Source organism: Thermostichus vulcanus str. 'Rupite', assembly GCF_022848905.1.
Classification (GTDB): Bacteria; Cyanobacteriota; Cyanobacteriia; order Thermostichales; family Thermostichaceae; genus Thermostichus; species Thermostichus vulcanus_A.
Genome location: NZ_JAFIRA010000003.1, coordinates 1 through 115,343 on the forward strand (window position 1 = coordinate 1; position 115,343 = coordinate 115,343).

At 55.0% G+C, this 115,343-nt stretch carries 104 protein-coding genes and 2 pseudogenes (1 of these 106 running past the window's edge); 49 read left to right on the forward strand and 57 right to left on the reverse strand.

Going from position 1 to position 115,343, the window contains the following annotated elements; all coding sequences use genetic code 11:
- Positions 1-800 precede the first annotated feature (800 nt).
- Together JX360_RS02065 and JX360_RS02070 are read right to left on the reverse strand one after the other, a co-directional pair.
- Positions 801-971: a hypothetical protein gene (locus tag JX360_RS02065; RefSeq protein WP_244348827.1), complete on the reverse strand. Its 171-nt coding sequence runs from the start codon at positions 969-971 to the stop codon at positions 801-803.
- A gap of 201 nt (positions 972-1,172) precedes the next feature.
- Entirely contained in the window at positions 1,173-1,691 is a 519-nt protein-coding gene (locus tag JX360_RS02070; protein ID WP_244348828.1) for a hypothetical protein, read from the reverse strand.
- A gap of 1 nt (position 1,692) precedes the next feature.
- Between JX360_RS02070 and JX360_RS02075 the strand changes: the two genes are divergently transcribed.
- The gene (locus JX360_RS02075) at positions 1,693-2,073 is read left to right on the forward strand and encodes a hypothetical protein (RefSeq protein WP_244348829.1); all 381 of its coding nucleotides are present in this window, start codon (positions 1,693-1,695) and stop codon (positions 2,071-2,073) included.
- A 191-nt stretch (positions 2,074-2,264) separates the two neighbouring features.
- On the forward strand, positions 2,265-3,725 hold the full coding sequence (locus JX360_RS02080; RefSeq protein WP_244348830.1) for a hypothetical protein: 1,461 nt from the start codon (positions 2,265-2,267) through the stop codon (positions 3,723-3,725).
- Positions 3,726-3,798: 73 nt separating this feature from the next.
- On the opposite strand, the gene JX360_RS02085 is transcribed toward JX360_RS02080, so the two are convergent.
- Positions 3,799-5,361, reverse strand: coding sequence for a phytoene desaturase family protein (locus JX360_RS02085; protein WP_244348831.1), 1,563 nt, complete (start codon positions 5,359-5,361; stop codon positions 3,799-3,801).
- A 66-nt stretch (positions 5,362-5,427) separates the two neighbouring features.
- On the reverse strand, positions 5,428-5,946 hold the full coding sequence (locus tag JX360_RS02090) for a phycobilisome rod-core linker polypeptide (RefSeq protein WP_244348832.1): 519 nt from the start codon (positions 5,944-5,946) through the stop codon (positions 5,428-5,430).
- A gap of 437 nt (positions 5,947-6,383) precedes the next feature.
- Between JX360_RS02090 and JX360_RS02095 the strand changes: the two genes are divergently transcribed.
- From JX360_RS02095 to JX360_RS02120, 6 genes are all read left to right on the forward strand, one after another.
- The gene (locus JX360_RS02095) at positions 6,384-6,869 is read left to right on the forward strand and encodes a 2Fe-2S iron-sulfur cluster-binding protein (protein ID WP_244348833.1); all 486 of its coding nucleotides are present in this window, start codon (positions 6,384-6,386) and stop codon (positions 6,867-6,869) included.
- Positions 6,870-6,985: 116 nt separating this feature from the next.
- Complete coding sequence (locus tag JX360_RS02100) at positions 6,986-7,669, forward strand: V4R domain-containing protein (RefSeq protein WP_244348834.1); 684 nt, start codon at positions 6,986-6,988, stop codon at positions 7,667-7,669.
- A 46-nt stretch (positions 7,670-7,715) separates the two neighbouring features.
- A complete protein-coding gene (locus JX360_RS02105; RefSeq protein ID WP_244348835.1) occupies positions 7,716-7,997 on the forward strand; it encodes a hypothetical protein in 282 nt (93 codons plus the stop codon).
- A gap of 78 nt (positions 7,998-8,075) precedes the next feature.
- On the forward strand, positions 8,076-8,624 hold the full coding sequence (locus JX360_RS02110; protein ID WP_244348836.1) for a globin family protein: 549 nt from the start codon (positions 8,076-8,078) through the stop codon (positions 8,622-8,624).
- Positions 8,625-8,670: 46 nt separating this feature from the next.
- Positions 8,671-9,141, forward strand: a complete 471-nt coding sequence (locus tag JX360_RS02115) for a globin family protein (protein ID WP_244348837.1) — start codon at positions 8,671-8,673, stop codon at positions 9,139-9,141.
- An 84-nt stretch (positions 9,142-9,225) separates the two neighbouring features.
- On the forward strand, positions 9,226-9,927 hold the full coding sequence (locus tag JX360_RS02120; protein ID WP_244348838.1) for a V4R domain-containing protein: 702 nt from the start codon (positions 9,226-9,228) through the stop codon (positions 9,925-9,927).
- On the opposite strand, the gene JX360_RS02125 is transcribed toward JX360_RS02120, so the two are convergent.
- Positions 9,924-10,661 (reverse strand): hypothetical protein, encoded by a 738-nt coding sequence (locus JX360_RS02125; protein ID WP_244348839.1) that lies wholly within the window; start codon positions 10,659-10,661, stop codon positions 9,924-9,926. The genes JX360_RS02120 and JX360_RS02125 overlap by 4 nt on opposite strands.
- A 346-nt stretch (positions 10,662-11,007) precedes the next feature.
- Between JX360_RS02125 and JX360_RS02130 the strand changes: the two genes are divergently transcribed.
- From JX360_RS02130 to JX360_RS02145, 4 genes are all read left to right on the forward strand, one after another.
- Positions 11,008-12,264 (forward strand): HhoA/HhoB/HtrA family serine endopeptidase, encoded by a 1,257-nt coding sequence (locus tag JX360_RS02130; RefSeq protein ID WP_425244335.1) that lies wholly within the window; start codon positions 11,008-11,010, stop codon positions 12,262-12,264.
- A 193-nt stretch (positions 12,265-12,457) separates the two neighbouring features.
- A complete protein-coding gene (locus JX360_RS02135; protein WP_244348841.1) occupies positions 12,458-13,357 on the forward strand; it encodes a glycine betaine ABC transporter substrate-binding protein in 900 nt (299 codons plus the stop codon).
- 26 nt (positions 13,358-13,383) lie between these two features.
- A complete protein-coding gene (locus JX360_RS02140) occupies positions 13,384-14,373 on the forward strand; it encodes an ABC transporter ATP-binding protein (protein WP_244348842.1) in 990 nt (329 codons plus the stop codon).
- Complete coding sequence (locus JX360_RS02145) at positions 14,370-14,987, forward strand: ABC transporter permease (RefSeq protein WP_244348843.1); 618 nt, start codon at positions 14,370-14,372, stop codon at positions 14,985-14,987. Before JX360_RS02140 ends, JX360_RS02145 begins: the two co-directional genes overlap by 4 nt.
- A gap of 6 nt (positions 14,988-14,993) precedes the next feature.
- Here the strand turns inward: JX360_RS02145 and JX360_RS02150 are convergent, their stop codons facing one another.
- The 4 genes from JX360_RS02150 to JX360_RS02165 all read right to left on the reverse strand — a co-directional run bounded on the left by JX360_RS02150 (position 14,994) and on the right by JX360_RS02165 (position 17,144).
- Entirely contained in the window at positions 14,994-15,950 is a 957-nt protein-coding gene (locus JX360_RS02150) for an NAD(P)H-binding protein (protein ID WP_244348844.1), read from the reverse strand.
- Positions 15,951-16,109: 159 nt separating this feature from the next.
- Positions 16,110-16,400, reverse strand: a complete 291-nt coding sequence (locus tag JX360_RS02155) for a 4a-hydroxytetrahydrobiopterin dehydratase (protein ID WP_244348845.1) — start codon at positions 16,398-16,400, stop codon at positions 16,110-16,112.
- 68 nt (positions 16,401-16,468) lie between these two features.
- Entirely contained in the window at positions 16,469-16,978 is a 510-nt protein-coding gene (locus JX360_RS02160; protein ID WP_244348846.1) for a GNAT family N-acetyltransferase, read from the reverse strand.
- Positions 16,971-17,144 (reverse strand): hypothetical protein, encoded by a 174-nt coding sequence (locus JX360_RS02165; RefSeq protein WP_244348847.1) that lies wholly within the window; start codon positions 17,142-17,144, stop codon positions 16,971-16,973. The genes JX360_RS02160 and JX360_RS02165 overlap by 8 nt, the downstream gene beginning before the upstream one ends.
- Before the next feature lie 153 nt (positions 17,145-17,297).
- On the opposite strand from JX360_RS02165, the gene JX360_RS02170 reads away from it, so the two are divergent.
- From JX360_RS02170 to JX360_RS02195, 6 genes are all read left to right on the forward strand, one after another.
- Positions 17,298-18,554, forward strand: a complete 1,257-nt coding sequence (locus tag JX360_RS02170) for a pentapeptide repeat-containing protein (protein ID WP_244348848.1) — start codon at positions 17,298-17,300, stop codon at positions 18,552-18,554.
- A gap of 173 nt (positions 18,555-18,727) precedes the next feature.
- Positions 18,728-19,507: a cysteine hydrolase family protein gene (locus JX360_RS02175; RefSeq protein ID WP_244348849.1), complete on the forward strand. Its 780-nt coding sequence runs from the start codon at positions 18,728-18,730 to the stop codon at positions 19,505-19,507.
- 44 nt (positions 19,508-19,551) lie between these two features.
- Positions 19,552-20,028: a cupin domain-containing protein gene (locus tag JX360_RS02180; RefSeq protein WP_244348850.1), complete on the forward strand. Its 477-nt coding sequence runs from the start codon at positions 19,552-19,554 to the stop codon at positions 20,026-20,028.
- Between the two features lie 87 nt (positions 20,029-20,115).
- A complete protein-coding gene (locus JX360_RS02185; protein ID WP_244348851.1) occupies positions 20,116-21,765 on the forward strand; it encodes a CocE/NonD family hydrolase in 1,650 nt (549 codons plus the stop codon).
- Positions 21,766-21,847: 82 nt separating this feature from the next.
- Entirely contained in the window at positions 21,848-22,114 is a 267-nt protein-coding gene (locus JX360_RS02190) for a DUF6761 family protein (protein WP_244348853.1), read from the forward strand.
- Positions 22,115-22,293: 179 nt separating this feature from the next.
- A complete protein-coding gene (locus JX360_RS02195; protein ID WP_244348855.1) occupies positions 22,294-24,129 on the forward strand; it encodes a glycosyltransferase family 39 protein in 1,836 nt (611 codons plus the stop codon).
- Between the two features lie 35 nt (positions 24,130-24,164).
- On the opposite strand, the gene JX360_RS02200 is transcribed toward JX360_RS02195, so the two are convergent.
- The 3 genes from JX360_RS02200 to JX360_RS02210 all read right to left on the reverse strand — a co-directional run bounded on the left by JX360_RS02200 (position 24,165) and on the right by JX360_RS02210 (position 30,491).
- Entirely contained in the window at positions 24,165-25,727 is a 1,563-nt protein-coding gene (locus JX360_RS02200) for a B12-binding domain-containing radical SAM protein (RefSeq protein WP_244348863.1), read from the reverse strand.
- 186 nt (positions 25,728-25,913) lie between these two features.
- Positions 25,914-29,108, reverse strand: coding sequence for an efflux RND transporter permease subunit (locus JX360_RS02205; RefSeq protein WP_244348865.1), 3,195 nt, complete (start codon positions 29,106-29,108; stop codon positions 25,914-25,916).
- Between the two features lie 72 nt (positions 29,109-29,180).
- Positions 29,181-30,491, reverse strand: a complete 1,311-nt coding sequence (locus JX360_RS02210; RefSeq protein WP_244348868.1) for an efflux RND transporter periplasmic adaptor subunit — start codon at positions 30,489-30,491, stop codon at positions 29,181-29,183.
- A 357-nt stretch (positions 30,492-30,848) separates the two neighbouring features.
- Between JX360_RS02210 and JX360_RS02215 the strand changes: the two genes are divergently transcribed.
- From JX360_RS02215 to JX360_RS02225, 3 genes are all read left to right on the forward strand, one after another.
- Complete coding sequence (locus tag JX360_RS02215; RefSeq protein WP_244348870.1) at positions 30,849-31,625, forward strand: hypothetical protein; 777 nt, start codon at positions 30,849-30,851, stop codon at positions 31,623-31,625.
- A 249-nt stretch (positions 31,626-31,874) separates the two neighbouring features.
- Complete coding sequence (locus JX360_RS02220; RefSeq protein WP_244348872.1) at positions 31,875-32,531, forward strand: DUF2808 domain-containing protein; 657 nt, start codon at positions 31,875-31,877, stop codon at positions 32,529-32,531.
- A 51-nt stretch (positions 32,532-32,582) separates the two neighbouring features.
- Complete coding sequence (locus JX360_RS02225) at positions 32,583-33,410, forward strand: undecaprenyl-diphosphate phosphatase (protein WP_279611176.1); 828 nt, start codon at positions 32,583-32,585, stop codon at positions 33,408-33,410.
- Between the two features lie 10 nt (positions 33,411-33,420).
- Here JX360_RS02225 and JX360_RS02230 read toward each other — a convergent pair whose 3' ends face one another.
- The 11 genes and pseudogenes from JX360_RS02230 to JX360_RS02280 form a co-directional block, all read right to left on the reverse strand.
- A complete protein-coding gene (locus JX360_RS02230; RefSeq protein ID WP_244348876.1) occupies positions 33,421-34,032 on the reverse strand; it encodes a hypothetical protein in 612 nt (203 codons plus the stop codon).
- Positions 34,033-34,179: 147 nt separating this feature from the next.
- The gene (locus tag JX360_RS02235; protein ID WP_244348878.1) at positions 34,180-34,380 is read right to left on the reverse strand and encodes a hypothetical protein; all 201 of its coding nucleotides are present in this window, start codon (positions 34,378-34,380) and stop codon (positions 34,180-34,182) included.
- Positions 34,381-34,569: 189 nt separating this feature from the next.
- Positions 34,570-36,687 (reverse strand): glycogen debranching protein GlgX, encoded by a 2,118-nt coding sequence (gene glgX / locus JX360_RS02240; RefSeq protein ID WP_244348880.1) that lies wholly within the window; start codon positions 36,685-36,687, stop codon positions 34,570-34,572.
- Positions 36,688-36,841: 154 nt separating this feature from the next.
- Positions 36,842-38,251 carry a 1-acyl-sn-glycerol-3-phosphate acyltransferase gene (locus JX360_RS02245; protein ID WP_244348882.1) on the reverse strand — a complete coding sequence of 470 codons (1,410 nt, stop codon included), beginning with the start codon at positions 38,249-38,251 and terminating at the stop codon, positions 36,842-36,844.
- 134 nt (positions 38,252-38,385) lie between these two features.
- Positions 38,386-38,838, reverse strand: coding sequence for an AbrB family transcriptional regulator (locus tag JX360_RS02250; protein ID WP_244348893.1), 453 nt, complete (start codon positions 38,836-38,838; stop codon positions 38,386-38,388).
- A gap of 185 nt (positions 38,839-39,023) precedes the next feature.
- On the reverse strand, positions 39,024-40,139 hold the full coding sequence (locus tag JX360_RS02255; RefSeq protein ID WP_244348895.1) for an alkene reductase: 1,116 nt from the start codon (positions 40,137-40,139) through the stop codon (positions 39,024-39,026).
- Between the two features lie 113 nt (positions 40,140-40,252).
- A complete protein-coding gene (locus JX360_RS02260; RefSeq protein WP_244348897.1) occupies positions 40,253-43,021 on the reverse strand; it encodes a cation-translocating P-type ATPase in 2,769 nt (922 codons plus the stop codon).
- 237 nt (positions 43,022-43,258) lie between these two features.
- Positions 43,259-44,863, reverse strand: coding sequence for a serine/threonine-protein kinase (locus JX360_RS02265; RefSeq protein ID WP_244348899.1), 1,605 nt, complete (start codon positions 44,861-44,863; stop codon positions 43,259-43,261).
- Positions 44,864-44,903: 40 nt separating this feature from the next.
- Positions 44,904-45,824 (reverse strand): polyphosphate kinase 2, encoded by a 921-nt coding sequence (gene ppk2 / locus JX360_RS02270; protein WP_244348901.1) that lies wholly within the window; start codon positions 45,822-45,824, stop codon positions 44,904-44,906.
- A 451-nt stretch (positions 45,825-46,275) separates the two neighbouring features.
- Positions 46,276-46,983, reverse strand: a pseudogene (locus JX360_RS02275) (RNA-guided endonuclease InsQ/TnpB family protein); the annotation flags it as partial.
- Between the two features lie 130 nt (positions 46,984-47,113).
- Positions 47,114-48,331 (reverse strand): HhoA/HhoB/HtrA family serine endopeptidase, encoded by a 1,218-nt coding sequence (locus JX360_RS02280; RefSeq protein ID WP_244348905.1) that lies wholly within the window; start codon positions 48,329-48,331, stop codon positions 47,114-47,116.
- A 263-nt stretch (positions 48,332-48,594) separates the two neighbouring features.
- On the opposite strand from JX360_RS02280, the gene JX360_RS02285 reads away from it, so the two are divergent.
- The 3 genes from JX360_RS02285 (at position 48,595) to glgP (ending at position 53,120) form a co-directional block, all read left to right on the forward strand.
- Positions 48,595-49,044 carry a nucleoside deaminase gene (locus JX360_RS02285; RefSeq protein ID WP_244349021.1) on the forward strand — a complete coding sequence of 150 codons (450 nt, stop codon included), beginning with the start codon at positions 48,595-48,597 and terminating at the stop codon, positions 49,042-49,044.
- 223 nt (positions 49,045-49,267) lie between these two features.
- Positions 49,268-50,473, forward strand: a complete 1,206-nt coding sequence (locus JX360_RS02290; protein ID WP_244348907.1) for a SpoIID/LytB domain-containing protein — start codon at positions 49,268-49,270, stop codon at positions 50,471-50,473.
- Between the two features lie 445 nt (positions 50,474-50,918).
- Positions 50,919-53,120, forward strand: a complete 2,202-nt coding sequence (gene glgP, locus JX360_RS02295; protein ID WP_244348909.1) for an alpha-glucan family phosphorylase — start codon at positions 50,919-50,921, stop codon at positions 53,118-53,120.
- A gap of 274 nt (positions 53,121-53,394) precedes the next feature.
- Here the strand turns inward: glgP and JX360_RS02300 are convergent, their stop codons facing one another.
- A complete protein-coding gene (locus JX360_RS02300) occupies positions 53,395-53,853 on the reverse strand; it encodes a helix-turn-helix domain-containing protein (RefSeq protein ID WP_244348911.1) in 459 nt (152 codons plus the stop codon).
- A gap of 191 nt (positions 53,854-54,044) precedes the next feature.
- Entirely contained in the window at positions 54,045-56,825 is a 2,781-nt protein-coding gene (locus JX360_RS02305; protein ID WP_244348912.1) for a protein kinase domain-containing protein, read from the reverse strand.
- Between the two features lie 284 nt (positions 56,826-57,109).
- On the opposite strand from JX360_RS02305, the gene remA reads away from it, so the two are divergent.
- The 4 genes from remA to JX360_RS02325 all read left to right on the forward strand — a co-directional run bounded on the left by remA (position 57,110) and on the right by JX360_RS02325 (position 60,488).
- Positions 57,110-57,379 carry an extracellular matrix/biofilm regulator RemA gene (remA, locus tag JX360_RS02310; RefSeq protein WP_244348914.1) on the forward strand — a complete coding sequence of 90 codons (270 nt, stop codon included), beginning with the start codon at positions 57,110-57,112 and terminating at the stop codon, positions 57,377-57,379.
- Between the two features lie 69 nt (positions 57,380-57,448).
- Positions 57,449-59,434 carry a transglycosylase domain-containing protein gene (locus JX360_RS02315; protein ID WP_244348915.1) on the forward strand — a complete coding sequence of 662 codons (1,986 nt, stop codon included), beginning with the start codon at positions 57,449-57,451 and terminating at the stop codon, positions 59,432-59,434.
- The gene (locus JX360_RS02320) at positions 59,431-59,727 is read left to right on the forward strand and encodes a hypothetical protein (RefSeq protein WP_244348916.1); all 297 of its coding nucleotides are present in this window, start codon (positions 59,431-59,433) and stop codon (positions 59,725-59,727) included. The genes JX360_RS02315 and JX360_RS02320 overlap by 4 nt, the downstream gene beginning before the upstream one ends.
- A 161-nt stretch (positions 59,728-59,888) precedes the next feature.
- Positions 59,889-60,488 carry a superoxide dismutase gene (locus JX360_RS02325; RefSeq protein WP_244348918.1) on the forward strand — a complete coding sequence of 200 codons (600 nt, stop codon included), beginning with the start codon at positions 59,889-59,891 and terminating at the stop codon, positions 60,486-60,488.
- Between the two features lie 196 nt (positions 60,489-60,684).
- Here JX360_RS02325 and JX360_RS02330 read toward each other — a convergent pair whose 3' ends face one another.
- The gene (locus tag JX360_RS02330) at positions 60,685-62,352 is read right to left on the reverse strand and encodes a serine/threonine-protein kinase (RefSeq protein WP_244348920.1); all 1,668 of its coding nucleotides are present in this window, start codon (positions 62,350-62,352) and stop codon (positions 60,685-60,687) included.
- Between the two features lie 180 nt (positions 62,353-62,532).
- Here JX360_RS02330 and JX360_RS02335 point away from each other — a divergent pair, with 180 nt between their 5' ends.
- Both JX360_RS02335 and glyS read left to right on the forward strand, forming a co-directional pair.
- Complete coding sequence (locus JX360_RS02335; RefSeq protein WP_244348922.1) at positions 62,533-64,614, forward strand: cation:proton antiporter domain-containing protein; 2,082 nt, start codon at positions 62,533-62,535, stop codon at positions 64,612-64,614.
- A 124-nt stretch (positions 64,615-64,738) separates the two neighbouring features.
- Positions 64,739-66,925 (forward strand): glycine--tRNA ligase subunit beta, encoded by a 2,187-nt coding sequence (glyS, locus tag JX360_RS02340; RefSeq protein WP_279611178.1) that lies wholly within the window; start codon positions 64,739-64,741, stop codon positions 66,923-66,925.
- Here glyS and JX360_RS02345 read toward each other — a convergent pair.
- On the reverse strand, positions 66,909-67,832 hold the full coding sequence (locus JX360_RS02345; protein WP_244348924.1) for a fructosamine kinase family protein: 924 nt from the start codon (positions 67,830-67,832) through the stop codon (positions 66,909-66,911). The two genes, glyS and JX360_RS02345, sit on opposite strands and share 17 nt — an antisense overlap.
- A 53-nt stretch (positions 67,833-67,885) precedes the next feature.
- Positions 67,886-68,338 carry a hypothetical protein gene (locus JX360_RS02350; RefSeq protein ID WP_244348926.1) on the reverse strand — a complete coding sequence of 151 codons (453 nt, stop codon included), beginning with the start codon at positions 68,336-68,338 and terminating at the stop codon, positions 67,886-67,888.
- A gap of 180 nt (positions 68,339-68,518) precedes the next feature.
- On the opposite strand from JX360_RS02350, the gene gatA reads away from it, so the two are divergent.
- From gatA to JX360_RS02365, 3 genes are all read left to right on the forward strand, one after another.
- The gene (gene gatA, locus JX360_RS02355; RefSeq protein ID WP_244348928.1) at positions 68,519-70,045 is read left to right on the forward strand and encodes an Asp-tRNA(Asn)/Glu-tRNA(Gln) amidotransferase subunit GatA; all 1,527 of its coding nucleotides are present in this window, start codon (positions 68,519-68,521) and stop codon (positions 70,043-70,045) included.
- A 428-nt stretch (positions 70,046-70,473) separates the two neighbouring features.
- Positions 70,474-73,191, forward strand: coding sequence for a GAF domain-containing protein (locus tag JX360_RS02360; protein ID WP_244348929.1), 2,718 nt, complete (start codon positions 70,474-70,476; stop codon positions 73,189-73,191).
- A 139-nt stretch (positions 73,192-73,330) separates the two neighbouring features.
- Positions 73,331-73,861: an HNH endonuclease gene (locus JX360_RS02365; protein ID WP_244349023.1), complete on the forward strand. Its 531-nt coding sequence runs from the start codon at positions 73,331-73,333 to the stop codon at positions 73,859-73,861.
- Positions 73,862-73,871: 10 nt separating this feature from the next.
- Here JX360_RS02365 and JX360_RS02370 read toward each other — a convergent pair whose 3' ends face one another.
- On the reverse strand, positions 73,872-74,807 hold the full coding sequence (locus tag JX360_RS02370) for an alpha/beta fold hydrolase (RefSeq protein WP_244348931.1): 936 nt from the start codon (positions 74,805-74,807) through the stop codon (positions 73,872-73,874).
- Between the two features lie 110 nt (positions 74,808-74,917).
- On the opposite strand from JX360_RS02370, the gene ruvA reads away from it, so the two are divergent.
- Both ruvA and nadD read left to right on the forward strand, forming a co-directional pair.
- The gene (gene ruvA, locus JX360_RS02375) at positions 74,918-75,532 is read left to right on the forward strand and encodes a Holliday junction branch migration protein RuvA (RefSeq protein ID WP_244348933.1); all 615 of its coding nucleotides are present in this window, start codon (positions 74,918-74,920) and stop codon (positions 75,530-75,532) included.
- On the forward strand, positions 75,529-76,146 hold the full coding sequence (gene nadD, locus JX360_RS02380) for a nicotinate-nucleotide adenylyltransferase (protein ID WP_244348935.1): 618 nt from the start codon (positions 75,529-75,531) through the stop codon (positions 76,144-76,146). The genes ruvA and nadD overlap by 4 nt, the downstream gene beginning before the upstream one ends.
- Positions 76,147-76,208: 62 nt before the next feature.
- On the opposite strand, the gene psaC is transcribed toward nadD, so the two are convergent.
- The gene (gene psaC / locus JX360_RS02385; protein WP_244348937.1) at positions 76,209-76,457 is read right to left on the reverse strand and encodes a photosystem I iron-sulfur center protein PsaC; all 249 of its coding nucleotides are present in this window, start codon (positions 76,455-76,457) and stop codon (positions 76,209-76,211) included.
- Positions 76,458-76,692: 235 nt separating this feature from the next.
- Here psaC and JX360_RS02390 point away from each other — a divergent pair, with 235 nt between their 5' ends.
- On the forward strand, positions 76,693-77,088 hold the full coding sequence (locus tag JX360_RS02390) for a hypothetical protein (protein WP_244348939.1): 396 nt from the start codon (positions 76,693-76,695) through the stop codon (positions 77,086-77,088).
- Here the strand turns inward: JX360_RS02390 and JX360_RS02395 are convergent.
- From JX360_RS02395 to ccsB, 12 genes are all read right to left on the reverse strand, one after another.
- On the reverse strand, positions 77,085-77,480 hold the full coding sequence (locus JX360_RS02395) for a DUF3493 domain-containing protein (protein ID WP_244348941.1): 396 nt from the start codon (positions 77,478-77,480) through the stop codon (positions 77,085-77,087). The genes JX360_RS02390 and JX360_RS02395 overlap by 4 nt on opposite strands.
- A gap of 4 nt (positions 77,481-77,484) precedes the next feature.
- Positions 77,485-78,126, reverse strand: coding sequence for a beta-carboxysome protein CcmP (gene ccmP, locus JX360_RS02400; RefSeq protein WP_244348943.1), 642 nt, complete (start codon positions 78,124-78,126; stop codon positions 77,485-77,487).
- A 91-nt stretch (positions 78,127-78,217) separates the two neighbouring features.
- Complete coding sequence (locus tag JX360_RS02405; RefSeq protein ID WP_244348945.1) at positions 78,218-79,573, reverse strand: aldehyde dehydrogenase family protein; 1,356 nt, start codon at positions 79,571-79,573, stop codon at positions 78,218-78,220.
- Positions 79,574-79,692: 119 nt separating this feature from the next.
- Entirely contained in the window at positions 79,693-80,145 is a 453-nt protein-coding gene (locus JX360_RS02410; RefSeq protein WP_244348947.1) for a hypothetical protein, read from the reverse strand.
- A gap of 107 nt (positions 80,146-80,252) precedes the next feature.
- Positions 80,253-80,915, reverse strand: a complete 663-nt coding sequence (locus tag JX360_RS02415) for a Uma2 family endonuclease (protein WP_244348949.1) — start codon at positions 80,913-80,915, stop codon at positions 80,253-80,255.
- Positions 80,916-81,072: 157 nt separating this feature from the next.
- A complete protein-coding gene (gene hemE, locus JX360_RS02420) occupies positions 81,073-82,164 on the reverse strand; it encodes a uroporphyrinogen decarboxylase (RefSeq protein WP_244348951.1) in 1,092 nt (363 codons plus the stop codon).
- A gap of 249 nt (positions 82,165-82,413) precedes the next feature.
- A complete protein-coding gene (locus tag JX360_RS02425; RefSeq protein WP_425244339.1) occupies positions 82,414-82,677 on the reverse strand; it encodes a hypothetical protein in 264 nt (87 codons plus the stop codon).
- A gap of 93 nt (positions 82,678-82,770) precedes the next feature.
- Positions 82,771-83,034: a photosynthetic electron transport-dependent transcriptional regulator PedR gene (gene pedR / locus JX360_RS02430; RefSeq protein WP_244348955.1), complete on the reverse strand. Its 264-nt coding sequence runs from the start codon at positions 83,032-83,034 to the stop codon at positions 82,771-82,773.
- 143 nt (positions 83,035-83,177) lie between these two features.
- On the reverse strand, positions 83,178-84,437 hold the full coding sequence (locus tag JX360_RS02435; RefSeq protein ID WP_244349024.1) for a sensor histidine kinase: 1,260 nt from the start codon (positions 84,435-84,437) through the stop codon (positions 83,178-83,180).
- Positions 84,438-84,771: 334 nt separating this feature from the next.
- On the reverse strand, positions 84,772-86,505 hold the full coding sequence (tig, locus tag JX360_RS02440; RefSeq protein ID WP_244348957.1) for a trigger factor: 1,734 nt from the start codon (positions 86,503-86,505) through the stop codon (positions 84,772-84,774).
- A 111-nt stretch (positions 86,506-86,616) separates the two neighbouring features.
- The gene (locus JX360_RS02445; RefSeq protein ID WP_244348959.1) at positions 86,617-87,000 is read right to left on the reverse strand and encodes a LapA family protein; all 384 of its coding nucleotides are present in this window, start codon (positions 86,998-87,000) and stop codon (positions 86,617-86,619) included.
- Between the two features lie 97 nt (positions 87,001-87,097).
- Positions 87,098-88,126: a c-type cytochrome biogenesis protein CcsB gene (ccsB, locus tag JX360_RS02450; RefSeq protein WP_244349025.1), complete on the reverse strand. Its 1,029-nt coding sequence runs from the start codon at positions 88,124-88,126 to the stop codon at positions 87,098-87,100.
- A gap of 337 nt (positions 88,127-88,463) precedes the next feature.
- Here ccsB and JX360_RS02455 point away from each other — a divergent pair, with 337 nt between their 5' ends.
- From JX360_RS02455 to JX360_RS02465, 3 genes are all read left to right on the forward strand, one after another.
- Positions 88,464-89,786: a hypothetical protein gene (locus JX360_RS02455; protein ID WP_244348961.1), complete on the forward strand. Its 1,323-nt coding sequence runs from the start codon at positions 88,464-88,466 to the stop codon at positions 89,784-89,786.
- Positions 89,787-90,439: 653 nt separating this feature from the next.
- Positions 90,440-91,396, forward strand: coding sequence for a sigma-70 family RNA polymerase sigma factor (locus JX360_RS02460; protein ID WP_244348963.1), 957 nt, complete (start codon positions 90,440-90,442; stop codon positions 91,394-91,396).
- A 153-nt stretch (positions 91,397-91,549) separates the two neighbouring features.
- The gene (locus JX360_RS02465) at positions 91,550-92,581 is read left to right on the forward strand and encodes a DUF389 domain-containing protein (protein ID WP_244348965.1); all 1,032 of its coding nucleotides are present in this window, start codon (positions 91,550-91,552) and stop codon (positions 92,579-92,581) included.
- Here JX360_RS02465 and gcvT read toward each other — a convergent pair.
- A complete protein-coding gene (gcvT, locus tag JX360_RS02470; protein ID WP_244348967.1) occupies positions 92,578-93,699 on the reverse strand; it encodes a glycine cleavage system aminomethyltransferase GcvT in 1,122 nt (373 codons plus the stop codon). The two genes, JX360_RS02465 and gcvT, sit on opposite strands and share 4 nt — an antisense overlap.
- 67 nt (positions 93,700-93,766) lie before the next feature.
- On the opposite strand from gcvT, the gene gloA reads away from it, so the two are divergent.
- Positions 93,767-94,198: a lactoylglutathione lyase gene (gloA, locus tag JX360_RS02475; protein WP_244348969.1), complete on the forward strand. Its 432-nt coding sequence runs from the start codon at positions 93,767-93,769 to the stop codon at positions 94,196-94,198.
- A gap of 26 nt (positions 94,199-94,224) precedes the next feature.
- On the opposite strand, the gene JX360_RS02480 is transcribed toward gloA, so the two are convergent.
- On the reverse strand, positions 94,225-95,388 hold the full coding sequence (locus JX360_RS02480) for an energy transducer TonB (protein WP_244348971.1): 1,164 nt from the start codon (positions 95,386-95,388) through the stop codon (positions 94,225-94,227).
- 243 nt (positions 95,389-95,631) lie between these two features.
- Here JX360_RS02480 and JX360_RS02485 point away from each other — a divergent pair, with 243 nt between their 5' ends.
- Both JX360_RS02485 and JX360_RS02490 read left to right on the forward strand, forming a co-directional pair.
- Positions 95,632-96,066 carry a VOC family protein gene (locus JX360_RS02485; RefSeq protein ID WP_244348973.1) on the forward strand — a complete coding sequence of 145 codons (435 nt, stop codon included), beginning with the start codon at positions 95,632-95,634 and terminating at the stop codon, positions 96,064-96,066.
- Positions 96,067-96,069: 3 nt separating this feature from the next.
- Entirely contained in the window at positions 96,070-96,924 is an 855-nt protein-coding gene (locus JX360_RS02490; RefSeq protein ID WP_244348975.1) for a Tab2/Atab2 family RNA-binding protein, read from the forward strand.
- A 25-nt stretch (positions 96,925-96,949) separates the two neighbouring features.
- Here JX360_RS02490 and JX360_RS02495 read toward each other — a convergent pair whose 3' ends face one another.
- Positions 96,950-97,321 carry a DUF423 domain-containing protein gene (locus tag JX360_RS02495; RefSeq protein WP_244348977.1) on the reverse strand — a complete coding sequence of 124 codons (372 nt, stop codon included), beginning with the start codon at positions 97,319-97,321 and terminating at the stop codon, positions 96,950-96,952.
- Between the two features lie 173 nt (positions 97,322-97,494).
- Between JX360_RS02495 and JX360_RS02500 the strand changes: the two genes are divergently transcribed.
- Both JX360_RS02500 and JX360_RS02505 read left to right on the forward strand, forming a co-directional pair.
- Positions 97,495-98,253 carry a hypothetical protein gene (locus JX360_RS02500; RefSeq protein ID WP_244348980.1) on the forward strand — a complete coding sequence of 253 codons (759 nt, stop codon included), beginning with the start codon at positions 97,495-97,497 and terminating at the stop codon, positions 98,251-98,253.
- A gap of 223 nt (positions 98,254-98,476) precedes the next feature.
- On the forward strand, positions 98,477-99,418 hold the full coding sequence (locus JX360_RS02505) for a phosphoribulokinase (RefSeq protein ID WP_244348982.1): 942 nt from the start codon (positions 98,477-98,479) through the stop codon (positions 99,416-99,418).
- Positions 99,419-99,468: 50 nt separating this feature from the next.
- On the opposite strand, the gene dapB is transcribed toward JX360_RS02505, so the two are convergent.
- From dapB to JX360_RS02540, 7 genes are all read right to left on the reverse strand, one after another.
- Complete coding sequence (gene dapB / locus JX360_RS02510) at positions 99,469-100,320, reverse strand: 4-hydroxy-tetrahydrodipicolinate reductase (RefSeq protein ID WP_341830519.1); 852 nt, start codon at positions 100,318-100,320, stop codon at positions 99,469-99,471.
- Between the two features lie 84 nt (positions 100,321-100,404).
- Positions 100,405-100,722, reverse strand: coding sequence for a 30S ribosomal protein S10 (gene rpsJ / locus JX360_RS02515; RefSeq protein WP_244348984.1), 318 nt, complete (start codon positions 100,720-100,722; stop codon positions 100,405-100,407).
- Between the two features lie 105 nt (positions 100,723-100,827).
- A complete protein-coding gene (tuf, locus tag JX360_RS02520; protein ID WP_244348986.1) occupies positions 100,828-102,057 on the reverse strand; it encodes an elongation factor Tu in 1,230 nt (409 codons plus the stop codon).
- Positions 102,058-102,082: 25 nt separating this feature from the next.
- Complete coding sequence (fusA, locus tag JX360_RS02525) at positions 102,083-104,206, reverse strand: elongation factor G (protein WP_244348987.1); 2,124 nt, start codon at positions 104,204-104,206, stop codon at positions 102,083-102,085.
- A gap of 137 nt (positions 104,207-104,343) precedes the next feature.
- Positions 104,344-104,814, reverse strand: coding sequence for a 30S ribosomal protein S7 (gene rpsG / locus JX360_RS02530; RefSeq protein WP_244348988.1), 471 nt, complete (start codon positions 104,812-104,814; stop codon positions 104,344-104,346).
- Between the two features lie 48 nt (positions 104,815-104,862).
- Complete coding sequence (gene rpsL / locus JX360_RS02535) at positions 104,863-105,270, reverse strand: 30S ribosomal protein S12 (RefSeq protein ID WP_235278184.1); 408 nt, start codon at positions 105,268-105,270, stop codon at positions 104,863-104,865.
- 74 nt (positions 105,271-105,344) lie between these two features.
- A complete protein-coding gene (locus JX360_RS02540) occupies positions 105,345-105,653 on the reverse strand; it encodes a YkvA family protein (protein ID WP_244348990.1) in 309 nt (102 codons plus the stop codon).
- A 120-nt stretch (positions 105,654-105,773) separates the two neighbouring features.
- Here JX360_RS02540 and JX360_RS02545 point away from each other — a divergent pair, with 120 nt between their 5' ends.
- Positions 105,774-106,457, forward strand: a complete 684-nt coding sequence (locus tag JX360_RS02545; protein ID WP_244348991.1) for a ComF family protein — start codon at positions 105,774-105,776, stop codon at positions 106,455-106,457.
- On the opposite strand, the gene JX360_RS02550 is transcribed toward JX360_RS02545, so the two are convergent.
- The 3 genes from JX360_RS02550 to JX360_RS02560 all read right to left on the reverse strand — a co-directional run bounded on the left by JX360_RS02550 (position 106,435) and on the right by JX360_RS02560 (position 109,461).
- Positions 106,435-107,460, reverse strand: a complete 1,026-nt coding sequence (locus tag JX360_RS02550) for an HD-GYP domain-containing protein (protein ID WP_244348992.1) — start codon at positions 107,458-107,460, stop codon at positions 106,435-106,437. The two genes, JX360_RS02545 and JX360_RS02550, sit on opposite strands and share 23 nt — an antisense overlap.
- Before the next feature lie 207 nt (positions 107,461-107,667).
- Positions 107,668-108,606, reverse strand: coding sequence for a prohibitin family protein (locus JX360_RS02555; RefSeq protein ID WP_244348993.1), 939 nt, complete (start codon positions 108,604-108,606; stop codon positions 107,668-107,670).
- Positions 108,607-108,678: 72 nt separating this feature from the next.
- The gene (locus JX360_RS02560) at positions 108,679-109,461 is read right to left on the reverse strand and encodes a prohibitin family protein (protein WP_244348995.1); all 783 of its coding nucleotides are present in this window, start codon (positions 109,459-109,461) and stop codon (positions 108,679-108,681) included.
- A gap of 235 nt (positions 109,462-109,696) precedes the next feature.
- Here JX360_RS02560 and JX360_RS02565 point away from each other — a divergent pair, with 235 nt between their 5' ends.
- The 4 genes and pseudogenes from JX360_RS02565 (at position 109,697) to JX360_RS02580 (ending at position 113,884) form a co-directional block, all read left to right on the forward strand.
- Complete coding sequence (locus JX360_RS02565; protein WP_244348997.1) at positions 109,697-109,972, forward strand: hypothetical protein; 276 nt, start codon at positions 109,697-109,699, stop codon at positions 109,970-109,972.
- A gap of 51 nt (positions 109,973-110,023) precedes the next feature.
- On the forward strand, positions 110,024-110,833 hold the full coding sequence (locus JX360_RS02570; protein WP_244348999.1) for a 3'-5' exonuclease: 810 nt from the start codon (positions 110,024-110,026) through the stop codon (positions 110,831-110,833).
- A 572-nt stretch (positions 110,834-111,405) separates the two neighbouring features.
- Positions 111,406-112,500: pseudogene (locus JX360_RS02575) on the forward strand (2-isopropylmalate synthase); the annotation flags it as partial.
- An 88-nt stretch (positions 112,501-112,588) separates the two neighbouring features.
- Positions 112,589-113,884 carry a class I SAM-dependent methyltransferase gene (locus JX360_RS02580; RefSeq protein ID WP_244349003.1) on the forward strand — a complete coding sequence of 432 codons (1,296 nt, stop codon included), beginning with the start codon at positions 112,589-112,591 and terminating at the stop codon, positions 113,882-113,884.
- Between the two features lie 43 nt (positions 113,885-113,927).
- On the opposite strand, the gene JX360_RS02585 is transcribed toward JX360_RS02580, so the two are convergent.
- On the reverse strand, positions 113,928-115,073 hold the full coding sequence (locus JX360_RS02585) for an ABC transporter permease (protein WP_244349005.1): 1,146 nt from the start codon (positions 115,071-115,073) through the stop codon (positions 113,928-113,930).
- A gap of 82 nt (positions 115,074-115,155) precedes the next feature.
- Positions 115,156-115,343: the 3' portion of a hypothetical protein gene (locus tag JX360_RS02590; RefSeq protein ID WP_244349007.1), read on the reverse strand. 310 nt of this gene lie beyond the right edge of the window; 188 of the gene's 498 nt are visible here — the last part of the coding sequence; its start codon lies off the right edge, out of view; its stop codon occupies positions 115,156-115,158.

Sequence of the window (115,343 nt, forward strand, 5' to 3'; positions counted from 1 at the left end):
TAGAGCCAGAGACCAAGTTTTATGATCTGATCCCACGGCGCAGCGGCTGGGCGCGGTTGATCCCTGGGGGAGAGGCCCTGGCGCGTTTGCATTTTGATGTGGTGAGCTCCGGCCTACCCCTCTGGCTTTATACAGGCTTTTGAGGGGTGGTACTTGAATTATACAATCTCATCCATCTGGGGCAGAGGGTGAGCAAGAAATTGATCCAAGATGGCCACAGAAACCTTGCTGATGGCAGTTGAGTAATATTTTGTGGCAGCAAAACTGAACATTTGTTAAGAATCTACTCAAAGGCAAAAAGCTTAGGAAAATCGGTGATCCAGAATCAGCGATTTTTTGAGAGCTGAACTTGGAAATGAGTTTCTCTGCTTTTTATTGAACTAGAAATTAGGGCCTCCGATCCGTTATTTCAACGGTAACAGAAAAGACCTGAATGGCTCCAACCGAATCTTCGACACGAAACTGCACGTCAAAAATACCTGCAGTATCAAATTGGGCCTGAAAAAACACTTGGCCATTAATGACAGCAGCGTTTGCAGTACCAGGTACAGAACCCTGGAGAGGTTGAATTTGAAAGTCAACTAGGTAGTTGCAGTTAACCGTCCCATTACAAGGAGGGTTGGGTGCACCAAAAACTCCTGAAGCAGGAGGATCAAAAGGAACTCCTCCAGTAACATTTGCCAGGATTAGGTTAACTGAAGCAATTGGACTAGCAGTTGTAAGGGTACCAGAAATTGTTGAGCGATTTGGGAGGATAGTAACCCTTAAGTCTGGAGGAACTGGAGTTGGTGGGGGTGGAGCTACAGGAACTTCACCCGCGATTGGCGGGACTGCACCTGGAGTAGGTACTGAAGCGGTTGTAGGTGCAGAAACGGGGCGAGTAATGCCTGAAGGGGTAGGTTGACTAGAAGCAACCGGGCCTGACCCCACTCCGGTACTCCCGGTCGGAACAGTTGGGTTTTGCACACCAATTATTGGCCCCGGCAAAAAGCTCGTCACATTCTTATCCTTAGCCTGCTGACAACCAATGAGGGTCGAAGCCATCAGCACAAGCGAGGTTCCACCAATTGCCAGGACTTGAAACTTACTCATCACCACACCCTCTCACACTCTCTAAAGTTCTCAACTAAGCCTCAACTTCGCCCGTCAAACCATTGCTAGAATTGCATTTTCTACAAGTTCCCACAAGCAGGAACCTGGGATCCGCGAATCTCTGTTCGGCTTTCTTCTCCACTAAATATGGAATTATCAACTCGCAAAACCTGACCAAAGGTATCTCGGATAGTTAGAATAATAACTATGTCATCACCCGTCAATTCATCTTCAATGGTAACTTGCCCCTGGGCATCAAGCTTGCGAACACCGCGAATACGCTTGGATAAGATTCTGAGATCATTGAAGAATCGAGGATCGGTTGGGAAGGTGAAGCTAAAATTAAAGCCTCCAGCATCAGCGAAGGTATTGCCTCTACCAATCAGCAGATTCTTAAATTGTTCCAGTGCGGTTGGGAGAATGACATCCGTCACATCTGTACCACAAGTAATGTTCAAAACCTGTATATCAACGCTAGCAATGGTACCACGTACGATCAAATCAACTATATCGACCTTATAGGATAACGAAGCAAGTTCCTGGTTGGCATTGAACCCACTGTTCGGATTTGTCGGATCAAATTGAGGTTGATCCGGCAAGTTGGGCCGTACCGGCGGTGGCGTAATCGGGGCAAAGTCTGGCGCAGGACGTACTGTAGTTGGGTTATTGTTGGGGGCAAGCGTAGGGGCAACCGCCACAGGTGGAGGGGTGGCAGAGCTAGAACTCAGCAACGGGGGCACACCACTCGTCGTCTCGCTGCTACAACCCGCTGCTAGCGCGATCGAGGCACAGGTTGCCAAAAGAGAGAGGCCGCCACGGCAAAGGGCTGAGCCAGAAAGTCGTCTCATCGAGAAATTCTCCACTCACTCACACCAAAAAATTGCGGACAAAGTCCAGCAGGGATCCAACTCAACCACAAATTTGCAGGATGTGCCTGTATCCACGGGATCCCGTTTCAAAGGAGGGATCGCCTGCTGTTAGTTCTACTTCATCCTGGGGCATTGTCAACCCACTGGCTAAGCAAATCAAAGGAATTTTCTGGAAACGGCCCATCCCCTACATATGGGGTATTATTACTTCGAGCAGGGGTGGGCAGCTTACCCGTAGCGTTTGTGGTCGAGTGCCTGTTGTCTCCTTTCGTGCATAGATTATGGTGTGTGAGGAAGTGCCGTATGAACTTCAAATGTCGCTCATTGGCGGTTTTATGTGGAGTATTGCTGCTAGCCAGTTGCGGTGAAGTTGATGAGTCCCCAGCGTTACCTGGGCCTGTCCAGGTGGATCCCAGTGCGTTTGTCTCGGCCCAAGAATATCGGTTCACCCCAGGCTCGGTTTTGGAAACCACCAGCATGAGACTGGACTTTGTTAATCCAAGATTTGACCAGGGTATTGCTGTACGAAATACAGGCACTCAAGGGAGTGGAGAAGCCCGCTTAACCAACATTGAGGCTTCTATTCGGCCCATAGGCCAGACAGGCTCTACCATCAGCGACTCTGTTGATGGTAGTACACTTGCCATTGTTCTGCCTCCAACCTTACCACCTTTGGAAATTACTGCCTTTGCCCCTAATGATGCTCGTTTGGAGACGCAAGCCTTTGTAAATGGAATCAACCTGATTTCTAGTACGCCAGAAGATCAGCGAATCCGAGTCAATTCCAGCTTCCGTGGAGCATTGGTCAATCCAGATCTTGATGAGGATGTTCAAGTAAGAACCATTCTTACGCTACGGGTGAACCGGATCTTGGTGAATACCACTGGCACTCAGGTGGTGATTGAAGGGGATGCCTCTCTGCAAGCTCGCACAACCAATGTATTCAATACGGTAACGGGAGAAACGCTAGGAGATGATCCCCCAGACACTGCGATTGTAACGATGGGAGCTGGCTCTTTCTCTGCTAGCTTTGTGGTGCGGCAGCGGGGCATTGCTGGAGATGGTGGCGGTGAAGATGCACTGGCTTTGTTGGCCCGCCTCAACTTCCAGCCAAACCAAGCGGAGATTGTTTATCGGCCAACTCAAGTAGGTACCCAGTCAGTGCTTTTTGCGCCGGATCCGACTCGACCCAATATCCTGACCAATCAATTGGTGAGAATTCGGCGTTCTCTGAGCGGAAGAGTACAAGCTTCTTTTGACCCGGCTAACACCAGTACGGTGTTGAACTTCGTGCAAGTCAGTCCTCCCCCAGAACCTTTCCCAACCCCCATTCCCCAGCTACCCCCTCCCACCCGTCCGGGTGCTCCTACTGCCTTTGATTACTTTTTCTCGCTGCGTACTGAGCGTTCCACTGGCACATTACCTGGATCTCCTGTAGAGGGGGATAACCTTAGCCCTGTTATTCTTCAAGGCATCGTTCCCACTACAGGGGATTTCGTCTTCCGAAGCCTTGCTGGAGCGCAGTTGGCAGGACCATTCAACCGGCTTGATATTGGGGGTGGCACCCAAAGAGGGAACTTTAACCTTGTTTTCGACCAAACCACTTCTGCCGATCGCATTTCGGGTCAGTGGTTCCTGGAGCAGGAGTTCCCAACCGGCAACGTTGAAGCGGGTACAGCCGATGAACCGGGTACACCGGCTACTCAGCAAGGGGCCATTCTCATCATCCGTGGGTTCTTTAACGGGGTTCAGGTTAACCTTTAATGCCAGAAGCAAGTTAACTCCCAACCAGGGATCCCTTCCGGCTTGGTCATTGTGGCTGAGCCTTTTTTGTAGGTTACAGGTTCGGGAAGTCGCCGAGCACCACCTGGGCGCAATTATGGCCAGGGATCCCGGTGACACCCCCGCCGGGATGGGCCCCGGAGCCACAGAGATATAAACCGGCAATCGGGGAGCGGTAATCGGCAAAGCCGGAAATGGGCCGCAGGTTGTAGCTTTGATCCGGCGTGATTTCTCCGTGAAAAATGCTGCCCCCCATCAAGCCAAAGCGGGCTTCTAAATCCACGGGTGACAACATCTGCCGCGCAATGACGGCCTTTTTGATATTGGGGGCAAACTGGGCAATTTTATCGATCACCCGATCGGCAAATTCCTCCCGGAGGCCATCGTTCCAATCCCGCCCTTTCGGCTGGTAGGGCACAAACTGGCAAAAACAGGAGAGGATGTGCTTGCCCGGCGGAGCCATTGTTCGGTCGGTGGGGGACTGGCTGTAGATTTCAATAAAAGGATCCCGGGAAGGGATCCCGTACTTGTAGTCATCCCAGGCCCGCTCCAAATAAGCCACCGAAGGGGCAATATCCACCGTGGCCGAACTGACCACTTCCGGGGGGATCTCCGCCGGAGCTGCCGTGTAGCAGGGCAATTCCTCGAGGGCCAAGTTGAGCTTATAGACCGGCCCGCAGGTGCGGTAGTGCCGTTCTAGGTGAGTGCGAAACTCCGGCGGCAGGGATCCCGTGGGGCATAGTTTTAAGAACGTGATCTGCGGATGGGCATTAGAGAGGATAGCCCGCGCCCGCAGGGTCTCCCCGGTTTCCAGAATGACACCTGTGGCTTGGCCATTTTCCACCCAGATCTCGGCTACCGGAGCTGAGGTACGGATCTCCACCCCCAAATCGAGGGCGGCCTTGGCCATGGCCTGGGTGATCGCCCCCATTCCCCCACGTACATAGCCCCATACGCCACGGATCCCGATTGCCCGACCCACCGCATGAATCAGCCAGACATAAGGTGTACCCGGAGTCATCGGCCCGGCTGCCGTCCCGATCAGAGATTGGGGAGCCATCGCCGCCTTGACGTGCTCGGACTCAAAAAATTCATCCAGCAGATCGGTGGTGGAGAGGAGCATAATCCGCCGAAAATCATCTTCATATCCGGCTTGAGCAAAGCGATCCGCTAATTGCCCCAGCGATATCGGCGGCTGCATCAACGTGGGCTCAATCACCCCATTCACCCGATCCCAAAAATCCTCCCAGCGGTCGTAAGCCTCGGCATCCTTGGGAGAGAACTTAGCAATTTCCGCTTTGCTTTTGGCGCGGTTGTCGGCATAGAGGAAAAGGTGTTGCCCATCGGGGAAGGGCATAAAGTAGGAGGGTTGCTTGGCATAGACCTCAAAGCCGTAATCCGGCAGACGCAGATCGCGGATGATCTCCGGGCGCAGCAAGCTACAGGAGTAGGAAGCCACCGACACGCGAAACCCAGGGTGGATCTCTTCGGTGATGGCAGCACCGCCAACGGTGTGATAGCGCTCTAGCACCACGACTTTTTTCCCTGCTTTGGCCAGGTAGCAAGCACTCACCAACCCGTTGTGTCCACCCCCGATCACCACTGCGTCGTAGCTCATCTGTTGCCCTTCGGCCTTTCCCTGTTGGATCTCCACCTACGATACCGCTTTTCCCAGGGACATCTTCTACATCACCGCCAAACTTTGCAAAAGCGGCGATCCCTGCATCGCCAGTTGATGGCTGCGGTTCATGCGGTCTGTTAGTAGGTAAGCCACAGGAGGGTACCCCATGAGCCGTTGACGCGGGTGGGGCAGACGCTCATTGCCGAAATGGTGGTGATACTCCTCAGAATCCACAAAAGCATTAACCATCGCCTGGAAGCCCTGACGTACCAAAATGTCGTGGTAGGTGGCCACCTCAGCCTTATCTGCCGGCGCCCGCCCCAAAAAGTGCTTGAACCCCTGCTCCACACAACGCGTGTTACAACCCGCATTAAAAAAGAGCTGCTGATAGAGATGGGATCCCCCTACTTGTCGAACCAGACGCTTAATACCCACCCGACCCCGGAGAAAATCCTGCTCAATTTTTTCTAGCTCACCTACTTTTTCGTGCTGGTAGGGCTGGCGTTCCAAAATCTGCTGATAGGCAGCGCGCAAAAGATTCTGTAAGGCTTGAGGATCCCGATTTCGCTGACGCGACTCCATGATGGTTGCTCCTTAATAAACGAAACTGACCGGAAAGATTAAATTTGCGAAAAAGGCAAGAAGACCCATTCAAAGAAATGATGAAGCTGTCGTAGAGTTGGAATTAAGCTCATCCATCTCAAGGCAGAGGGAAGCAAAGGCTCTCATCCAGATTTATCTTGACAGCAGGATCAGCTGCTGGATTTTGCGATAAATATTTACGAAGAATACCCGATCTGAGCCTGTTTCCGTAATTCTACTTTCCAGAAAACTAAATCAATAAAAATTCCGTATTTACTCGTAGTTAAGGATTATTTCATCCCTATTCACAGAACCCCAGCCAAAATGCAGAATACAAAAGAGGGCTTCTCTTGATTCTCAACCAGCCCATTATTCCGGAGCATCCAGATCACATTCAGACCATTATTATGTGCTGAGCACGCCGATGGATCCCATTTATGGTTAAACAAATTCGACTGGAGCCTCTGTCCCGTATCTCCGAGGTAGATACCTATAGCAACTTGCTATCAGCTATTCTTTCGGAGGATTTGCACGTTTCGCGAGAATGTAATGGTCGCGGCATTTGTGCCACCTGCCACATCTATGTCAAAGAGGGTCTAGACAGTTTGACGCCAATGACCCCGCGCGAGTCGAAAACACTTGAAGTGATCACCAGCGCCAAAACCAATTCGCGTCTTGCCTGTCAAGCCAGAGTGATTTCTGATGGCGTGGTGGTGGAACTGCCGCCAGGGATGTACGTAAACTCCCTACAAGATGTGGAAGTTCTTATCGGCAGACGAGCAGAACAAGACTTGCTTCATCCCCGCACAGGGAAAGTTTTGGTCGAGCAAGGTAAAGTCATTACCCGTTCTACCGTAAAGCAACTGGAAAATGAAGATTTCCACCTAATTGGTAGCACCCTAGCACAAACTCGGGAAGTTTGAAGATAGACCTCTAGGAATCCCCAAAGCAAACTCTACTTTTCTTCTCGCAACTTGAGCATTCAGCGGCTACAGCTCTTGCATTGAATTGCTTGAATCTATTCCATCAGGAGAGACCGATGACCACCTCTACCTCTCGACCCGATCCCCGTCCCGCGGTCACAATGCCCACTGGTCGTGAAAAACATTCCCACTACAGTTACCGAGATTTCTTTCGATTTAATCGAGACCAAGGCACAATTATCGATTGGAATAACACTCAAAATCTCCTGCTTAGCGAAGACTTTATCGTTGGCCTGCAGACGGGCTTGGAACGGGAAGTGGGGGATGCCTCTGCCGCTGTTATGTACACCATTGGCATGGATTGGGGCACTCGGGATTCTGTGTATTTCTCCCAATGGTACGAACGGGAATATGGGATCGGGGTGAAGCAATCTAACCTACTCTTTCTGCTGGAAACCTGGTGGTGGCCCTTTACCGCCCAAGGTTGGGGTAAGTGGGAAGTGGAAACAGAATCCAAGCAAAAGGGATTTTTGTTTATCAACCTATTCGACTCGATGGTGGCCCGCACGCTTGGGGATGTGGGCAAACCTGTCTGCCATCTCTATGCCGGTTTGTTTGCTGGGTTCTTCACTGCCATGACCTCCAGAGAGCTAGGCTGCATCGAGATCCAGTGCTACGCCATGGGAGAAACCTACTGCAAATTCCTCCTGGGTGGGCAAGAGCGAATTGATGCTGCCAATTTCTGGATTGCGGAAGGAGCAAGCGCACGCGAGATCGAACATCGTTTGCACCAATTGTGAGTGTCTTGTGATCACTGTTTATCCCCAGCTCTTCAGAGATTTAGCCATGCTCACCCTACATCCTGGTCGAGATTTAACTCAGCCGCTATCGGCTTTTTTACAGGGGTTGAACTGGGACAACCGCCCCCTCACTCCTACCTTGCCCACAGAGGATCCCATCTCTGCCCCAGCTGGAATGCTGCCTCTCACCCAGTCAGTCGGACAATTTTTTGCTGCCTTTAACTGGTCAGGGATCCGACCGCGCCTACAGCCTGTGCCCGAATTGCCGGAGGAGGATCCCTTCACGCTTGATGATTTTGCGGCTTTGTTTGGTGGGGCTTTGCTCTAGCAAGTTGCCCTCAAGCCTCCTCCCCCTTTTGCTGACTTGAATGGCTCTCGATTCTAATGGCTTAAGGAACCCCTACCTATGCATGACATCTACTCTTGGCCCGAGCGCATTGCCGATCGAGAAGGGGATTACCTCCCTCCTGATGATCTGCAAAGCCTGATTCGCTACTCTCTCTCCTTTCCAGAACGATTGGATCTGTACCAAGTGTTTCAACAACAAGAACTCACTTGGATCCAAGAAGTCTTAAACCAGCAGGGATCCGTAGACACTGCCAACTTGTCTCCTGCCCAATGCCTCCTAGCCCGTCAATTGGCCCTGTGTTTGCGCTCCGTCGGGTTAAGCCTGCTCATGGGGGATCCCTTGCCGCTGCAGCAATGGATCTGTGGAGCAATGGAATACTATCTGGGCTTACCAGAGGCCCTTGACCAGCTCTGGCAGACTCTTCAGGGATCGCTGCCAACGGAGCAGCAGGATTTGGTTGCCCCTTACTGGCAAATGTTGCGGGCTGCCTGTCCTAGCCCAGCTCCCGAGGCAGAACCCAGCCCTACCCCATCCGTTGTCGCTGAAGTGGAACCACCCCACGCTTCTCCAGAACCGGCCCTCACTCTGATGGAAATGTTTGTCTAACTCAGTCTGTCTAACTCACACCAACTCAAATAAGGAGTGACAACCCATGAACTTGATGTTTGCGGATCTCCTTCAGAACGCGGAAGGCCGTTACCTGCACCCGAATGAACTCAAAAGTTTGCACGACTATGTGGAAGGGATCCCGAAACGAGTGCGCATCTACCAGGTCCTCCAGTCGAAAGAGAGTGAGCTGCTGGATCGGGTGATTGAGAAATTTCAGCCCATGCTACCCAACTTGACCCGTCGCCATGGGGTCTTGGCGTGGGAACGGTGTCGCCGCGATCTCAGTATGGTGTGGCGCTACTGCTGTATGGCCATGTTGCTCAACGACGAAGACTACCTGCGGGATAAGTTGCTCTACTGGCTAGAGACCATCCTCAAATCTTTCAAAATGCGCGACGAATGCAAACCGGCCTACAAACTGATGCTCGACTCCCTCCCCTATGTCTTCGGATCAGAAGAGAGCGAGATGATTCGCCCCTACCTGATTTTGGCCAAGACGATGCTGGTCAGTTAACCCCGGTCGGTTAACCGAGCCCCCAATCTTGCACAATCTGAAGTCCGCCTTACTCCCGTTACCCAACTGCCCGCGAGGAGAACCATGACCACCCTACAAGAGATTCTGCAGGAGCAAACCCTGCCTGGGCATTGCTTTAGCCCTGCTTACTACATTCGCCCCGATATTCATACCGGCATGTTGGAAAGCCGAGGTGGATACCGACTGGCCGCTTTCCCCATGCCCTTGCTAGAAGCTCTGTATTCGGGTTTGCGCTACGAAACCGGCCAAGCTGCCCGTGTCATCCTCTACAACTGCGGACGCGATTGGGGGGAAGAATTTTTTCGCCGCTTTGAAGATGAACTTTCCCGCTATCACAACCAACCCCTGCGGGAGCTGCCGATGGGGATCCTCCTCGATGCTCTCAGCGATTTATGGGCTACCCACGGCTGGGGCAGACTGACCCTGGATTTTTCTGCCGGGGATCAGGGCGTGGTGCAGGCTAGCGTGTGCAACTCTGGGTTTGCGCTGGCGGCCCGCAACAGCTTTGGCCCAGAGGAAGCCGACAAACCCCGCGAGCCTAGCTGTTATTTGGAGGCAGGGGTTCTGGCCAGCCTCTTCTCGTTGCTCTCGGGCCGTGAGCTGGTCTGTGTCCAAACCACCTGTGAATCCCTGGGGGCCAACCAAAACCGTTTCTTAATTGGCACCGCCCAACGTCTGCACAACTGTGAAGAATGGGTACGCAAAGGGATGTCCCATGATGAGATCTTGGATCGGCTCACCGCCACACCCGCGGGATCCCACTAAGGCAGGTAGGGCTGAAAATCTTGGGTAACGGTAAGGGTCAGATTGGCATTGGGGTTGACCACGGCAACCTCTGGAGCCGTCACATTACCAATCACGGCCCCCGCTGCTGCTCCCCCCAGCACCTTCTCTGTCGAGATCACCTGGTTGCCAAACAGACCGCCCAGGATCGCCCCTGCTGCCGCCCCGATTAGCGCATCTTGGACAATCGCCTCTCCGGAGGTATGGCGGGGATCCTTTTGTAAGGGAATCACCTGGCTTTGGGCGTAGAGGGGGTAAGACTGTCCGTTGATCAGCAGAGAACGGGAAACAAATTGGGTCCCTCCACTCACCGGCTGAAACTGCCCTTCTAGAGTAGCCCCCGCCGGAACGATCATATTTCCATAGACATCCCGCAAGGGGGTATCTAGGCTGAGGCTCACGGCACGAGTTTCCCCTGGGGCAATCAGCAGGGTTTCACCCGAGCGATGCACCGCTTGGATCAAATCTCCAGAACGCAACAGCAGAGCCGTTTGCAACTGAAACTGTTGGCTAGGCTGCAAAGGTTGCGGTTGGCCAAAACCACTGCCACTTTCGCTGGGTGTGAGGGGGCGCGGATTGACAGGGCGCCATCCCTCTCCTGCTGGGGGCGGCGGCAACGTCGAGTTGCTCATCTGGGCTAACACAGGCCCGGCCACTTGCAGCGAGAGCACTCCCCCCAGCAAAGAAGCCAAAATTTGACGAGTGGGTTTGGTCATGGTTTCACCCCCAAATCACACATCTAAGGTAGCCTCTAACAGACCGAAAACTGAAATCCAAACTGGGATCCCAAAAAGTCCCATAGCTCCATTCGACGAAATTCAGCTCTCTTATGTGGATCCCTTACCTTGATCAAACCCAAACCCTTGTGAGATGGGCTACATCGAGCGAGCATATTCTCCTGCTCTCTGGCTCAGATGGGGGTACGGAAAAGCGCCATCCCCATCCCCAACGGGATCCTTATTCCCCATGCTAGATTGAGCTTCAGATATTCAGATGACACCCGCTTCGAGCGGGGCAAAAGCTTTTTAGCAGTTCCAAACCCTTTCGTCCTTCTCGTGTGGTATGAAGCGCAGTAAGTTAACTTCCAGTTCATCGCCAAGCCAGCCCTCTCTGGGATCCCAGGCTCCTCTGCAAAGGGTTCAATCCTTTCTAAGTCGCCTTTTCGCCCCACTGACTTTGCGGCCCTTCCTCTCTCCGCTTCTACTCCTGGTGGTGGGGATGGTGCTCGGGGCCGGCTTGATGGGAGGCAAAGGGGTATCTGCTCAGACGACAGCGGTGCCGCAACTGAATATGAACTTCATCGCCGAAGTGGCGCAAAAGGTGGGGCCAGCGGTCGTCCGTATCGATTCGGAACGCACGGTGCCTACTCGGGGAGCTTTTCCGGAGGAGTTTTTCAGTGATCCCTTCTTCCGGGATTTCTTTGGCCAAAATATGCCTTCTATTCCCCGACAACGACGACAACAGGGAACTGGTTCTGGGTTTATTATCAGCACCGATGGTCAGATCATCACCAATGCCCATGTGGTGGATGGCTCCGACAAGGTAACGGTCACTTTGAAGGACACCCGCAGTTTTGATGGAGAAGTGCTCGGCTCCGATCCAGTCACCGATGTAGCCGTGGTGAAGATCAAGGCCGAAAACCTGCCGACGGTGCAGTTGGGCCGTTCCGAAACCCTAGAACCAGGGCAGTGGGCCATCGCCATTGGCAACCCCTTGGGCTTGGATAACACCGTCACTGCTGGCATTATCAGCGCTTTGGGACGTTCCAGTGGTGAAATTCGTGTGCCCGACAAACGAGTTTCCTTTATCCAAACCGACGCTGCCATCAACCCCGGTAACTCGGGGGGGCCATTGCTCAACGCTCAAGGGGAAGTGATTGGGGTCAATACCGCCATCATCCAGGGGGCGCAGGGCTTGGGCTTTGCCATTCCGATTGAAACCGCCCAACGGGTGGCTAACCAACTGATCACCCGCGGCAGGGTGGATCACCCCTATTTGGGCATCCGCATGGTGACCCTAACTCCAGAGTTGAAGGAACGCCTCAATCAGGATCCCAACAGCCGCATTTTCGTAACGGTGGATCAGGGGGTGCTGATTGGAGAAGTGGTGCAGGGATCCCCGGCTGAACGGTCAGGGTTGCGTTCTGGAGATGTCATCCTCTCGGTAAATGGCCGTACCGTCACCACTGCAGATCAGGTGCAACAGGAGGTGGAACGCACCGAAGTAGGCAGTACCCTGGAGCTGGAAATCGAGCGGGGTGGGCGCCGTCAACGCATTCGCGCTACGACAGGATCTTTCCCGGTAGCCAGTGAACAGTGAAGGGTGATGCTCCGATGCCTAGCAAACCTTCAGCAAGAGATCCCTACCCATTTTTGTAGTATCAGCCTGGGGATAATAATGGTTTAATGGTCGAAACTTCTTTGCGGACTGTACCCTAGTCCGTCTGTCTCAGGGCTGGAAACATTCTGGCTAAGCCTGTTGTCTCGAAACAGGGATCCCTTACACCCCGCTTATGCTGAAAACCACTCGTCGTCTTGTCCTGTTGGCCCTGTCTGGGTTGGCAGCCCTTACCCTTGCTCCTCAAGTCAGCCGTGCTGACACCATCACCGTTGGCTCCAAGGACTTTACCGAGCAATTCATTCTGGGGGAAATGTATGCCCTGGCTTTGGAGGCAGCCGGTTTTACCGTCGAACGGAAGCTCAACCTTGGAGGCACTCCTGTGGCTCATGCGGGTTTGCTCAGCGGTGAGATCGACCTTTACCCGGAATACACGGGTACCGGGCTGTTGACCGTCCTGAAATTGCCCACCAGTGGTGACCCGGCGGAAGTTTATGAAACCGTAGCCCGCGAGTACGAAGCGCAGTTCCAACTGATTTGGTTGGATCCCGCCCCCATGAACAACACCCAAGCTCTGGCCATGACCCGCGCTAGGGCAGCGGAGTTGGGCATTGCCACTCTTTCCGATATGGCCGCCAAAGCCAGTGAACTGGTGATGATCGGGCCGCCCGAGTTTCAAGCCCGTGAAGATGGTCTACCTGGGATCCAAGCCACCTATGGCAATTTCCGCCTCAAGGAGTACAAAGCTGTGGATCCGGGCCTGCGCTACCGGGGCTTGGTGAATGGTGAGGCAGATGTAGCGGTTGCCTTTGGTACCGATGGGGAAATTGCTGCTTTTGATCTGGTGCTTTTAGAGGATGACAAACAACTTTTCCCCCCCTACCAAGTGGCACCCGTGGTGCGGCAAGATACTCTAGAGGCCAACCCTGGTATTGCTGAAGCCTTGAATGCTCTTTCTCCTCTTCTCACCGATGCGGTGATGCAGGAGCTGAACTACGAGGTGAGCGGCAACCAAAAGGAACCCGCGGATGTAGCCAGAGCCTTTTTGGTAAAAGCTGGCATTCTGACGGAATAATCCTGGCCATTCGATGAGGCCCCAGTGTGAGCAAAATTGAGTTCGAGCGGGTATCGCTGCGCTTTCCCCACAGTTCCCGTCCTGCAGTGGATGAGTGCAGCTTTTCCGTGGAGTCGGGCCAGTTTGTGGTCATTTTGGGGCCTTCTGGCTGTGGCAAGACCACCCTCCTGAAAATGGTGAATCGCCTCGTGGATCCCACCCAAGGGCAAATTCGCCTCGAGGGTAAAGACATTCGCCAGTTTCCCGTCACGGCTCTGCGGCAACGCATTGGTTATGTCATCCAGCAGTCGGGACTTTTCCCCCACATGACCGTAGCGCAAAATATATCCGTGGTACCTAGGCTTTTGGGGTGGGCAAAGGAGCGCATCCGCGAACGGGTGGATGATCTGCTTAGTTTGGTCAATTTACCGCCCCATGAATATCGACACCGGTACCCCACCCAACTGTCCGGTGGGCAACAACAACGGGTGGGCTTGGCCCGGGCTCTGGCGGGAGATCCGGATCTCCTCCTCATGGACGAGCCTTTCGGAGCCATCGATGCCATCACCCGCAGCAAGTTGCAAGAGGAGATCCTGCGCCTACAACGACAGCTGAAAAAAACCATCCTCTTCGTTTCTCACGATGTGGAGGAGGCCCTGCGTCTAGCGGATCAGATTTTGGTCATGCATAAGGGACGGGTTGCTCAATTCGATACCCCCTTTCGGCTGCTCACCCAACCGGCCAGCCCTTTTGTCAAGGAGTTGCTAGGGGCAGATGATATGGTGCGGCAACTGAGCGTGTTGCGGGTGGAAACCGCCATGGCGGAGATTCCCCATAACCACACCATTCAAGAAGGAGCAGTGGTTAAACCGCAGGAGAGCCTGCGGCGGGCCTTGTCGGTATTGTTGCGAACCGGGGCGGCGGCCCTAACGGTATGGGAGGATGGACGGGCCATTGGCATTCTCACCTTGGATCACATTCGGGATTTGGCAGTGCTGGAGGAGACACCCGCGTACGGAGCACAGGGATCCGCATGAGTTACATCCTTAACAATCCCGGCTTAGTGTGGCAGCTGACCCAAGAGCACATAGTCATGATCGCGGTCACCCTAGCTATTGCCGTGGTTTTGGCCTTGCCGATTGCGCTGTTGATCCACCAGGTGCGCTGGCTCACGGTGCCGGTGATGGGAATCTTAAGCACCCTCTACACCGTGCCCAGCCTGGCCTTGATTATTTTGTTGGTGCCCTTGTTTGGCCTCAATGCCCGCTCGGTGATCGTGGCCATGGTGCTCTACACCCAAGTGATCTTGGTACGCCACATTTCTGTGGGGTTGCACTCCATTCCGCCTGCGATTTTGGAAGCGGCCAAAGGCATGGGCATGAACCTCTGGCAACGCTGGTGGCAGGTGCAAGTCCCTCTTATGCTGCCGATCTTTTTGGCAGGACTGCGGCTTTCGGCGATTGTGGCCATTGCCATTGCCACGATTGGGGCCAAGTTTGGGGCCGGAGGACTGGGGACGCTGCTGTTTGATGGTATCGCCCAGGCCGGTCGCTACGACAAGATTTGGGCGGGATCCCTGGCGGTGGGATCCCTGGCTTTGCTGGTGAATACGGCTTTGTTGGCTTTGGAGTGGGCGGCCCGCCGGGATTGAGATGGGTTAGAAGGGAGTTTTCACCTTCGGCTGCTTGACCTTCAGGTCGCGGATGCGCTTCAGCATTTTTTGGAAATACTCCGCCAGGTAATCCTCCAGCGTTGTCACCGAGGCGGGATCCATCCCCAAGGTTTCATAAACAGCGGTCATATCGGCGTGCATCGGTTCTTTGGCGGCGATGACTTCCGCAAACGCAAGCCGGTCGGCAATATTCCAGCTCCATTGAAAGAACTGTGCCACTTTACGTGCTCCTCGCAATAACCCTAGTGGCATGGTGCTCACCTTGGCCTTTTTGCTGGATAGCTGTTCACACAAGGCGATCACTTCTCGGGCCGTCCAGGCTTTTGGCCCCGCCAAAGGAAAAATCTGTTGCTTGGCTGCTTCTACACTGAGGGCACGCACCGCAAATCGCGCCACATCCCACGTATCCAGATAGGCCGTGGGTACCGTTTCACTGGTCACCCAAACCATTTGTTCTTCCAAAATCGGGATAGCGTACTGACTGATCAAGCCCTGCATGAAGCCCGCCGTCCGAAAAATTGTGTAGGGCATCTGGGATCCAATCAAATACTTCTCAATGTGATGCTTGAAGTTCATCAGCGGCACATTGGCATACTCATGGTGGGCACCCATAATCGAGAAAAAGATGAAATGTCCCACCTGAGCCGCCCGCGCCGCGTTGATCAGGGCCACTTTGCCATCCCAATCCACTTGGCGGGCACTGAGGCTATCGGTTACCCGTACCGTGGCACAGTCGATGACGGCTTCAATCCCCTCCATAGCCGCCTGAAGCGTGCTCGGTTGCAGCAAATTACCCACCTTGAGGTGGGCCCCCCACTCACTTAAGAAAGCCGCCTTGGCGGGGTTTCGTACCAGACAGGTCACCTGATGCCCCTCTTCAATGGCTCGCCGCACCACTTGCCGGCCCAGCGTTCCCGTCGCCCCCACAACCAGAACTTTCATAAAGTTATCATTTCTTAACCTTACGCATAGTTTATCAGACCCATGGGGATCCCAACACAAATCTGATGGGGCCAAAGCAAAAGGGATCCCTTTCAAAACCCAGCCAGACGGGTCTGAAGGGATCCACGGCCTAAAGAATAGACAAAGAAAAGAAAGGATCTACTTGGCCAACTCGCTCATGCGCTGCGCCAGCGTGAAGTCGAGCTCTGTGATACCGCCAACATCGTGGGTGTTGAGATCGACGCTGACGCGGTTGTACACATTGCTCCAATCGGGGTGATGACCCATGCTCTCAGCCACCAAAGCAACGCTGCTCATCCAACCAAAAGCTTCAACAAAAGAAGCAAATTGAAACTCCCGATGCAGTTTTCCAGCCTGTAAAGACCAGCCGGGCAGGGTCTCCAGCTTGGCGTGGATCTCGGTTTCACTTAGTTTGACGGGTCTGGACATGGATGCTTCCTCCAGTCAATGCCATCGTTTTCATCAAAAGGGCAAGTAAGACCGGATCCCCGCTTAATTTACAAAACTTCACGATTTTCAGGAAGGGCAGGGGTAAGGGGTTTGTGAAGCCAGTAACCCTGCACCGCAAAATCCGCCTGCTGATAAAGGCTGAGGGCGGCTTGGTTGTGATGGTAAACCTGCAGGGTGATGGCTGCCAGCTGCTGCTGGGATCCCCACCGTTCCACCTGCTGAATTAGGGCTTTACCCAGCCCTTGCCGCCGATGTTCGGGATCCACCCAGAGCAGAAAAATATAGGCTACCCGCTGATGCGTGGCTTGGTCGGTGGAAATCCCCACCCAAACACAGCCCACCGGTTCCGCTGTTTCTTCTTTTAGGATCCACCAGCAAGGGGTATTGGGCGGATCAAACAGCCGATCCAGCGTCACCTCCAAATGATCCCAGTTGGTTTGCTCCGGGAAGGACTCTTGTAAAGTTGCTTGCAAGCTTTGCCGGATGCGGGGCCGATCCCAGGCAGAGCCAATGCGCCAGCGGTAGCCAGGGGGCAACGGGATCCCTTGTTCAGGCATTCTCAGCCATTAGTGCAGTAGAGCTTGCTATCGGGGTTAGGTCTTCAATTGGGGCAGGCTGAGCCATATCTCCCGGCAAAAACGAGCGGATGCTCACCACCACAAGGGTGAATAGAAACACCAGCAAAATGAGAGCGGGGAAGACGTATTGACGCAGGATGTTCATATTTCTACACGATCTTCATCCCTACAGCATAGCGCGAGGGAGGGGATCCCAGCGGTTTCACTAAAGGAGATCTTGGACACGCTTTCAGGAACTTCCTTGCCCTCCCACCTGGACTTGCTAGACTGTGCCTGTTTGCTCAAAGCTGATTGGCCCATGTTGCCTGAACCTAATTCAGTGGATCCAGCGGCTCTAGGGGATGCTTACCACCCACAGGAATTGGAAAGAAAACTGCGTGCTTTGGAAAGCATACCCAGCTTTGGTGAAAAAGGGATTAAACTTTTACTTCGGATTGTCAAAACCGACCCTGACTGGAAAGTTAGAGCCAGGGCTTATGAATTGTTGATGGCTCAAGGGGATCCCAGAGTTCATCTCGTTCCCAAACCTCTAAGGGATCTCGGAGACATTGAGAATCTTATAAGGCTTTATTCCAGTGGAGAACGTGACTTTCGATTTGCAGATTTATCAGGAATGGACTTGAGCAAAGTGTGTCTTGAAGAGGCCAATCTAAGCTATGCCTGCCTAAAAAATACTCACTTAAAGGCGGACTTGCTGAAGAGGGCAAACTTATTTGGAGCTGACTTATCTAGAGCAAAGTTAACTGCCAATTCAATATACTACATAAACTTAAGAAAAGTGATCATCTCCGATTCAACGCAGTTGGGCGATGCTTACACATTGTTGTGGCAGGTGTTCAATACAGATGTGACCGGTCGAGACTTAACTGCCATTCAAGTTAACGAGGGCTTTGATCTCAGTGGACTCAATCTATCAGAGACCAATTTGCGGCAGAGGAGGCTAGACGGAGTCAACCTGGCAGGAACGAATTTACGCAACGCAAATCTCAGTGAAACTTGGCTGAGAAAAGCCAACTTAAAAGATTGTATTCTTTCTGGTGCCAACCTGAAGCGGGCGAATCTAGAATTTGCCAACTTGGCTGGCACCGATCTTACTGGGGCCATCCTCTGGCATGCCAATTTAAAATTTGCGCATATTTCTAGCACGACTAAATTGGATCCCAAGTGGAAACTGGTTTGGGAACTGGTCAATTTTGGAGAGATGGGTCGTGACTTAACGGGCAAAGACTTGAGTGGAGCCAATCTCAAAAGCGCTCAATTAAAAAGTGCCGTTTTACGAAATGCCAACTTGAGAGGAGCGCTTCTCAGTGGAGCAGATCTGACTGGTGCAGATTTGCGGGAGAACAATTTGAGAGGAGCAGATTTAAGTCATGCCCACCTGGTGGGGGCTGACTTAGAAGGTAGCGTGCTCAGGGGAGCAAATCTCCACGGTGCAAGATTCGATGGAGCCAATTTGAAAAATGCTGACCTCAGTTTGGAGGCTTATCCGGGGCTGTCTTTGAAAGGTGCAACCCTGCCAGATGGATCCACCTACTCCGGCAACAAACCCAGCTGATCTGCACCCCTCATTGGGGATCCCATGCGTAAATAAGGTGAGAAAACTGTAACCTACGATTCCAAAGTGACGGTAGGAGTGTACTAAGGTCAAGCGTGGTTGGTGGCAGTCCTTCCAACTCCCCACCTCTCAACCCATGCCTACGGTGCGCTACGCAAGTGGAGACTCCAGTGATGAGCACCCCAAATCGCCCCTTGAAAACGCTAGGGATCCCTCCCAATGCTTGGGCTGTTGATGCGGAAATGGCCGATATTACCCGTCCGCCTTTGGATCCCCGGCCCATCTTGCTGCCCACCGCCACCAAAACCCTACGGCTGGATCTGGCAAAGGCGGCGATGATTGTTATCGATATGCAAAATGACTTTTGTCATCCGGATGGGTGGTTGGCCAGTATCGGTGTCGATGTCACTCCGGCCCGTGCTCCGATTGGCCCTTTGAAAACCTTGCTCCCTGAGTTGCGGCAAGCCCAAGTTCCGATCCTCTGGGTCAACTGGGGCAACCGACCCGACCTGCTCAATATCAGCGCCGGCCTCAGGCACGTCTATAACCCGACGGGAGAAGGCATAGGGTTAGCGGATCCCTTGCCCAAAAATGGAGCGCGGGTGCTCACCAAAGACAGTTGGGCAGCCGCGGTTGTAGATGAGCTAGAGATCAAACCCGAAGATATTTGGGTCGATAAGTTCCGCATGAGTGGCTTTTGGGATACTCCTTTAGATAGCATTCTGAAGAATCTCGGGCGAACCACACTCTTTTTTGGTGGTGTCAATATCGACCAATGTGTCATGGCCACGTTACAAGATGCTAATTTCCTCGGCTACGATTGCATTTTGCTCGAAGATTGTGCTGCCACCACCTCCCCGGAATACTGTTTGCTGGCTACTCTTTACAACGTCAAGCAGTGCTTTGGATTTGTAGCTTCTTCATCAGATTTGCTGGCGGCTCTTCCCCGCTAACTTGCTGACTTTGCACCCAGTCATCCCTTGAGCGGAGGATCTCCATGCAAACTCTCTCCCAGTCTTTCTCTCAATGTGTGATCCCAGTGATCAAAACCCCTGCCGATTATCAAGCCTTTCGCATTAGCCCCAACGACTCTAATCGGCTCGCTATTGTTTTTGATCCCTCCCATTCACAAATCTCGTTGACCTTTTGTGTTGAGATTTTTGATGAAGGGGGTAAAACCCCTCCCAATCGCCATCAACTGGCCGTCGAAATGTTTTTCATCCTCAAGGGCGAGGGCGTTGCCATTTGTGATGGGAAAGCCGCCCCCATCAAAGCTGGAGATAGCCTTTTGGTTCCGCCTACGGGAGTCCATGAAATCCACAACACCGGCCCTGGTCGTCTTTATGCGCTGTGTATCATGGTGCCCAATGAAGACTTTGCCGAGCTGATCCGGGCAGGTACCCCTGCGGAGCTGGATGAGGATGATCTACAGGTGCTTTCAGGCTGCTGGAGAACTGCCCTTTCAGTGGCTTAAGTCGCAACTGTCCTAAGATCATCGGGTAGGTACAGGGATCCCTGATCCCTTAATTACCCCTTGCTCTTTTCCTAAGCCGCTAAACTGATGCTGCCTGTTCGCCCCCGAGAAACCGCCTCCATGTTCACCCGCGACGGGATCCAATTGGATGCCGATGTTTATCGTCCGGCGGTCGACGGTTCCTATCCCGTTCTGTTGATGCGGCAACCTTATGGGCGCTCCATTGCCTCAACGGTGGTCTATGCCCACCCCAGTTGGTATGCAGCCCAGGGCTACATTGTCGTCATTCAGGATGTGCGCGGGCGAGGAACCTCCAAGGGATCCTTTTATCCCTTTCGCCACGAAGCAGAAGATGGCTTTGATAGCGTCAATTGGGCGGCCACCCTGCCAGGTAGCAATGGCTCTGTGGGCATGTATGGCTTTTCCTACCAGGGCATGACCCAACTGTATGCCGCCTCCACCCGCCCGGTGGCTCTGAAGACCCTTTGTCCAGCCATGATGCCCTACGACCTCTACGCGGATGCCGCCTATCAAGGAGGGGCATTCCAGTTTCAGGGCAACTTGAGCTGGGCTTTGCAATTGGAAACCGAAGGGGCACGTCTGAGAGGAGATGCCAACGCTTACCAGGCGTTGTTCAAAGCCTCCCGCAACCTACCCCTTTACGACCCGATCCCAGTCAAACCTGGGGTATTGCAGCAGTACGCACCCCAGTCCTACTACTTCGATTGGCTAGAGCATTCCGAGCCGGATGAATACTGGCAGAAGCTCTCCCCTCACTTGGATGCGGTGGATTTGCCCATGTTGCACATTGGCGGCTGGTTCGATAGCTACCTGACGGGAAATTTGCGGCTGTACAAGGAGATGCTTGCCCGTAGCCAAAACCCTCAACATTTGATCATTGGTCCGTGGCCCCATATTCCCTGGGGGCGCAAGGTTGGGGCGTTAGACTTTGGCCCAGCGGCAGTCAACCCAATCGATCGGCTGCAGGTGCGTTGGTTTGACCAGTTTCTTAAGGGCAAAGATACCGGCATTCTTGAGGAGCCGCCCGTTCAGCTATTTGAAATGGGATCCAACCAATGGCGCGGTTTGGAAACTTGGCCTACCCCGCAGCCCCAATCCTTTTATTTGCATAGCTCTGGCCTAGCCGCCCTGTCGGAAGCGGAAGGATCCCTCAAACCTGAACGTCCTGCAGAGAAGCAATCTGATACCTTTGTTCACGATCCCTGGCGACCCGTGCCTGCTCTGGGGGGTCACTTGGCCTATCCCCCCGGCCCGCAAGAGCGCTCTGCCCTTGATTGCCGTACCGATGTCCTCACCTATACCACTCCACCGTTAGAAAGCGACTGGATACTGGCAGGGGAACTGAGCCTAGAACTCTATGCCGAAGCGGATAGCCCCAGCTTTGATCTGTGTGCCGTGATCTCGGAAGTGAAACCCAACGGTCAGGTCTATACCCTCACTCAGGGTTACCGGCGGGTGCAAAATGCCCAACCGGACACCCCCATTACCCTTGACTGCCAACCCACCTGCATTCGCATCTCTCGGGGTCATGCCTTGCGCCTCAGCCTTAGCGCCGCTTGTTTCCCTGCCTACCCGGTGAATACGGGCACGGGATCCCCGGTGCGGGAGGAACGGTGGATCGAGGCTCGCATTCTCACCCTCACCCTCCACAGCGGTGGCGATACCGGCTCGCGGTTGCTCCTGCCCCTGGCTGAGATGTGCTCGGAGGGGCTTTGAAATTTCGGATCCCGTCTGCAACCGTCGCTCATAAGGCGAAATCAAACGTTAGGATAAAGACAGGTGGGGCGAGGGAACACCCATGTTGCAAGACCCAAAGTTAATCCGGCATTACCAAGCAGTTACCGACGCTCTGGTGGACACGTGGCGGCGCGGCTATCAACGCACGGACGAACTGCGCCTATTGGTGGATGGTTATCTTTTGGCACTGCGCGGTACAGGATTGTTGGAACCTTTTGAAATTTACCGCCTTGAAGATGATGTCAATCGCTTCCTCTACGATCCCTCTAATTTTTCTGAGCCGGAGTTTGAGCTCGAAACCGAACCGGAACCGCTGCGGGGCTACTGATCCTGCGCTGACATAATTTACATATTTACAACTCTTGCAAGGGTTTCCTAGCGCAAGGCTTGTATTCTGGGGAGATTCTAAGCTCTTGCCCTGTGAACAAGCCAAGGCAAGGTCACTGGTAAAGGGGCCGTAAACCCCTGGTAGGATGCAAAAATGCCTACTGGGATCCTGCTCCGGTTATGACTGTTTTGGATACTGTGATCTCCTCCCGCCGCCCCAGCGTATTGGGAGCGGGGTTGGGGATGGGGCTTGCACTCACCCTTTGGTACGGAGTATTTGGCTATCACGTCCTGCAAATCGGTCTTTGGCTGCTGGCGTTGCTGCTGGTGGGCTTCTACTTGGCTCAGTTTCCTGCCGCCCAACCCATCTGGGATGCCGCTCAGGTGCGATGGCGACGGGAGTTGCTGCATCTGGGCCTGTTGGCGTTGGTCTTTATCCCGATTTACCTCTACGACTCTGCCAACATTCCCTTCCAGGTGAACACTGATGAGATCGTGATTACCTCCATGTCCCGCAATGCCTCGGGGGTGCGCTTTCCTGATGTATTTGGCTTAATGCCGGAGTATTTTTACTTTCCCCGTTTCATGTTCAGCTTGTTCGGTGGGCTGACCCGGCTGATGGGGGGAGTGACCCTCACCCATGTGCGCATGGTTCATGCCAGCTTTGGGGTGGTCACCATCCTCGTCGCCTATGGGTTCTTCCGGGCTTTTTGGGGATCCCGTTTGGCTCTGGCCGGGGCGGCACTCCTGGGATCCAACCATGCTTTGCTGGGTATCAGTCGCATGGCCATGCGGGAGAACCTGATCGTACTGGTGGAGTGTGCCGCGCTTGGGTTGATTTTGAAGGGGGTGCGGGAGAAAAATCCTCTCTTGCTGTATTTGGGGGGGGTGGCAGCGGGCTTTTCTTTGTACGGCTATTTGCCGGGGCGAGTGGTGATCCTGCTGGGGTTGTTGTTTGGGGGCATGTATTTGCTCTTGGGCCGAGAAGACTTGAAAGCAGGGGATCCGCAGGCGCATCCGTTTTGGGCCTTAGCCAAGTTGACGGTACCGGCAGCCTTGGGCTTTTTTCTCATGGCAGCCCCGATTTTGGTGGCTACAGCCACTTCTCCTCCTGTCAGCGCCGAATATTCTCGCCAACAATTTCTGATTTTCCCAGAGGGGCGGGCGCTGCAACAGATGTGGGTCAACGCGGCAACCCCAGGGGAAGCGGTGTGGCGCAATATCCTCAATGGCCTGAGTATGTTTAACGATCCTAGCCAGCACGATCGCGGCTATATCTATCCCAATTACGGACATGCTTTTGTGGATCCCTTAACGGGGGTTCTCATCTGGTTAGGCTTAGGATCGGGCCTGTATCGCATTTTCAAACGGCGCAGCCAGCCCCACGACTGGCTCTGCATCGGCAGCTTTGTCTTTCTCTATTTGCTGTTTAGTTTTGTCATCACCAAAGCGCCCAACTACACCCGCCTGTTGGTGATTTTGCCTTTCGTGACCTATCTCACTTTAGAAGGGATCCAGGTCCTTTTGCGGGCGCTAGGAGATGTTTTGGAGCGCTCCGGATCCCTGACGCAAGGCTGGCTACCGGCTGTCCTGGGGCTGGGCTTGGTGCTGCTGATCGGGGCTTGGAACTTGGCCATTTTCGGCGATTTTGTCCAGAAAGGCTGGAGAGAGGGCAACGATGTTGCCGCGACCGGGCGCTATGTGGAGGCGCGCAAAACGGATCCCGACCATCATTTTTACCTGGCAGCCAGTGCTTCTTTCCCCTATTTCAGTTGGGGTGAACCCTACTTTTGGCAAAGCTGGATCCAATTTTTTGCCGGGCGAGAGCAATCGGCAACCGTGTTTCCCCCAGAGGAGCTACCGACTCAAGTGCTGGAGCCACCCTTTACCCTGTTTATGAACCAATGGGTTTGGGATCAACAGGGATCCGACCTGCAACAGCGCTTTCCCAACGGTCGGTTAGAACGGATCCCGGCGGAGCGGGGGTTGTGGGCCTTTGAGGTGGTGGATCCCTAGGGGAACCTCTATCTTTACGTTTATCTTAACAAAAGTCAGCTTCCAGAAGGGGCAGCCAGCAAAGGATCATAGCCTAGCTGTTGTGTGAGCCGAGCACGGGCCAATTCTCGATATTCCCAAAAGTGTTCTCCGGCAGCACAGAGGCCCAAATACATGTTCAAGACATACGGTTTTTGTTGCAGAATAATCCACAGCTGCCACCAAAACTGGCCGCGAATTTCAGGACGCAGAATCCCTTGTCGCCAGATCAGTTGAGCGATTAGCTGTAGTCCTTTGCGCAAGGGCAGCTTCATGGTTTGTCGCTGTCTATTCTTGATACCAAGATTCAAGCATTGTTGTAAGCAGCGGGATAGATATCGGCTGGGTTCATAGAGCCGCCAAAACCCTTCCACATACTCGCGGGCGATCTCCGCCAAAGACCGGGTAGGAATAAAATTCATCAGGGTGTTCTGATCTCCCACCTCCGTAACACCGATCCCCTCCACTAGGCGCTGCTCCCTTTTCAAACGGTTCCAAAGCTGCGTGTTCGGCAAGGCTTGCAAAATGCCCAACATCGGCTGGGGAATGCTGGTTTGTTCCACAAAAGCTTGGATTCGTTCTCCAGCTCCTGAACGCTCCCCATCAAAGCCAAGAATAAAGCCAGCATAGATCAGCAGCCCAGCATTGTTGATCTTGCGGCAGGCTTCTACCAACGGATGACGAGTATTTTGAAGCTTTTGGGTGACCTGTAAGCTGTCTTGATCCGGGGTTTCAATGCCCAAAAAGACAGAATAAAATCCTGCCTCCACCATCAGGCTTAACAATTCCTCATCTTCGGCCAAATTGACCGAAGCCTCGGTCATGAAGGTAAATGGGTAATGGCGTTCCTTCATCCAAGGGATCAGCGCTTTTAGAAATCGCTTCACATTCCTTTGATTGCCAATAAAGTTGTCATCCACCACAAAAACGGATCCCCGCCAGCCCAAGTCATAGAGACATTGCAACTCCGCCAACATCTGACTGGGCTCTTTCGTGCGAGGCTTGCGCCCATAAAGGGAAATAATGTCACAAAACTCACAATTAAACGGACATCCCCGCGAAAACTGCACCGACATCATAAAATACTGATCCATGCGCAGTAGATCAAAGCGGGGGATTGGGCTTTGGGTTACATCTGGCTTTTCAGAGGCCCGAAAGATCCCTGACTCTTGCCCGGCGTTTAGGGCCTCAACAAAAGCCGGTATCGTGATCTCCCCTTCGTCCAAAACCAAGTAGTGGGCTCCCGAATCAAGGGCATCCTGGGGTACCGAAGTCGGATAGGGGCCTCCTACCGCTACTTTTTTGCCAAGAGCCACTCCCTTACGAATCAGAGCATGAAAATCTTGTTTTTGCACCAGCATGGCGGACAGAATGACCAAATCACACCACTGCCAATCGGCTTCTGTTTCAAAAGCTACATTGCGATCCACAAAGCGAATGTCCCAGTCTTGAGGCAGTAGGGCGGCAACCGTGATCAACCCAAGGGGGGGAATCACAGATTTGAGTCCCACCATCTCAATCGTGCGATTGTAAGACCAGAAAGACTGAGGGAACTGAGGATAGAGCAACAGTGCTTTCATACCGCTCTGCTCCGGAATTGGGATAGTTTTTACCTGGGCATTTGCTATGGGATCCTGACTGCAATTGCCCCTAAGATTATAGGGTGCTTGTATATGGAGTGCTTATAGGGTGCCATCCTGGCTAAGTAGAGATCCGGTAAGGACTCCACAAATCTTGGCTGATTAAGACTTTGCAGAACTCAGGGCCTAAGGGGTTTCTTCCGGCAACAACCCTTTCGGATCTTCGGGCGCAGCCAAATGGGACAAATCCACACGGGCTCCAAAAATCCGCGTCTGGATCCTCTTAATCAGAATGTAGAGCACCGGCACCACAAACAAACTGAGCAGGGTAGAAACGAACATCCCCCCCATTACCGCCGTTCCCAACGACTGTCGGCTGCCGGCCCCTGCTCCCACAGCCACCGCCAGAGGAAAAATCCCCAGGATGGTGCTCAAGGCAGTCATCAAAATGGCTCGAAAGCGAGTTTCTGCCGCCTGTACCGCCGCTTTGAAAATCGGGATCCCTTGTTCCAGCAGCTGATTGGCAAACTCCACAATCAAAATCGAGTTTTTACTAGCCAGCCCGATCAACATCACCAGCCCCACCTGACAGAAGATATCGTTGGATAGTCCGCGCAGCAACTGCGCCGAGAGCGCTCCCAAGACCGCCAGCGGCACCGCCAGCAAAATAATAAAGGGATCCACATAGCTCTCAAACTGAGCCGCCAACACCAGAAACACAAACACCAGACCCAGACCAAAGATAATCGGTGCTTGTCCGCCCGACTCAATCTCTTCAAGGGAAATGCCCGACCACTCGAACCCAAACCCCTGCGGCAACAGTTGGGCAGCCAACCTTTCCATGGATTGGATCGCTTGACCGGAACTGAACCCTGGCAGCGGATTACCCTGAATCTCGGTGGAACGAAAGAGGTTGAAGTGGTTAATGATGTCAGGGCCGGTGGTTTCCTCGACCTGCACCAAGGTGCTCAAGGGCAACATCTGGCCCTCGCCACCGCGTACATAAAATTGGTTGATGCTATCCGGGTTGGCCCGGAAGGGCTGATCCGCCTGCACATAGACGCGGTAGTTGCGGTTGAACAGGTCGAAGTTATTCACGTAGGTGCCCCCCAGCAGAGTTTGCAAGGTGCCAAAGATATCCGCCATCGGGATCCCTAGCAGTTGTGCCATGTTGCGATCCACCCGTACCTGGAGCTGGGGTGAGTTGGCGCTGAAGGTGGGTGGGTTAATTTGCAAACCGAGCGGGGGTTGTCCCGGTTGGGGTGGGGAGTTGCCGACAAAGAACAGGGTGTTCGCCGTTTGCTCGAGCAAATTAAAATCGTTGACCCCGCGATCCTGCAGCTGAAAGCTAAACCCACCCGAGACCCCCAAATCTGGAATGGCCGGGGGCAAAATCGGGATGACCAGCGATTTACTGATCCCTCCCAAGAAAGGCCCAAACAGTTGTCCCACAATTGCTTGAGCTGACTGATCCGGTCGCCGTCGCTCTTCCCAGGGTTTAAGGGCGGCAAAAATCAAGCCATTGCTTGCGGAAGGACCCGTAAAGCTAAAGCCCCCAACAATCGCCGTATCGCGGATTTCCGGGATCCCTTGCATAATCCCCGTCGCCTGCTGGATCACCCCATCGGTGTAGTTCAGGGAAACCCCCGGTGGTCCTTGAATGAAGGTGATGAAATAGCCCTGATCCTCATCCGGCACAAAGCCTGTGGGCACGATCTGGAACAGCCAGTAGGTCAAACCCAAGCACCCGATGAACAACGCCACTACCAACAGCCGCAACTTCACCACCCAGCCCAAGAGCCCACTGTAGGCAGCGCGGATCCCTTCTACCAAGCGATCAAACCCGCGCAACAGCCAAAACATTTGCCCAGACTGCGGGCGAATCAGAAGAGCGGATAGGGCCGGGGCCAGGGTAATGGCATTAAACGTGGATAAAGAGACCGACACGGCAATGGTGACTGCAAACTGCTGATAAATGCGGCCACTGGTACCAGGGAAAAAAGCAATCGGCAGAAACAACCCCAACAACACCAGCGTCGTCGCCAGCACCGCCCCAAACACCTCGCTCATCCCCGCCGAAGCCCCTTGCAGAGGCCGCATCCCTCGGTCGCGGATGTAGCGGGAGATATTCTCCACCACCACGATCGTGTCATCCACCACCAAGCCCGTCGCCAACGTCAGGCCGAACATTGTCAGCGTATTGATGGAGAAACCAAACAGGCGCACGAAAATAAAGGTGCCCAGCAGCGCCACCGGGATCGTGATCGTTGGGATCAGGGTGATGCGCCAATCTTGCAAAAAGATGAACAGCACCAGCACCACCAAGCCAATCGCCTGCAATAGGGTGCGAATCACCTCCCGTACCGACTCGTTGATGAACAGAGTGGCATCGAAGGGGATTTCGTAAATCAATCCCGGCGGGAAACTTTGGGCCAAATCCTCTAGGGTCTGCTTCACCCGCTCCGCTACTTCTAGGGCGTTGGCATCTGCCTGTTTGGTAATGGCGATCCCGACCGCCTCCTGACCACCAATGCGGAAGAAAGTATCGTAACTTTGGGCCCCCAGCTCCACCCGCCCGACATCGGCAATGCGGACCAAGCTGCCATCCGGGTTGGCCCTGAGAATGACTTGGGCAAATTCATCCGGTTCCGCCAGTCGCCCCACCGCCTGCACATTGATCTGAAACTGCTGATCGGGGGCACTGGGTTGGCTGCCTATTTGTCCGGCGGGCACCTGAATGTTCTGTTGGCGTACCGCGTTCACCACATCCTGGGCCGTCAACCCGTAGCTGGCCAGCCGCAAGGGATCCAACCAAATGCGCATGGCATACTTGCGATCCCCAAACACAATCACATCGCTCACGCCCCGAATGCGGCGGAGAGCATCTCGCACGTACAACTCGGCATAGTTGCTGACAAACAGCTCGTCATATTCTCCTGCCTGCGAACGGAGCGACACCACCTGAATGAAGGCACTGTCTCCCGACTTTTGCACCGTAATGCCGTTTTGGTTCACCTCTGCCGGCAACTGCCCTTGCACCTGGGAGACGCGGTTTTGGACATCGATAGCGGCGGAGTCCAGATCCCGTTCCGGGTTAAAGGTGACCGTGATTTGGCTGGTGCCGTTGCTGCTGCTCACCGAGGAGATGTAGCGCAAACCCTCCACGCCGTTGATCTCTTGCTCCAACAGATTGGTAACGGCTGTTTCTACCGTCTCGGCGTTGGCTCCCGGGTAAACCGCCGTCACCGTCACCGCCGGGGGGGCCACCTGGGGGTAGTAATCCACCGGCAAAAGGGGAATGGACACGGCCCCCACCAGCACAATAATGATGGAGCAGACAGTGGCAAAAACAGGACGGCGAATGAAAAAATCAACGAACATAGGCCAGGGATCCGCTCCAATAGGGGGTTAGCTTGTACTCGAGGATCCGCACCTTGGGATCCCCAGGAGAATTTAGGGTTGGGACGGGGATCCCTCAGGGGGTCCCCCTTGTTGCATCATCATTTGCTGGAAGATCACCTCATCCATAATCGGTGCGCCATCGCGGATTTTTTGCAGACCAGTCAGCACAATCGGCTCATTCGCCTCCAGCCCCTCCAGCACCTCGTAGCTATCGCCCTGAATGGATCCCAGTCGAACTGGCCTCTGGACAGCAACTGCCCCTGGGGGCATTCCCTCTGCTACTGGCGGGGTCGTTTCGACGGTGTAAACAAAGTTTTGCCCCGCCACCCGCGCCACCGCTGTCACCGGAACCACCAACCCCGGTCGCTCCTCCCAAATGATGCGGGCTCGCACAAACTGTGCCGAGCGCAACTGCCCACTAGGGTTATCCAACAAAGCCTTGGCCAGAACCGATTGGGTACCTGCTTCCGCCTGCGGAGAAATGAAGGAAATTTGGCTGCTGCCGATTACCTGATTGCGGCTATCCAAAATTTGTACTGGGGTACCGATGCGCAACTGGGGGGCCCGTTCCAGCGGGATATTCAAATTGATCTCCAAAGACTGGCTCTGGCTTAGCGTGGTCAAAATCGTTTGGGGAGTCACATAGTCCCCCTGCTTGACCAGCACCTCCCCTACAACCCCAGAAAAAGGGGCATTGACCTGGAAAAAGCGCAACTGCACCTGCTGCTGAGCGGCATCCGCCTGAGCCCTTTGCACCTCTCGCTCCGCCCGTAGAATTGCCGCCTCTTGCGCCCGAATTTGCTCTTCCTGGGCCGCCAAAGCCGCTTCCGCTTGCCGCAGATCACGACTGGATTGATCCACCTGCAGTTGGGTGATCACCCCTTCTGCCAACAAACCCGTGTTGCGCTCGTGCTGTTCACGGGCAAAATCGACCTCCGCCTGCAAACGCAGCCGATCCGCTTGTAATTGGCTGAGAGTGGCCCGACTACTTTCGACGGCAGCTTGGGCAGAGGCAATGGCTGCCGATTGGCTGGCGACCACTGCCTGCTGCTGGCTAGAGTCGATCTGAAACATGGGGGATCCAGCAGCCACTTCGGATCCGAGCTGGACAAAGACTTGGGTAATCTGACCACTCACCTGGGGGTTAATGCTAGCCACCTGCTGAGCCCCAAGACTGGCAATAAACTCTGAGGCATCCTCTAGCATCCGCTCCTCAACCACACCGATTTCCACAGGCGTAGGGGGTGGCCCATCTCCTCCACCCATGCTTTCCATCCCTTCCGGCGGCCCCCCAGCTCGACAGGCCGTCAACAGCAAGGAGAGACATAGCACCGGCAGAGCTGTCCACGATCTGGTCTTCATGATGTTGCTCCCACTCCAGGGATCCCGCCACTGGACTTCTCGATAACTTAGGGTAGTGAACCTGAGCTGCCTCGCACCTGCACAAAAACGCTTGAAATTCTTCGCAATACAGAACTACGCTGTATGCTTAGCAAAATTTCTAGACGGTTTACCTCTCCCAGCCCTCTGTGTCCCGGGAAATTCCTCGCTAGACTGTCTTAGAGCTGGGACTTTGCCTGCCCTCTGCTTATTAGGTTATTGGGAACCGTGGAATCTGAACCATTGTCTGCAATCTTGAGTCCAGTCAAGATCCTCTTCGGCAAATCCTACAGAATAGGCTAGAGCTACCCCTGGCTAGAACAATTGGATAACAATTGGATGAGGAAACCTGTCATGACCCGCTCCTGCCTACCCCAAATGGAGTTTCACCCGCAACGCTGGCTGTGGAGCTGTGTCGGGGGCATCGCCATCGCTGCCCTCAGTGCTGCTGCCGCTTGGGCCCGCCCTGTGCTGGAAGTGCGCATGACCTTGGGATTGCCCATCAACCCCAATTACTGGTACATGGTGGCCCTGAGCCGTGCCGGTAGCCCTGGCCCCACCGCCAACCTAGTGGATCCCAACGTCAGCTTGGGGCCCAATGACTATGCCTTTGTGCGGGACTGGGATTATTTGATTCGGGTCACTCCCCTCAACGACGAGTCGGTTTTGCAGTCCACTATCCAGCGTTTTGGCGAGCCAGAACGGGAATTTGCGGTCGGCTTTAACGAAGTACGGGTGGATCGCCTCAGCCGCGACCGAGATACCCTGAACTTCCAAATCGACATCTCCGAATTGGAGGGCTTAGATGGGCAAGAACAAGATATTCAAGTGGCGCTACTCACCGCCCGTGCCCCTTTCCGAGTCGCTTCTGAAGAAGCCAACCTGGCTATCGATGCTACCCGTGGGGATTTGCCCAACTTCTATCGCCTCAGTCTGTCCAACCAACGGCAGGTGATTGTGGATGATCCGCAACGACAAGAAACGGTACGCCGCAGCCGCGAGTTAATTCAGATGGGCACCGGAGCCACCACCACCCGCGACATTATTGAGGGGGGAGCTTTAGAAATTCTGGCCGCCAACATCCTGACTTTTGATTTGCGCCTGGTGGATCGATAAGGGTTTGATGAAGGCAAGGATTGCTTCACCCCACCTCACCTGCCAGATTTTGTGGAGGCTTGGAAGCGGCGGGTGGTTCTGTACTACAGCCTGAAGTGAAAGTCCTAGAAATCCAACCCTACGCGCTAATCAAACAACGGCTGCTGCTGGAATGTACGGCTCTCCTTATCTTAAAGGGCGTAAAACTGCGCACCTCCGCACCCCTGGAAGCCAGAAGCCCACTCGGTCGGTCGGATCCCATCCTTTACAATGGACTACGATGTTGTCGCCCGTGGTGTCAACCAGGGGTCGTGTCTGTGGATTTTGTTTGAAGGTGCTGAAGTGTTTTGGCGAACGGAGGTTTCGGTGTTGGGAGCAGGAGAGCGTTCGCATGGAGTTCCTACGGGGATGAAGCTGCTGTTGGCAGGATTACTGCTGGGGGGGCTGGGATCCCTGGTGATACCCCGCTCTGTAGAGGCACAGTCAGGCTTGGTGATCACCGGCAGCGAAGGGGTACCTGTCCTCAGCTATCGGCTCGATTTTCGCGGTATTCGCGGACGGTTAGAGCGCTACCGTCTGACGATTCCCCCTCAGGATCTGGCGGTGGCAGAAGTGCAGATCAATGGGGATAGAAATTTTGATGCCCGTATCGATCCCGAAAATGTGCGATTGGAGGTGGAGGGCAACCCGGTGGAGCTCGATGAGGTGTACTGGAACGAAGAATTTCGCTCTTTGGAGGTGGTAGCTCGTCAACCGATTGCGGCTGGACAAGAGATGCGATTGGTTCTTTCCAATGTCCGCAACCCTAGTGCTGCCGGGATCTATCGGGTGGAGGCGCGGGTGCGCGGCACAGAACCAAACCCCCTCTTCCGTAATGTCGGCAACTGGTTGATCACCATCGATGATCCGGAGCGGATCGGGTTCTAGAGGAAGGTTGGCTCAGGGGTTGAGGGAGAAGAGAGGGCTTGGTCTTTGCTGTTGGCTGACATTTGGTATCCCAACTGGTGGCAGGCCCTCATTTTGGGTATGGTGCAGGGGCTGACCGAGTTTATTCCGATTAGCAGTACCGCCCATCTGCGGGTCTTTCCGGCCTTGGTGGGATGGCCGGATGCAGGCGCCTCCTTTACTGCGGTGATCCAGTTGGGCAGTTTGCTGGCGGTGTTGATCTACTTTGCCTCCGACTTGCGACAACTCCTCCTAGCCTCTTGGAACGCCTGGCAAAAGCGAGACTTTCATCAGGAAGCATGGCGGCTCTTGGTCGGGATCCTGGTGGGAACATTGCCGATTGTGGTGGTGGGGTTAGCGATCAAGGTGATCTGGGGATCCCCGCCACGTCAGTTGTGGGTGATTGCCGCAGCCGCCATTGGTCTGGCCCTGCTGTTGGGGTGGGCAGAACAGACGGGTAAACGAGAGCGGGATGTTCATAGCCTCGGCATTTGGGATGGGATCTGGGTGGGGTTGGCCCAAACGTTGGCTCTGATTCCAGGAGTTTCTCGGTCGGGAGCCACCATTACTGCCGGGTTGTTCCTCAATTTGCAGCGTTCTGTGGCCGCTCGTTATTCTTTCTTGTTGGGGATCCCAGCTTTGTTTTTGGCGGGAGGGCTGGAATTTATCTCGGATTTTGAGGTGGAGGCTTTGCTGTCGCAAGCGGTGGGCACTGTCTCTGCGTTTGTCTTTTCTTATCTCTCGATCGATTGGTTGCTTCAGTTTTTGCAGCGCAGCAGCACCTGGCTGTTCATCTTTTACCGGATTGGCTTTGGCTTGTTTATTGTCTTGGGCCTGACACTAGGATTCTTAAGACCCTAATCCGTTGCGGTCAACCGCAATCCGTAGGGATCCCTGAAGTAGTCGCTCCTTTGGGGAGGCTTTTCCGACTGAGAAGATTGGCCTCACAAACTCTGAAGATCTGTTGTAGCAACCCTAACAGTTGCCCCATATCGCCAGTGGCATAGGGCGAGGATTCATAAACACTACCCAACGATACAAGTTTGTAAAATTGCCAGGTGGTGCCATTGGTTACAATTCCGAAAATGTCAATGTCCCATCCCGTCTGCTGGTTTTGCCATTGACAGGCTTGCATTGCCACCAAACACTGAGCTAAACCCTGTTCAAAATCATCCTTTTTAGCTTCGATAATGCAAAGGCATGGGTTTTCCAAATACCGTTTGCGTTCTGCGATCAGATAATCGACAAATCCAGTTGCCTGTTCCCCTTCTAGAGGCACACCTTTCCAAATCTTGAGGTGTTGAGTGGTGAGAATAGCTTCTTCACAAATCGCATCGATCAATAGCTTTTTAGATTCTTCATAGCTCTGGAGATCAAATGACCTTTCCAGTCGGGTTAGGCGCTCTTGAAAAAAATCACTGAGGGGGGCGCGCTCCGCTTTTAGCGGCCACGGGAGCAGATCAGTCAGACCCAGCTGTTTCATGGCTTGCGCCAAGGAATAACTGGAGAATTGTTTTTTTGGGTATAGGCGGCAGGCATAGCAACAATCCCCTGCTCAAAATGACGGCTCCGACTCCATTGAGTCTAACAGGGGGGGAACAGAATACCTTCTGACCTAGAGCGGATCCCTTTAGCGCCGTTTGGAACAGCGCCGCAGCAACCAACTGGCGGCGGCTCGATCTCCTTCATCCCAGGCCAATCGTTCCACAGCCACCATCACCATCGAGGCAATGACTGCCTCACTCAGACGTCGGGAACGTAAATCCTGCACGGCTGAGGTGGCGGCCTCGAGGTCGCGGCTACGGATCGCACGGAGCAGATCGTCAGACATAGGCGAGGGCCAACTAGCCTTATTACCATTCCTTCTGTCACACTTCTACCCCAAAAGGAAGAAGTTTCCGTTTTGCTTCCACTTTCCGTCAGAGATTGCAAGGGTTTGTCTTGCTTCCTCAAAGTGCCTTAGGAAACGTTACATTTTTGCTACTGGATGTGGAGATCCTTTGTGTTCTCATCGGGATCCCTACAAGCGGCGCAACACCAATATCGACCGATCCTGTACCTGAATTGGTTTATCCCCCTCGTAATGGGATCCCACCTCTACAAAGCGAGCTTTGCAGGTATCGATCACCAGCACCCATTGGCGATCTTGCAACCCGATTGGCAGCACAAACTCCAGCGGCTCGTAATGGGCATTAAACAGAAGCAGAAAACTGTCATCCAAAATCCGTTCTCCCCGCGGGCCAGGGGTGACAATCCCTTCTCCGTTTAGGAAAATGCCAATCGCCTTAGCAAAACCCACCTGCCACTGTTCTTCCGTCATTTCGCCGCCATCCGGGTTAAACCAGGTGATATCTGCTACCCCCCGAATCGAGCGCCCCTGGAACCACTTGCGCCGCCGAAACACCGGATGTTGCCGCCGAAAGAAGATCAGTTGTCGAGTGAAATCGAGGAGGGAGCTGTTCTCATCCGGCAAATCCCAGTTGATCCAGGAAATCTCGTTGTCCTGGCAGTAGGCGTTGTTGTTGCCCTGTTGGGAGCGGCCCATTTCATCCCCCGCCAGCAGCATCGGTACCCCTTGGGAGAGGAAGAGCGTTACCAAAAAATTACGTTGCTGCCGTTTGCGCAGAGTCAACACCTCGGGATCCGTCGTTGGCCCTTCTACTCCACAATTCCAGGAGCGATTGTGGCTTTCGCCGTCGCGGTTGTCCTCGCCGTTGGCTTCGTTGTGCTTGTCGTTGTAGCTGACCAAATCCCGCAGGGTAAAACCATCATGGGCGGTGATGAAGTTGATGCTGGCGTTGGGAGTGCGTCCGTTGGTTTGATACAAATCGGAGCTACCAGTAAAGCGATAGGCAAATTCTGCCAAGGTTTGATCTTCCCCCCGCCAAAAATCCCGCACGGTATCCCGATATTTACCGTTCCATTCCGACCAGCGCAGCGGAAAATTGCCCACTTGGTAGCCCCCTTCCCCCACATCCCAGGGTTCGGCGATCAGCTTCACATCGGAAAGGGTGGGATCCTGATGCACAATATCGAAAAAAGCAGCCAGGCTATCCACCGCAAACAGTTCCCGCGCCAGCGCCGAGGCCAGATCAAAGCGGAAGCCATCCACATGCATCTCCGTCACCCAGTAGCGCAGGCTATCCATGATCAGCTTCAAGACCTGCGGATGCCGCACATTCAAGGAGTTGCCACAACCAGTGAAATCCATGTAGTAGCGGGGATCCCCGTCCACCAGGCGATAGTAGACGGCGTTATCAATGCCCCGAAACGACAGGGTTGGCCCCAGGTGATTGCCCTCGCCGGTATGGTTGTAAACCACATCTAGGATCACCTCAATGCCCGCTTTGTGCAGCGCTTTCACCATCTCTTTGAACTCCCGCACCTGTTGGCCACAGGAACCACTGGCGCTGTAGCCGCTGAAGGGCGCAAAGTAATTGACCGAGTCGTAGCCCCAGTAATTCACCAGCCCTTTTTCTACCAAGTGACCGGGGTGCGAGAGAAAGTGATGAACCGGCAACAGTTCTACAGCCGTAATACCCAACCGTTGTAGGTGGGAAATGGCAGCAGGATGGGCCAGTCCGGCGTAGGTGCCGCGCAGGTTAGGGGGAATCTCTGGGTGCAGTTGGGTAAAGCCCTTAACATGCAGCTCGTAGATGATCGTCTCGTGGGCCGGGATCCGCAAAGGCTCATCCCCTTGCCAGTCAAAGGAGCCATCGATCACCACCGCTTTGGGCACCAGAGGGGCGCTGTCGCGCTCCGAAAAGCTTAGATCCCCTTCCGGCGCCTGCCAATCATAGCCAAAAATCTCTGGACCAAAGCCGATCAACCCATCAATAGCTTTGGCATAAGGGTCAATGAGCAACTTGTTGGGATTGAAGCGCTGGCCATTTTGAGGATCATAGGGTCCATGCACACGGAAGCCATACCGTTGTCCAGGGGCGATGCCGGGGATGTAGCCATGCCAGACAAAAATATCCCGTTCGGTTAGTGGTAGGCGGGTTTCATGGCCTTCCCCATCGAACAGGCACAACTCCACTGCAGTGGCATTTTCGGAATAGAGGGCAAAGTTAGTACCTCGGCCATCCCAACGGGCTCCGAGTGGGTATACCTCGCCAGGCCAGAGGGGAACATACATGGGCGAAGATTCTCTCGGCTGAACTGCAAGCCTTGAACTGCCAGCGGGCAAAGCTCGAGATCAGTTCGAACAAACTCCCGGCAGCTCCCGGCTCCGTTATTGTTGTATTGTTGCACACTTCCTGAGAGGAGATTTCCGCCACCTCTACTGGAGATTAACCGGTTACGACCTCTTGCGGGTAGGGTTTCCCTTTCAAGAGTCGCTCCATTTCCGCTTGCAGATCTTGGGTCAGGGTTTGCACGGCTTGGCGGCGGTTGGCTTGGTAAAGGGGCCAGCGCTCTGAAACCGAGAGGGGATCCCCAATGCTAAAGCGAGCCAACCGCGGTCCTAAGTTGGGAGGAGCCAATTCGGCGGGGTTTTTTCCCTTAATCCAGGCCAGCAGATTCCAAAGGCGCAGAGCCGTTTCTGCCAATCCTTGTAGGCTGGGTTGTTCCGGTACTGGGCGCACCGCAAACACCATCAGGGTTTCCACAAGGCGCATGTGCCAGAGGTGAAAACTAGCCTCAGAAGCAACTCGGTTGGCCAAACCCAGCTCCAAGGCTGAGAGGGAGGAAATATCAGGAATATCTTCCCGATAGATCCAAGCCCATCCCGCCTGTTCAATGCGGTGTCGCCGCTCAATTAAATCCCCTTGAGGTTGCAGGCCAAAATGCTGTTCTGCCACGCGCAGGGCTAGGTCCGATAAGCTCTGTAGACGCGCCAACAGCTCGAGATCTTCTGCTGGAGCTTTGCCTACATTAGCTAGATCGGTATTGGGGAGGGCAGGGACGTAAAAACGCTCATAGAAGCGTTGCATCACCTGGATCAGGTGTTCTCCCAAGCGCAGGATGCGAGCCAGTAGGAACTCTTGGCTGGTATGGGCCGATTTGACCGGCGGGAGCTTACAGTCTGCTTCCATGCGGCTCAGCAGTTTATCCAGAGCAGCACGGGGATCCCTTAGGTAATAGTAGCGAAGGCCCACGGGCAGGATCAGAACCTGTTCTGGACGCTCCGCTTTACGCAGATCCTCTACGGCCCAGAAACCCATCTGGGCCACTCCCGGTTCTAGGGGGTTGAGAAAACCACTCAGTCCATTTACGGCCCCTTCGGGCGCTACCGCTAAGGGATACTGCCCCGAGACAAACTGCTCCCGAGAACTTTTCAGGCCAGCGCGATCCAATCGGCCCCGCAAAATCGGGATCCCTCCCAAACGGGGTAATCCCCAGGCGGCCAGGGATCCCAACCATAGAGGCAAACCCCGGTCGTAGACAAACAAAACATGCGGACGGCGCCGAAAACGGATCCCCTGTTGCTGGGCCACCTGCGGCAAGAGATGAGAAAACAAGTACATCAAACAGGGGGGATCGTCAAGTGTGGGATGACGAAACGCCACCAACAGGCGAACTTTGCCCGCCTCAAATTGCTCATACAGCCGAACCAATCTCTCACCCCCTTCCACCTCAACCCGTGGGATCCCTTTGGAGAACCACAGCCAAAAGGGTAAACAGGTTTGCACAAAACTTACCACCCACGGGGTTAATCGCGGTGGCAAAAACTTGAGGGGAGGCTGAACCGTTTGCTGCATAGGGATCCTTTCTAGGGCCAACAGAGTGAATGAACCTAGCCTTTGGATCCAATCTAAAGAGGGTAAAGACTGAGAGGAGCAGCTCAGTGACAGTTTTCTGTCTGGCCTAACGCTGCCTAGCCCCAAAATAAAGTTCAAGCCTCAGCTACTTTTTTCTTGCGGCCTCGGGTTGCTTTGGGAGGAGCTTCTTCCGTTGTGGTTGCCTCCTCCATCACCTGACCATTCAAGACTTGCTTGAGGTGAATATGCTTGTAACCCAACTGAATCTCAAACTCATCACCCGGATGAAGCTGCATTTTTTCGGTGTAAACTGCCCCAATGATCAGTTGACCATTTTTGTGAACACTGACCCGAAAGGTTGGCTCACGCCCCCGCTTGTCCCGGCTGGAACCGGGAGTAAGACTCAGACCTTTTGCCGCCAACACCGCATCATAAAACTCATTTAAGTTGACACGAGGCTTGTTGGTCTTGGTTAGGGTTACATAGCCACATCGCTTCGCCGTTTCCCGGCGCGGAAGATGCCCCAGGGATTCAACCTTCTGAAGCAGAGCTTTGCCAGTTAAAGGTTGTGGTGGTATATCCGACATTTCTTAATGTCCTACATCCTTCTCTAAAATCATAGCCTCCGAATGTCCTTCTGCAACCAAAAGTCTGAAGCATTTTTTTGAGGACAAGTTTTCCTGCTCTTGCGTGAAGCAAGAGACCGGAAGGGAAAGATTCTTGTGAGCTGGCGTTCCCGCTCTTACCAAAAGGTGGTAGGGGCAAAAAGAACTCAAGCGCCGAAGGCCGCTGCTGCTTTTGTTGGGTTCAGGGTTGGGTAATCGATATAACCCTTTGGCCCTTCCGTGTAGTAGGTGGATCGATCCACAGGATTCAGTTGGGATCCCTGGGCAAAGCGTTGTGGCAGATCGGGATTGGCAATAAAAAGTCGCCCAAACGAGACGAGATCTGCCCCTTGACGCGCCAGAACCTGGTTGGCTTTTTCGTAGTCATAGCCGCCATTCACCATCAAATTGCCTCGATAGAGGGGGCGAAAGATCGCGGTTGGGATCAGAGTGCCTCCGTGGCGTAAATCCGATTCGCCGGTCTCCATGATTTGTAAATGGGAGAGCGGAAAGTGGTTCAGTTGCTCAACCACGTAGCTAAAGGTGCGAATCGGATCGGAATCCGCCATGTTGTGGTAGGTGTTGCTTGGAGACAGTTTAATTCCCACTCGTCCAGCGCCCCAAACCCCAATCACCGCCTCTGTGACTTCCAGCAGAAAGCGAGCCCGATTTTCCAAAGAACCGCCATACAGATCGGTACGGTGATTGCTGTTGTCTTGCAGGAATTGGTCGAAAAGATAGCCAAAAGCAGCATGAAGCTCAATGCCATCAAACCCAGCCCGGCGGGCATTTTCGGCTCCTTTGCGGAAGTCTAGGATAAGCTGGGCAATTTCTTCGGTTTCTAAGGGGCGCGGGGTGACATAGGGATGCTGGCTGCCATCAGCCAAGGTGACATGGCCTGTAGCGGCAATGGCTGAAGGAGCAACGGGCAATTGACCCTGTTCTTGCAACAGAGGGTGCGACAGCCGTCCCACATGCCACAGTTGCAAAAAGATGCGTCCCCCCGCTTGATGGACTGCTGTGGTCACCTGTTGCCACCCTGCCACCTGGGCATCGCTGTAAATACCGGGTGTGCGAGGATACCCTACCCCTTGGGGAGACACTTGAGTGGCCTCGGCAATGATCAGTCCGGCACTAGCCCGTTGACTGTAGTAGAGGGCGTTCAAGGAAGTGGGAACATTGCCTGCTCCCGCTCGGCAGCGTGTCAGGGCCGCCATGACGATGCGGTTGGGCAACGGTACGGCTCCCATCTGGAAGGGAGTAAACAGATCGGGGGTGACCATAGGGCGAACTTCTGAACTACAGCCCTGCAGTGTAGAGGGCAACAGTCCAAAGAAGCTGTAGCCAGGGATCCCCTCCTCAATCGCAGCCGAAGGCACTGGTTAGGGACTTATACTTAATTGGGATCCACGCGATTGGCCACCGCTGAGACAACGATCATCGGCAAGCTCACCGCCAGGCAAATGCCCCATTGCCCCCAAGACAGCGGTGCGGTGTCGAAGATGATGTTAAACAGGCTCCATTGGCTGAACAGGATCTGGAGCAGGATTGCCCCCCCAATGCCAATGGCGATGGCGGCTGTATCCATAAGGCGTTCGTGTTGTTCCAACTGGCTGGCACGCCCCCGGCCCAACAGGGTGGGAATGGCTTGGCTGAGACTAAGCAAATAGAAGATTCGCCCCATCACCAAGGCTTGAATAGCCATCGAACGGGCGAGATCGATATTGCCGGTCGTTTGCTCGATGTACTCGAAGATGCCAAAAATGAGGATCCAGTTGAAGACTGAGACCAACAGAATCCGTTGCAACAGCTTGGGGGAGAGCAAATTGGCCTTCGGATCCCGGGGGGGACGGGTCATTTCGCGGCCTGTACTCGGCTCGAAGGAGAGGGGCACCGTCATGGTGATGGAGTTAATCATGTTCAGCCACAACACCTGAATGGCCAGAATCGGCAGCTCACGGCCCAGGAGCACGCTGAGCAGGATCGTCATCGATTCCCCCCCATTCACTGGCAGGATGAAGGCGATGGCTTTGAGGAGATTGTTGTAGACGGTGCGCCCCTCTTCCACTGCCGCTTCGATGGAGGCAAAATTGTCATCCGTCAGAATCATGTCGGCAGCCGCCTTGGCCACCTCTGTACCGCTGCGCCCCATGGCAATACCGACATCTGCTTGTTTCAGGGCGGGCGCATCATTAACCCCATCTCCGGTCATGGCGACAATCTGCCCCCGCGATTGCAGCGCTTCCACCAGGCGCAGTTTTTGTTCCGGGATCACCCGCGCAAAGACGGATCCCTGGTTGGCTGCCTCCACAAATTCTTCTGGGCTTAACTGCTCCAGATCCCGGCCACTGTAGGCTTGTACCGCCTGTCCTGCCCCCAAGCCCATCTGTTCGGCAATTGCTTGGGCGGTGAGAACGTGGTCGCCGGTAATCATCTTGACTTGGATCCCGGCAGACTGACAGGAACGAACGGCGGCGATGGCCTCTTGCCGGGGTGGATCGATCATCCCTTGTAACCCGAGAAAGGTCAGGCCAGATTCGATGTCCTTATGGTCGAGTGTCTCCTGCGTGGGAGGAACGATCTTCTGAGCGAAGGCCAAGACCCGCAATCCCTGACGGGCCAGGTAATCCGCCTGTTGCCAAATTCGATCCCCCTCAATCGGTTGGATGTCTCCCTGTGAACCCAGTTCCGTTTGGCAGCGCTTTAGCAGCGCTTCCAGGGATCCCTTGACGTAAATACAGTGCTCATCTGGCCCGAGCCGATGGAGGCTGGCCATGTATTGAAACTGAGACTCGAAGGGAATGCTATCGAGGCGGGGATAGCGCCGCTGCAGCTCTTCCACTTCCATAGCCACCTTTTGCCCCACCACGATCAGGGCCGCTTCTGTGGGATCCCCCACCACCTCCAGTTGGCCGTTGTCCTTGAGTTTCAGCCGCGTATCATTACACAGGCATCCGGTCAGCAGACAAGCCTGTAGACCAGGCAAAGATTGTGGATGCACCGCAGTAGCGGTCTCGGGTTGGAGGATTTGGCCCTGCGGGCTGTAGCCTGTCCCTGTCACCCGATACAGCTCGCCCCCAGCGTAGATGGCCTGCACCGTCATTTGATTCTCGGTGAGCGTGCCGGTTTTGTCAGAACAAATCACGGTGGCACTGCCCAAGGTTTCCACAGCCGGCAGTTTGCGAATGATGGCATGTCGTTGCGCCATCCGCGAGACCCCAATCGCCAAGGTTACCGTCACCACTGCTGGCAAGCCTTCGGGAATGGCACTCACCGCCAAGGCCACCGCCGCCTCGAACATGGTCACCGCCTCTTGCCCTTGCACCAGCCCAACTGCAAAGGTGACCCCAGCTAGGGTGAGAATGATCTTGAGCAACATCAGGCTAAATTGCTCAAACTTGCGGGTGAGGGGGGTTTCCAGGGATCCCCCCTTTTCGATCAGCCCCGAGATGCGGCCCGTTTGGGTATCGTTGCCAATGGCCACCACCAAGCCCATCCCCTGGCCAAAGGTGACGAAGCTACCGGCATAGGCCATGTTCTGTCGATCAGCAAGGGGGGTATCTTCCGGTAGGGATCCCGTCTGCTTTTCTACTGGTACCGATTCGCCGGTGAGGGCGGATTCATCCACTTGTAAATTGCGCACACTCAACAGGCGCAGATCTGCAGGGACTTTATCCCCCGAGGCCAACAGCACCACATCCCCCGGCACCAACTCCCGCGAGGGTACCTTGAGTTTTTGCCCTCCCCGTATCACGGTTGCTTCTGTCGTCACCGACTGGGCCAGAGCTGAGATGGCTTCTTCCGCTTTCGCCTCTTGGATGTAGCCGATGATGGCGTTGATCAGCACCACCCCCCAAATCACAATGGCGTTACGCCAGGATCCCAGGAAGGCTTTGATGGTACCCGCCACCATCAGAATGTAGAGGAGCGACTGGTTGAATTGCAGTAAAAACCGCATCCAGGCAGGAGTTGCCGCCTTGGCCTTCAGTTCATTGGGGCCGTACTGTTCCTGTCGCTCCTTCACCAGCGCCGGGCTTAAGCCCGTTTCCGAAAGGGTGGCCAGGGATCCCGATGTCCCGGTGATTTGCTGGATGACCTCCAGTTCTGACAAAGTGTGCCAATTGAGGGTGGGTAAAGTCAGGGGAGCGGGGGCCGAGCTTGGCATAGAGCTGTCTCCAGTCCGACACAACAAGATTGGGGCTCGAATGTCTGTTTTTGCCCTTAAGACGTAACAGTTAGCCTAACGGATGATACCAGACTGTTAAAGTCAAGCTGCTGACCTGAGGGTGCAATCCATCCTGTAATCAATCCGGTAAATTTAACCAGAACAAGAGTGTCAAGGGCTACATGGTAAGGATCCCAGCAGTATCTTCGCTATTTGCTGCAATCGGCTCATTTGCCCTCAAAGACAAGCATTCATTTTTTTCAGTACCACCTGATCCAACAGCAACAAAGCGGAGCGTAAACCCCCCGCATACCCCCAAAAGAAACCGATGGGTAAATGCCCCTTTGCCGCCTGTAAAGAGGTATTCAGCTCGTCATAGCCCAGCCAGCGGCCTTGCACCCACCAACCTACTTTTTCCGCCATCTGTTCTTCACGGGGAAGAGCACCACTTCTCCCTGTGAACGTCCCACTTGGGCCCAAGCCTTGCCACAACTGCTTTTGCACACTGAAGCCGAAGCGCCCCAGACTGGTTTGCACCCAAAATTGGTCGATCAGGCGCAACATCGGGCAAGGAAAAGCCTGAATGTCTTCCAGGGCAAAGTAGCCGGTGGTGGAGCGGCCACTGAGTTTCAACATCAGGGCCGATGTCCAGCGATCCGCCTCTCTCCATTGCCCGGCTTGCAGCCGATCCCATAATCCTTGAAACGCAGGAGCTGCTTCACCAACCCATTCTTGCCAGGGGGACGTGACCGGGTTTGCTGCTGGCTGGGATCCCCTTGGGCCAAAGTCCGGCCCCATCTGTACTTCTGGAAATACAAGAGATCCGGGATCCGGGGCCATTTTCACCGTGGCGGGGGTGGGCGGCGCAACGATGCGTTCCAGCTCCTCCGCAGAATGCTCTATCAGCAACCGTTCCAATTCATCTTCAGGTTTGGCCAGGATTTGCTGCAATTCCTGGAGATCGCGGGTTTGGATCCCGATCCCCGGGTGGGGCTTACCCTGTTGGATCCCTGCAGAAGTATCAGAAGGCTCTTCGACAAGCAGTTGCAGCCACTCTGCGATGGTTTGTGGGCGCTCCTCCCATTTCAAAGCCATCCCCTGCTCAATCGCTCGGCTCACCCGGCCAGGAATATCGGGGTTCAGCCGTTGGGGTGGATCCAGCTCCCGGCCTGTGGCTCGTACCGGCGCACACAGGGGTACCATTCCAGTCAGCAGTGTGTAGAGGGTAGCGGCTAGGGCATAGACATCGATAAAGGCTCCCCGACGGCGCCAGGTATCGTATTGCTCCAAAGGGGCATAGCCATCGGTACCTAAGGAAGTGTGCCGCTGCAGGATCCCTTGAGCAAAGCCTCGGGCCAAGCCAAAGTCAATCAACACCGCCTGTTTAGACTCAGCCCGCACCATAATGTTGGCAGGTTTCACATCCCGATGCAGGATCCCTTGCTCATGCAAGGCGCTGAGGGCGGATCCCACCTCTTGGGTGAAGCGCAGTGCTTCCGGCAAGGGCAGTGGCCCCGTTTGACGCAGGAGCTGATGCAGGGTTTGGCCGCGAATAAACTCCATGACGATGCACCAGCGTTCCCCTTCGCGGATCACCTCCTCCACCTTGACCACATGGGGGTGACGGCAGCGGGCCAACTGGAGGGCCTCGTTCATGAAACTCTGCTCAAAGCGCGGATAGTCGGGATCCCGGGCAATACTATCGTTCAAGACCTTGATCACCACCTGGTCAGCACGGAAGTTGTCCCAGGCACAGTAGGTGATGCCAAAGCCGCCCTCCCCTAGGATCGACTCAATGCGATAGCGCCCCTCCTGTAGTTTCTCCCCGACTGCCCAAGCCATACCCAGTTCCCCGCTCTGGGGCTATTCTGTCACAGGCTTCTCAGTACACCTGCGGCACGTAGAACTGTTCGTTGCGGGGTGGGCGCTGATAATGTCCCCCTTCCTTGCGAGGTGGTAGCTCCACAGCCTCAGGGATCAGATCTTCGTAGGGGATCTTGCTGAGGATGTGGTGAATGCAGTTGAGGCGGGCACGGCGTTTGTCGTCAGCTTCCACCGTAAACCACGGGGCTTCAGGAATATTGGTGTGGGCCAGCATCGTGTCTTTGGCTTGGGAATATTCCACCCAACGGTTACGGGACTCAATATCCATGGGACTGAGCTTCCAGCGCTTAAGGGGATCGTTAACCCGCTTTTGGAAGCGCCGTTCCTGTTCGTCATCACTGACGGAAAACCAATATTTCAAAAGAATAATATCGGAGCGCACCAGCATTCGCTCAAACTCGGGGCAGGAGCGCATGAACTCCTGATACTCCTCTTCGGTGCAAAAGCCCATCACTTTCTCCACCCCAGCCCGGTTGTACCAACTGCGGTCAAAGATGACAATCTCTCCGGCAGCAGGCAAATGGGCTACATAGCGCTGAAAGTACCACTGGGTTTGCTCCCGATCCGACGGTACCCCTAAGGCCACCACCCGACAGCCGCGTGGATTCAACGGTTGGGTCAGGGTAGTGATCATGCCCCCCTTCCCAGCGGCATCTCGCCCCTCAAAGATGATCACCACCTTCAATCCTTTGTGCTTTACCCAGTACTGCAGCTTCACCAGCTCCACTTTCAAAGGGAACAACTCCCGCTCATAATCCTTTTGCGAGAGTTTGCGACGCTTGGGGCCCGGCTGCCCAGGGAAAAAAGTGGGTTTCGGGATCCCGGTGGCTTTGAGACGCTTCTTTTTGCCCTTGGCCATGGGTTTTGCCTCGGGGGTAGAGGGCAGGAGAATCGGTTGGGAATCCGGTTCAGGGGTCACGTGGCTACTCCGACTAAAGGACAAGCACTGACTCTATGAAGCCAGATCTAACTCGGGATCCCACCCTAGCTCAACAAACTGTCATGCTGTTGAACCCTGATGTAGGGCAAACACCTGACAACAGCCCGCCAGAGTTGGGGCGCAGATTGAGTTGGACTGCCGAGCAAATAAAGCTTCTCAACAAGCAATCGCCAATAACAATGAGCTATTACGGCTGTCTCTTACCCATTTACTACAACAAGCCATTGAACAACTGACATCCTCCTGACGCTGACCCTAACGGGTACAGCACGGGGTTCCTCCTTCAACCAGCCGACTTGTCCAAATCAATGACCCTACGGGTCGTGCGGAGCACGATTGCTTGACTTGGATAGTGGTCGTTCTGTCCAGAGGCGTTAATTCCGGTGTGCCCCACCGTACTCAACCCAGCCAATCTCAATCCCTTCTCCAGACGGGCTTGTTTCACAGCCCAGTCTTTACGCTGCCGACTCACTTTCAGGTGTTGCCGTCTCAGACGATTTGTTGCTTTCTTGCGATTTTGGGATCCCTTTTGCTTTTTGGAAACTCGCCGCTGCAACCGTTTCAGTTTGCGCTCCGACTTCCTCAAAAACCTGGGGTTTTCTACCTCAGTGCCATCGGTTGCCTTGTAGAAATACTTCAACCCCAGGTCAATGCCAACGGCTTTGCCTGTGGGTGGAATCGTTTCCTGTCGGTCAACCGCAATGCAAAACTGAGCGTAGTAGCCATCCGCTTTGCGCACAACCCGAACCCGCTTAATCTGGGAAATCGGGTAGAAATGCAAGTCCCTGGCTCCTACCAGCAAAAAGGTTCCGGCCTTGAAACCATCGGTGAAGGTAAGATGCTTCCGGTCGGCAGAGAGCTTCCACCCAGAGGTTTTGTATTCCACCGAGCGGCAATTCTTCTTGAACCTGGGGAAGCCCTTCTTCCCGGGCTTCTTAGCTTTGCAATTGTCGTAGAACCGTTTGATAGCAGACCAGGCACGCTCCGCGCTAGCCTGTCTTGCCATTGAATTAAGCTTGCCTGCCCATTCAAATTCCTTGGCCAATACAGCACAGAGTTTGGAGAGGTCGTACTGTCCTACCCCCTCGACGCTGACCCTAACGGGTACAGCGCGAGCCTTCCCGTCTAGCAAGGTAATTGGTGAAGCAAAGTATCTGTTGAAACCTCAAGACCCGCTTCAGACGCTACCAAACCGTCATTGCCAAATCAATCACTCATGGCAATCAATCTGGGGAATGCGAACAGCAAGGGATACACAAACACAAATGCTAGGGCTCCGTTGGGAGTACCCCGGTTCTGACTTCAAAGGCTTGCTCCTGCCCGTCCCGGATCACCCGCACAGTGAGAGCATTGCCCACGCCGGTCGCCTCCACCATCTGCTGTACCTGTTCAGCATCGCGAATGGGTTGATCGTTGATTTGGGTGATCACATCTCCCTCCCGCAAGCCGATTTGCTCGGCTGGGGAGCCAGGGATCACCTGCCCAATCAAGACCCCTTCCTGCACAGTCAAGGTTGTGGGGCGCTCGGGATCCCGGTTGAGGCGCTCAACCATTTCCGGGTTAAGCGTAATCATACGGATGCCCAAGAAGGCGTGATCGACGCGGCCATGCTTGATGAGCTGCTCAGCAATTTCCATGGCTCGGTTGATGGGAATGGAGAAGCCAACGCTCTGGGCCCGTTGGAAAATGGCTGTGTTCACCCCAATCACACGACCTTCTGCATCCAAGAGTGGGCCACCGGAGTTGCCCGGATTAATCGCCGCATCCGTTTGTAGGAAAGCCACTCGTTTGTTGGCGGCCCCAATTTGACCTGAGGAACGGCCAACCGCACTGATGATCCCGGCGGTTACAGTGTTATCCAAACCAAGTGGGTTGCCAATGGCAATGGCCCAATCCCCCGGACGCACTCGGTCGGAGTCTCCCAACGTCACTGTCGGCAGATCCTCGCCCTCAACTTTGATCACCGCCACATCTGTGACGGGATCCGACCCCTTCACTTCCCCCTCAAAGGTGCGCCCATCCAGCAAATGCACCGTCACCCGCTCGCTGCCCTCCACCACATGGGCATTGGTAATGATCAGGCCACTGGCATCGATGATGAACCCGGAACCCGTCCCTTCCCGCTGAAACTCCTGTGGCAGTTGTGGTATCTGATCCCCAAAGAAGCGGCGGAACAGGGGCTGGTTAAACAATTCGGGATTGGCCACTCTTGACACCGTGCGGGTCGCATCAATGCGTACCACCGCCGGCCCCACCTCTTCGGCAACCGCTGCGATGAAGTTGGAAGGCCGAACAACATCGGCAGAGCGAGGCTCAGCCTGAGGCAAACGAGATTGCACCTCTTCTGTGGCCCGTCGTGTCCAGGTGCTGACAGGGCTCTGCTCCAGCCATTCTTGCCCAGAGCGAGACGACAGCCAGACTCCACCCGCAACGCCTCCACCAAACAAAACCATCGCCAGAAGTGTGTGCCGTAGAATCCGCACCATGAATCCTCCCAAAGCTGTGCAAGGTCGATTAAGAGAGCTGATGGCTGTGACAAGCCAGCGTGCGCCGATTCTGGGTCAGACAGCCCGATTCACGCTTGATACTTCACTTGATATTTCATTAGTAAGGCCATGTGTGATCAACCTAGCAAATCCTGAAGAGGGCGGCAGTGCTCGAAAGGCCCAAAATGATCGGGAATAAGAGCAATTTCCCCAACGCCTCACAGCCAAGCGGTCGGGATCCCTGGCAAATCCATCGTGGCTGGATGCAATTGGCCCTTGAGGCAGCCCAACAAGCGGGAGAGGCGGGAGAGATTCCCGTAGCCGCTCTGGTGGTCGGCCCTGGAGAAGCGTTGCTCGCCCTGAGCAGTAATCGACGGGAACGAGATCGGGATCCCACTGCTCATGCGGAAATCTTGGCTTTGCGGCAGGCGGGACAACACCTGGGAGATTGGCAACTGCTGGGCTGTCGGTTATATGTGACCCTCGAACCCTGTCCGATGTGTGCCGGGGCAATCAGCCAATCTCGCCTGGCTCAGGTGATCTACGGCGCTGATGACCCTAAGGCTGGCGCATTGCGCAGTGTGCTGAATTTGCCAGCATCCGGCGCTAGTTTCCATTGCCCAGAGGTGATCGGCGGGGTTTGTGAAGCCGAGTGTCGGCAACTGTTGCAGCAGTGGTTCCTGCGGCTGCGACGGATCCCACCCCACCCCTAGTAATTTTGTCCGGTTAGGGTCGTGCATCTGCAGGATGTTTTTGATACTGTCATAACGGGCTTGACCGCTACTCTCCTGTGATTCTTGAGGTGGGTTATGCCCCTCAGGGATCCCCTACCTGTGGAGTTTGTCGGCCTATTCTGTCAATCAATCTTTTGATTCTTAACAGTAATTTCTGTGCTCATTGCTCAGGCTGTCGTTGCTCATGTTGAGGATCTGGTGCGTGCCTGTTGCCCTTTTTTCTTCTCCTTCCCCTCCTGTTCTGTCCTATCGTCAGTCCGCTTGGTTGAAGGGTATTGCTCTTCTGATTTGGGCCTGGCTGTGTTTAACTTTCCCGGTACAGGCGCGCGTGTTGCTGCGGGTGGGCATTGCCGTCAACAAACCGCAGGTGACCCTCGGGAGCTCTACAGGGGCGCGGCTGCTGAATGCCCAAGGGCAACCTCTGGCAGAGGTTCAAGCCATGCAACCGTTGCGGGCTACCCGTTCTGGTGCGGGGGTCAGCTTAGCCGGCCAGCAGGGACAACGCCTCTACCTGCAGCCGACATCCCCGGATGGGCTAGTGTTTATCAACCAAAATTGGTATCGCGGCTTGGTGGAGTTGATCCCAGGCGAGAACGGGGTGATCGCCATCAATCAAGTCGGCCTGGATGACTACGTTTCCAGCGTGGTGGGCAGCGAAATGGGGCACCGTTTCCCACTTGAGGCTCTTAAAGCTCAAGCGGTGGCCTCCCGCACATATGCCCTCTACCACCGCGGTCGCCGTTCTAACCAGCCATTTGATCTGGGGGATGGTGTCGATTGGCAGGTGTACAAAGGGGTGGCCGCCGAATCCAGTCGGACCCAAGCGGCGGCCCGCGAGACTGCCGGACAGGTTCTCATCCACCAAGGTCAGCTGATCAATGCCGTTTTCCACTCCTCTGCGGGGGGGCATACGGATGATGCGGGGAATGTGTGGCTAGAGTCGTTGCCCTATTTGCAGGGGGTGCCGGATTTTGACCAAAACTCGCCTGTCTTTAGCTGGACCGCTACCATCCCCGCCCAGCAAATCCAACAGTTGGCCTCTGGCATTGGCGCGATTCGCTCGGTTGAGGTGTTGCGCAGCTCCCCTTGGGGACGGGCGATGATGTTGCGCTTGACGGGATCCCAAGGCAGCAAAGACCTGAATGCCGGTGAGTTTCGTCGGTTATTGGGGTTGCGCAGCACGATGATCGCCATTAGCCCGCGCGGAGCTGCCACAACTACCGCCAGCCTCACCCCCGTAACAGGATCCCCACCGGCGTTTTTTGAGATTCAGGGGCGCGGCTATGGACATGGAGTGGGCATGAGCCAGTGGGGCGCTGCCGGTATGGCGGGCCAAAACTATTCCTACCAGCAGATCCTCAGCCATTATTACCGCAATACGGGCCTAGCCTTGGTGGAAGGGCGCTAGAAACAGGCCAGGGATCCCAGATCCCAGGACAGTATTGGACAAGAGAGATTGAAATAGACTATTTGGTAGCAAAAGCGGCAGCAGTCTTTAGGGTTGTGTGGAAGACAAGATTTTTATTGTCTCTGTGGTTGATTCCTGAGAGCCTGTTGCGATTCTATAGATTTTGTTAACTCCAATGGCGGATTGTCTTTGGATGTTCTGACATTATTGACTCCCTCTTTGGCTGAATTGCCGATAGGGCCTAGGATTTGAGTGCTTCCTGCTGTGGTGGCAAGACTGAGGGGATCCCGAAAAAGTCCGGTTTGGATCTCTTGGGGATCTTGTAGAGATCTTGAATTCTCCTGTCGAAATCCTCAGAATTGACCCAATAATTGAAACACGTTTACCAGGATCGCTCTCTCCTTCTTTTTTTCCAGCCTAAACTTTATCCCCAGGTATCTGTACTATGTCCATCGCCACCCTAGCCCCTGCCTTTCCTGAGCGTTGTCCCGTACTACCCGAGGCTCTCATGCCGTTGTGCGAGATCGCCCGCAACTATTGGTGGACTTGGAACCCGGATCACCTCACCATCTTCCGAGAAATGGATCCCGCCTTGTGGGAGAGAACCTCCCATAATCCTGTGCGCATGCTGGAGGAGGTTTCCTACCTGCGGCTGGCGGCTCTGGCCACAGATGTGAACTATTTGGCGACTCTGCAACGGATGGTGAAGTCCTATCGTGCCTACATGGCCGCTGAGGACACCTGGGCTAAGCGCACCATGAAAAGCTACAACTGGCAGCGCCCGATTGCCTATTTCTGTGCCGAATACGGTTTGCACGAGTCTTTGCCCACCTACTCCGGTGGTTTGGGCATGTTGGCTGCCGACCACCTCAAGTCGGCCTCCGATTTGGGGGTACCGATGGTGGCGATTGGATTGCTCTATCGTCAGGGCTATTTCCAACAGCGCCTCGACAACAGTGGCTGGCAAGGGGAACTCTACGAAGATTCGGAATTTGACTCGCTGCCCCTCACCTTGGTACGTGGTCAGGATGGCAACCCTCTGTTGGTGGAAGTGGCCATGCGGCAGCGGCTGGTGAAGGCCCGTACCTGGCGGGTAGATGTGGGTCGGGTGCCCCTCTTCCTACTTGATACTGACATTCCAGAAAATGATCCGATTGATCGCTGGATTACTGGCCATCTTTACGGCGGTAGCACCGATACTCGCATCGCGCAGGAGTGCATTCTCGGCATCGGGGGTGTGCGCCTGCTGCGCCAGTTGGGCTTGGATCCCTCGGTCTACCATATGAATGAGGGGCATGCTGCGTTCTTAACCCTGGAGCTGTTGCGGGAAGAAATTTCCCGAGGAACGCCCTTTTTGGCGGCAGAGCCGAAGGTGCGGGAGAAGTGTCTGTTCACCACCCATACCCCTGTGCCGGCGGGTCACGATGCCTTTAGCCCCAATGAGATGGATGCCTTCTTTGCCTCCTTCTGGCCACAACTGGGCCTGACACGGGAGCAATTTTTGGCATTGGGGGCACGTCGAACCGGGGATCCCTGGGAGCGCTTTAACATGACGGTACTGGCGTTGCGGTACGCACGGGCGGCCAATGGGGTGAGCAAGCTACACGGACGGGTATCCCGCGAAATGTGGCATGTGCTTTACCCGGAGCGCTCTGTAGATGAGGTACCGATCGGCTCAATTACCAATGGTGTTCACGCTCGCACCTGGATCTCACCCCTGTTCTGGAATCTCTACGACCAGTACTTGGGGCCCGATTGGCTAGAGCGGATATCAGACCCTGAGGTGTGGGCGCGGGTTAACGAGATCCCCGATGAGGAGTTGTGGCGGCGTAAGGCGGCCCTGCGGGAGCGCTTGGTCTCTTTTGCTCGCCACCGGGTGCTGCGATCCCGGCGTAATCGCGGGGAAGCTAACGAGCGCATTCAAGCGGTAGGCCACCTTTTGGATCCGAAGATCCTAACGATTGGGTTTGCCCGTCGCTTCAGCACCTACAAACGAGGCGATCTGATCCTGCGGGATCTGGAGCGGATCACCCGCATCTTCACCAATAAGGATTACCCGGTTCAAATCATTTTTGCCGGTAAGGCTCACCCCCGCGATGAAGGGGGTAAACGCTTAATTCAACGGGTGGTGGAATGGTCCAACCAACCGGAAGTGGCGGATCGCATCGCCTTCATCGAAAATTACGATGCCTATGTCGGTCGCAACTTGGTGCAAGGGGTGGATGTGTGGCTGAATAACCCCCGGCGACCGTTGGAAGCTTCCGGTACCTCTGGGCAAAAGGTGGGCTTTAGCGGTGGTTTAAATTTGTCGGTTTTGGATGGCTGGTGGCCCGAGGGCTACAACGGTCATAATGGTTGGGCTATTGGCCAAGAAATCGACGGTCTCGATCCGGCGGCCCAAGATGATTTGGATGCCAACTCCCTCTATGATCTGCTGGAGTATGAGGTCATCCCGATGTTCTATGACCGTGATGAGCACGGGATCCCGCGCCGCTGGGTGGCCCGGATGAAGGAGGCAATTCGCACCCTTAACCCTGTCTTCAACACCGACCGCATGGTGGCGGAATACGTGTTGAAGATGTACGAGCCTGAGCATATGTCCGCTGAGGTTCGGCCCACTTTATCGGGCTCGGCAGTGGCCGGTTAAGGGTTGTTGAGCCGCTCTGGTGAAGTGCCCGACGCTGATGCTCTGCATACAGCGCGGGCTTCTCTAATCATCCACAACAGCCTCGGAGAGGGTGGACTTGCGCCTTCCTCCCTTTGGTCTTACATCGCGTCCTAGATCAGAAGCCCCACTTCCTGAGGCCAGAATCCGCAAGCCTTCATTGCTGATATTGATTGCTCCATTGATGTCCCTATCATGCTGTTGTGAGCCGCAACCCTACCCAGAGAACCAAGAAACTTGATTGCAGACTCAGAAATCACGAAATCACTTTGACGTTTTGAGGGAACTGAACCGACTGCCGATGGCGTAAGTCTGCCGTCGGCACATGATGCTTAGATTTGCAGTTGGGGTACTTCGCTCTCCCCTCAAAGAAGGGTTGGAACGCCCGTGACAGATTCAGTACCGACGGCTGCAAGCACTGCGAATAGCATTCCTTCCGCCATTCATGCTCAACCTTCAGCGCTGGGATCTGTTTTTTCACGATGAAAGCAGAAATCTCCTTGCCGGTCGTCTTGTAGGTTTCCGTCACGACAGACAAGCAGTGATGCCACAGCCATCGGGTCCAGTCAAAATGCTTGGCTAGTAGGATGGACTGCTCATCGGCAGGATAGATGCTGACCTTGATTACTTTCAACCTGTTTCTAATGTTTCTGAGTTGGCAGAAACCAAGTATTGTGATGAGGGTCATGGTGGCCCATAGGGCAACGCTGGTCACCTAGCACAGGGTCAATCCCTTTCGCGACAGCGGTGCGGAGCACTCTAGCTCTTTTGAAAGGGGTTAGGGACACAATCGTTGTTGTCGCAAACCCGCGTTCACTTTTGGGGTGGCGCAGCCTGCCGTAGGCATTGTTGCTACGCAACACTAATGCTACGCGACATGCGACTGCGGAGCATGAAAGGGTTGTATCAATAGCCCGAGAGCCTGCCTACCCCTGCCAATGCTTCGGGATAGCCGGGGCGTAACTCCACAGCCCGTTTGTAGGAGTTTACCGCTTCTTCATTGCGGCCCAGTTGCTCCAGGATCAGACCCCGACCATACCAGGCATCTGCCAAATTTGGGCGCAATTCCACTGCTTTGTCAGAAGCACGTAGAGCCTCATCAAAGCGACGTAAGGCAGATAAAGATAGAGACTGGTTGAACCATGCCTGGTAGAGATTGCTGTTGAGTTGGGTTGCTTTTTGGCTGGCTTCAGCGGCCTTAGCAAAGTCTTGTGCCCAAATCAGGTACGCCCCCTGATTCAGCCAGGAATAGGCATTGTTGGCATCCAACTGCACAGCTCGGTTACAGACCGTCCCTGCTTCCGACTGCCGCCCCAACCCCACCAAAGCTGCACAACGTCCGGTTGCAGCCTCTGGGTGATCGGCAGAAATTTGTTGTGACCGTTCGCAGGCAGACAGCGCTTCCGGGAATTGTCCAAGTAACACAGCCGCCATACACTTCCCACTCCAGGCAGCAGCAGAATTCGGATCGGCTTCAGTGGCTCGCTCATAGGTGACTAAGGCGTCTAACCCGCGCCCGGATCCAATCAAGCTGCGACCTTGATCCAAAAGGGCAACTACATCTACTCCCGCTTGAGCGGCGGTGGGAGCTGGGGTAGGTGTGGTTTGAGGTCGAACTCCTTGTAGCAGAGGGGTAAATTGTGGAACAGGGGTTGGTGGTGGTGTTGCGGGTACAGGGGTCGGGGTCGGTTCTGGGGTTGGTGTCGGAGTGAGGGCTGGTGCAGGGGTTGGTGTTGGAACCGGGGTTGGAGTCGGGGTGGCTTCTGGTGTCGGATTTGGAGTTGAGGTCGGCGTTGGGGTGGCCTCTGGTGTCGGGGTCGGGATCGCTTCTGGAGTGGGGGTTGGCGTCACTTCCGGTGTCGGTTCTGGAGTCGTCTCTACTTCTGGAGTTGGGGGAGGCGTCGTTTCTGGGGAGGGATCCGGTTCGGGGGTTGCCGCGACCAGAGTGGGGGAGGGATCCGGTTCGGGGGTTTCAGGCCCAAAAGCGGTCTGCATGGAGAGATACCACAGTCCTCCCCCAGCAGAACCCAAGAGCACCAGGAGCAGGCCAAACAACCAGGCTCCTTTGCCAGTTGTGGGTTTGGCTACAACCCGAGTGGAAGGAGCTGGTGTCTTTTGAGCAGAGCTTGCTGGGGATCCTGGGGGGAATGTCCGTCTTGCCTGTGCAGTGGAGAGTTCGGTCTTCTGCGGTTGAGTGGGTGGGTCTGGCTGTGCGACCGGTGTGGGAGGAACAACCGAGATAGAAGAATACTGAATGGTGGCCGGGATCCCTTCTCGGGGTTCCTGCGTGGAGCTGTCTTTTGGATCAATATCGCTAACCTCTTGAACTGGAGCTGGCTGAGAAGGTTCAGAGGAGATGATTTCAGACGGCTGCTGCAAGGCATCTTCTAGCAGGGAAGGACTCTCTTCTCGCGCCGCAAATAAGGGAGTGCCGGGGGTAACAGGCCGTGAAGGGTGAGAAGCTGGAGACCCGGAAACAGGCCCAGAACCATCGGAACGGGATCCCTGTGGGCCAGACGCAGCCTGAGAACGGAGGGGTTGATTGGGTGTACCCACCTTGCCACTAGGGGCAGGGCCAGAAACAGGTTTTGGAGGAAGTTCAACCGTCGTGTCGGGGCGGGTGACTGGTACAGAAGGGGGTGCCGTATGTTTCAAAAGTTGTGTGATCCAGGTGGTGATATCCGCAACGGTTGCCCCTTCTGGGGGAGGTTGCAGCACAGCCTCTAGGGCATTGCTCAGGGCCTGCATACTGACGGGGCGTTCCTCCCGATCCTTTTCCAGGCAGGCGAAGACAATCTGTTGCAACGTCGGTGGAATCGAATGAGGCAGTTGCTCTAGGGGCAGGGGCTTAGGGGGCTGATGGTTGTGGGCATCGATCCAGGCCCAAAAAGAGTCGGTTTCGGGTTCTAGCGGAGACTGCCCCGCCAACATCTCGTAAAGCACCAACCCCAGCGAATAGATATCGGAACGGGCATCCAAGACCTTGCCGCGCAGCTGTTCGGGGGAAGCGTACTGGGCAGTACCTAGAAATCCCAAAGCCTCAGTGCCCAAGCTCAGGGTCATATCGCTTAAGACTTTGGCAATGCCAAAATCCAGCAACTTAACGGTTTCTCCTCCCTGGCCCGAGGTGGGATCCCGGACAATGTAAATATTGCTGGGCTTGATGTCGCGGTGGATCACCCCTTTGATGGAAATGCCATCCAGCTCCCGCTCAAAGCAGTGGGCATGGTGTAATCCCGCGCAAATCTGACGGGCCAAGCGCACCACCCGTTCGGGAGCCATCGGCCCCTCTTGCTTCAACAATTGGCTCAGGCTCTGTCCGACTAGAGGTGCTTCCCCCAAAAATTCCATCACCAAAAAGGGTTGATCCCCTTCGAGTCCATAATCCATCACCTTAATGATGTTGGGATGATTGCCCAAGAGAATGCTGACCTTAGCTTCAGTGGCAAATCGTTGCAACAATTGATCGTGAAGATGAGATTTAACCAGCAGCCTTTGGTGCAGCAATTTCACCGCCACTGTGGCATCGAAGCGTTGCGTATCCACCGCCTGGTAGACAGCTCCCATCCCCCCTTCACTGATTAAATGCTGAAGACGGTAGCGATCATTGAGGATGTGGTTCTCCAGATGGGGTTGCATGATCTTGACCTGAAGGGATCCGATAGAGGCAGCTTGCCTTGTGAACAATCTCTCACACGTTCCCTTTCAAGACTGGATGGAGAGATCTTTTTTTCACTTACCCGCAAGCATAATGCTGTTTTACTCACTGGGGCAGTGATCAAGGTCGCATTTCAAAACTTTGTATTTCCTACGTTTTTGTGCCTGGAGGGATCCCTGCCTGTATCATCCTGTGGGTCCCCCCAGGTTACTAATGATTCTCTTTCATCCGTAAAGATGCTGATTGGCAGTTTTATTTGCTACTTTTATGGAGATCCCGGATCCCAGCTCTGCCTACCCATGTCTACCCACTTATGGATACCCGCCTGATTAACATTGGCTTTGGCAACATTGTCGCGGCTGGACGTGTGATCGCCATTGTCAGCCCAGAGTCTGCTCCCATTAAACGCATCATCAGCGATGCCCGCGAGCGAGGTCAATTGGTGGATGCCACCTATGGTCGGCGTACCCGTGCGGTGATCATCACCGATTCCGGGCATATTATCCTGTCTGCGATTCAACCGGAAACTGTGGCCAACCGCTTCCTAACCGCCAAGCTTGGGTTGCCAGAGGAAACCGATTAGAGGATCCCTGAACCTGCCTTGCCCACAGGGAGAGACTTATAATAAGTCAGGTTTGTTGGGGTTGTGGACGTGGCGTACAGTCGCAAACAATCGGTACCGTGGGCAAAAGACCCCGCTTCAGGTCGTCTCCCCAGTCGTCCAACTCCCGGAGCACGGTTCAACGGGCAAGCCGAATATTCGCCACCCCCAAGGCCTTCTTTGCTCGCTCAAGTTGGGGGTGTAGTAGGGAATTTGCTCCTGGGATCCCTATTGCTCGGTTCCACTGCTACCGCTGCCGGGTTGGTGGGTTTGGCCATCAGCTTCCGCAATCTGCCGGATGTGCATCAACTGCGGGACTATGTACCGATTGCTACTACCCACATTGTGGATATTCGGGGTGAACCGATCGCCAGCCTGCATGGAGAAGCCAACCGGGAAGTGATCTCGGTGGAAGAAGTTTCACCGGAAATGAAAAAGGCGCTCCTAGCCATTGAAGACAGCCACTTTTACACCCACCAAGGCATCAACCCCATCAGCTTAGGGCGGGTGATCTTGGGCAGTGTGGAGGGTGGGCTTGGCTCTGCGGGCGGGGGATCCACCCTCACGATGCAGCTGGTGAAAAACCTGTTCCTAACGCCGGAACGGAGTCTCAGTCGTAAGGTGGCCGAGGCGGTGTTGGCGGTGCGGATGGAGCAGGTCTTCAGCAAAGACGAAATCTTAGAAATGTACCTCAATCAGGTGTATTGGGGGCACAACCTCTACGGCATTCAAACAGCGGCCCGGAGCTACTTCAACAAGAATGCGGCGGAGCTGAACCTAGCCGAGTCAGCCATGTTGGCCGGGATCCTGCCCGCCCCAGAAACCCTCAGCCCTTTTCGTAATCTGGAGGGAGCCAAACGGCGGCAACGACTGGTGTTGGATCGCCTGGTGGAACTGAACTGGATCACCCCCGAAGAGGCGCAAGCAGCCCGCGACCAGGAATTGACCCTGGGCCGGATCACCTCCTTTCAGAGCAATGCTCCGGCGGTTACCGATGCTATTGAGGCGGAAATTCGTCGCCGCTATGGGGAACAAGCCCTGGTGCAGGGAGGATTGCGGATTCAGTCCACCATCGATCTGCGGCTCCAACGGATTGCTCAGCGCATTGTCAATGAAGATGGCCCACGGATAGGAGCAGCTCGACGGGCCAATCAAATGGCTTTGGCAGCGGTGGATCCCCGCACGGGGTATGTCAAGGCCATTGTAGGCGGGATCAATGCGCAGCGAGGGCAGTTTAACCGCGCCACCCAAGCCTTTCGCCAAACGGGATCCACCTTTAAGCCCTACGTGTTTTACACAGCTTTGGCCACAGGGCGCTATTCACCCGGCAGCATTTTGGAGGATACCCCGATTACCTATCCGGGATCCCCGCCCTACAGCCCGAAAAACTACGACAACACCTTCTACGGTCCTCTCTCCTTTGCCCGTGCCCTAGAGCTTTCCCGCAATGTGCCGACAGTGAAACTGGCGGATGATGTCGGGATCCGCAATGTGATTGCGGCTGCTCAGGCCACAGGCATTAGCGCCGAGATGTTCCCCAACCTGGCCACAGCCCTGGGTTCTGCCAGCATTAGCCCGCTGGAGATGGCCGCTAGCTATGCGGTGTTTGCCAATGGCGGCCATGCCCTAGAGCCTACCCTCTTGGCCCAGGTGGTGGATCGCAACGGCCAAATCCTCTTTGAGGCCAAGCCCAGCCTGGAGCAGGTCTTGGATCCCTGGTCGGTGGCGGTACTGAACCAAATCCTCAAAGGGGTTGTAACCGGGGGAACGGGCACCGCTGCTCGGCTAGATGATGGGCGGCCTGTGGCGGGTAAAACTGGAACCACTTCCGACTTCCGAGATGCCTGGTTTATTGGCTATGTACCCCAGCTTTCCACGGCCATTTGGATCGGCAACGACGACAACTCCCCAATGCTGGCGGGTACCGCAGGGGGTGCTTTTGTCGCCCCCACCTGGAAACGCTTTATGACCGAAGCGCTCGAAGGGATCCCGGCCCAGGATTTTCCCAGCCCAAACCAGTTCGCCCGCCCTCGATGACTTACACCGAAGACAGGCTAGATCGCATCGAGCGCACGGTGGAGGCCAATGCCCAAGCGATTGCGCAACTGGCCGAGCAAAGTCAAGAGGTTTTGGAGAGCATCGCCAACACGGAAGAACGGATCGAAGCCGAAGTGAAGCGCTGGGATGAACGGTTTTTTCAGCTGAGCCGCGACACCCTCAACTTCACCCGCAATGCCGTGACCATCGCTGCAGTAACTGCCGTTTTGATCCCCCTGCTCAAAGATGTTGTCCCATTGGTCATTGAGCTGCTACGGGAGGGATCCCGTTAGAGTTGACCGAGAAGACCTATCCTATTGGGAGAGACCGACTGGGATCCCAAAGCGTAGTCATTCTGAGTTACACTGGGACTGCAAAGAAAGGTAACACCTCCCTCAGGTAGAAGCCTTATTTCCTTGCACTCCTTCGCACAAGACACAGAGGACAGACGATTATGGCTTTCGAACTCCCGGCTCTGCCCTACGCCTCCGATGCGCTACAGCCTTACATGTCAGCGGAGACTTTCTCCTTCCATCACGGCAAACACCATGCTGCCTATGTGACCAACCTGAACAAACTGATCGAAGGTACCGAACTGGCCAGCAAATCCTTGGAGGAGATCGTCAAGGCTACCTTCGGGGATCCGGCCAAAGCGGGTATCTTCAACAATGCGGCCCAAGTCTGGAATCACACGTTCTTCTGGGAATCCATGAAGCCGGGTGGAGGCGGCGCGCCCACAGGAGCCATTGCCGAGAAGATCAATGCCGATTTCGGTGGCTACGACCAATTTGCCGAGGCGTTCAAAACCGCTGCTGCCACTCAGTTCGGCAGTGGTTGGGCCTGGTTGGTACTGGAGAATGGCACCCTGAAAGTGACCAAAACCCCCAACGCCGAAAACCCCCTGGTGCATGGGCAAACTCCACTCCTCACCCTGGATGTATGGGAGCACGCCTACTACCTCGACTACCAGAACAGGCGCCCCGACTTCATTAGCACCTACCTAGAGCACCTGGTGAATTGGGATGCCGCCAATGCCCGTCTGGCTGCGGCTTGAATCCGCCTGTTTTGGGATCCGCTCACCGGGGATCCGATTCATGACTAACTAGCAACTTGAGGATCAATTGAAACCGCAAGTCAGCTAGAAAACCTTGACCTTTTGTAGGGGATCCCGATGACAGTCATCGGGATTTTTTGTGCTGATTTTGTTGTATCGAGTATCAATGGCAAAGTGATTGCAGAGTTTGTAGAGCCTAATCCCTTCCCAGGCGTTCCCGTTCCTCTCGCAGTTGCTGTAAGCGGCTGGGGGTAGGAGCTTCGCTAGGAACAGCGGCAGTCGGGGCAGGAGCAGGAGCACTCGCCGGATTTCTTTGTGGGAACAACGGTTGATTGAGCGGTTGGGCCGGTACGGGGGTAACAGGAGCCGCAACAGGCGGAGCCGGGGCTGGCGTAACCACAGGGGGCGGCGCTTGAGGGACAACCGGTGCAGGAACAACAGGAGCAGCAGGAAGAGGGGCCACCGGCTGAGCAGGGGTAGGGCTGGGATCCGGTTCTGGAGGCGCTTCTGTGGTTGTCTCTCCTTCAGATTCGCTTTCAGACTGCGTTTCCGATTCGGTAAGGGCGGGGTCAGGGTCATCCTCAAACACCAGCTCGCCTTCGGGATCCCGCAACAACCCTAGATCTTCTAAATCTAGGGCTTCTGAGGGATCCGTCCCGGTGGTCTCGGCTGTTTCTGGATCCGGTTCTTCGGTGGGGGTCTCTGTTCTCCCGCCCGGAGCCAACAGCAGGCGCATCCCCCAAAAGGTACCTGTCATGATGGCAACCATCAGGGCCACCCCACCCAAAATCGGCCAAGCTTTGTGTCCAAAGGCTTTACGTCCAGTTTCCTGAGGGGAAATCAGTCGATACGTGCCTTCCTGCCCATCCATCGCTGCTAAGGTACGCTCCGAAAAAATCGGGGTTGTCGGCGGTGTCATGCGAGAGATGGGGGCAATCAGGCTGGCGGTGCCCTCCAGTTGCAGGGATCCCTCCAGTTGGGCACTGAGGATTTTCATATCCTGAGGCCGCTGGTCCGGGTCTTTGGCCAGACAAGAGAGCACCACCTGTTCCAGCTCTACCGGAATGGGGTAGGGCAGAGCGGAGCGGTCAAAGGGTTGAGGAGGCTGGTGGTTGTGGGCGTCATACCAACCGGGGAAAGAATCGGTTTTGGGTCGCAGGGGCTGTTGCCCAGTTAACATGCGATACAGCACCACCCCAAACGAGTAAATGTCAGAGCGGGCATCCAATTCTTCTCCCCGCACTTGCTCGGGCGAGGCATAGCGCACGGTTCCCAAAAAACCGGTGGTCTGGGTGCCAAGGGCAATGGAAACATCGCTGAGCAGCTTGGCAATACCGAAATCGAGGATTTTGATGGTTTCGCCCAAGGTTTCGTCTTTGATGGCAAAGATATTGCTGGGTTTGATATCCCGATGGATGACTCCTTTAATCGCATGGCCATCTTGATTGGTCTCTAGACTGTGGGCATAGTACAGACCTGCGCAGACCTGCCGCGCGATATTGACCACACGGTTGGGGGGCATGGGTTTGTACTTGAGCATCAGCTCACCCAAGCTGTGGCCGGTCAGATACTCCATCACCAGATAGGGGTGATTGCTTTCCAAGCCATAGTCGAGCACTTTGACAATGGAGGGATGCTCCCCCAGCAAAGTGCTGATGCGGACTTCCTGCCCGAACCGCTTGCGCAATTGCTGCTGAGTCTTCTCGTCTCCAGCCAAGTTTTGGTGCAAGAGCTTCACCGCCACTGGACGATTAAACAGGCGTGTGTCGATTGCTTTAAACACTTGGCCCATGCCACCCGCTGAGATGCTTTGAACCAGTTGATAGCGCTGACCGATCAACTTCCCAGGAGCAAGCTGGTTCATAAGCGGCAGAGGAGCTTTTACCCTCCGATTCTAATGCGTGCGGCTACTAGACGGTCTGTATTCTGCCTGACGGTCTTTTCAAGGTGTGAATGGACGGTTAAAAGCCGCTTGTAAGAATCTGATAGACTCATGCGGGCACTTTGTCCCGTTCGGGTGTATTCGCTGTTTGTCAGGTGATCTATGTTTGCCAAGTTCGCCAACTGGACCCAGATGCATGGGGATCCTCTGGCAGTAGCCATTGGCCCGGTGGAGAATCCGGTGCTGGTGTTTTTGATCATCATGACGATCATGCTGGTGGCCCCCTTGCTGTTTGAGCGGGTACGGTTGCCGGGGATCATCGGGTTGATCTTGGCCGGCTTGGTGGTTGGCCCCTACGGCCTGGGCATCCTGCAGCGGGACGACACCATTATCCTGCTCGGCACAGTGGGGCTGTTGTTCCTCATGTTTATGGCTGGGTTGGAAACCAGCCTGGAGGATTTGAAGTTGAATGCGGGCAAGGCCAGTATTTTTGGTGCCCTCACTTTTTTGTTACCAATGCTGATTGGCACCGGGGCCATGCTGGCGCTGGGTTACAACTTTTTGGCGGCGGTGCTGGTAGCCTCCTGTTTTGCCTCCCACACCCTGATTGGCCTGCCGATTGTCTCGAAGCTGGGTTTGATGCGCCTACAAACGGTGACCGCAACCCTGGGGGCAACCCTGATCACCAATGTTTTGGCGCTGTTGGTGCTGGCGGTGGTGGTGCGGGCCCATCAAGGGGAACTGACGCTGCAATTTTGGCTTACCCTGATCCCTTTGCTCACCCTCTACACCTTTGCCACCCTCTGGGGAGTTCCGAAGCTGGGAGGTTGGTTCTTTCAGCGCTTCGGGCACGATGAAGGGGCGGAGTTTACCTTCGTCATCGCCACCCTATTTGTGGTGGCCTATGGGGCAGAACTGATTGGCATTGAGCCGGTGGTGGGAGCCTTTCTGGCGGGTACCGCCATTACGCCGATCATCCCGCAGCTGAGTCCGCTCATGAACCGGATTCAGTTCATTGGTAATACCCTGTTTGTGCCCTTCTTTTTGATCTCGGTGGGGATGCTGATCAACCCCGGCATTCTGTTGGGGGAGCCGCGATCTCTGCTAGTGGGGGGGGTGATGATCGGGGCGGAGGTGGTGAGCAAGTTTGGGGCTGCTTGGATCCCGGCACAACTGTTTGGCTGGCGCTTCTCTAGCACGATGGTGATGTTTGGCCTGTCAATGGCTCAGGCGGCGGCAACGCTGGCGGCAATCACGGTGGCCTTTGAGGTGGAGCTGGTGGATGAGCTGACGGTGAATGGCACCATCGCCATGATCCTGGTCACCTGTGTTGCTTCTCCTTGGATTGTCGCCCGCTGGGGGGAACAAATGCAGCCGACGGAAGTGCTGGCAGAATCGACGGAATTACCGAAGCCTCGATGGGGAAGCCGGGTCTTGGTGCCGGTGGCCAACCCGGATACCGAGAATAATCTGCTGCGGCTGGCTTTAATTCTGGCCAAAAAAGAGGGTGGAACGCTGCTTCCCCTCCATGTGCTGGTGGATCGCACCGGCATTTCACCGGGAGCGCTTTCCCAGCAGGAGCAGTTGTTGGCTTTTGCAGAAGCCTTTGCTCACAGTGCCCTGACCCAGGTGGAACCGATTCGGCGGGTGGATGACTCTATTGATAAAGGGATCGTCCGCTCGGCAGCAGAACGGCAGGCCAGCTTGGTGGTGCTGGGGTGGAAGGGCTACTCCACCTATGCAGAGAATTTTTTCGGCAGTGTCATCGATGCAGTAGTACGGCAGGCCGGGATCCCGGTGCTGATCACCCGCTTTCCGGTGGCGATCGAAATGACCCGACGCATTCTCTTGGCTGCTGCTGAGCCGGAGGTATCTGCCCGTTCCCTGCAGGAGACGGTGGGATTGGCGCAAACCTTGGCCAACGAGTTGAAAGCCGGTCTGCAGGTTCTCTTGGTGCAAACCCGACCGGGAGGGGAACGAGCAGTTCCTAAGCCGAAGTTGGACGAAACAGACTTCCCGAACTTACCGATTCAACGGGTGCAGGGGGGTGTGGTGGCGGAAGTTCTCAAGGCACTGCAGCCGGGAGATCTGTTAATGTTGATCCCCAGCGAAGGTCGCAATCCATCCCGCTTAGGGCGAGAACCGGAGATCATCGCCCGCAATCGACCCACCCTTTCCATGATCGTGGTACATGTGCCACGGGATCCCGCCCATCGGGTGCCGACGGAGCAAAGCTGGTATTAAAGCTGGTATTGAGTGAGGCATCTTACCTGAACTGCTGCCCCAGCCCGCCTGCTAGACTAAGATGTCCTGAATTTTGGGGCAAAGAATCCGTGATCGTCACACAGTTGGGATAAATGGGATAGCTATGGTTGCCTATTTGCTGGAAGTCGGCTGCGAAGAACTCCCGGCCAGCTTTGTGGACTCAGCTTTGCAGCAGTGGCAAACCGGGATCCCGGCCTCTTTGACAGAGGCTCATTTGCAAGCAGAGCAGATGCAACTTTTTGGAACACCACGCCGCTTGGCCGTTTTGTTGCAGGGATTACCGAATCAACAACCGGATCGCACCCTAGAAGTCAAAGGCCCGCCTGCCCAGATCGCCTACCAAGATGGCCAACTCACCGCCACCGGCGAGAAATTTGCCCAGAAGCAGGGGGTGGATCCCGGCAGTCTTGAGGTGCGGCAGGTGGGCAAGGGATCCTTTGTGTTTGCGGTGCAGAAGGTGCGGGGACGACCGACGGCGGCAGTGATTCAAGAGTTGGCTCCCAGCTGGATTACGGGGCTGAGCGGCGAACGGCTGATGCGCTGGGCCTGTGGGGATTTGAAGTTTCCCCGTCCGATTCGCTGGTTGGTGTCTCTCTGGGATGATCAGGTGTTGCCCTTGTTGTTACCCACCCATGAGGGGAATACCAAGCCGGGATTGGTGGCAGGACGGGTTAGCCAAGGGCACCGGGTTTTGGGGCCAGGAGCGGTCATCCTGAAGCAAGCCGAGAGCTACAGCGAGCAGATGCAAGCCGCAGGGGTGAGTCCGGATCCGGCGGTGCGGCAGGCATCCATTCAGACAGAGGTGGCCAAGCTGGCGACCCAGGTGAATGGAGAGGCCCAGATCCCCCCCGCTTTGCTGCGGGAGGTGGTGCAATTGGTGGAATGGCCAACGGCAGTCTTGGGGCGGTTTGAACCGGAATTTCTCCGCTTACCGGCTGCGGTGATCGAGACGGTGATGATCACTCACCAACGCTACTTTCCAGTCCGAGATCGACGGGATCCCCAAAAACTGTTGCCCTACTTCATCACCATCTCCAACGGTGACCCTGAACAGTCGGAACGAATCGGGGCAGGCAATAGCCGCGTGGTGCGGGCGCGATTGTCGGATGCTCGCTTTTTCTACGAAGAAGATCTGCGGATCCCGTTGGCGGAGAAAGTGGATCGTCTTAAGGCCGTTACCTTTGCGGAAGGGCTGGGATCCATGCGGGACAAGGTGGAACGCATCCGCCAGATCAGCCGCCAGATTGCCCTAGCCTTGAACCTAGAACCGCAGGATCAGGCGCTGGTGGATCGCACCGCCCAACTGTGCAAAGCAGACTTGGTTACCCAGATGGTGTACGAGTTCCCAGAGTTGCAGGGGATCATGGGGGCCGACTACGCCCGTCAGGATGGGGAACCGGAAGCCGTAGCAGACGGGATCGAGCAGCACTACTGGCCTCTGGGGGCGGGAGAGGCTCTGCCTACAACCTTGACGGGTCGAGTAGTGGGTTGGGCGGATCGCCTGGATACGTTGGTGGGCATGTTTCGCTTGGGGCGGATCCCGACTGGATCTTCTGATCGGTTCGCTTTACGGCGGGCGGCCAATAGCTTGGTGTTGATCGCTTGGGATGCTGAGTGGGCATTGGATGTGAATCAGCTGCTGCAGAGACTGGTTCAGGAGTATGCGGAGGGCGATGCCGATACCCTGAGAGCGCTGCAGGAGTTCTTGGCCCAACGGCTGCAAACCCTTTTACAGGAGGAAAAACAGATCGATTATGATCTGGTCAGGGCAGTGTTGGGGGATCCTGAATCCCTCAGGCTTTCAGATGGGGACTCCGTAAAGTCAGAACAGTCCGATCTCCCTTTGCGAGCCTTGAGCAATTTGCCGCTGACTCTCTTGCGCGCTGAGTATCTGCAACATCTGCGGGCAACCGGGGAATTGGCAGATCTGTACCCCACCTTGAATCGCTGTGCCCGGCTGGCGGCGCAAGGTAGCTTAGACTATGACGTTGTGGATCCAGCGGCAGTGATCGATCCCCAACAGTTGCAGGATCCGGCAGAAATTCAACTTTACGAAGTCTGCCAAAGGATTTACCGCCGCGGTGTGGAGCCCGCCCTTCAGGGAGACTTTACCCCGTTGGTGGAAGCCCTGCAGGAAGCAGCCCCGCAGGTGGCACAGTTTTTTGAGGCAGTTTTGGTGATGGATCCCGATCCTGTCCTCCGAGCCAATCGCCTTAATTTGCTAGGTTTGCTGCGCAACCAGTCCCGCCTTTTGGGAGATATGGGGGCCGTTGTCATGCCAGGAAGCTAAGGCACTGCTGCAGGGCTCGGCTAACCGAACCCATATAGCCTTCTCCAAACAAGTTGAGATGGTTAAGCCAGTGGTAGAGCTGGTAAAGAGGTTTGCGTCTGGGGTAGCCCGGATCCAAAGGATAGGCCCACTGATAGGCTTGATAAAACTCCGCCGGGAAACCCCCAAACAATTCCGTCATTGCCAGATCCGTCTCCCGATCCCCGTAGTAGAGGGCCGGATCAAAAATGACTGGCGTTCCATCCGGCAGAGCCCCATAGTTGCCGCCCCACAAATCCCCATGGAGCAAGGCCGGATCCGGTCTGTAGCCCTGGAAAAATGCCTCCAGCTCCGCCATCACCCTTTCTACTTGGGTGACCCACTGACCGCGATAGCCCTGTTGACAAGCCAGCTTCACCTGGTAGAAGAGCCGATGCTCTCGATAAAAGTCCAGCCAATCCTGTTCCCAAGGGTTCATCTGGGGCGTTGAGCCAATCGTGTTGTTGCGCTCCCAGCCATAGCGACCATTGGGGGAGAGGGTGCGGTGCAACTGGGCCAACTGGGATCCCAGTAAACTGGCGGTCTGGGGACGCGGTGAGGTCAAATCCAAGTACTCCAACACCAGATAGGCTTGCTCTTCAGCGGATCCCCAGACCAAGGGTTGGGGCACCCGAATGGCATTGGCAGCGGCCAAGGTTTGTAATCCGGCGGCTTCGGCAGCAAACATCTCCAAGGCCCCCATCACCCCAGCTCTGCCTCCACGGGCCAACTTGACAAAGTAGTCTTTTGGGTAGTCTTTTTGACCACAGGAAAGCCGATAGGTGGCGTTGATGCTGCCACCACTGACAGAGCGATACTGCAAGGTTTGCAAGGGATCCCCTGTCGCTTCCGACAGGTGCTGAGCAATGGCTTGCCAAATGGGCTGCATAAAAGCTGAAATCAGCACTCCAAATTATTTTTCAGAACCTTTCAGGTGGCCCTCTACTCGCTTTCCGTAACGGTTTTTGCCTTGGGATCCAACGCTGCCCCGGCCCCGTAGGAGTCGATATCGATGGCCTGGGATCCACCCATCACCAGCAGCTCCAACAGGGATCCCATCTGCCACCACACCAAACCCCCGGTGAACAGCACCAGGATCCCGCCCACCAGACCGGCCAAAGCCAGGGATAGCCCAAATACGTACAGACAAGCGGCCACAAAACCAAAGGTAAACAGACAACAAAGGCCGTAGGTGAGGATAACCCCAGGGGTGCGGTAACGAATCTGCGCCTGGCTATCCCGGTTCAGATGCCAAAAGGCCACCTGATATTCCAACTTGTCTTTGAAAATAATGCCGAAAATGATCGCAAAAAAACTGAACAGGGCAATAGCAGAGTAGATCGGAGGGTTAACAAAGGTGTAGGGAAAGTCGCTGCCGCTGTAAACCGATTCCATAGCGCCCACCTGATTTCAGGATGCAAACCTTCTGCAGCTTAACATTTCTTAGTGTCTCTGGTGTCCCTGGTTGTCAGACCCACAGTCGAAGAAGTCGCCGGGAAGGGATCCCATCTGGATTACCCTAGAGAGGGCTTTGTCTAGCCCCATCCGCGTTTGCCTTTCCCTGCGAGTTGGTCTATGTCCGTGATCCGTGCCCTGCATACCCAGTTGGTGAAGAAAGAGCGCTCTGCCGAAGAGATCGCCCGTGAATACCTGGATCGTCTCACCCAACTGGAGCCGCAGCTGAAAAGTTTCATCACAGTGACGGAGGAGCTGGCTCTCCAACAGGCTAGGGCTGTGGATGCCCAGATTCAAGCTGGGGAAGAGATTGGCCCTTTGGCAGGGATCCCGATTGCCATCAAAGACAACCTCTGTACGCGGGGGATCCCCACAACTTGTGCCTCCAAGATCCTGCAGGGGTTTATTCCTCCCTATGAGTCCACAGTGACGGCGCGACTGGCGGCAGCAGGCATGGTTACAGTGGGCAAAACCAACCTGGATGAGTTTGCCATGGGCAGTTCCACTGAGAACTCTGCTTTTCAACTCACCGCCAACCCCTGGGACTTAACTCGTGTACCAGGGGGATCCTCCGGCGGATCGGCGGCGGCGGTAGCTGCCGATCAAGCCGTGGTGGCTTTGGGTTCCGATACCGGTGGGTCGATCCGTCAGCCGGCAGCCTTCTGTGGGGTGGTGGGCCTGAAACCCACCTACGGACTGGTGTCTCGCTATGGATTGGTGGCCTTTGCCTCTTCTTTGGATCAAATCGGGCCGTTCGGACGCACCGTTGAGGATGTGGCGTTGCTGCTGCAAGGGATCGCCGGTCACGACCCGATGGACTCCACCAGCCTCAAGGTACCCATTCCCGACTACAGCCAGGCTTTGATCCCAGAGATCAAGGGCTTGAAGGTGGGGGTGATCCGCGATCTGTTGGGGCAGGGGTGTGGTGATGAAACCCGTGCCGCTGTCCAAGCGGCCATTCAACATCTGCAAGAGTTGGGAGCTGAGATCCTCGAGATCGATTGCCCCAGTTTTCAGTACGGTCTGGCCACCTACTACATCATTGCCCCGTCGGAAGCCTCCGCCAATTTGGCCCGCTACGACGGCGTGAAATACGGGCTACGGGCACCTGCCGACTCGTTGGTGCCTATGTATGCCAAAACTCGGGAGCAAGGCTTTGGGCCTGAGGTAAAACGCCGCATTATGATCGGCACCTATGCCCTTTCCTCCGGCTATTACGATGCCTATTACCTAAAGGCCCAGAAGGTGCGTACCCTAATCAAGCAAGACTTTCTCAAGGCCTTTCAAAAGGTGGATGTGCTGGTCAGCCCCACCACGCCGACCCCAGCCTTCAAAGCAGGTGAGCGGGAGGATCCCCTCAGCATGTATCTGTGCGACCTGATGACCATCCCGGTGAATTTGGCGGGTTTGCCGGGGCTAAGCTTGCCCTGCGGGTTTGTGGATGGGCTACCGATTGGCCTACAAATTGTGGGTAATGCCCTCCAGGAGAGCAAAGTGTTACAGGTTGCCTACGCTTACGAGCAAAGCACCGACTGGCATAAACGTCGTCCCAGTCTTACCCAGCAACCCGTTGAAAAGCCCAAGGGATCCGACTCAACTTCTTCCTCGGGTCACTCCAAATCCAAAAAGACCCAAAAGAAGGGCTAGTTACAGCCCTTTCGCGGGTTTGCTACAACAACTGTTGTGTCCTGACCCCATTTTGAAAGGGCTCCGGGGATTCCCCCGTGCTAGGTGACTAGCGAAAGGGCTGTAAACGGCTTTCCTGTTTTTTTATGGTGACAGCCTCAGGTATTCCAAATGTCAACACCCAATCGGGTAAGGATCCCAGGACAAAAACGCTCCCTCCCGACCATCTTTCCAGGAGAGCCGTTAAACAATAATTCCAGAAAATGGGATTAAACTTATAAAGATTGCCAGGAAAACTCTATCCCCTTGTGAGCGCGGTCGTTGACCTTGCTTGAATTCCGTAGTTTTGCGCATTTTCCTCAAGCAGCTTTTAACATAAAAATAGAATTGATTCATAAATTGATCCATGATTGATTGCTTCATAATTGCGCGAATTGGAAATGATGCCTATGACTCAAGGCTCTGGATGGGTTCCACCCTTGGAGCGGTTCCTTGAGCCAGTTCCCCTATTGGTAAGTCCTACCCACTCCGTCATCTCTGTCGTTAAATTTCTGGCTCAGAGAGGGTCTCCCTTCCGCTATGCCCTGGTAGGGGATCCCCACAAATTGGTTGGCATCCTGACGGCTACAGATGCATTGCGATGGCTGGCTCAGGGTGAGGGGGCGACGGATATCCCGGTTCAGGAGGTGATGACCACGCCTGTGCTGACCTTTGCTGCCCGCGACTATCGGGATCCCTTAACGCTGGTTCAGTTCATGCAGGCCCACGGAGTTCAGCATTTGCCAGTCGTGGATGCAACGGGATCCCTGCTGGGGGTTGTCAATCAAGAGGATCTCTGCCTGAACCTGATTCTGGAACACCGGCCATCCCAGCCTCCCTTGCCGACAGAAGCCCAGCAAGCGCTCACCACCTTGTGTCAGCTAGAAGAGGAAATCCTCACCGAGGAACTGCAAAAGGCCCTCAATCTGCGCATCGGCATTGAACACTCCATCCCCTTGGGCATTGCCGCTGCCGATTTTCAGGGCAAACAAATCTACGTCAACGATACCTTTGCCAAAATGGTGGGCTGGCCCAAAGAAGCCCTGCTTGGGCGGGATCCCCCCTATGTTTATTGGCCACCCGAGGAATTGGAGACTATTTTCGCAGCCTTCACTCAAGGCTTGAATCAAAGTCGGCCTTTGCAGGGATGGGAACTGACCTTTATGCGCCGCAACGGGGAGCGGTTTCCGGTACGCATTTTGGATGCTCCCTGGCGAGATGGTAAGGGAAATCTAATCGGCATGATTGCCAGTGTGCAGGACTTAACCCCAGAAAAACATCAATTACAGCAAACCCATCTGCTCAGCCGCATCACGCAAGGGATCCGACAGTTCTCACAAGTCGAAGACATTTTGAACTTCACTGTGCGGGAGATTCGCCACTTGCTACAGGTAGATCGGGTGGTTATTTACCGTTTTTTACCCAACTGGGCCGGAGAAATTGTTGCAGAATCTGTCAGTCAATCGAAATTCAGCCTGCTGGGTCGAGTCATTGAAGATCCCTGCTTCATGAGCGGGTGGCACCACCCCTATCAGCAGGGCCGCATTTCAGCCATTGAAGATATCGACACCGCTTCAGTTCAACCCTGTCACCGGGAGTTGCTAGCGAGTTTACAAGTGCGGGCAAACTTGGTGGTGCCCATTCTGCAAGCGGATTCCTCCCACACTTCTACCGAGCAAGAGTGCCTCTGGGGTCTGTTGATCGCCCATCACTGCACGGCCCCCAAAAGCTGGGATCCCTGGATGCCCGAATCCCTGAAGCAATTTGCGGATCAACTGGGTCTAGCGCTGCAACAGGCGGTTCTCGTCCAACGACTGCAGGCCACCAACGCCGAGCTGCAATACCAAGTGGAAGTGCGCAATGCCGAGCTGCGTCAACTGGTGAGCTATGAGCAACTGTTGCGATTGATCAGTGATAAAGTGCGCTCCAGTTTGTCTGAAGAAGACATCCTCACTACCGTTACTCAGGAACTCACCCAATCCCTACACCTGGGCGTTTGTGGGGTTGCTCTTCTTGAGGCAGAAACCCACACCTATACTCTGGCTTATGAATTTGCAGGCTCTATGCCGAGCATTGGCAAAGTCTCACTGCCGATGGATCCCGTCCTTCTAAAACAACTGCAGCAGGGTCAAACCCTCTGTTTCAGCACCAATCATCCCCTGCGCGGTTGGTGTACCCTTGTCGCTTGCCCCTTACACACAGAACTCCAGGATCGGATCCCCTCGGAAGCCTCAGTGTCACAGACCCCATCCAAAACAACAACCTCACTGCTGGGTTTTCTGAAGTTAATTCGTCTCCCCCATGAAGGGTTTACTCCTGCCGAGATCCGCTTTGCGGAACAAATAGCCATCCAATGCAGTATCGCCATTCGCCAAGCTTGCCTTTACCAAGAAACTCAGAATCAGCTACAGCAGTTGATGAAGCTAAACCAGCTTAAAGAAGATTTTCTCAATATGGTCTCCCACGAGCTGCGCACTCCCCTCACCAGCATGAAAATGGCCCTAAAAATGCTGGAGGTAAGCGGCATTACCGAGAAGCAAATCCGCTACTTTAACATTCTCAAGCAAGAGTGGCAAAAAGAGCTGGATCTGGTCAACGATCTCCTGGATTTACAACGTCTGGAATCTGGTAGCCGTCAACTGGAAGTAACTCGCTTTTGCGTACAGGATCGGCTTACGGAAGTATTGGAGCCGTTTGCCTTGCGTTTTCAAGAACGTCAACTCACTTTCATCCCCCAAATTCCTTCGGATCCCTTTATCTTCACTACTGATGCAGGGTTATTGACTCGCATTCTGAGTGAATTGCTCAACAATGCTGTCAAATACACTCCTGCCGGCGAACAGATTCACTTATTGGTTTCTGGCTCCTCACTCCATTTACACTTACAAGTCACCAATACAGGGGTGCAGATCCCATCGGAGCATTTATCCCGTATTTTCGAGAAGTTTTATCGGGTTCCACAGCTGGATCAGGCACAACAGGGAGGCACCGGATTGGGTCTGCCGCTGGTTAAAAAAGCGGTGGAACTGTTGCGAGGAGACCTGCGGGCGGAAAGCCAAGAAAACCGTACCGTTTTTGAGGTAAGCCTGCCCAACTTATCGACAGACGGGAGCTCCCGCAATCCATAAAAAACCGGTGCTGGCCAAGGACATGGCAGCCGATGACAACGGTTGAAGCTGTGTTAATATTTTGCATAACTTACACAGTTTGGGGTAGCTGACCCTTTTTGGATCGGTTTTTGGGATCCTGTCAGCGGTGCGTAGCACTATGGGCAAAGTTTTGGTTTTGAATGCCTCCTACGAGCCGCTCAACATTACCAGTTGGCGTCGGGCAGTCATTCTTTTACTCAAGGGCAAAGCGGAACAAATCGAGCACAACGGCAGAGTGGTCTACGGCAACATGCCTTTGCCCACTGTCATTCGTCTGCGCCACTACGTCCACATTCCCCACAAAGAGATCCCCCTCACCCGTCGCAATGTTCTGTATCGGGATGCCCACCGTTGTCAGTACTGCGGCTGTTCTGGAGAGGATCTCACCCTCGATCACATTATTCCCCGTTCCCGTGGCGGCGGAGACACCTGGGAAAATGTCGTCAGTGCCTGTGTGCGCTGCAATGTCAAAAAGGGAAATCGCACCCCCCGTGAGGCCGGTATGCCTTTGTTACGCCAACCCCGTCGACCCCATAGCACCCTTCATTTTGAAATTTCCAAAGCGGTCGGCAGCGGCACCCACCGAGAGTGGTCGAAATACACCATCGGGTTGGAAGGGGGTTCGGAGGAGGAGCTGCCAAACAGCTAAGGATGTGATGTTAGGGAGGTGATTCTGAGACAGAGGCAGCCTTAGAAATCGGGGGCGATGTGGTGGCCGGGAGCCCGGTCTCAATCCAATCGCGAATCAAAGGATTCACCAGTTCTGGGCGCTCATCGTGAGGGCAGTGGCCGGCCTCTATGAAATGCTCCACCAACTGCGGGTAATGGGCGCGGTACAACTTGGAGCGTTCGCGGGCCCGCATCCAGGGATCCCGTTCTCCCCAAATCAATAACAACGGACGCACCAAACTGCGCAGCAACTCATCCACATAACGGCCTTTCTGGCCTCCTCGCATCAGAGCCGCAAACACATCCGCCGCCCCCGGATCCATGCTGGGGCGATGGATATCTTCAACCAACTGATCCGTCACCGCTGCCGGATCATAGTAAACCTGTTTTAACTTTTCTCGAATCACCCGGGGCTGCCGCAAATACAGAAACAGCAGGTACGACACCAGGCGCTGGCGCAACCCCCAACCCACCAGGCCACCCAACCATTGTTTCCATCCCGTTGGGGATCCCCCCAGAGTGGAAAAGCCACCCGCCCCATTGAGCAGAACCACGCCGCGAATCCACTCCGGCCACTCTGCCGCCAAACTCAGCACCACATAGCCCCCAAGGGAGTTGCCAATCCCCACCACGGGCCGACGCACCACCTGTTGGCAAAAGTCCCGCAGTTGATCCCGCCAAATCTCGGTGCGGTAATCCCAGTTGGGCTTGGCAGAACGACCAAAACCCAGCAAATCGATGGCGTAAACCTGATAATGTTGGGCCAATTCGGGGATGTTTTTGCGCCAGTGGTCGGTGGAGGCCCCGAAGCCATGTACCAAAAGCAAAGGCTGCCCGTGCTCACCCTGTTTGACGTAGTGAACTGACTGCCCTCGCCAAATCCAGCGCGCCGAGGTAGGAGTGGCCGATGCCGATGTTGAAGTCATAATGACCGTCCGCAAGCCTCTTTCATTCTAGATTCTCCTTGGCGCTTCCCCTAGGGGCTGATCCGGAGTCTTGGCCTGGCAGTATCCTAAACACGGGTTGGATTGACAGCATGATCGCGTTTTTAATGGGCCATCTGGTAGCCATCGAGTTGGGGGAACGGAGCAACCTGACCGTTGAGGTGCAGGGGATCGGCTATCGGGTCAAAGCACCGGAGCGGTTCCTCAAGCAATTGCCTGCTTTGGGAGAGTCGATCCAGGTGTTTACCCACTTGGTGGTTCGAGAAACGGAGTTGGTGTTGTATGGATTTGGCTCCGGCGCCGAGCGAGACTTATTTGTGGAGCTGATCAAGGTTTCGGGAGTGGGGCCGGCGCTGGGATTGGCCCTGCTCAATACCCTCAGCCTGCCGGAATTGGTGCAAGCCGTGGTCACCGACAATATACGAGTGCTTTCCCGCACCCCCGGCGTGGGCTACAAAACTGCCCAAAGGCTGGCTCTAGAACTCAAAACCAAATTGGCCAACTGGCGACAGGGGGCGGGAGTGAGTGAACAAATCTTAGCTGGAGGCCCCCCTATGCCCATCCGCGAAGAAGTAGAAATGGCCCTCCTTGCCCTCGGCTACAGCGCCAGCGAAATTTATACAGCTCTGCAAGCCCTGCCCCCGCAACCCCAACAAACGGAAGACTGGCTGCGCGCTGCCATCACCTACCTGAGCCAGCAACCATGAGTGCTTCCATCCTCAAATCCCGGCGGGTTGCCATTTTGGGAGGTACCTTTAACCCCGTCCACCAGGGGCACCTGATCATGGCGGAGCAGGCCCTTTGGCAGTTCCACCTGGATCAAGTCCTGTGGATGCCTGCCGGGGATCCCCCCCACAAGCCCTTAGCCTCTGGTGCCACCACCGCCGACCGCCTGGCTATGGTGAAGTTGGCCATTGCCGATCACGAGCGCTTCGCCTGCTCGGAGTTGGAGATTCACCGCCAAGGGCGCTCCTACACCATCGAAACGCTGCGCAGTCTCATCCAGGAGCAACCCGACACCCAGTGGTACTGGATCATCGGTGTCGATGCCTTGCGGGATTTGCCCCAGTGGCACCAAGCGCAGGAATTAGCCCAGATCTGCCACTGGATTGTTGCTCCCCGCGTCGATGCCGGTGATGCACTGCAGGTGCTGCGGGCAGTAGCTGAAAAGCTACCGCTGCAGGCAGAAGTGCTAGAAGCACCGACCCTGACGCTATCGTCCACCTATCTGCGGGAACAAATCCGCAAAGGGGGATCCATCCGCTACCTAGTACCCACCGCTGTTGAGCAGTACATTCGCCAACACCAGCTGTATCGCTAGTGCAACCACGAAAAGAGGGGGAATGGATCCCCCCAGTATAGGTTTGCAGCCGACTGCCAGACTTAGTAGGCCAAGCCCATGCTGCGGGTGGTTTCAGGGCCTAGGTAAACCCGAATACTAAGGAAATCAGTGGGACAAGCAGTTTCACAGCGTTTGCAGCCAACACAATCCTCGGTGCGAGGGGAGGCCGCGATCATCCCGGCCTTGTTGTTACCCTTCCAGGGCACCATCTCCAACACATCGGTGGGACAAGCCCGCACACATTGGGTACAACCGATGCAGGTGTCGTAGATCTTGACCGAGTGAGCCATTAGCGTTCTCCAGTCGAGCAGGTCGAAAAAAGCGTTTACTGAATTGGCGTGGCAGCAACACCACTGCGCAAGTGCCCTCAGTGTACTGTAGTCCCGCGAAGCCTCCAAAATCTCAGATTCAAATGTTCAAACAAATTTACATCCGCGCAGATGACCCCGTTTGGCTTTGGGTTTGGTTTTACAAGCGGCGGCTGGGGGTGGGCTAGGATAGGGCTGAAGCTGGCAAGGGATCCTTATGGGGCGCTCGATGCGGGATTTTAGGACACAAACTCAGGGGAACTTGCGTCGCCTAGGGCCAATTTTGCAAGAGATCTTCGAAGAGAGCAAACCGCGCCTGCGGGAATGGGATCAACGACTCACCGATTGGGTGCGCAGCCGACATCTGGGGGTCGATCCGGCCCTGCCAAAGGTGGCCATCTACGTTGGGATAGCGATTGTGGTCTTGGTGATTCCGATTCTCACCTTGGCGGTGTTAGTGGCTCTGATTGCCTTTCTCGCCATCCAAATCGGCCAAAAATGGCCCCGGTGGCAGCAGCCGGATCCCTATCGCCGTACCGAGCGTCGCTATCTGCGCAGCGCGGCTGAGGATCAGGAATACCAGGAATACGATGACGACCCCGACCTGGGCTAGCACTCAGGTTCATCAGGTTCAGAAGAGACCAGTGGGGCAGAAGATTGAGAAGGGTTAATGCCCAAACGCTGCTCCACCCGCCCAACCAACCGTTTACGAGCCCGCCCTTCCCAATGATTCAGGCCGAGCATAGCGGCTAGGATCCCCAATTGCAGGGCCAAACTGGGCAAGGTCACACTCAACTCTCGACCTGCCAAGGCCCGAAAGAAAAACACAAATGCCCCGATGGTGGCCGAGGATCCCACCGCCAGGTAGATAAAGCGGCGCAAGCTCCGGTAGGGAGAGGCCAACTCGGTTAATAACCTCACCCGATCCGCCTGGGAAAGATCGCTGCGCCGGAGCAGGGGGGACAGGCGAGGGGAAAACTGAGGACGACGATCCGATTCAGCCATGGGGTTACACCTCTGCCTCTATCAAAAGGGGATCCCGACCGGAAACCCCCGCCAAAATTTCCTCAGAAGCCCGACAAGCGGCCAAAATATCCCGTTCTTCTCCCCCCAAATAAACACGGCCAAAGCTGCCGAAGGGCATCACCTCCAAGATGTTGATCTGGGCGGATTTTTCCGCTTCGTTGGCGGCCAAGGGCGCATAGCCCGCCGGTTGCACCTCCAGAATGTAAAGGGTTTGCCCCGACAACAGCATCTGACCACGGCGGGAACGGTTAATCAACTGGGTCTGGTGGGGGTCGATGTTGCGGATGATCTGGCTGGAGATGATGCGGGGCCGGAGGCGTTCCTGTTCTCTCACCCCCAAAGCCGCCAAAATGGCACGACCAGCGGTGCGGGTATCCCCTTGGTTGCTGGAGTGCACCTCCAAAAGGCCATAAAGGCGCTCCACCACCTGTAGCCCCGGCTTCACCGACGTGGACTTGAGGGCAACATCCATGATGCGGTTAATCTCAATACCCGGAGAAATCTCGATCCACAGGGAGGTATCGCCGGGGAGGGGCAAAAACCCATAGGCTACCGTACCCAGATAGGCAGCATACTGTGGCTGTAGCCGATCCAAAAATACATAACTGCGCAGGTCAATCCCCAAAAACGTGCTCCCTTTGCAAACTGGACGCTGATTGGTTCTTTGGCAGGCAGATCATCTCTGCAGGACGGGCTTGGGCAAGAGCTCGGCTCCCTCACCACAAGCCACCTTGGGCGACCACCTTCACCGTTGTCAAGGCTTCGACATCAATCGGGCCACGCACGTGCAGCCGTTGGATCGAAACGCCCAGCGATAAATCCCGAAACGCCCCTAAGGTTGGGATCCCGGCCCCTCGCCCCGCCGACAGAGGAGAGGTATTGATGTGGATCAGAGCTGCATCCACCTCCTGTAGGAAGCGCTGCGCTGCCGATTGGCTATCGGTGAGGATCGTTTCTGATTGATGGTAGCCGTTTTTATTAATCCAGGTGATCGCCTCCGCCAGATCGGAGATGGGTTGTAGGCGCAGGTGGGGCCGTTCTGTGGAATCAAACCCTTCCCCAATCGGGTGCAACTCGGGATAGTGTTCCAGGATTGGGGCTGCCGCTTGAATATCGATCCCTTGGCTGAGTAATGCCTCGATCAGCTGAGCCAAATGAGCCGCCGCCCAGTCGGGGTGGATCAACAGCCAGAGGGTGAGGGGTTGGTAAATCGGGATCCCTTCCGAGCCGTACTGAGCCAGATGATCCAGCAAGACCGACTTCACCAAAGGCCAGGGGGCAGTGCGATCCAGATAAATATGGCCATAGCCCAAGTGGGTCATCAAGATCGGCACTTTGCTTGCTTGCAACAGAAACTCCACCCAGCCGGGACGACCGCAGGGAATCACCAGATCCAGATAGCGGGTTTGCTGCAGTAGGGGTAACAGGGGGGAATCCTCTTGTGAATCCGCCATCAAATCCTGAGGGGATAACGAGGATCCTCCAGTTCGTGCAGGGCAAGATTGAATCGCTCCTTCGGGGATCCCGTGTTCGTAGGCAGTCTCTGCCAATAGCTCCACGATGGCTTGGTGGGTTTTTTGAATTGGGCCACTCCCCGCCACAATCACACCATTCCCGGTTTTGAGGGCCATACCAATGCCATTCAAGGCAAATTCCGGATAAATCTCGTAAACGAGGGCGATTAACCCCAAAGGCACCCGGTAACGGCTCAGGAGTATCCCATTTTCCTGCCGATACCCCCCCTCCAATCGGCCGATCGGATCCGGTTGTTGGGCCAAACGGGCCAGCAACTGGGCTGCTCGTTGCAGGCGTTCGGGGGTGAGCTTCATGCCATTCAGGATCCACTCCGGCAGGGTTTGCTCGCGGCAGCTTTCCAGATCCAGAGTGTTGGCCTCCAGCAACAGATCAGAACGCTCCAGCAACGCTTCAGAGAGGGCCAACAGCGCCTGACGTTTGATTTGGCTACCCAGCCGCTGCAACTGCGGCAACAGACGACGTATCTGTCGCAGCGTGGTGCCTAAGTCAAAATCTTGACCGCTCGCGTTAGCGGGCCGGAGACCATAATCTGTCACTGCAACTTCTCCCGGTGGAGACCGATCCGCTGTTTTCCCCAGACCACTGCTAACAGGAAATGACCCGCTTCACAAGTGCTGAGGACACAGAGTCCCGCTTTGCTGCGATACGTGAAGCCTCAAGGCCGCCGCAAGAGCAGGATTGCCGTCACCATCAACAGGGTTAACAACAGGCAAAGAATGATGAACCAACTGAGCAACTGAGTTTGAGTGGGGAACAACAGGGCGCCGATGAAGCCCACCACCAGCACCACCCCCAAGCTGAGGGTCAGGCCCAAGAGAGCGGATCCCTGGGGGGTATTTTCCCGCCGCAGCACCCACTGATAGCCGTTCCAAAACCAAATTTTGCGATAGGGATAGGACACCGCCAGTTGCTCAATGTGCAGCTGATCGGGGGTAATGGCAAAAATGTGTTGACAACGGCTACAACCAAGCGCCTCCGTTAACGTAATCAAACGTAACTGGCCCTGATGACAACAGGGACAGGGGTAAGTTTTGGTGGGCTCGATCGCTTGAGCGACACGCAGCACCGGTTTTTGGCGGGGAAACTTGCGGGGAGAAGAAAACGCCACAGGTCTCGGTGAGGAGGAGTCGGGATCCCTCACATCCTATCTCCACAGTCTCCGCCAGATCCGAGCTTGAGGACGGATCCCTGACAAAACCCGCCAAACGGATCCCATTAGGGTGCTGAAGAGGCTTGCAGCGAGGCTCGAAATTCCCGCAACATTTGGCTGGTACCCACTTCGAAAGCTCGTTCCACCCGTTCCGGAATCAAGGTGAGGATATCCACCTCTGGAAACACCAGGCTAACGGTAGAGTCCCGATAGCCCTCCGGAGTTAAGAGGTAAATTCGTAAACGGCGATTTTCGTAAATCCACAGCTCCGGCACCTCTAGGGTGGCATAGGCATCAAACGTGGTTTTGGAAGTAACATCCGTTTCAATGGCTAGATCCGGCGGCGGATCCACTTCCATATCCATACGCATGTGGCTGCACACCTGAGGGGCATGTTGGATGTAAAAGCACGTATCCGGCTCTAAGCCCGCTCGTTTCGGTTTCCTGAAGGTGGTGGAGCCAAAATCTTCCCAAGCTCGTTCTTGGGCATCCAGTAGAGCCACGAGGATGTGGGCAATGATCCTGTGGGGGCGTTCGTGAGCTGGCAAAGGCGACATCAGTTCCAGGATCCCATCGCAGTAGTTGATGCGGGGTACCCGCCGCTCTTCCCCCAGCTCCTCCAAAAACGCCTCGTACTGCTCCCAGCTCACCCCTTCGATGAGCAAGTGGCTGCCAGGGGAAAGGTGTACCTGGGTGAGAGCTACAGGGGGCAGAGTCGAGATGGCCATGGATCCTGTGGTTGAAAGCACTCCCTTCACGTTCCAGGGTAGTTCTGGACACTTGTCTGGGCACCTGTATGGGTCTATACGAACTCTAGGGTCTTTGGGATCCTGACCTGTTTAGACCGACAAGATTGACAGCTGCTTAGGATCTACCAGGCTAATTTCACAACCAGGCTTTCAGCAGCTCTGCCGAGTGGCGCACTGTCTCGAAGAAATGATGCACATTTGCTTCTGGGGTGGTTTGGTGAATGCCATGGCCCAAGTTCATAATGTGGCCCTGAGGGCCCGCTTTTTGGATAATTTCCAGGGTGCGTTGTCGAATCAACTGCGGGGATCCCAACAACACCATCGGGTCAAGATTCCCCTGTACCGCCAGGGATCCCAGGCGAGTCCGTGCCTCGGCCATATCACTCATCCAATCAAGGCTGAAAATATCGATCCCGGCCCGACCGACTCGTTCTAGCAACGCGGCACTGCCATTGATGTAGAGCACCAGCGGCACCTGTGGATATCGGGCTTTCACGTAATCGACGATTTGCTTTTGGTAAGGCAAAGCCCAAACCTCGTAATCGGTAGGGCTAAGCTGCCCGGCCCAGGTATCGAATAGCTGCACCACCTGGGCACCACACTCGATTTGGTACACAACGTAACGGGCAATGCTATCCGCCAGTTTACCGAGCAATTGATGCAACAGCTCCGGTTGCGTAAAGGCCAGACCCTTGATGTGGGCATAGTCTTTCGAGCTGCGTCCCTCGACGGCATAACAGGCCAACGTCCAGGGGGATCCGACAAACCCCAACAGGGTGGCTTTCCCTTCAACCTCCTGTCGCAACGTCTTCAAAATGGTCTTGATGAAGGGCAGACTTTCTTCCGGCTCCAATAACCGAATCTGGTCAATTTGCGCCTGTGAGCGAATCGGCGGGTCAATGATCGGCCCTTGGTGCTCCACCAATTCAAACGGGATCCCCATCCCTTCCAGGGGGGTAAGGATATCGCTAAACAGGATCACCCCATCGGGGGCAAAGGCCCGGAAGGGTTGCAACGAGATTTCAATCGCCAATTCCGGGATCTCACACCGCTGCTTAAAGGTGTATTTGCTCTGCAACTCCCGATAAACGGCCATGTAGCGACCCGCCTGCCGCATCATCCAAACGGGGGGACGATCCAATACTTCTCCCCGAGCTGCCCGCAGCAAACGACCGCCATCGCTGGCGGTGGAAAGGGTGGCACTGGACATGGCGGGTGAGTGCGACATGGGAAGGCAATCCGGGTAAAGGGCCTTACGAATCGTGACATTGCAGGGGCAGCAGTCGCAAGTTTTCGGCAGGGGATCCCTGCGGTTTCTTCATGGCTTGCAATCTGCTGTTACAGCTCTGTATGGCTCTGTCATCACGTAGTCACGTAAGTGTTGTAGCGCATTGGCGTTGTAGAGTATAGGACAGGTTAGGCCACCCTGGTTTCTGAACAACCCTCCCTGGGTTTGGGAGGATCCTCGGAGAGGGTTCTAGTCTAAGGGGCTGTACTGCCAGGCACCATAATGATCAAGAATGCGCTTGATCTGCTCAGGATCCGCCTCAGGAGATTGATGAATAACCAAGGCTTCAACTTGGCTATCCTGGTACCGAAAGGTAGATCCTTTTTTCCACTCCAACTCGGTTTCCACACCCACAACACAAGCCAGATGGGCAGCCAATTCCCGATAAACCATCAAGGGCATGGCATCGAAACGAACCGCGTAATGTTTCAATTTAGCAATGGGCACAGACATTGCAAAGAATAAGGCAACAGAAAATTTTCTAGTGATTAGGAAACCCGAAAAAGAGTGAATGATTGGGGAGACAGCTCAGGGGAAAGCCATAGCTTAAGCAATTTTGTCATCCACCAAGGTGCAGCAATTCACTTCATCCAGACAGACTTTTCCCCACTGCAAGGCCCAGCGAACCAAAGCAACCCGGTTAGTCGTTCGCGTTTTGCTCAAGATGTTGCTGATGTGATTATCAACGGTGCGTTTGCTAATTTCCAAATGTTCCGCGATGTCTTGATTGGTCATGCCCGCCGCGATCAACTCGATGACTTGCAATTCCCGCTCCGACAACAAATCCGCGGAATGATAGTCGGTACCCATTCCGAATGCCTGTGGTGTGGAGTGTAAAGATTACCTAGTTCAATTCTAGGGGATCCCTTGCGAGATGAATAGCCCTAAATGCAACCGATCCCGGGCACTTTTCAACGGAACCCCATCCTGATGTTCTCAGTTAGACAACGGATTCACAAGGGATCCAGTCGTTTTTGCGGCAGTTTCACCCGGATCCATAGCCCACCTGTCTGGAAATGATTGGATAATTGAATCGTGCCCCCATGAGCCTCAACAATTTGTCGCACGATCGCCAGCCCTAGGCCAGTGCCTCCCTTGCTGCGAGCGCGGGCCGTATCGGTGCGGTAGAAGGGTTGAAACACCGACTCGAACTGATCGGCGGCCAATCCTGGCCCGTGATCGTATACCTCCAGGCCTACCTCGGATCCCGCTTCGGCCAAAACCACATGCACTGGGGATCCTGGCTTGCCGTATTTGATAGCGTTGTCCAGCAGGTTCAAAATCAGTCGATACAGACGTTGTTCATCGCCCCAGAGGCAGGCTTGTTTCGTGCCCGTCAGATGCAGTTCCTGCTGGCGGGGCTTAGCCAGAGGTTCCAGACTTTGCCAGGCTTCTCGAACCAAAACAGCCAAATCCACCGAATGCAGTTGCAACTGGGATCCCGCCCCCAAGTTGAGGGCACTCAGTTCCAGTAAATCCTCCACTAAGCGGATGAGGCGCAGCGTTTCGTTGAGTAGGCGGTCTACCCAAACCGCTTGGGCTGAATCAACGCGGCTCTGTAGGGTTTCCGCCAGCAAGCGAATCGAGGTCAGGGGGGTTTTCAGTTCGTGGGCCACATCGGAAGCCCAGCGATCCCGTTGTTGGGTTAGCATTTTGGCTTCCAGCCGATCCTCCAAGAAAATGGCCACATGAGACCGGGGCAGCGGCAGACCCCAAGCTCGGAGCGGAATCGGTTTGCCATCCCCCCCTGAAGGATAAAAAATCCACTCCCGGCTCTGGGTGGGACTGTCAGCCTGCTGCTGACGGGTGGCTTCGATCAGCTGATCCAATTCATAAGAACGCACCCATTCTAGGAGCAGCTTGATGCCTGGTTGCCATTGGTTGATGCGCAAAAGGCGCTGGGCCACCGGGTTGCAGTCCAGGACAACATTGTTCTCATCCACCCGCAAATACCCCCAGGGGAGGCGCTGACTCAGGTATTGCCAATCTTGCAGCTGCTGGTTTTGACTGACCCAATCCAGTTGCTGTTGGCGGAGCTGGCGACTGAGCAGACTGAGCATTTCCTCCGGAGAATGAGGCGCCAAAGGGCTATTGACCAGGGATACCAGCCGTTGCAACTCCCGTTTGAAGCGACGATGACTTTGCCAGAGCAGGAGCAGAGCACACACCAACCCGACTCCCAGTCCGATTAGGATCCCGGCTGCCAATCCCATCCGCACTTCACTCTCTTTGCTGCCATTGTCGCTTAGGACTGCGGAAATGGGTGCTGAAGTCGGTGAGGGATCCGTAGCTATGCTACAGCTGTGTTACAGATTGGCGAGGTTGCCCAGCTTAGTTGCGGTTCCACCAAGGCCCTACGGGTTGATGACCACCTCAGCTGGCTCAAGCCTTGCCAAGCGGATACGGCAACGGACTACCGTTTTGCGACCTACAGTACAAGTGGGGAGGGGATCCCAGCAGTAGGCGAGCAGGAGCTAGGTAGCCGTTAGCAAGAGGCAACTCCAGCCTGTTCAGAGTACTCAGAGTATAAGCGAGAGTACAAGCGGTTTATTTCCCTTTCTTGCCCTTTTTGTTGGGTTTGGTTTCGTCGGGGATGGCCTCTGATGCTGGAGTTGCACTCTCGTGCGCTAAGGGAGGTGCCGGGTCAGAGGCTAAGTCTACTGACTCTACCTCAACAGGGACTTCTGGCTCTGAGCTATCTTCAACCCCAGATGCAGAGCCTTTCCCTTCATCAGCATCAATATCAACATCAACGGCAGTGGCCTCTGGAGGAGCAGCCTCCTCTACTTTTGCCACATTTTCTTCAGTGACTTCTGTATTGACTTCTGTCGTTTCCTCTATTGTTTCTAATCTTTCTGGTTCATCGGCCCCAAACTCTGCTTCGGGCACTTGCGAGGCTTCAGGTTCACCCCTGTCTTCATCAGCTACAGAGAAGAGAGGCGCTTCAGTGGGGTTACCCTCGCTATCTACCCAGTTGACTGTGGTTTGGGACTTTAACCAGGCAATGGCTTTTTGGGTGAGCAATTCCTCATGAACTGCCCGTCGTACCCGTTCTGGATCCAAGCGGGTGCCCTGCTCTGCATAGGCAGACATCACCTCTTGTACTTCCACTGCCAATTCAGTTGAACCGACCGCAATTTGCTCCTGCCGAATGATAGCGCCCAAAGCCAGGGTGCGCCGCAGCCGATCGATGGCTTCTGGACGGTAGCGATCCATCAAACTGTTCAGGGTCTCTGGGGGCAACTGCGACAAAAACTTGCGAATGTCTCCCACCTGCATCCCTTGCTGTTGCAGGGTATTGAGGCTTTGGGCCAACAGTTGTGTGGTTTCCTGTTGTACCAGAGTTTCGGGCAATTCCACCTCAGTGGTTTCCAGAATGGCGTTGAGAATGGCAGTTTCTAAGTTATTCTCCGATTGTGTTAAGGCATCCTCTTCAAGGCGTTTTTGCAGATGTTCCCGCAGTTCGGCCACGGTTTGGAAGCTGCTGATCTCCTGCACAAAGGCATCATCTAGCTCGGGCAGCTCTTTGGTTTTGATCTCGTTAAGGCTGACGGTAAAAGTTGCCGTTTTCCCAGCCAACTCTTCTTTGAAGTAGTCTGGGGGGAAGGTGGCTTCAATTTCCTTAGTTTCGTCCAGCTTCATGCCGACAATGCCCGCCACAAAACCAGGAATAAAGTTGTCTTCTTTGAGTTCCAATTGGAAGTCTTGGGTGGCAATCTCTTCTAGGGGATTGCCTTCTGCGTCGCGGGCTTTGAAGTCGATCATCACCACATCCCCCCATTGGGCGGGCCGATCTTCTACCGGCAGTAGGGTAGCCCGTTGATCTCGCCAGCGATCAATGGCTGCATCAATTTGCTCCGGTTTGGCCTCTGCACGGGTGACAGTGACTGTCAGACCTTTGTATTGGCCAACGCGGGCTTCGGGATACACCTCGACATACCCCGAGAAGCTGAATTCCCTTTCGGGATTGAACTGGGCTAGCAGCTCCGCAACCTCATCATCCAGCTCAAATTGGCTGAGAGGGTTCAGTTTGGTTTCCTTGAAGGCTTGTTTGATGGCATCGTTGATCAGGTCATCGACAGCACTGGCCATGACACGCTCACGGCCCACCTGATGCATAACAATGTTGCGGGGGGCCTTGCCCTTACGAAACCCTTGAATTTGGATATTCTGCACCAGTTGACGCAGGGTTTTTTCGTAGGAGCGCTTTACCTGGTCGGCTTCTACCACGATCTTGAGGCCAACCCGGCTGCCAGGACGTTTTTCTTGTGTGACCTGCATAGGGACGTTATTTGTTGAGTAAGATGTGATGTGCGGACGGAGGTTCAATGATACCTCAATAGCCCGTAGGCCATCCTAACCCACTCCCAGGTCTTTCTTAAGGATATGCCATTAAGCTGGGGATCCCTCGGTGGTCACTTCTTCCACCGCCTGGATTTCCTCTTGTGGTTCGGCGCGTTTGCTAGGGGGCAATTGCTTCACTTTTCCCTCGAGTTCCACCACCATTTCCTTCAGTTCTGTGATGGCCACCTCTTTTTCTTGCAGTTGTCGATTTTTCTCACGGGCCTCAACGGTAAATTGCACCCGCATCCAGAGGCTGTAGAGCCAGGCTAGAGTGGCACCAATTCCAGAGGCAGCCAGCAGCTCCATTACCAGAGGGCTTTCGATGCTCACGCCAGGGGCAAAGGTAACGGTGACAGGGGTGGCGTTTTGCATGGCAAAGAGAGCAATGGCCAGGAGGGCCGAAAACAAGATCAGGTAGTTGAACAGTCGCATCGCTTTTCTCCTCGAAGGGATCCACTACGGCTTGCCAGCACCAGAATACCTGTAAACCTGGGTCAGTTTGCCCGAAAATCTGCTGCCAACCAAGCCTTTAGAAAAACCAGCCGTAGCTGTGTAAGCCTTTGCCCAACAGGTTCACCCCCAGATAACACACCCAAACCACCACAAACCCGAGGCTGGCCAAAAGGGCGGGGCGTCTTCCTTGCCAACCCTTGGTGATGCGGGCGTGGAGATAGGCGGCAAACACCAACCAAGTGATTAAGGCCCAGGTTTCTTTTGGATCCCAGCTCCAGTAGGTACCCCAAGCTTCGTTGGCCCAAACGGCCCCAGCAATGATGCCGATGGTGAGCAACGGAAACCCCAACCCGATGAGCCGGTAGCTGGTGTTGTCCAAAATTTCCGCTAGAGTGAGGCGCTGCAACGGGATCCCTGCCGGTTCAAGGGGTGGGCTAGGTTCAGACAAAGAGGCTGCGGCGGAGCGAGCAGAGGGGATCCCAGCGGTGGCATAGGCCAACTCTGAGACATGGGCTGGGGTAGGATTCTCCGCCCATTCGGGATGGGTTGAGCGCTGCGGAGCACGAAATTGAAGACCGAGAGAGTTGCCCTTCAGTTGTACAGCTTGGCCACGAGTCACGATTAAAAAGCTCACCGAGAGCAGGGATCCCACCAACAGGGCGGCATAGCTGAGCAACATCACCGTGACATGCATCATCAACCAGTTGGATTGCAGAGCCGGTACCAAGGGTTGGGCCATCTGCATATCTTCAGGCAACACCAAGGCGGCAAACGCAACAATCCCTGTCACCACCGGAGCCGTCATCACTCCGACCCAGCGGCTACGGCTCCAATGGAGCGCCACCCAATGGAGGGTGGTGATCCCCCAAGCCAGGAAAAACAAGGATTCGTAGAGGTTGCTCAAGGGGAAGTAGCCCGCATCGATCCAACGGGCCGCCAACAGGGCCGCGATCGTCAGGTTAGCCCCGATCATCCCCGCCAAACCCAATTCTGCCAAGAGCTTTACCTGTGGGAAGGTTGCCCCAGCCCAGTAAAGCAACATCGCCCCAAAACAGATGGCAAACGCCGCATTGTTCAGCAGACTTTGCAACTGGGTGAGATCCATACCCCAAGGGGCCGCGAGCGCCGACAGAACCATAGACAACCTCAAAAAATTACCCATCCCATATTGGACAAGCCCATTTGATTCCATTCTAGGGGCGCAGAAGGGATCCTCCCCAAAGGACACATGCTGGTAATGTGGGGATGGCTTGTCTGCAGCTCGGCGGAGCACAGATTTTGCTGACTCTTGAATTGGCTCAGGATAAACGCGACAGAACTACGTTCCGCTAACGCGACCGTGTTGTTGGGATGTGAGGCTCATGCAAGAACACACTGGAAACGCCAGAACAAAAAACTCCGTTCCGCTGATGCGAAGGGGTTTGGGGTGGTGGTTGTGTCTCTTGGTCGTCCTCTTTTTGGTGTCCTGTGGGGGCTCCCCGACCGAAGCGGAGGAACCGCTACCCCAGCTGGAACGTGTGCCCGTGCCGACGGAGATTGCCAAGCTAGACGCCTACCTTGAATATTGTCATCCGCAGGTGCAGATCCTCAACCCGAAGCCGGGGGAAGTGCTGTCTGAGGGTCAGGTGACGGTGCGCTTTGCCGTGCAGGGGTATCCGCTTTTTAAGGATCCCCAGTTAGGACTCGGCCCCCATCTGCATGTGGTGTTGGACAACCAGCCCTATGTGGCTTACTACGATCTCGACACTCCCCTCATTTTCAAGGATTTGGAGCCGGGATCCCATACCTTACGGGTCTTCGCCGGAAAACCCTGGCACGAAAGCTTCAAAAATTCCGAAGCCTATGCCCAAGTCAGCTTTCATGTGCTGGCCCCAACACCGGAATATGTGCCTCAACCACAACTGCCCCTGCTCACCTACAACCGACCCAAAGGGAGCTACGGAGCCGAGCCGATTCTGGTGGATTTTTGGCTAGCCAATGCGCCGGTGCGGGAAAGTCTCTTAGCGGATCTGCCCCGAGATTGGCGGGTGCGCTACACCTTGAATGGGCAATCGGGCTTACTGGATCGTTGGGAGTCCTTTTATCTGAAGGGCTTTAAGCCCGGCCGCAATGTGATGGTAGTGGAACTGGTGGACGGCAAAGGGGATCCCATCCGCAACGTGTTCAACAGTGCTGCCCGCGAGATTATCTACACTCCTGGTGGTCAGGATACCCTCTCCCGCCTGACGCGGGGAGAACTGCGCGCCGAAGATGCCCTTGGGATCGTTCAGCCCAAACCTCCAGCCACGCCTACGCCTATGCCAACGGCGACCCCCAGTCCTACACCTATACCGACCGCTACGCCGACTTTAGAACCTAGCCCAACCCCAACACCCACCCCCGAACCCACCGCAACTCCTACTCCTGTCCCAACTCCTACTTCTACTCCCACAGCCACCCCTACCGCCCCACCCACCCCTACTCCTAGTCCAACCCCGACCCCCGCCCCGCGTCGGCAGCCCCGTTTTCAATTGAGTCGGCCTCGCCCTACCCCAGAACGGATCCCGACGGAGCTATCCACTCCTGTCCCGACCCCACCACCCGTAGTAGCTACCCCCAAGCCCACTCCAACCCCAACACCCGTACCCGTTCCAACTCCCTCACAAACCCTAGCGACTCCGCTGCCACGGGTCACTCCCCTACCCCTAGAAGCGCGCCGATCCATTAAGCAGCAGGGATTGCGGCTCTTACCCCCTGGCTTCCATAGCCCAGCAGATGACCTCTAGGGCTGACAGGGTGGAACACGAACGTTAACACTACAGGTAGTGTCTCAATTAAGTACTGGCGCTAAGTTTAGTAGTGTTCAGAAGGATGGGTTCCATAGGGATCCCATTTCTGGGCTTTGGTGTGGCGATAGGAACGACAGCTCGGATTTAAGCAGGCCAAAATTGCTTTCAGGGATCCCTGTGTTCCTTGTGGTGCAAGCCTTGAGTAGCTTTCAAGGAGTTAGCGCTGACAGAAGTTTTTGTATAAATCAAGATTTTTGGTATCAATCTAAGAGCAAAAATACAAAAATTTTTCTTGGAAAATGTTTTAAGTTATGATTAATTTTACTGGTTTTTAAGAACACAGAAAATAACTCTTTTGGTGATAGCTGCAACTCCCGAGTCTTCCTTATATAGTGTAACAAGACTGCAAAAAACCACTGTAAACACTACTGGTAGTAGTCAAGAGCGCTTGACTCAATATATTTAGTGAATCAAATCCTCGATGTGAATTCTGATTTTTTAGGGTCAAAACCTTTACGAAAAGCCTTATCTGTTGGTATGAATAAGATGCTGTTTGCCGAAAGGTCAACTTCGCCAAAGGGAAGAGGGCCTCACGCAGCAGGAGGAGTGAAAGTCCTGACAGGGCGTGCATTTATGGTGTGGGGTTGGATATGTCGGACAATCTTGATCTGCAAGATGCGGTGGGACGTTTCTTAAAAACCATCGGTCGTTACTCGTTGCTGACTGCGGAAGAAGAATTGCGTCTGGCTCACCAGGTTCAACAGATGATGCTGCTGCTGGAGCAACGCCAGAGCTATGAGTCCGTGGAAGACTGGGCCAGACGGATGGGGATCCCTTTGGGAGAGCTACAGCAAATCCTGAGGCAGGGGGAGGCGGCCAAAAAGCGGATGGTGGAATGCAACCTGCGGCTGGTGGTGTCGATCGCTAAGCGCTATCGCAATCGTGGCTTGCCCTTTTTGGACTTGATTCAGGAGGGTACCATCGGCCTCACCCGAGCGGTAGAAAAGTTTGATCCCACCCGAGGTTATAAATTTTCCACCTATGCCACCTGGTGGATCCGGCAGAGTGTGAACCGCGGGATCCAAAACAAAGGCCGCATGATCCGACTGCCGGCCCACATGTATGAGAAAGTCTCGCAGGTAAAACGGCGCTACCGGGAGTTGTCTTCCGAAAAGGGATCCCGTCCGCAAGCTGAAGAGGTGTTTGAGTCTCTGGAGATTGGCGATAACTACCGGGATTTGATTACCCGTCACATGGCAGAGATGCGCTCCCTCAACGTGGGGGTAGGGGATGAAGACGGCACGGAATTGCAACACTTTATTCAAGACGAAGACAACGATCCTGTCGAACATCTCAATCGCGTCGCCCATCGGGAGGAAGTGCGTGCCCTAGTGGGTCAACTGAGCGACCGGGAACAACAGGTGATCGTGGCTCGGTATGGATTGGATGGATCGAGTGGCCTAACGCTGCGGGAAATTGGCGAGCATATCGGTCTTTCTCGGGAGCGGGTACGGCAAATTGAGCGGCGGGCTTTACGAAAATTGCGGCGATTGCAACAGGAATACTCCACCCCCAAAACCAGCAAGCGGCTTAACCCCTTGAACTAACCCACTGGGATCCGGAAGCATGTTTAATAGAGTCAGCGCCCGCTGCGACTAGGCTAGAACCCTATCTTGTCTTGGCTAGAGGGCTGACCTGGTGTGGAGTTGTTGAAAGTTTTAATCCCATTCTCCCAGCGTCGACGTTGGATGCGCAGCTGGGTGCGGTGGCGTAGGCGAGTGCGGCGATTTTGGTGGAGCAGCAGTGGGGATTGGCGTTGGCTGGGGGAAAAACCCATTCCAGTAGCCAGCTTGAACCGCTTGGTCTGGAGAGACTCGGTTCCTTCCCTCAGTTTCTTTGTCATGCTCAGTCTCTCCGGCATTATTTCTACCTTAGGTCTGTTGGCAGATAGTACGGCAGTGGTGATCGGGGCAATGATCATCGCGCCTTTGATGGGCCCCATTTTGGGTATAGCCTATGCTGCGGCTGTGGCCAATCGTCGGTTATTGAAACGGGCTGCCCTAACACTACTGATCGGCAGCTTAACCACGGTCCTCAGTGCCCTCCTGATTTGCCAAGTTGCCGGATTGCGGGACTTGAACGATGAGATCCGGATGCGCACTCAACCAACGTTGCTGGATCTGGGGGTAGCTTTGGGGGCGGGGGTGGCGGGGGCCTTTGCCAAATCCCGTAAGTCGGTGGCGGATGCTTTTCCAGGGGTCGCGATTGCGGTCGCTTTGATTCCGCCCTTAAGTGTGATGGGTATAGGGTTAGCTCTTTCCGATTGGGAAACGTTGGGGGGATCCTCTCTGCTGTTTATCACCAATCTGGCAGGCATTATTTTCAGTGGCATCCTCACTTTTCTCTGGCAACGCTATGGATCGTTGGAGCGGGCACAGGGAGGGATCGCCTTTGTGGGAATGGTTATAGCGTTGATCGGGATCCCGCTGGGGATTTCACTGCGCAATTTACTGCTACAGTCCAATATCCGTCAGCAGGTGCGAGAACTGCTGGAAAATCAATTGGATCCCTTTGAAAAGACTCACTTGCGCTCGTTGCGGGTGCGGCAGCGGCGACAGGGATTGGAAGTGGATATCGAAATCTCTGCGCCCCCTCAGCAAATGACGGAAGCCGATTTGCAAAGGGTGCAAAACGTTTTGCAGGATACTCTTGGGCAACCGGTGGCGCTGCAGGTGAGTTTGATCCCGGTACAGCAATTTCAACTGTCTACGGATCCAGAAGGTCAACCTTAAGCCTGAGGGCGATAAAAAGGTCGTTTCACCACTTCGGCAGGCCAGTGCTGGCCGCGAATCTCAATCTCCAACCGGGATCCCACCTTTGTCCAATCCGGATTCACGTACCCTAGGCCAATGCCGTAGCCCAGACTCGGCGAATGGGTGCCACTGGTCACCCGGCCAATGGGATCCGAACTGCCGGCGGCCCAAATGGCATAGCCTGTGCGGGGGATGGCCCGTTCCAACATGCGAAAGCCCACCAAGCGACGTGGGATCCCCTGATTTCGCTGGGCCTCTAGAGCCAATTTACCGATGTAGTCCCCCGGATTGTTCACCAACCAAGCCAAGCCTGCCTCCAGCGGGGTTGTGGTTTCATCCATATCCTGCCCGTACAGATGCAGGGCTGCCTCCAACCGCAGCGTATCGCGGCAGCCCAATCCACAGGGTTGCACCCCCGCTTGCATCAACTGCTCCCACAAAAAAATCCCATCCTCAAGGTTGAGCATCACCTCAAACCCGTCTTCGCCGGTATAGCCGGTGCGAGCCACAAAGATCGCCTCTCCCGAGAATCCTTCCTTTCCCTTAAACTGGCCATGCTGAAACCGCCCCAAATCTACCAGGGATCCCCGGAGATAGGGTTGTAGGGCTGGCTCTGCCTCTGGCCCCTGCACCGCCAACAGCACGCGGGTGTCGGAGTGATCCTGCAGGTTGACCCCTGGGATCCCGCTCAAATGCTGGTGCAGCCAATCCCAATCCTTCTGGCGAGTGGCGGCATTGACGATCACGCTCCAGTGTTCCCGCTCCACTTGGGGGGGATGCTGATAGAAAATTACATCATCCACAATGCCCCCCTGGGGGTTTAGCAGGACCGTGTAGCGACCGGATCCCGCTGGTAAGGGGCGCAGATCTGTAGGCAGCAGACGGTTCAACTGGGATCCCAGCTCAGGTCCCCAGAGGGTGAATTTGCCCATGTGGGAAATATCAAACACCCCTACCTTCTCCCGAACAGCCCGATGCTCCGCCACCACTCCTTGGTACTGCACCGGCATTTCCCAGCCGGAAAAAGGAACAAACCGGGCCCCCAAAGCTCGATGAAGGGCAAACAGAGGGGTGCGCTGCAGTGGAGTGGAACTCATGACGGGATCCCCGAAAAGGCAAGGACTAGAATAAATTCACCGTCGCATATCTTTTGGAGCCGATACCATGCGTCTTCTCCACACCATGATCCGCGTTGGCAACCTGGAACGCTCCCTACAGTTTTATTGCGAGGTACTGGGGATGCGCCTGCTGCGCAAGAAAGACTACCCAACCGGAAGATTTACTCTCGCCTTCGTCGGCTATGGCGATGAATCAGAAACGGCGGTGATTGAACTGACCCACAACTGGGACACCGACCACTACGATCTGGGCAATGGCTATGGCCACATCGCCTTGGGCGTGGAAGATATCTACGGCACCTGTGAAGCGATCAAAGCTCGGGGGGGCAAGGTAGTGCGCGAACCCGGCCCGATGAAACATGGCAGCACGGTGATCGCCTTTGTCGAGGATCCGGATGGCTACAAAATCGAGTTAATCCAGACCCAATCCTTGGCTGCTGAACTGGAAAAAGTGGCTGCGGTGGGTAGCACTGCCTAAGCCAGTTTGACCTGGGATCCTGAGCTTCAGTTGGCGGATCCCCCCACCGTCAACTGACCCAACACATTGATATCAAAAGTGAAATTGATGGTGACAGAGTTGCCGTCGTAGGCTTCGGGCAAGGGTAGGAAGGGGGCTGCCCTCTGAATTGCCGTCAACGCCGCATCGTCGGTTTGCTGGCTACCGGAGGTGCGCCCCAAACGAATATTCTGCAAATCTCCACCTCGACCGACCGTGAAAATCACCACGGTACGGCGGGAAGTTCCCGTCTGACCAGGGATCCAATTTTGTTCCACTTTTCGCTGCAGAGCCGCTAACCAGGGGCCCCAGTCCACATTGGCGCGGGCAGCCACGCTGGGGGGGTTGGGAGCCGATTGGGTGGGGTTGGCCAGCCCACTGGCCCCACTGCCTTGAACACCCGCCCCGTCACTGGGAGCAGAGGCACTGACTGGCGGGCCCAATTGGGAAGAATCGGAGGGGCGCTGGGCTGGGGGTGCTTCTGGTAACGGTTGGGGAGCAGGCGGAACGGGAGCCAATTGACTTAAGTCTGAAACCCGCTCGCTCGGCTGCACCGGCAAAGGCTCGGCAGTTGGGGGGGGTGTAGGGGGCGGAGTGGCTGGAGGAGCCGCCGCTACAGGAGGTGGAGTCGCCGTTGGGATGGGAGTGGGGACAGGGGTGGGAGGCGGGGGTGCCGGAGTCGGGGTTGAGGTAGGTTGAGGGGGCGCTGGAGTGGGGGTCGGGGTGGGCGTAGGGGTCGGGGTCGGTGGGGGTGTTGGAGTAGGTGTTGCCAGGGCAACTTCAGCAGGGGCTGGCGGTGGGGGTACAGGGGCCGGCTGCTCGGGCTGAGGCGGTTGCGGTTGCGGAGGGGGCGGGGCAGGGGCTTCTTGAGGAGGAGCGGCCTGGGATTGGGGTGGGCTACCTTGAGAGGGAGGCGCTTCGATACGCTCACCCCCATCGCGGGAATCCACATCGGAAATCAACTCAGCCTCATCCGGTGGCTCCAGATCCTCGGGATCCAGAAGAATAAATTCAATGGCCTCTTGCTCTGGCTCTCGAATTAGCCAAAGACGGCCTAAATAGAGGAATCCCAGCAACAGCAGCAAATGCAGCAGCAAGGACAGCGCCACCATCCAAAAAAAGTTGCGAGATTCATCCTCGCGGCGGCGTTGTTCAACCAAAGTGCTGGTCATGGCCAGGATTGCCCTCTTGTGTTCTCAACTCTCTCAACACACCGAGTTGTCCTCTCGAATACTCGGCCACACTAGCTAGTGTTATAACATCCTGCCAGTTTTGCCCCCTGCGCAAAGGCGTACTGTCCATCTCCGGCTTGAGAAGGGATCCCTCAGTGCAGCACCCACCCCAAGATCGCCTACTCTGAAAAGAGCAGGGATCCGAGTGGACAGGATCCCTGATGTGCCGGTTTGGAGGGTGTCATGGAGCCGATCCGCTTTCATCTTGCTTTTCCGGTTGCGGATATTCCCCTGACCAAAACCTTTTACGGGGAGGGTTTGGGCTGTGAGATAGGCCGAGAAAGTCCGGCTTCTGTCATCCTCAACCTGTACGGACATCAGCTGGTAGCCCACCTCACCCACGAAGAACTCACCCCACAACGGGGCATTTACCCCCGCCACTTTGGCCTGATCTTCTCGGACCAAGCGGATTGGGAGTCCTTGGCCGCCCGTGCCCAGGTACGAGAGTTACCCTTCTATCAAGAACCGCGCTGGCGGTTTGTCGGCTCTCCGCTGGAGCATGGCACCTTCTTTTTGCAGGATCCCTTTTACAACCTGCTGGAGTTCAAATACTATCGCCATGCCTCCGCCATCTTCGGGGAGCGGGAATTGGCCTTGATTGGGGATCGGGAGGGTTGATCCTTGGCACAGGAAACTCGCTTGGCAAGCTCCGGGCGTGGCCCCATTTGGCAAATGGACTTTACAGCCGTTCCGCTACGGGATGAACAGGATCGGCGGGTTTGGGAGCTGCTGGTGTGTGATCCGTCTGGTCAGTTTCGCCAAGCGCAGTATTGCAGCAACCAAGAGGTAAACAGCACCTGGGTGGCGCAACAGTTGCGGCACTATCTGGAGATCGCCCCCCAGCCTCCTTCCGCCATTCGCGTGTTTCGGGCCCGCATGAGTTCCATCTTGCAACGGGCCTGTGACGCGGTCGGGATCCCGATGTTGCCCAGTCGGCGTGTTTATACTCTTAATGCCTGGATGCGGGAGCGGGCAGAACAGGTGTATCCCAACGAAACCCAGTTCCGCTATTGTCCTGAACCGCTGGTGGAGCCGGAGCCGCCGGATCCCGCCCGCCTACCCGACAAATTGCAAGGGGAACGCTGGGCCTTGGTCACTCTACGGGCGGCAGATTTACAAGAAGCGGAGAGCTGGCCCACAGAATTTGGAGAGCTTTTCCCTGTTGCCTGGGATACCTTAGCGCCAGACACGATCATTCCCGGTCTGGTGATTACCTCTCGGCGGGCTTTACCTATGGCCGCTTGGATGACGGGGCTTGAACCGGCCTACCTCAGCGTTGTTCAGGAGCAACTGATCTTGGAAGCAGGTTTGAATGATCGCTATCTCTTTGCACCCCTGAAGGCGGAAAAACTGCGGGCAGAAGCTGAAGGCTTTGCCAAACGCCAGCACCTAGCCCAAGGGATCCATTTCTTGGCCATTCAAACCGATCTCAAAGCCCAATCCTTCGCCGGTTTCTGGCTGATGCAACACCCCTAAGTGCTCCTTTATCTCCTGACACTGATCACGGCACTGCGCGAGCCGATAGCGCCAGACAGGCCCAGCCGATTAAAAAAGCCACTCCACCTACGGGTGTAATCGCCCCCAGCCAGCGGATCCCTGTGAAAGCCAGGGCGTAGAGACTGCCAGAAAACAACAGCACCCCCGCCCCAAAGGCCCACCCCGCTGCCCACAACACCCCTGCACTGGGCAGCCGTGTCAACAGGATCGCCACCAATCCCAAGGCCAGCGCATGGATCATCTGGTAGCGCACGGCAGTCTCCAACAGTTGCAGGGATCCCTCGCTGAGGTAGGTTCGTAACCCATGAGCGGCAAACGCCCCCATGCCCACCCCCAATCCCCCGAAAAGACCAGACAAAGCCAGAAAAATGTTCATACTACTGCTCCTGAACGTGCTCCGCACCGCTGACGCGAAAAGGCATTCCTACCTCTTTTCTAGCTTTGCTGCATCATCACGGTTTTGCGCCGAATTTGCCCCGCTTTTCAGCTCCGTTGCTCCAATGGCAGAGCCAACAGTTACAGTAAAAGCGGAATCGGTGTGGGTTGCAGGTGGCACAACGGTCTGGCAAAAGGTTTCCCTTTGGGGTGCTGATCCTCTGGACTGGGCTCCTGTTGGAATGGCCGGTTTGGGCCAATGCATCAGTATCCATGAGCGGAGAGGGGGATCCCGTGCCCACCCCCCTCTCCGCTACTTCTGCTACTCAGGATCCCGTCTCGCTAACGCGAGTGGATTTGGGTTTGGATGGACAGGTGGTAGAAGATAGCCCTGTCCTCCGCCGTTGGCTTCAGAATCCGCCCAATCTCCTCGACGAAATCCGCAATACTCCTGTTGTGCCAACGCGCCTACAGGCCAATTTCGAGTCCTCCTCCCACTGGCGTATTGGTCTTCAGGATCTGCGCTTGGCGGATCGCCTCACCCTCAGCGGTGATTATCGACAGTCTTCTCAAGACCCAGACATGCGACAGTATGGGTCGGAAATACGGTACTTCTTGGCCCCGATGGGATCCCTATTTAACTTGGCACCCCAACTGGGGTACCGGGCCTTGGAACAGGAGAATCGCAGCCTCAGTGGAGTCAGCTACGGCGCCTTTGCGGTTCTAGCTCTAGCCCCTGGAGCCGCAGATTTAACAGGTAGCTACAGTTGGGTCGCCCCTAGAGAACCCCAAGAAGGACAAGCCACCTTGGCTGAGGTTACGGCTGCCTACGCCATTAGCCCCTCCTTTCGCCTCTCCGCCCGTTACAGCCTGCGCAACTCAACCCTAACTCGGGAATCCAGCCTTGGTTTTGGGGTGGAGTGGATCCCTTAGCCGTACCTGTTGCTCAGATACGCCACAAACCCCATAATGTGTGCTTATATCTTTTTCCAACGGTTCTCTTTTGGAAGAAGGAGCCTACTTAACCGCAGACCTCACCATGAAATCGGAAAAAGCTGTAACTTCGGTGTCTGGCCCCTGACCCTTGCTTGACGGATGCTGTTTCGGGCCGCAGTATCCTATCGAACTTTACACTTACCATCTAGGAGGGGGATCCATGGTTCAACGCCCAATTATTCTTGGCATTGTCGGCGATAGTGCTGCTGGAAAAACCACCCTCACCCGTGGTATCGCCCAAGTCTTGGGGGAAGAAAATGTCACTGTTATTTGCACCGACGACTACCATCGCTACGACCGTAAACAACGGGCCGAGCTGGGGATCACTGCCCTGCACCCTGATTGTAACTATCTGGATATCATGCAGCAGCACCTAACGTTGTTGCGTACCGGCCAACCTATTCTGAAACCGATATATAACCACAGCACTGGCACGTTTGATCCACCGGAATACATCAAGCCCAACAAATATGTGATTGTTGAAGGGTTGCTGGGCTATTCCACTCGTGGCATGCGGGATAGTTACGATGTCAAGGTTTACTTGGCTCCCCCAGAAGATCTGCGAGCTCTTTGGAAAATCAAGCGGGATACTCGCAAGCGGGGATACTCAGAAGAACAAGTGCGAGAAGAACTGCACAAGCGAGAACCGGATTCAGAAGCCTTTATTCGCCCGCAACGGCAATGGGCCGATGTGGTGGTTAGCTTTTACCCGCCTCCAGAGGGATCCAACCAAGACGAATTATTGCTGAATGTGCGTTTGGTGCTGCGCCCTACCATCCCGCACCCAGATTTTTGGCAAATTCTCAACGCCGGCAACAGCCACCTCCGCTCTGCCATCCGCCTCGAGCTGGATCGGGATATGGGCAAGCCTGTCGATGTGTTGGAGATCGATGGCCACGCCACAGCTAGTCAGGTGGTGGAATTAGAGCGAATGCTTTGCAATGAGATTCCCTATTTGGGCAAGTTTTGCAGTTTAGATACCAACCCCAGCATCGGCAAATTGATCGGCACAACCGGTGAGTTGCTGCAAAGTTATCCCCTCGCCCTGACGCAGTTGTTAATCACCTACCACATGCTCAAGGCTGCCAACATCTACCAGTAGCAGCCAGCAGAACGAACAAATAGAACTCTCTAACTCATCTAACTAACTCACTAACTCAACAGATGCTCAAGCCCGTAAACCAACCCCTTCAGCTCCAGCACCCGGCGAATGGCCAAAATCACCCCCGGCATAAAGGCCACGCGGTCGGTCGTATCGTGACGTAGGGTGAGAGTTTGTCCCATGCCGCCAAAGATCACTTCTTGATGAGCCACTAAGCCGGGTAAGCGAATGCTATGAATGCGGATGTTGTGCTCAGGGATCCCTCCCCGAGAACCCGGCAGGAATTCCTTTTCTTCCACTTGAGGAGGGTTAAAGTCTTTCCCCAGTCGGCCCAGGAGTTGTGCCGTTTGGGCTGCAGTCCCACTCGGAGCATCGACTTTGCGGTTGTGGTGCAGCTCAATAATTTCCACATGATCAAAATATTGCGCTGCCTGAACGGCCATCTGCTGGAGCAAAATCATGCCAATGGCGAAATTGGGCGCGATCACACAACCCATACTGGATTTCTCAGCAAACTCCCGCAGCCGCTCCACTTGCTCTGGGTTTAAGCCCGTTGTCCCTACCACCGGACGCACTCCGAAAGCGATGGCTGAGCGAATGTTTTCAAAGGCGGAACGGGGATGAGTGAAATCCACCATCACACCGCGGTTACTGTTTTGAGATAGTTTCAGGAGCTGCCCTGAGAGATCATCTGTAATCTCCACCCCCAGGGATCCCAGACCCAGTACCTCACCAATATCAAAGCCAACCTGAGCACGAGCCACCGCCCCTGCCAGGGTCATTCCGGGGGTTTCGGCTACTGTCCGCACCACCTCTCGCCCCATCTTCCCCAAAGCACCGACCACAAGAACTGGAATAGGGGAAGCCTCTGTTGCTGCATCGAGATTGACTAACTCTGTCACCCGTTGGCACCTCTATCCAAAAAATCCTTGCATGGGCTGTTGAAAATGAGAGGGACCCCAGTCTGAGATCACACCCCAATCCTGCTACAGCTTCACCTCAATATCTACACCTGCCGGTAGATCCAACTTCATCAAAGCATCGATGGTTTTGGAAGAAGGAGAGTAGATGTCAATAATCCGACGATGGGTACGGGTTTCAAAGTGCTCCCGAGAATCTTTATCGGTGTGGGGAGACCGCAACACACAGTAGATGCGACGACGGGTGGGTAACGGAATCGGACCGACAGGCACCGCCTCGGTACGCCGGGCTGTATCCACGATTTTGTCGCAGGAGGTATCTAGCAACCGGTGATCGTAGGCTTTGAGGCGGATGCGGATTTTCTGTTGGGTCAGGGTAGCCATAGCTGGGAAATGGTAAAAGGAGACTGAACAAACTGGACAAAAAGCGGCAGGGATTGAGTCAGTCTGGGGTAACCAGCGCTCAATCCCTGCCGAAAGAAATCGGACTTACTTCAAGATCTTGGAGACAACACCCGCTCCAACTGTACGGCCACCTTCGCGGATGGCGAAACGCATCCCTTGTTCAATGGCAATGGGCTGGATTAACTCCACCGTCATCTTGATGCGGTCACCAGGCATCACCATCTCTGGCTGGGATCCATCATCAGCGGTAAATGAAGCAATGGTACCCGTCACATCGGTAGTACGCACATAGAACTGTGGACGGTAACCGGAGAAGAACGGGGTGTGACGGCCTCCCTCTTCTTTTTTGAGAATGTACACCTCAGACTCGAAGTTGGTGTGGGGAGTAATGGACTTGGGTTTAGCCAACACCATACCCCGCTCAACCTCGTTTTTCTGGATCCCGCGCAGCAGCACACCAACGTTATCCCCTGCGATGCCCTCATCCAGAGTTTTCTGGAACATCTCCAGACCAGTGACCGTGGTAGACCGGGTATCGCCTAGACCCACCAATTCCACCGTTTCGCCCACTTTCACCTTGCCTCGCTCGATCCGGCCTGTGGCTACTGTGCCCCGACCGGTAATCGAGAAGACATCTTCCACCGCCATCAGGAAGGGCTTATCCACATCCCGCTCAGGGGTGGGAATGTAGGAGTCCACTGCATCCATCAACTCGTAGATTTTGTCCACCCAGGGATCCTCACCCCGTTGCGTCTTGGGGTTGGCAGTCATTTTCTCCAGGGCTTTCAGGGCGGATCCCTTGACAATCGGGATGTCGTCGCCAGGAAAATCGTAGTTGGAGAGCAGCTCTCGCACTTCCAACTCCACCAGCTCCAGCAGCTCTGCGTCATCCACCATGTCTTCTTTATTCAAGAAAACCACCAAGCTGGGTACACCCACCTGACGAGCCAGCAGGATGTGTTCCCGCGTTTGGGGCATAGGGCCATCTGCCGCAGACACCACCAAAATGGCACCGTCCATTTGGGCCGCACCCGTGATCATGTTCTTCACATAGTCAGCGTGGCCAGGGCAATCCACGTGGGCATAGTGACGATTGGCAGTCTGGTACTCAACATGGGCGGTATTGATGGTGATACCGCGAGCCTTTTCCTCCGGCGCTGCGTCGATCTCATCGTACTTTTTGGCGGTAGCCTGTCCCAATGCCGACAGGGTGCTGGTGATGGCAGCTGTCAGCGTGGTTTTGCCATGGTCAACATGGCCGATGGTGCCAATGTTGACGTGGGGTTTGGTGCGTTCAAACTTAGCGCGTGCCATGAATCGTCACTTCCTTTTCAGTTAGCTACTCATTTCCTTTGTTTTTAGCAATGATGGCTTCGGCAATACTGCGAGGAACTTCCTCGTAGTGGCTGAATTCCATCGTGAAGGTGCCCCGCCCCTGGGTTTTGGAGCGGATATCGGTGGCGTATCCAAACATCTCCGCCAAAGGAACCTTGGCATTGACCTTGGAAATACCGCCCTCCGTGTTCATCCCTTCCATCTGCCCACGGCGGGCATTGATGTCCCCAATCACATCGCCCACGAAGGCCTCGGGAACTTCCACTTCGACCTTCATCATCGGCTCTAGCAAGGCGGGGCTAGCTCTGCGGACGGCCTCCTTGAGAGCCATCGAACCGGCGATCTTAAAGGCCATTTCGTTGGAGTCCACCTCGTGGTACGAACCATCCACCAGGGTGGCACGTACATCGATAAGGGGATAGCCCGCAATCACACCGGATTCGCAGGCTTCCCTCATCCCCTGCTCGGCAGGCCCAACATACTCCTTGGGCACCACGCCACCCACAATCTTGGAGACAAACTCAAACCCAGTTCCCGGTTCAGCAGGCTCCAGATCGATGACCACGTGACCATACTGGCCACGACCACCACTTTGGCGAACAAATTTGCCCTCAACGCGATTGACCGGTTTGCGAATGGTTTCGCGGTAGGCCACCTGCGGATTGCCAACATTGGCCTCCACATTGAACTCCCGCAACATCCGATCCACCAGGATCTCCAGGTGCAGCTCACCCATCCCAGAGATGATGGTTTGGTTGGTTTCCGGATCCACCGCTACTCGAAAGGTGGGATCCTCTTTAGACAGAGACTGCAAGGCTTTGGAGAGCTTGTCGATGTCAGCCTTGGTCTTAGGCTCTACCGCCACCGAAATCACCGGCTCGGGAATGAACAGAGACTCCAGGATGACTGGAGCATTTTCATCACAGAGGGTATCGCCAGTGGTGGTGTCCTTCAGGCCCAGCACCGCCCCCAGATCCCCAGCCCGCAGCTCATCCACGTCTTGGCGCTCGTCAGCCTTGAGCACAACCAAGCGAGAGATGCGCTCCTTCTTGTTCTTGGTGGAGTTGAGGACGTAGGTACCTTTGGTTAGTACGCCAGAGTAAACGCGGATGAAGGTAAGATCACCATACTTATCGCTCATCAACTTAAAGGCCAAAGCGGAGAACGGCTCATCATCACTGGCATGACGAGATACTTCCGAGCCATCTGGCAGCAAGCCTTTAATCGCTGGAATGTCGATGGGGGCAGGTAGGTAATCAATCACTGCATCCAGCAGCATCTGCACGCCTTTGTTTTTGAAGGCAGAGCCACACAGCATCGGTACAATTTGGCCGCTGATCGTCCCTTTGCGCAGGCCAGCCATCAAGTCAGCTTCACTGAGGTCTTCTTCGGCGAAATACTTCTCCATCAAAGCTTCGTCAGTTTCGGCCACTGCTTCCACTAGCTTGGCGCGATACTCGGCCACCAACTCCTTCATGTCTTCTGGAATGGGAGCCGGACGAATGTCTTTGCCGATCTCATCCATGTAGATGCGGGCTTGCATCCGCACCAAATCAACAATGCCCTGGAAACCGTCTTCGGCCCCAATCGGTAGCTGAATCGGTACCGCATTGGCCTTGAGGCGATCCCGCAGTTGACCATAAACCTTAAGGAAATTGGCCCCCATGCGATCCATTTTGTTGACGAAGGCAATACGGGGGACGTTGTAGCGGTTGGCTTGCCGCCAGACAGTTTCCGATTGGGGTTGCACGCCGCCAACCGAGTCAAACACTGCGATCACTCCATCTAGCACCCGCATGGAGCGTTCCACCTCAATGGTGAAATCCACATGCCCAGGAGTGTCGATGATGTTGATGGTGAATTCAGGTGCATCCGGCAAGGGCTGAGAGGGATCCTCTGGGTTCCGTTTCACCCAACGGGTGCTGATCGCAGCCGCGGTGATGGTGATGCCCCGTTCCCGCTCTTGAGCCATCCAATCGGTGACAGCAGTTCCGTCATGAACCTCGCCAATCTTATGCACCAGACCGGAGTAGAAGAGAATCCGCTCTGTGGTGGTGGTTTTACCTGCATCGATATGGGCCGCGATCCCAATATTTCGGACTCGTTCCAGGGGAACTGTGCGTGCCACGTTGACCTCCCAATCCTCGTCGTTCTGCGACTCGGGCAAACTAAAAAAACCTTTACAATTCTAATCGTTTTTGTCGAATAGTCTCTTCACAGGCGCAGACAATTGATCCAAGTTCCCACCGTCGCGCCCCATCAACCTCAATAGCGGTAGTGCGCAAAGGCTTTGTTGGCTTCCGCCATGCGATGCATCTCCTCCCGACGACGAATCGTGCTGCCGGTTTCGTTGGCAGCATCCAGCAACTCATTGGCCAACTTGGCAGCCATCGTGCGACCTGGGCGCGTCCGGGAAAAGTTCACCAACCAGCGCAAAGCCAGTGAAGTTCCACGTTCCCCCCGCACTTCCACTGGCACTTGGTAGGTGGCTCCGCCCACCCGGCGGGCTTTAACTTCTACCAAAGGGGTTGCATTGCGAACGGCATTTTCCACCAAGGGCAATGGTTCCTCACCGGTGCGCTCCTGCAAAATCGCCATGGCATCGTAGAGGATGTTGGCGGCCAAAGAGGCTTTGCCCCGCAGCATCAGCTTGCGGATCAGCATAGTAACCAGTCGGCTTCCATATTTGGGATCCGGGGGGACATCGCGGTGGGAGGCACGGTTGCGGCGAGACATAGGTGGTGTTGTAAGTCGGGGTACGAATAGGTTGGATATCGGTGAGGACTATTTCTTCTTGCCAGCAGGGGCTGCAGCTTGACCCGGTTTAGGCCGTTTTGCCCCATATTTGGAGCGACCTTGTTTGCGGTCTTTCACCCCAGCCGCATCGAGGGTGCCGCGAATGATGTGGTAGCGCACACCCGGCAGATCCTTAACCCGTCCACCGCGAATCATGACGACGGAGTGCTCCTGCAGGTTGTGGCCAATGCCAGGGATATAGGCGGTAACCTCAAACCCCGAGGTGAGGCGAACCCGTGCCACCTTGCGCAGGGCTGAGTTGGGTTTCTTGGGAGTTGTCGTGTACACTCGGGTGCAAACTCCGCGGCGCTGAGGACAGGCCTTCAGTGCAGGAGATTTGGTCTTGCGAGTGGCGACGCTGCGCTCCTCTCGAATCAGTTGCTGAATGGTGGGCATGGGTTAGATCAGAAGGTCAGAACTCAAGTAGTCGGCAGTATCAGATCCTAGCAAGGCGGGATCCCAGCGTCAACTTAGGGATCCCCGTCCAGGCTTGTGGCTTGAATATCAATGGTTTGGTTAGAGGTGGGCTCAGCTCTGTTAGGGGAGTTTGGCTGGGGTTGAGGGCGAAAGGGATCCCCGAGGGCCATTTGGGCCAGTTCCGTCAGCAGTAGGCCCAGTAAAACCAGATCATCCATTTCCCCAACAATGGGTAAGACCGAAGGAATAAGATCAATGGGGCTGAGGAGATAGGCCAAAATGCCCAACAGAATCCAGGGGCGCAAGGAGGGGTTGCGCAAACCCAGTCGGAAGCCTTGATACAGAAATGGGGTGGCGCGCATTGAGTGAAAGGGTTCCAGGGGAACGGATCGCTTGTCTTGATCATAATCCTCCCAATTTCTCTTATTCGGTGTCGGCCTTGGTTAAGCTAGAGGACATTGGCAGCCATTGGGGAGCCTGCTATGGGATGGCTGGATTGGTGGATTTTGCCTCCCTGTCCACTTTGCCAACGCACTGCTCAGGCTGTGTTCTGTCAAGATTGCCAGCGCAAGTTACAGGCGGATCAGGTTGCCACTTGGCCCATAGAAACCACCCCCTGGCCTCTTTACGCCTGGGGGCTCCATCGAGGTGGATTACGTCGGGCAATCTACCAATTGAAATATGAAGGGCAACGGCGGATTGGCTCGGTGTTGGGGGAATGGCTGGGATCCTGCTGGAGAAAACACAACCGACAGCGACAACCCTTTACCGTTCTGCCAATCCCTCTCCATCAGGAGCGGTTGCAGCAACGGGGCTACAACCAAGCGGCTCTGATCAGCCAAGCCTTCTGCGAGCAGACAGGGTTACGCCATCTTCCCCAGGGGTTGGTGCGGATTCGCGCCACAGCAGCCCAACATGAACTAAACCCTCTACAGCGGCAACAGAATCTTTTGGGTGCCTTTGCTTTGCAAAGCATCCCCTCCACACCCGTATTGTTGGTAGATGACATTTACACCACCGGCTCCACCATCCGGGCAGCAGAACAGGCACTGGCAACTGCCGGGATCCCTTTAGTCGGCGTGGTGGTGGCGGCCCGAGCCCAACCTGCAGCGACCCAAGCTCAGATTCCAACGCCTCTCTGGCCTACTCCGCTTCCACTAAATTAAAGGCCGTTACAAACATAAAGTCACAAAACTCACGCACTAAGTTGGGATCCCGCCAGCCTTGACGAGTTTCTTCCCGCAGCACTTCCAGGGCCTGTTCAACACTGAGGGCCGCTTTGTAAGGACGCGAGGAGGTTAAGGCATCGTAAATATCGATCACTTGAAAAACGCGAGCCAAAAGCGGGATGTCCTCCCCCGCCAGATGATCTGGGTAGCCACTGCCATCCCAACGCTCATGATGGTGGCGGATAATGGGCAGCACATCCTGCATGGTACGCAAGCCCTGGCAAATTTCTTCGCCGATCAACACATGGGACTTCATGATTTCCCATTCTTCGGGGGTATGTTTGCCCTGTTTGCCCAAAATCGCATCCGGGATCCCGACTTTGCCAATATCGTGCAGGTAACCGCCCCAACGGAGCGCCTTGATTTGCTGACGGGGCAAGCCTAGATAGCGCCCAAACCGTTCCCCCATAGCCACCAGCCGTTCGCAGTGGTCACCTGTGGTGGGATCCCGGCTTTCCACAGCACGGGCAATGCCGAACAACACCTTAGCGGCATGATCCAAATCTTCGTTCAGGCGCTTTTGATGGATAGAGGAGCGAACCCGCGCTAGCAGCTCCACTTGATCGAAGGGCTTGGTTAAAATATCATCGGCTCCCACCCCCATCCCCTTGACGCGATTGGAGCGATCCGTCAGGGCAGTAATTAAAACAACGGGAATTAAGCGGGTCAGATCGTTGGCTTTTAATTGGCGACAGACATCAAATCCATTGATATCTGGCATAAGGACATCCAACAAGACCAAGTCCGGCTGCAAGTGCTCTACCGCTTCCAGGGCATCTTCGCCATTGATGGCCTCACTGACTCGAAAGTGGGCTGACCGCAATAGTTCACTGATGTAGAGGCGGCTGCTGGCCTGATCATCGACCACCAAGACATGATCCGACTCCACTAGCTTCAGATTCGGGCGCGGAAAAGGGGTGTGGGTCACGCGGGAATTCATGGCAGCCGGTACTCAGTCTACAGCGAGTTTTGCCAGTTGGACTGCTCAAATACACATCTCTCAAATACACAGCTAAGGATCCCTGCTCAAACCTCTCAACAGGGATGGTCGGTTGAGGATGGAGCCACGGGTAGTCTTTATGGATCCAACTTGTAGATACACTCTATGGCAGGACTCCTCGGCCTGTACACCGCAACTTTGCTGAACTTATTGCGCTCTTTGTAAAGCAGCCTGATGGGGATCCACATTTAAGAAAAGGGTTGAATCCCCTTCTACACGGATGATCCGCAAAGGAGGCGCAGCGCCGGTTGGGTTTTGAATACGCTCCTGTAGGGTTTCGTAAAACAACAGATCCGCCAGTTGTGCATTTTGGGCTGCCGCTTGCCCTTTCAGTTCAATGGCCCGTTGGTTGGCCGCTGCCAAGATCAACAGCCGCTCCGTTTCTTTCTCCTGAATTTGAGCCCGTACTGCCGCCGTTTGGGCAGAAATTGAGGCCACCTGTTTACGCTCAATCGAATCCTTTAGGGCCTCTGGAAAATCGGGATTGCCCAGGAACACACCCTCCACTTGCAGCAAGGAAAGGGTTTGACCATCTCGCTCTATATGGGGCATTTCCTGCTGGATCAAGGCCAAGGCTTGTTGTTCGATTGCAGTCCGCTGGCTTTTGCGGTAGAAATCTTCCGAATCGAAAGAAGCAGAAATATCCCGAATTTTGGAGCGCACCACCGGTACTACCACTGTGGAGAGGTAATTTTCGCCGATATTGGCGTGCAGTTCGTCCAAGGTGTCGGGGTTGGGTTTGAGGGCAATGGCTACATCGATGGCAAAGGCTTGCCCATCGGCAGTGTTGACGGTGATCCCATTGCTGATGCTGTTGACGGAGGCAGGATTATCGGTAAACTCCCAGACGCGCGTTAGCACCGTGTAGGTGATTGGGGTATCGATGCCAGGCACCACGAAAATCACCCCTGGTCGTTCCACTCGCCCTTTTTGCAGGCCGGAAAAGGTATTAAATACAACAGTGGCATGTCCGGGAGGAGTGACGTAGAGACAGGAGCGGCCTAACCCCAAAGCCACCAAGAGGCCGATCCCTCCAGCCATCAGCCAACCGGTCTGCCGCCATTCCGTTTCCTCTGTTCTGGGCATGCTTCTGTATCCTCTGAGATGAGTGGTGCCGATTTGGAAACATCTATTGGAAACATCTATATTTGGAAACATCTATTTAGTAACCAAGGTTTCCAGCCGCGATCCGAGTACCGCCGCTTTGACCACTTCCAAATACTGAGGGTTTTGAGTCAGGGCCCGTGCTTTGGCTTGCAACTGCCCTGCTTCTGCTTCCGCTTGAGAAATCACCGTTCGGGCATCTTGGCGAGCCTGTTCAATTTCAAATTGCTTTTGGGCCAGGCGATTTTCGGCAATGGTCTTCGCTTCAATGGCAGCCACAAAATCGGGGTCGAAATCCACATCCCGCAGCAGTAGATCCAAAACTTCGATGCCGTATTCCCGCAGCAAATTGGCCACCTGCTCACGAATTTGCCCCTGCAGCATCGGGCGTTGGGTGGAATAGAGAGCCTGTGCGGAAAACCCGGCGGTCTCGTTGATGATCACAGATCGGACAATCGGAGCAATACGATCCAGATAGCCTTCACCCAGTTGGGTGTAAACCTTGGGGGCATCAAGAATGCGAAATTGCAGGGTCGCCTCAACGCGAATTTGCTGGCCATCCTGAGAGAGGGCCACCAATCGTGGGGCATAGGCATGGGTATCCCCATCTTTCCAGGTCAGGGCCTGGGTTTTCATATCGAAGAGCACGGTACGGGAAACGAAAGGAGGCACCCAGTGCAACCCCGGTTGTAGAGCCGTTGAGTTGACGCCGCCAAACCAGGTGAATACCACCAGATTTTCTCCGTTTCCCACCAATCGTAATGGCCTGCCAATCCCCACTAAGAGCAGCACTGCTCCGGAGAAGGTGGCCTGGGGCAACCAGCGACCCACTCCCATTTCCCGACCCTCAAGCCTATGCCGCCATTGTGACGGATAGGGTGGCGCAAGACTGGAAAATCGCTGCCATCTTTTAAGCCTTACGCAGCAAGGGATCCCTGCTCGATCCAGCCCTTCTGCAAACCAACATTCTTAAGTATTCACAAAAGATCACTTAATGCTTTGCAAAAAACCTTGGCGGATGCCCTCAAAACAGAAGAAGATTAAGACATCCTAAAGATTTGGGTTGCCGTTCATGCTATCTATCCCCGATTACGAGCGGCGGGACGTACAAGTGCCCCGATCCTGCATTGCCATTGCAGCCCAGGCCTTAATCCAGCAGGGGGTATCGGTGCGCTGGTCTGAAGAAGGGTTATCCGCCTTAATTCGTCTGGGATCCAAGGGATCCGCTGACCGTGCGGCCCTTCTGCTGGTGGAGATGGGTCTTGCCGGTCAGCCCCAAGAGCTGAGGGACTGGTTGGAGATGTGCTGGCAACTGCCCGCCTATCCAAGACAACCCCTGCAGGTGTAAGGGATCCTGACCGGGCGCGAAAATGGGTTTGGCCTTTGTCTCTATCCGGTTGTGCGTTCTCGAGATCTTTTGCAGCAGTACCGCCATTTGTGTGGTCAAACTCTGACGGTTGTAGATGTAGAAACAACGGGCCTTTGTGCGCCTGGACAGCGGGTGATCGAGATTTCACTCCTCAAAGCCAGTTTAGACCAAGGGATCCTCGACCATCGGGCTTGGCTACTGAATCCGGGTATTCCGATCCCGCCTGCGATCGTGCGCTTGACGGGCATTAGTGCAGAAATGGTCGCTCAGGGATCTGACCCAGCACTCCTTTGGCCGGAAATTCAAGCGGATCTGGAATCCGGGACGCTGACGGCCCACAATCTGGCTTTTGACTACGGCTTTTTACAAATGGAATACGGGCGGTTAGGGATCCCCTTTTCCCGTCCGAAAACTGAGCAGCTGTGTACGGTGCAGTTGGCGCGACTGTTATTGCCGGATTTGCCCTCCCGCAGTTTGCCTGCTCTAGTGGAGCATTTCCAGTTTCAGTTGGAAGGGCCATTGGTGGCTCCGGGACGACGTTCTCATCGAGCTGCCGCCGATACCTTGGCCTGTTGGCTATTGGCAGAACGCCTCTTAGAGCAATTGTGTTCGCAGCCGGAGGAGCAGATCCTGGCCCGTTTTGGGCGGCAGTGGATCCCGGTTAATCAGGCGGCCCAGATCTTGGGCTGTTCGGCGCGCCAAGCTCGCGCCCAGATGGAAAATGCAGGTTTGATGGCACGCACCAGTCGCAGTGGAGCCTATCTGTATCGTCGGGATGAAGTGGAGGATCTGGCAGATGCGTTGGCAGAGAGTGGTCTTTCTGTGGAAGTAAAGGGTTAACAGAGATATCCAGGTCAGCCAAAAAAACAAGAAATTGAATCCAGCTTGAGCGGGTTCTGGGATCCAGACACAAGGAGCCAGCTTGACTTTTTCACGGAAATTAGAATTTATTGAGAGAAGTCAAAAACTCAATATCCGCGATTTACAGCGATGCTCAATTTAGCCGCCCCGATTTTTTCCACACAGTTGCAAAGCCAAGGCTTATTGGTTCTGCTGCTGGGGCTGCGACTGCGCCTTTGGCGCTAATCCTTTTTCCCCTACAACTTTCACAACTTTCATGGTCTTGGCTGCTCATCCCCTGAGTTGCCTGTCCTAGGCCAGATGGAGCTTTATTCTAGGCGTTGGTTTGGGCTACAAAAGCGCCCGTCTGCGCTCTCACAAGAGATCTTTCCTGGAGCCCAACCTGACCCTGAGACTGTCAGCCGCTCTGAGGGAAAGATCTAGTCATTCTTGATCTAGTCATTCTTGCCAAGGACTCCAACAATACTCCTTCCATTCGCTCTGTTTTCAGGGCCTGTTTTTGCTGCTTACCCATTCGATCAGTTCAATTTTTTGAGAGTTTAACTATGGCTATGCTTTCGGATCCCAGTGTCAAATATCGTCCTTTTGCCCCCATTCACTTGCCAGATCGCACCTGGCCCAATCGGGTGATCCACAAACCCCCCATTTGGATGAGTACCGATCTGCGGGATGGGAACCAGGCTCTGGTGGAGCCGATGAACGGGATCCGCAAATTGCGCTTGTTTGCGTTGCTGGTGCAGATTGGGTTCAAACAGATCGAAGTGGCCTTTCCAGCCGCTTCCCAAACGGATTTTGACTTTGTCCGGACTCTGATCGAGGCGGATCGGATCCCGGCGGATGTCACTATTGGGGTGCTGACCCCGGCGCGGGAAGATCTGATTCGACGCACGCTGGAGTCTTTGCGAGGTGCGAAGCGAGTCATTGTTCATCTTTACAATGCCACGGCACCAGAATTTCGCCGTACCGTCTTTGGGCTAGATCGGCAGGGCACGATCGACTTGGCGGTGCGGGGAGTACGCCTCATCCAGGAGTTGACGGCCCAACAACTGGAAACCGAGTGGCACCTGGAATATTCCCCAGAAGCCTTCACGGGTACAGAATTGGATTTTGCCAAGGCCATTTGTGATGCGGTTACCGACACTTGGCAACCGACCCCCGAGCGTCAATACAACGACCGAGGCACAGGGATCGCCGCTGCCGAGTTGGCTTTGATGGCGGGAGCAGAGCGGGTGGAAGGCTGCCTGTTTGGGCATGGGGAACGCACGGGGAATGTGGATCTGGTGACGTTGGCGCTCAATCTCTATAGCCAAGGGATCCATCCTGGACTTGATCTGTCGGAGTTGGATGAGATTCGCCGTTGTGTGGAGGAGTGTACGCAGATGCCAGTCGGGCCACGTCATCCTTATGCAGGGGATTTGGTGTTTACTGCATTTTCCGGATCCCATCAGGATGCGATTAAAAAAGGGTTTGCAGCCCAGGATCCTCAGGCGCTCTGGCAAGTGCCCTACCTTCCCTTGGATCCGGCGGATGTGGGCAGAAGTTACGATGCTGTGATTCGGGTGAATAGCCAGTCGGGCAAGGGGGGAGTGGCCTTTTTGCTGGAACGGGCGGAGGGTTTGAAGTTGCCACAGCGGTTGCAAACCGATTCCTGGTGCTGACTTGAGGATTTCCCTCAGCCTAAGTCCCTGTTGACACCGTAGGATGGGAGGGACTGTGTGCAAGGAAGCCCTTTTTGTGAACGAAGCGGATATCACCCTGGCGGTACAGGCCCAGTACGAAACCTTTCCCTACCCTCCCGTTCCCTACGATCAACCCTTTGAGGGGTTCTCCAGTCTGGGCAGCTATACCTTGGCGCAGTACGCCCGCACCCGCACCCTCAAGGAACCGACTGGGGCCAAGTTCCTGGTGGCAGGTTGTGGGACGGGCTGGGAAGTCCATGGCATCGCCGCCAGCAATCCTGGTTATGCCTCGGTGGTGGGGATCGACATCAGCCGACCTTCCCTCGAAATTGCCAACCAGCGTCTCAAGCATCACGGTCTCAGCCGCTGCTCCGTCCAATATGGGGATTTGTTGGATCCCTCCACTTGGCCTGAGGGCAGCTTTGACATGATCAGCTCCTATGGGGTGATTCACCACACGGCGGATCCCGTCAAGGCTTTGGGGAATTTGGTGTCGCGGCTGGCGCCAGATGGGGTGATTGCCCTGATGCTCTATAACCGCTCAGGTCGTTGGCACATTTATCGCATTCGCAAGGCTTTGGAATTGTTGGGCATTACCCCACCGGCCACCCCGGAAAAGATTGCCTTTGTGCGCCAGTTGTTGAATGGGGCCAATCCTAATTCCCTTTTGGCCAAACACGCAAGTGCCAATAAAGAGTATTACCTACAGGATGAAAATATCGTTGACAACTTCTTTCATGCCAACGACATTCCCTTTGACATTGGAGAAATTCCAGGTTTTGTGGCTCAAGTGGGTTTGGAGTTTATTGATGTGGCTCCCCATCGAGACGACTGGAATGCCAAGCCTTTGGTAGCCTCTACCCACCCTGAGTTTCACCAACGGTATGAAACTCTTTCTCGAATTGAACAACTGCAGGTGGTGGAGTGTTTGGAGCCTCTGTATCACACTCAAAATTTATTCTGGTGTTGCCATCAAGGCAAGAAAATTGCTCATTGGGATCCCTTTACGGCTGAGTTTTTTAAAAGCTCCAGTTGGCAGTTGAACCCCTTGTTTATCCAGCATGGCAGTGTACGCTATTTGGATCAAAAGATTCCTTTTTCAGATCTACTGGGCAAACTTGATCCCAATCAAATCCCGACGCAAAAAATGGATATTTTCTGGCAAATCGCCCAGATCCCCGGTAAGGTCATTACTTCTAGCCGTTATCAAGTGCTGGATCTGCTGTTGCCCTTGGCTCAACAGGCGCGTTCCGGTGCTGAGATTCTGGCTGAACAAGAAGAGAGAGGGGATCACGTCCTCAACCTGTTCCGCCAATGGGAGGCGGATCGACTGGTGTTACGGGTGGAATAAGATAGGCGATGCTTAGTTTCAGGGGTTGCTCTCAGCCGCCTTTTCAGGGATCCCGTGGATCCAGAGCATCCCGCAGGCCGTCCCCGAGCAAGTTAAAGGATAGGGAACTGAGAACGACCATCAGGGTTGGTGCCAGCACCAGCCAAGGTTGCAGGATGATCACGGAAGCGTTGGTGGCCAGGGAGAGCATATTGCCCCAGGAGGCATCCGGTTGTTGGATCCCCAAGCCAATCAGGCTCAATACCGACTCCGCCACAATGTAGCCCGGAACCGCCAGGGTAGCGGAGATCACCACATATGTGGCTGTTTGCGGCAAAATATGGCGCACCATCAAATACAGGGATCCCGCCCCTGCCACCCGTGAGGCTTGCACAAAGTCTCGATCCCGCAACGACAGCACCTGCCCGCGAATCACCCTGGCCAAACCCGCCCAGCCGACAAACGAGACGATCACCACAATCACCAGAAAACGTTCTGCATTGGTAAAAGGTACGCCCGTCAGGGGGTTCCGCTGCAACACCGCCGCCAAGGAGACTAACAGGTAAAGGGTGGGAATCGACATCAACACTTCCGCCAGCCGCATCAACAGTGTATCCACCCAACCGCCGAAATAGCCGGATATTGCCCCCACCAACAGACCCATTGGGAAAGAAATGCCGATCCCCACCAAGCCAATAAACAGGCTGATGCGTCCGCCGTAAATCAGACGGCTGAAATAATCACGGCCTTGATCATCGGTGCCCAGCAGGTTCAACCGACCCACCCGGAGATCTTCTGCGGCTGGGGATCCCTCTTCTGGTGAATCCGGTAAATCTGGCTCAGGACGCAGTGGAATGGTTCCGAATAAGTGGCGATTGGATGGGATCAAGCCCAACCAACGGTAGGGAGCCCCCTCTACAAAAAAGCGGATCCCGGCAGGACGGCTGGTATCCACCAAAAGAGGACGTTCGCCCGTTTGCAAATCCACCGGCCCCTGGCGGGTTGGATACACATGGGGCCCCAGCCAAGTGCCAGACTCATCCCAAAAGTGAATGGCAGTAGGGGGCAGCAGGGATCCCTGTGTTTGGGATTGCAAGGGGTTATAGGGGGCAATAAACTCGGCAAAAATGGCACAAGTGTAGAAGAGCAAAAGAATCCAGGCTCCGATTTGGGCCCATCGATTTTGGCGAAGCCGTTTCCACCACTGCATGAGGCAAGGATCCCGTGAGCGCTGTTAGCCAGCCTAAAACTGGTCTTTTGGTCTTTACTGTAGCTGAAGTTGAGAAGTCCCTCTAACCTGCCAAAGAGTAACTGGGGCTGTAGAGGGCCATCATTTCCATCCGGGCAGCAGTGATCGTCTGCGGCAACACCCCCACTAGACGGGCCAGGATATCGTCCGGCAACTGGCTGACCAGATCAGTGGAGAAAAACTCTTCTAAGCTAAACAGCAATACGCGGGCCCGCTGAGCTGGGAGAGGAT

Coding starts and splice junctions, on each gene's coding strand:
- JX360_RS02080 (WP_244348830.1), top strand. CDS start 2,265: ATGAACTTCAAATGTCGCTCATTGGCGGTTTTATGTGGAGTATTGCTG.
- JX360_RS02085 (WP_244348831.1), bottom strand. CDS start 5,361: ATGAGCTACGACGCAGTGGTGATCGGGGGTGGACACAACGGGTTGGTG.
- JX360_RS02090 (WP_244348832.1), bottom strand. CDS start 5,946: ATGGAGTCGCGTCAGCGAAATCGGGATCCTCAAGCCTTACAGAATCTT.
- JX360_RS02095 (WP_244348833.1), top strand. CDS start 6,384: ATGGTTAAACAAATTCGACTGGAGCCTCTGTCCCGTATCTCCGAGGTA.
- JX360_RS02100 (WP_244348834.1), top strand. CDS start 6,986: ATGACCACCTCTACCTCTCGACCCGATCCCCGTCCCGCGGTCACAATG.
- JX360_RS02105 (WP_244348835.1), top strand. CDS start 7,716: ATGCTCACCCTACATCCTGGTCGAGATTTAACTCAGCCGCTATCGGCT.
- JX360_RS02110 (WP_244348836.1), top strand. CDS start 8,076: ATGCATGACATCTACTCTTGGCCCGAGCGCATTGCCGATCGAGAAGGG.
- JX360_RS02115 (WP_244348837.1), top strand. CDS start 8,671: ATGAACTTGATGTTTGCGGATCTCCTTCAGAACGCGGAAGGCCGTTAC.
- JX360_RS02120 (WP_244348838.1), top strand. CDS start 9,226: ATGACCACCCTACAAGAGATTCTGCAGGAGCAAACCCTGCCTGGGCAT.
- JX360_RS02125 (WP_244348839.1), bottom strand. CDS start 10,661: ATGACCAAACCCACTCGTCAAATTTTGGCTTCTTTGCTGGGGGGAGTG.
- JX360_RS02130 (WP_425244335.1), top strand. CDS start 11,008: ATGAAGCGCAGTAAGTTAACTTCCAGTTCATCGCCAAGCCAGCCCTCT.
- JX360_RS02135 (WP_244348841.1), top strand. CDS start 12,458: ATGCTGAAAACCACTCGTCGTCTTGTCCTGTTGGCCCTGTCTGGGTTG.
- JX360_RS02145 (WP_244348843.1), top strand. CDS start 14,370: ATGAGTTACATCCTTAACAATCCCGGCTTAGTGTGGCAGCTGACCCAA.
- JX360_RS02150 (WP_244348844.1), bottom strand. CDS start 15,950: ATGAAAGTTCTGGTTGTGGGGGCGACGGGAACGCTGGGCCGGCAAGTG.
- JX360_RS02155 (WP_244348845.1), bottom strand. CDS start 16,400: ATGTCCAGACCCGTCAAACTAAGTGAAACCGAGATCCACGCCAAGCTG.
- JX360_RS02160 (WP_244348846.1), bottom strand. CDS start 16,978: ATGCCTGAACAAGGGATCCCGTTGCCCCCTGGCTACCGCTGGCGCATT.
- JX360_RS02165 (WP_244348847.1), bottom strand. CDS start 17,144: ATGAACATCCTGCGTCAATACGTCTTCCCCGCTCTCATTTTGCTGGTG.
- JX360_RS02170 (WP_244348848.1), top strand. CDS start 17,298: ATGTTGCCTGAACCTAATTCAGTGGATCCAGCGGCTCTAGGGGATGCT.
- JX360_RS02175 (WP_244348849.1), top strand. CDS start 18,728: ATGAGCACCCCAAATCGCCCCTTGAAAACGCTAGGGATCCCTCCCAAT.
- JX360_RS02180 (WP_244348850.1), top strand. CDS start 19,552: ATGCAAACTCTCTCCCAGTCTTTCTCTCAATGTGTGATCCCAGTGATC.
- JX360_RS02185 (WP_244348851.1), top strand. CDS start 20,116: ATGCTGCCTGTTCGCCCCCGAGAAACCGCCTCCATGTTCACCCGCGAC.
- JX360_RS02190 (WP_244348853.1), top strand. CDS start 21,848: ATGTTGCAAGACCCAAAGTTAATCCGGCATTACCAAGCAGTTACCGAC.
- JX360_RS02195 (WP_244348855.1), top strand. CDS start 22,294: ATGACTGTTTTGGATACTGTGATCTCCTCCCGCCGCCCCAGCGTATTG.
- JX360_RS02200 (WP_244348863.1), bottom strand. CDS start 25,727: ATGAAAGCACTGTTGCTCTATCCTCAGTTCCCTCAGTCTTTCTGGTCT.
- JX360_RS02205 (WP_244348865.1), bottom strand. CDS start 29,108: ATGTTCGTTGATTTTTTCATTCGCCGTCCTGTTTTTGCCACTGTCTGC.
- JX360_RS02210 (WP_244348868.1), bottom strand. CDS start 30,491: ATGAAGACCAGATCGTGGACAGCTCTGCCGGTGCTATGTCTCTCCTTG.
- JX360_RS02215 (WP_244348870.1), top strand. CDS start 30,849: ATGAGGAAACCTGTCATGACCCGCTCCTGCCTACCCCAAATGGAGTTT.
- JX360_RS02220 (WP_244348872.1), top strand. CDS start 31,875: ATGGACTACGATGTTGTCGCCCGTGGTGTCAACCAGGGGTCGTGTCTG.
- JX360_RS02230 (WP_244348876.1), bottom strand. CDS start 34,032: ATGAAACAGCTGGGTCTGACTGATCTGCTCCCGTGGCCGCTAAAAGCG.
- JX360_RS02235 (WP_244348878.1), bottom strand. CDS start 34,380: ATGTCTGACGATCTGCTCCGTGCGATCCGTAGCCGCGACCTCGAGGCC.
- glgX (WP_244348880.1), bottom strand. CDS start 36,687: ATGTATGTTCCCCTCTGGCCTGGCGAGGTATACCCACTCGGAGCCCGT.
- JX360_RS02245 (WP_244348882.1), bottom strand. CDS start 38,251: ATGCAGCAAACGGTTCAGCCTCCCCTCAAGTTTTTGCCACCGCGATTA.
- JX360_RS02250 (WP_244348893.1), bottom strand. CDS start 38,838: ATGTCGGATATACCACCACAACCTTTAACTGGCAAAGCTCTGCTTCAG.
- JX360_RS02255 (WP_244348895.1), bottom strand. CDS start 40,139: ATGGTCACCCCCGATCTGTTTACTCCCTTCCAGATGGGAGCCGTACCG.
- JX360_RS02260 (WP_244348897.1), bottom strand. CDS start 43,021: ATGCCAAGCTCGGCCCCCGCTCCCCTGACTTTACCCACCCTCAATTGG.
- JX360_RS02265 (WP_244348899.1), bottom strand. CDS start 44,863: ATGGCTTGGGCAGTCGGGGAGAAACTACAGGAGGGGCGCTATCGCATT.
- JX360_RS02280 (WP_244348905.1), bottom strand. CDS start 48,331: ATGGTGCGGATTCTACGGCACACACTTCTGGCGATGGTTTTGTTTGGT.
- JX360_RS02285 (WP_244349021.1), top strand. CDS start 48,595: ATGCAATTGGCCCTTGAGGCAGCCCAACAAGCGGGAGAGGCGGGAGAG.
- glgP (WP_244348909.1), top strand. CDS start 50,919: ATGTCCATCGCCACCCTAGCCCCTGCCTTTCCTGAGCGTTGTCCCGTA.
- remA (WP_244348914.1), top strand. CDS start 57,110: ATGGATACCCGCCTGATTAACATTGGCTTTGGCAACATTGTCGCGGCT.
- JX360_RS02320 (WP_244348916.1), top strand. CDS start 59,431: ATGACTTACACCGAAGACAGGCTAGATCGCATCGAGCGCACGGTGGAG.
- JX360_RS02325 (WP_244348918.1), top strand. CDS start 59,889: ATGGCTTTCGAACTCCCGGCTCTGCCCTACGCCTCCGATGCGCTACAG.
- JX360_RS02330 (WP_244348920.1), bottom strand. CDS start 62,352: ATGAACCAGCTTGCTCCTGGGAAGTTGATCGGTCAGCGCTATCAACTG.
- JX360_RS02335 (WP_244348922.1), top strand. CDS start 62,533: ATGTTTGCCAAGTTCGCCAACTGGACCCAGATGCATGGGGATCCTCTG.
- glyS (WP_279611178.1), top strand. CDS start 64,739: ATGGTTGCCTATTTGCTGGAAGTCGGCTGCGAAGAACTCCCGGCCAGC.
- JX360_RS02345 (WP_244348924.1), bottom strand. CDS start 67,832: ATGCAGCCCATTTGGCAAGCCATTGCTCAGCACCTGTCGGAAGCGACA.
- JX360_RS02350 (WP_244348926.1), bottom strand. CDS start 68,338: ATGGAATCGGTTTACAGCGGCAGCGACTTTCCCTACACCTTTGTTAAC.
- gatA (WP_244348928.1), top strand. CDS start 68,519: ATGTCCGTGATCCGTGCCCTGCATACCCAGTTGGTGAAGAAAGAGCGC.
- JX360_RS02360 (WP_244348929.1), top strand. CDS start 70,474: ATGACTCAAGGCTCTGGATGGGTTCCACCCTTGGAGCGGTTCCTTGAG.
- JX360_RS02365 (WP_244349023.1), top strand. CDS start 73,331: ATGGGCAAAGTTTTGGTTTTGAATGCCTCCTACGAGCCGCTCAACATT.
- JX360_RS02370 (WP_244348931.1), bottom strand. CDS start 74,807: ATGACTTCAACATCGGCATCGGCCACTCCTACCTCGGCGCGCTGGATT.
- ruvA (WP_244348933.1), top strand. CDS start 74,918: ATGATCGCGTTTTTAATGGGCCATCTGGTAGCCATCGAGTTGGGGGAA.
- nadD (WP_244348935.1), top strand. CDS start 75,529: ATGAGTGCTTCCATCCTCAAATCCCGGCGGGTTGCCATTTTGGGAGGT.
- psaC (WP_244348937.1), bottom strand. CDS start 76,457: ATGGCTCACTCGGTCAAGATCTACGACACCTGCATCGGTTGTACCCAA.
- JX360_RS02390 (WP_244348939.1), top strand. CDS start 76,693: ATGGGGCGCTCGATGCGGGATTTTAGGACACAAACTCAGGGGAACTTG.
- JX360_RS02395 (WP_244348941.1), bottom strand. CDS start 77,480: ATGGCTGAATCGGATCGTCGTCCTCAGTTTTCCCCTCGCCTGTCCCCC.
- JX360_RS02415 (WP_244348949.1), bottom strand. CDS start 80,915: ATGGCCATCTCGACTCTGCCCCCTGTAGCTCTCACCCAGGTACACCTT.
- hemE (WP_244348951.1), bottom strand. CDS start 82,164: ATGTCGCACTCACCCGCCATGTCCAGTGCCACCCTTTCCACCGCCAGC.
- JX360_RS02425 (WP_425244339.1), bottom strand. CDS start 82,677: ATGTCTGTGCCCATTGCTAAATTGAAACATTACGCGGTTCGTTTCGAT.
- pedR (WP_244348955.1), bottom strand. CDS start 83,034: ATGGGTACCGACTATCATTCCGCGGATTTGTTGTCGGAGCGGGAATTG.
- JX360_RS02435 (WP_244349024.1), bottom strand. CDS start 84,437: ATGGGATTGGCAGCCGGGATCCTAATCGGACTGGGAGTCGGGTTGGTG.
- tig (WP_244348957.1), bottom strand. CDS start 86,505: ATGCAGGTCACACAAGAAAAACGTCCTGGCAGCCGGGTTGGCCTCAAG.
- JX360_RS02445 (WP_244348959.1), bottom strand. CDS start 87,000: ATGCGACTGTTCAACTACCTGATCTTGTTTTCGGCCCTCCTGGCCATT.
- ccsB (WP_244349025.1), bottom strand. CDS start 88,126: ATGGATCTCACCCAGTTGCAAAGTCTGCTGAACAATGCGGCGTTTGCC.
- JX360_RS02460 (WP_244348963.1), top strand. CDS start 90,440: ATGTCGGACAATCTTGATCTGCAAGATGCGGTGGGACGTTTCTTAAAA.
- gcvT (WP_244348967.1), bottom strand. CDS start 93,699: ATGAGTTCCACTCCACTGCAGCGCACCCCTCTGTTTGCCCTTCATCGA.
- gloA (WP_244348969.1), top strand. CDS start 93,767: ATGCGTCTTCTCCACACCATGATCCGCGTTGGCAACCTGGAACGCTCC.
- JX360_RS02480 (WP_244348971.1), bottom strand. CDS start 95,388: ATGACCAGCACTTTGGTTGAACAACGCCGCCGCGAGGATGAATCTCGC.
- JX360_RS02485 (WP_244348973.1), top strand. CDS start 95,632: ATGGAGCCGATCCGCTTTCATCTTGCTTTTCCGGTTGCGGATATTCCC.
- JX360_RS02495 (WP_244348977.1), bottom strand. CDS start 97,321: ATGAACATTTTTCTGGCTTTGTCTGGTCTTTTCGGGGGATTGGGGGTG.
- JX360_RS02505 (WP_244348982.1), top strand. CDS start 98,477: ATGGTTCAACGCCCAATTATTCTTGGCATTGTCGGCGATAGTGCTGCT.
- rpsJ (WP_244348984.1), bottom strand. CDS start 100,722: ATGGCTACCCTGACCCAACAGAAAATCCGCATCCGCCTCAAAGCCTAC.
- tuf (WP_244348986.1), bottom strand. CDS start 102,057: ATGGCACGCGCTAAGTTTGAACGCACCAAACCCCACGTCAACATTGGC.
- rpsG (WP_244348988.1), bottom strand. CDS start 104,814: ATGTCTCGCCGCAACCGTGCCTCCCACCGCGATGTCCCCCCGGATCCC.
- rpsL (WP_235278184.1), bottom strand. CDS start 105,270: ATGCCCACCATTCAGCAACTGATTCGAGAGGAGCGCAGCGTCGCCACT.
- JX360_RS02540 (WP_244348990.1), bottom strand. CDS start 105,653: ATGCGCGCCACCCCATTTCTGTATCAAGGCTTCCGACTGGGTTTGCGC.
- JX360_RS02545 (WP_244348991.1), top strand. CDS start 105,774: ATGGGATGGCTGGATTGGTGGATTTTGCCTCCCTGTCCACTTTGCCAA.
- JX360_RS02550 (WP_244348992.1), bottom strand. CDS start 107,460: ATGAATTCCCGCGTGACCCACACCCCTTTTCCGCGCCCGAATCTGAAG.
- JX360_RS02555 (WP_244348993.1), bottom strand. CDS start 108,606: ATGCCCAGAACAGAGGAAACGGAATGGCGGCAGACCGGTTGGCTGATG.
- JX360_RS02560 (WP_244348995.1), bottom strand. CDS start 109,461: ATGGGAGTGGGTCGCTGGTTGCCCCAGGCCACCTTCTCCGGAGCAGTG.
- JX360_RS02565 (WP_244348997.1), top strand. CDS start 109,697: ATGCTATCTATCCCCGATTACGAGCGGCGGGACGTACAAGTGCCCCGA.
- JX360_RS02585 (WP_244349005.1), bottom strand. CDS start 115,073: ATGCAGTGGTGGAAACGGCTTCGCCAAAATCGATGGGCCCAAATCGGA.